Here is a 113,984-nt window from a genome sequence, read left to right on the forward strand (position 1 = left end):
ACTACAACACCCGACGGGCCCACAGCGCCCTCGGTGGTCGACCACCGATCAGCCGACTGGCCGCCTAACCGTCAACAACGTCACAAATCACTACACCTAGCGCGCCCCACCCGAGATTGAGGATCTGGCCATGACGGCTCCCACCCCCGCCGAACGTCCGCTGCTCGTGCTCATCGGCACCGGCATGAGGCTCTACCGCGAGTACCTGCTGCGGTCGATCGGCGCCCACTACCGCGTGCACCTGTTCCTGTCGGCCGAACCCGAGTGGGAGAAGGAGCACGTCACGGGGTGGACCGTCCTGCCCAGCACGACCGACGGCCCGGCGATGGCCGCCGCCGTGCTGGAGCTGCACGCCACCGACCCGGTCGCGGGCGTCCTGTGCTGGGACGAGGTCCGCATCCACGCGGCCGCGTTCGTGGCCGGGGCGCTCGGCGTCCGCAACGGCGACCCGGCGGTCATCTGGCGACTGCGGGACAAGGGGCAGACCCGTGCCGCGCTGGACGCCGCGGGCGTGGCGCAGCCGCGGTCGATCCCGGTGAAGACCGTGCAGGACGCCGTCGACGCCGCGGCCGAGGTCGGCTACCCGGCCATCCTCAAGCCCCGCGGTCTCGGGGCGAGCCTCGGCGTGATCAAGGTCGGGGACGAGGAGCAGGTCCGCGCGAACTTCGCCTTCACCGAGGGCGCGCGCGGACCCGAGCCGGTCGTGTTCGACACCGACCGGCCGATCCTGGTCGAGGAGTTCGTGTCGGGGGAGGAGATCAGCGTCGACTCCGTCGTGCGCGAGGGCAAGGTGACGCCGCTGTTCGTCGGCCGCAAGGTCGTCGGCTACCCGCCCTACGCCGAGGAGATCGGCCACTTCGTCGACGCCGCCGACCCGTTGCTCACCGACCCTGTGCTCCGGGCGGCCCTCCAAGAGACCCACGAGGCGCTCGGCTTCACCGACGGCATCACCCACTCCGAGTTCATGCTCACCGCCGACGGCCCGAAGGTCATCGAGGTCAACGGGCGCCTCGGCGGCGACATGATCCCCTACCTCGGCCTGCTCGCCACCGGCATCGACCCCGGCCTCGCCGCCGCGGCCGCCGCCACCGGCGCCGAAGCCGACCTCACCCCCACCGCGAACCGGGTCGCGGGCATCCGCTTCTTCTACGTCGAGGAGGAGGACACCACCCTGGGCTCGCTCGGCTTCGACGAGACCGCACTGCCCGAAGGCCTCGACAAGGTGGTCGTCGTCGCCCAGCCCGGCGCCGTCGTCTCCCCGCCGCCGAAGGGCACCGTGTGGGGCCGCATCGCGTTCGCCATCGCCGTCGGCGAGTCCCGCGACCAGGTCACCCGACGCCTCGACGCCGCCGAGTCCGCCCTCGACGTCGTCCCCGCCCTGGAGTCCGTGCCCGCCTGACCCGGACTGGGTCCGGTCACCCCGCCGCGGTGACCGGACCCTCCGGCCGGTCCACCCCGAGCCGTCGGGTCAGGTCGGTGAGCGCCTGGCCGAGGGGGAGGTCGACGCGGGTGGTGGCGTAGGGGTCGCCGCGGGTCTCGCCGCGGTTGACGATGAGGACCTGCTTGCCGGTCTTGGCGGCGTGCCGGACGAACCGGAGGCCGGACATGACGGTCAGCGAGGAGCCCAGCACCAGCAGGGCCTCGGCGTCGTCGACGAGTCGGTAGCACTGGTCCACGCGGGGGCGGGGGACGTTCTCGCCGAAGAACACGACGTCCGGTTTGAGCACGCCGGAGCAGTCCGCGCACGGGACCGGGGTGAAGGTGCGGACGACGTCGTCGGGCAGCTCCACGTCGCCGTCGGGGTTGATCCGGGTGGCGGTGCCCTCGAACGCGGGGTTGGCCGCGCGCAGCCTGCGGTCGAGGGTCTCGCGGTCGCTGGTCCGGCGGCAGTCCAGGCAGATCACCCGGTCCAGGCTGCCGTGCAGCTCCACCACGTCCGGCGCGCCCGCGGCCTGGTGCAGGCCGTCGACGTTCTGGGTGATGATCCCGGACAGGTGGCCACCGGCGTGCAGGGCGGTGACGGCGCGGTGGCCGTCGTTCGGCGCGGCGCGGGCGATCGTGCGCCAGCCGAGGTGGCTGCGCGCCCAGTACCGCCGTCGGCCGTCCGGGTTCCCGGTGAACTCCTCGTAGGTCATCGGCGTGTGCCTGCGCAGGCTGCCCTGCGCGCCGCGGTAGTCCGGGATGCCCGACTCGGTGGACAGCCCGGCGCCGCTGAGCACGACGACCCGGCCCCGCGCGACGGTCCGCACCACCTCGTCGAGGTCGGTCGTCCTGGGCAGGGGCGCCCCGGTGGACGCCCAGCTGAGGGTTGGTCTTGTCCGCACCCCACGAGCGTACGTACGTCAGGCGGTCTCGGAGATCCGCACGGCCGTCGCGGTGTCCCCGGTGGTGGTCGCGACGACGGTGACGGTGTCGCCCGCGGCGATGTCGGCGGCGCTCCCGGTGGCCATGCCCGCGCCCGGCGCGGTGGCGGCGGCGAACACGGTGGCCGAGTCGATGACGTAGGTCCTGGTGTACCCGTCGGTGCTGGTCGCGGTGAGCGACGTGGCGGTGATCGCGGTGACGGCGCCGGTCTGCATCTCGCCGTGCGACACGCCCGACAGCAGGTCGTTCGCGCCACCGGGTCCACCGCCGGTCCCGCCGGGGCCCATGCCCGCTGGTGCCTGGCCGATCGCCGACGACGTGTCGGAGCCGGAGGTCGCCCAGACCGCGGCACCACCGCCACCGGCGATGACGAGCGCGACGGCCGCGGCGACGACCCCCTGGCGGACCTTCGACCGCGGGGCCTTCGGCTGCCGGGGCGCGGGCGGGGTGAACTGCTCGGTCGTGGTCATCGGGTGCTCCTCGTGGTCGGCTCTGCTGAGGACCACGGTCCCGGCCGCCGCTGTGCCCGCCCTGTGCGTTGCACGGGCGCGGCCTGTGCGACCACGTCCGGTGCGGGTGATGACCGGGTGGAGGTCGGTGCCGTCACGACCTCCACCCGGTCACGCGCGTCACTTGGCGGCGGTGCCCAGGTCGGCGAGCGCGGCCGCGAGCTTGAAGTACTTGTTGGTGCCCAGGTCGCGCACGGTCTTGATGCCGAACGCGGCCTCCAGCTTCTCCGCGTCGCCATCGCTGACGCCCGCGAGGGCGGCGACCGGCGCGTCGAGGACCTCGGCGACCGTCAGGTTCTCGTAGGCCTTGTCGAGCTGCTTGTCCAGGTCGGCGGTGATGGCCATGCTGCACACCCTTCCGTGAAGTTGATCAAGCTGAAGGGTTCACCTTATCGGGTGACGCGTTGTGGTCGGCGCCAGCCTGGTGCGGAGAGGTATGACCAGCGACATGCCGGGGTAACACCGACGGTATGCGCCCTTTGCCCGACGTGCCCGCTCTGCTCGCCGAGTTCGAGGTCGACGACACCGACCGGGACGACCCCGTGCTGCTGCACCGCGGCGGAGCCCCGGTGGACACGTGGCGGCAGAACTACCCGTACGACGAGCGGATGTCGCGCGAGGAGTACGACCGCGAGAAGCGGCTCCTCCAGATCGAGCTCCTGAAGCTCCAGTACTGGATCAAGGAGACCGGGCAGCGGCTCGTCGTGGTGTTCGAAGGGCGCGACGCGGCGGGCAAGGGCGGGACGATCAAGCGCTTCACCGAGCACCTGAACCCGCGCGGCGCGCACGTCGTGGCGCTGGAGAAACCGTCCGAACGCGAACGCACCCAGTGGTACTTCCAGCGGTACGTGGAACACCTGCCCGCCGCCGGGGAGATGGTCCTGTTCGACCGGTCCTGGTACAACCGGGCCGGGGTGGAACGGGTGATGGGGTTCTGCACCGAGGCGGAGTACGAGCGGTTCCTGGTGCAGGCGCCCGCCTTCGAGCACATGCTGGTGGACGACGGCGTGCTGCTGGTGAAGTTCTGGTTCTCGGTGTCGCAGGACGAACAGCGCACCCGGTTCGTGATCCGGCAGGTGGACCCGGTGCGGCAGTGGAAGCTGAGCCCGATGGACCTGGAGTCGCTGGACAAGTGGGACGACTACACGTCGGCGAAAGTGGCGATGTTCCGGGAGACCGACACGGCGAAAGCACCGTGGACGGTGGTGAAGAGCAACGACAAGAAGAGGGCGCGGTTGGAGGCGATGAGGAGCTTGTTGGTGCGGTACGAGTACGAGGATCGGGATGAGGAGGTGGTGGGGAGGCCGGATACGAGGATTGTTGGGGCGGCGGCGACGTTGTTGGAGTCGGGGGAGGATGAGACGGATCTGTCGCCTACGCCTTTGCATCACGGTGGGGAGGTGATGGGGATTGGGTTGCATCCGTAGGGGTTGGGGTGTGGGCACTTTGCGTGTGTCGGTTGGGTGCTACCAGGTATTGGGGGAAGCCCAGCCCCCGGCGCGCGATTGTCTCAATGCTTGATCTTGCTTGTCAAGACGATAGGGCTGTCTTGACAAGCAAGATCAAGCAGGAGGGCGCTGTGTATCGGGGGCAGAGGGGGAGTCTGGCTTCGCCAGCATCAGGCTGCGCCTGACAGGGCATCGGGCTCCGCCCGACAAGGCATCCTTGGCTTCGCCGTTGGACAAGGCATCCGCGCTTCGCGGCGGACAGGGCATCCTTGCTGCGCTGCGGACAAGGCCCCAGGCGCTTTGCGCCGGATGCGCGCTGGCGGGCTGCGCCCAATGTGGAGGGGTTTGCTCGCCTTTGTTGGTTGTTGGTTGTTGGTTAGCAGGCGGGTGCGAGGGCTGGGGAGTCTGCCCAGGCGATTAGTTGGTGATTTAGGGCTTTGTAGACGGTTGGGTCGAAGGCCATTCCGGTGTGGGTGGTGTGGACTTCCAGGTGTTCTGCGTGGGGGTCGAGGCTGCATTGCCAGGGGACGATGGCGTCTGAGCGGGAGTAGATGGAGAGGGCTGGGGTTTGCAGTGGGGTGGTGAGGGCGGTGATGTTGGTGTTGTAGCAGGTGCCGGAGAGGCAGTCGGTGTTCATGAGGCCTGGGATGCCGAGGGTGGAGAGGCGGGTGAGGAGGGCGGCGATGGCCATGACGTCGCGTTGGGCGTTGAGGGGTTCGACTACTGGGCTGCCGAGCATGATGAGGCCGCGGACGAGGTCGGGCCTGCGGGTGGTGAGGAGGCGGGCCAGGGTGCCGCCGCGGCTTTGGCCGATGAGGACGACCTGGCCGCCGGTGGTTTCGGCATGGGCTTCTAGGCGGCGCTCCAGCTTGTCGACCAGGTCGGTGGTGCAGCCGACGGTGAAGCCGATGCCGGCGCCGGTGGGGCGGTAGCCGCGGGCGCGGAGCCAGGTGCTGGTGAGGGAGAGGGTGTGGTCGCCGGGGACGAGCAGGACGCCGAGGCCCTGGCCCTGGGTGGTGTCGACGGTGGTCCAGACGGAGTGGCGGAGCAGGCGGGGGATGCCGAGCATGGCGACGAGCACCTGCTCGCGGGCCGCGACCTTCATGGTGTCGAGCGCCCGTTCGGCGATCATGTGGGGTGCCCTCATCGGCCGCTCCGTTCCTCGGACATCGTGCGGAGTGGCTACCCCGGAAATCCATTTTCGACACCTGCGTGTCTCGTAGCCCGGTATCGCTAGTGTCACGCCGGTGGAGAAGGTTCTGCTGGCGGCGGTCATCGTCCTGGCGACGGCGTACGGCGTGCTGGTGCCGACCCGTGGCGGGGCGCCGGAACGGCCTGGGCGGGGGTGGGCGCGGCATCCGGGGACGTGGCTGCTGGTCCTGGTGCTGCTGGTCTACCTGAACCAGGTGCTGTTCACCGTGTACGTGCGGCGGGAGTGGGGCGGGGACGTCACGCGTCTTTCGCGGCTGCTGCCGGAGGGCTGGTTCGCGTTGGCGGACCTGGGGTGGCTGGCGGACCGGTTCCCGGCGCCGGAGCTGCTGCCGTGGACGGTGATGCGCGCGCAGTCGTCGTTGGAGCTGGCCTTCGCGGTGCTGCTCTACCTGCTGGTGTGCCGCTGGTTCGGGGCCGAGGTGTACCGCAGGGCGGTGCACGCGCGGTGGGCGGTGTCGGCGTCGTTCACGGTGACGTTCTGCCTGATCGAGTGGGCGTTGCCGACCCCGTACACGACCGACGACATCGTGATCCGGGTGCTGTCCGGCGTGGTCGTGCCGCTGGCGGTGAGCAGGCTGTCGGAAGGGCCCGTCGGGCCGCCGCGGCTGGTGCCGTTCGTCGTGTCGGTGGCCGCGATGGGAGCGCTGGTGCTGACCGTGTACGACACGGCGCTGCTCTACAACCTCGGCGACCTGGACGACTGGCTGCCGGTGGCCGCGGCGGCGGCGGTCGTGCTGGCGGCGGCCCGCTGGTGGGCGCGTCGGCCCGCGCCCGCGGCCGGTCCGGCGACGGGCGCGGTCACGTCGTCGCTCGGCTGGTTCCTGGTGCTGTTCCTGGTGCCCTCGCTGCCGCTGCGCTACGGCGTGAACTTCGGGACGACGGCGGTGTCGCTGGCGGCCGGTGTGGTGGTCACGGCGGTCGCGCTGCGGCTCGGCTGGCCCAGGCGGCTGCTCGGGTGGTTGGCCGCGGCCGCCGTGGCGGGTGTCGGCGGAGCGGTGCTGGGCTACCTGCTGGCGAGCGGCTACCACGAGGCGCGGCTGCTCGCGGCGGCCGCGGGGTTCCTGCTGGCGGGCGGTGCGGTGTGCGCGGCGGCCGACCGGTGGTCGACGGCCGCCGCGCACGAGGAGCCCGCTAACGCCTGAGCTTCTCGCCGAGCCAGGCCACCAGGTCGCCGGTGACCTCCTCGCGGTTGGTCTCGTTGAGGATCTCGTGCCGCGCGCCCGCGTAGACCTTGGTCGTGAGGTCCTTCGTGCCCGCCTGGCGCAGCCGGTCGGCCAGCGCGTGCAGCAGCGCCAGGTCGCCGTTGACCGGGTCCTGGTCGCCGACGGCCAGGTACACGGGCAGGTCGGGGCGGACGTCGGCCAGCCGCGCGGGGTCGGCGGTGGAGCGCAGGCCGACGAACATGGCGCGCACGGACTCGCCGTCCAGGCCGAAGCCGCACGCGGGGTCGGCCACGTAGGCGTCGACCTGGGCCTCGTCGCGGCTGAGCCAGTCGTACTCGGTGCGGGCGGGCTGGAAGGCGCCGTTGAACATCGCCAGGTCCAGCGGGGCGTCGAGGTCCAGCGCCGGTTCGAGCAGGTCGATGGCCGCGGTGCCGGTGAGCGCGACGGCGTCGACGCTCCCGCTGCCGGTGAGCAGGTACTGCTGGGCGGCGAACGACCCCATGCTGTGCGCCACCAGCCCGACCGGCGGGTCCGGGTGCTCGGCGTGGATCCGGGCGTTCAGCACACCGACCTCCTCGACCAGCGCGGACCAGCCGTCCGGGCCGAGGACGCCGTGCTGCTCCGGTGACGGGGCGCTGGCGCCGTGGCCGCGCTGGTCGTGGCCGTACACGACGACACCCGCCGCGGTGAGGGCCTCGGCGAGCCCGGCGTAGCGCAGGACGTGCTCGCCCATGCCGTGCAGGACCTGGACCGCGGCGACCGGCGCACCGGCCGGGTCCCAGCGGTATCCGACGAGGTCCTGGCCGTCGCGGCCGGTGAAGTGGAACGTCTCGGTGGGCATCGGCATCCTCGTCACTGGGGTCGGGTGTACTGGGCGCGCAGCTTGGTCTTCTGGAGCTTCCCGGTGGGTGTCCTGGGCAGCTCGGTGACGAAGTCGACGGACCTCGGGGCCTTGAAGTGGGCGATCCGGTCGCGGACGTGGTCGAGCAGCTCGGCGGCCAGCTCGGGACCGGTGACGACGCCCGGCGCGGCCTGGACGACCGCCTTGACCTGTTCGCCCATCTCCTCGTCCGGCACGCCGATCACCGCGATGTCGAACACCTTCGGGTGCAGCGTCAGGACGTTCTCGATCTCCTGCGGGTAGATGTTGACCCCGCCCGAGATGATCGTGAACGCCTTGCGGTCGGTGAGGAACAGCGACCCGTCCTCGTCGACGCGGCCGACGTCGCCGGTGGTCGTCCACAGTGGATGGTCCGGGTGCTGCGCGGCCGCGGTCTTGGCCGGGTCGTTGTGGTAGGTGAACGGCAGCCGGTCGCGCTCGAAGTAGACCGAGCCGATGCCGCCCGCGGGCAGCTCGAGGCCCTCGTCGTCGCAGATGTGCAGCACGCCGAGGCCCGCCGTGCCGACCGTCCCCGGTTTCGCCAGCCACTCCTCGGGGCCGACGAACGTGACGCCGTTGCCCTCGGTGGAGGAGTAGTACTCGTGCAGGATGGGACCCCACCAGGACATCATGGCGTTCTTGACCTCGACCGAGCACGGCGCCGCGGCGTGGATCGCCAGCCGGTGGCTCGTCAGGTCGTGCGCCGTCCGCTGCTCCCGCGGCAGCTTGAGCATCCGCACGAACATCGTCGGCACCCACTGGCTGTGCGTGATCCGGTGCCGCTCGATCGCCGCCAGCGCCGCCTCGGGCTCGAACGCGGGCATGACGACGACCGTGCCGCCCAACGCGTGCACGAACCCGCCGAACCGCAACGGGGCCGCGTGGTACAGCGGCGCCGGGCACAGGTACACCGTGTCGCGGTCGAAGCCGTACATCTTCCCGAACACGGCGACGTACGGGTCACCCCACTCGTCGACCCTGCGGTCCGGCAGCGGCGGGCGCACACCCTTGGGCACGCCCGTGGTGCCCGAGGAGTAGAGCATGTCGTTGCCGACCCTGTTGTCCGGCAACGGGACCGGCTCGGCGGTGGCCAGCGCGGTCTCGTAGTCCTCGTGGCCGTCCACCGGGCCGCCGAACGCGAGCCTGCACACCACGGTCGGTGTCCGGTCGGCGATCGCCAGCGCCTGCTCGGCCTTCCCGGCGGACACCACGAGCGCCTTCGCCGCGCAGTCGCCGACGATGTAGGCGATCTCGGCGGGTTTGAGGTGGTGGTTGATCGCGGTGATGTACAGACCGCCGCGCAACGCCGCCCAGTAGGCCTCGAAGCAGCGCGGGCCGTTCTCCGCGATGACCGCGACCGTGTCACCCCGGCGCAGCCCCCGGTCGTGCAGGAGCCGGGACAGCCGGGTCGACCGCTCCTCCAGCTCCGCGTAGGTGAGCGCCTCGCCCGTGTCGGACATGACGACGGCGGGCTGGTCGGGCTCGGTCCGCGCCCAGTGTCCGGGGTACATGACGCCTCCTCGTCGAGGGTCGGTCCACTACTCGCACCTTCGACGACCACCGGCCGCGGGGCAACCCCCGGAGGGGCGGGGTGTCCGCCGGTGACCGGTCAGCAGCGCACCGCGATGGCGATCCCGCGCCGCTTCGGCCTGCGCAGCACCTTGGTGGCCCACTCGGCCACCCGGACCAGGAAGTACTTGCTCGCCAGCAGGGCCCGCGCCTCGTCGGTGTCGGCCTGGTTCAGCAGCCGGGCCGTGCCGCGCACGGTGGGCGCCCCCTGCGCGACCCGCCCGCGCCGGTCGCACGGGGTCAGGTCGACGGTGCCGTTGTTCCTGATCCGCTTGACCTTCCCGCTGTCCGGGGAGGTCCAGATGAACAGCTCACCGCCGTCGACCGCGTGCCACACCGGCGTCGGCACCCCCACACCGGACTTCCGGTAGGTGGTGAGGCTGACGTAGCGCTCACGGGCGAGCTCGTCGAGTGTCGTCACCCGTCCATCATGGACCGCCGCCGCACCCCCGTGCCGTTCCCCCTGGTACCGGTGCCCGGGGGGTCACTTCCAGAACGCGGCGACCTCCGCGGCGATCCGCAGGCCCTGCTCGCGGCCCGCGCGGGCGGTGGGCTCCCTCGTGGCCGGGTCCAGCGGGTTCGGGCCGATCGCGGCCACGCTCGGCTCGTCGGTGCCGATCACCAGGACGGAGGAGCCCTCCTGCCGCAGGGCGTCGACCTGGCCGCCGAGGGCGTCCATCCCCTCCACCCGCATCGCCTGCAGCACCAGGACGACGTCGTGCCCGGTGGCGAGGTCGGCGTTCTCGCCGCTGCGCACGCCGCCGTCGACGTAGCGGGTGCCGCCGATGGTGACCGGCGGCCAGACCACCGGCACGGCGCAGCTCGCCGTGACGGCGTCGACCAGCTCCACGCCGCTGTCGGCGTCGAACACCCGCTCCTGCCCGGTCTCGGCGTCCACGGCGACGATCAGCACCTTCGTGGCGGGCCAGGTGTGCACCGGCAGCCTGCCCGCGATCACCTCGCGCCGCCGCTCCTCCGCGACGGTCGGGGCGTCCAGCGCGGCCCTGCCGATCCGGCGGCGCACCTCCAGCGGGTCGGCGTCCTGGTCCGCCGTGACGCCGAACAGCTCCACGAGGCGGTCCATGTCGACCTCGGCGGCGATCTCGGGTGCCTGCGCGTCGGGATCGGTCTGCGCCCGCAGCAGCCCCGGCAGCGCCGCGCCGCTGGTGATCTGCGCCGCCACCACCGACCCGGCGGACGTGCCCACGACGAGGTCCGCCCCGGTGACGTCGACCCCGCCTTCGGCGAGCCCGTTGAGCAGACCGATCTCCCAGGCGATCCCGGCGATCCCGCCGCCGCCCAGCACAAGTGCGCGAGTCATGCCCCCATCCATACCACTCACCCGTCCAGCGCGTCGGCGCCACGACGCAGGCGCAGCAACAGGTGCAGGTCCAGCGCGCGCTCGGGCAGCCGCCAGTCCTCGCCCAGCAGCCGGTCCAGCACCGCGAGCCGTTGGTACAGCGTGTTGACGTGCACACCGAGCTCGGCCGCGGCGGCCGCCGGACGCCTGCCGTGGTCGAGGAACGCGTGCAGGGTGGCCAGCAGCGGCACCGAACGCCGCCGCTGTTCCGCCTCGACGGCGCCGAGCTCGCGCTCGAACAGCTCCCGCAGGTCGCGGTGGCCCTGGTGGGTCAGCAGCACGCGGTAGATGCCCAGCCCGGCCGCCGTGGTGAGCCGCCCCGGCCGGTCGAGCGCGAGCAGCGCGTCCAGGGCCTGCTCGGCTTCCCGGCGGCACCGGGCCAGGTCGTCCGGTCCGGTCGCGGGACCGGCAGCCCCGGCCGTGAACCGCTGCCCGCCAACGCGTTCCGGCCAGCCTGCGGCCAGCGAGTCCGGGTCGGCCACCGGCACCACCGCGACCAGCCGACCGCCGTCCGCGGCGACCGCCGACCCCTCGGGCAGCACGGCCGACAGCCGCGCGCGGGCGGCGGCCGGTGGGGTGTCGTGCGTGCGGACGACGAGCACGCTGTACGTCCGCCGGGGGTCGAGCCCGGCGGCCCGCACCTGCCGCGCCGGGCTCGGCGGGTCGTCGTCGGCGCGGGACAGCAGGTCCAGCAGGAGCGCGTCGCGGGTCAGCCGCGCCGACCGCTCGACGGCCTCCTGGCCGACCAGGACCAGCGCGAGCGGGGGAGCGGCCCGTTCCAGCAGCAGCCGGTCGTCCGCGCTCGGTTCACCGGGACCGGTCAGCACGAGCGCGCCCAGCGTCCGTCCGCCCGCGATGACCGGCTGGACCAGCCGGTGGCCGTCGGGCGGCTCCTCGTCGACGCCGACGAAGTCGACCCGGTCGGTGGCCGACGCGGCGACCTCCGCCAGCAGGTCGTCCACCCCGCCGCCGTCGAGGACGACGCGGGTGAGGCGGCGGTCCCAGTGCAGCGTCCGCTCCAGGTCGGCGTTGGCCTGGTCGAGCCGGTCGACGGCCGCGCGCGAGGCCTGCATCGACCGGGCGTTGTCGATCGCCACGGCCGCGTGGGCGGCGAGCGCGGACAGCAGCGTGATCTCGTCCTCGTCGAAGCTGCGCTCCTGCCGCTTGCACGCCAGCAGCGCGCCCAGCACCCGGCCGCGCGACGTCAGCGGCACGCCCAGCAGGCCGCGCATGTTCTCCGCGGCGGCGGCCCGGTCCGCCGCGGCGTCGTGGCGCAGACCGCGTTCGGCCCGGTAGTCGGGTGTCCACACGGGTTCGCCGCGCGCGACCACGGCGGCGGCCAGCCCGGTGTCCGGCGGGATGGCCAGGCCGAGCAGGTGCGGGGTCAGCGCGCCGTCGGCGATGTCGATGCGCAGGTGGTCGTCCTCGACCAGGGCCAGGTAGGTCAGGTCGACGCCGAGCAGCCGACGGGCGTGGGCGACGACCTCGCCGACGAGCGCGTCCGGGTCGTGCAGGGCCGCCAGGCGGCGGGCGATGTCGTTGAGCGCGGCCAGTTCGGTGGCCCGCTGCTGCCGTTGCGCGAGCAGGGCGCGCAGGGCAAGCGCCGACCGGGCGTCGCGGTCGGCGCCCTGGTCGCCCGCCGCGCGCCGGGCCCGCTGGTGCCGGGTCAGCGTCTCGGTCGACGCGCCCTCGAGCAGCAGGTCGAGCCACGTGGTCACCGGGCGTTCCCTCCACTCGGTCCGGTCAACACTGGACAGTACGCACATTGCCGGGTCCCGGTGCCGGGGTTAGCGTCGGGTTCCGGGACACCGGGGTCACCGGGGGAGAGGACGGGCGTCGTGGACGAGCTGGTCGGACTGCTCCCGCCGGGGCGCGTGCTGGTCGATCCGGACGTGCTGGCCTCCTACCGCCACGACGAGGCCGAATGGGCCCCGTACGGCACGCCCGCCGCCGTCGTGCGACCGCGCACCGCCGAGGAGGTCCAGGTCGTCGTCCGGTACTGCGCGCGGCACGGCGTCCCGGTCGTCCCGCGCGGCGCGGGCACCGGCTTGTCGGGTGGCGCCAACGCGGTCGCCGGCTGTGTGGTCGTCGCGCTCGACGGGATGCGCGCGATCAAGGAGATCGACCCGCTGGAGAAGCTCGCGGTCGTCGAACCCGGTGTCGTCAACGACGACCTGCGCGCCGCCTGCGCCGAGCAGGGCCTCTGGTACCCGCCGGACCCGGCGAGCTCGCCGTGGTCGACCATCGGCGGCAACGTCGCCACCAACGCGGGCGGCGTGTGCTGCGTGAAGTACGGCGTCACGGGCGACTACGTGCTCGGCCTCCAGGTCGTGACGGGGACCGGTGAGCTGGTGCGGCTGGGTCGCCGCACGGCCAAGGGCGTCGCCGGGTACGACCTCACGTCGCTGCTGGTCGGCTCCGAGGGCACGCTCGGCGTCATCACCGAGGTGACCGTCCGGCTGCGACCGCGCCGCGAGCCGGAGCGGACCGTCGCCGGGTACTTCCCGTCGGTCGTGGCCGCGGGCCGGGCCGTGGAGGCGGTCGCCGCCGCCGGGCTCACGCCGTCCGCGCTGGAGCTGGTCGACCGGCAGTGCCTGGAAGCCGTCGACGCGTGGAAGAACATGGGGCTCTCGGCGGACGCGGACACCGTGCTGCTGGGCCGCACCGACGCCCCCGGCGCGGCGGGGGAGGCCGAGGCGGACGCGATGCTCGCCTGCTTCACCGCCGCCGGCGCCACCTGGAGCGTCCGGTCGTCCGACCAGGAGGAGGCCGACGCGCTGTTCGCGGCACGACGGCTGGCCTACCCCGCGCTGGAACGCCTCGGACCGGTGCTCACCGAGGACATCTGCGTCCCCGTCGGCAGGGTCGCGGAGATGCTGGGCCGCGTCCAGGACATCGGCGTCCGGCACGACACGAGGATCGCCAACATCGCGCACGCGGGTGACGGCAACCTGCACCCGATGCTGCTGACCGCCGAGGGCGACGAGGCCGCCAGGCTCCGCGCGCAGGCCGCGTTCGACGACATCGTCCGCGAGGCGCTGGAGCTCGGCGGCACGGTCACCGGCGAGCACGGCGTCGGCCTGCTCAAGCGCGACGGCCTGCGCGCCGAGCTCGACCCGGCCGTGCTCGACCTGCACCGCGCCGTGCGCGACGCGCTCGACCCCCACCGCATCCTCAACCCCGGCAAGGTCTTCACGACCGGCAAGGAGTCCACATGACCGTCGTGCGCATCGGCGAGGGCGCGTTGCGCGGCCGCCACAGCGATGGCGTGCACGCGTTCCGCGACATCCCCTACGCCCACGCCGAGCGGTTCGGGCTGCCCGAGGTCGCGGTGCTGACCGGCGAGCGCGACGCGGGGGAGTACGGGCCGACCGCGCCGCAGGGCTCCACTCGCATTCCCGGCGTCGACCTGGAGGCCATCGTCGGACCCGGCTGGGTGCGCGGCGAGGAGTACCTGACCGCGAACGTGTGGACGCCCGACCCCGGCGCGTCCGGCCTGCCCGTGCTGGTGTTCGTGCACGGCGGCTCGTTCACCGGCGGCTCCGGCCGCACCCCCGGCTACGACGGCAGCGCGTTCGCCCGCGACGGCGTCGTGCTGGTGACGGTGAACTACCGGCTCGGCGTCATCGGGTTCGGCTCCCTGCCGGGGGTGCCGGAGAACCGCGGCCTGCACGACCAGCTGGCGGCGCTGCGGTGGGTGCGCGACAACATCGCGGCGTTCGGCGGCGACCCGGACAACGTGACGGTGTGCGGCGAGTCCGCGGGCGCGCTCAGCGTGTGCGACCTGCTGGCGGTCCTGCCGCCGGGCCTGGTCCGCCGCGCGGTCAGCGAGAGCGGCGGCGGCTCGCACCTGCTCACCCCGGCGCAGGCCGCGGTGACCACCCGCGCCGTCGCCGAGGCGCTGGGCGTCCCGGCCACCGCGGAGGCGTTCGCGTCGGTGGCCGAGGCCGATCTCGTCGGTGCGCTGGCGAAGGTCACCGCCGGACAGCCGAACCTGGCCGTCGACGGCTTGGCCGACCCGCTGATGGGCCTGTCCCCGATCGGCCCGGTCCTCGACGGCGACCTGTTCGACCGCCAACCCGTCGACGCCGTCCGCGCCGGCGCCGCGTCCGGGATCGACCTGCTCGTGGGCCACAACACCGACGAGATGAACCTCTACCTCGTCGGCCTGGGCGCCACCATTCCCGAGGTCACACCCGAGCTGCTCGCCCTCGCCGTCTCCCGCCTCCACCCCGAACCGGCCGCCGTGATCGAGGCCTACCGCACCGCAGGCCGCGGCCGAACTCCCGGCGAACTGCTCTCCGCGATCGGCACCGACTACATGTTCGGCGTCCCCACCGCCCGCATCGCCGACGCCCACGCCCCGCACACCGCAGGCACGTGGCGCTACGAGTTCACCTGGCGCTCACCCGCGTTCGACGGACGCCTGGGCGCCTGCCACGGCATCGAACTGCCGTTCGTGTTCGACGCCGTCGACCGCGTCGACTTCGGCCTCCTCGGCATCACCCCAACCCCCGAAACCCGCACCCTCGCCACCACCGTCCACCAGGCCTGGGTCCGCTTCGCCCACGACGGCGACCCCGGTTGGCCGAGGTACACACCGGAGCACGCCGTGGTGCAGAGGATCGACGCGGAATGGACACTCACCACCGAGGCCGACGGCAAGGAAACCGCCGTGTGGGACGGAATTCGCTGACCGCCCACACCAGACCAGAGGTCCCCCGTCGGCAAGACCCCCCGATCCACACGGTACGACAGGGGTACGACATTTTCGTCGTCACCGCGCGAGCAGGGCACAGCAGGTGCAAAGCGTCGCCGGTCAACACCAGGCCAGCCGGCCACCTCACCGACCAGACCGACCACGCCCCTCCAGAGGCCTCGTCAACCACGCCCTTCCAGAGGCGGAGACGGGAATCGAACCCGCGTAACAGGCTTTGCAGGCCTGCGCCTGAACCACTCGGCCACTCCGCCGTACTTGATCACACACGACGACCGTAACCACCCAACACAGGAGTGACCAGGCCGTCCACTGTGCGGGAAAACCCCAAAAGCACTTGCAAAACCAACCCCAACAAGAAGCGAGCACAACCCCCTCCACGTTGGGCGCAGCCCGCCAGCGCGCATCCGGCGCGGAGCGCCTGGGGCCTTGTCGGCGCCAGCCGATGCCTGGTCCGACGCGCAGCGAGGATGCCTGAGTCAGGCGGAGCCTGATGCTGGCGAAGCCAGACTTCCCCTCTGCCCCCGATCCACAGCGCCCTCCTGCCCGATCTTCGTTGTCAAGACAGCTCTATCGTCTTGACAACGAAGATCGGGCATTGAGACAATCGCGCGCCGGGGGCTGGGCTTCCCCAGAGCGTGAGCACAACCCACCCCCTCACCCCCTCCCCACCAACGGCATATTCGTAGCCATCACCGTCATGAACTGCACGTTCGCCTCCAACGGCAGCCCCACCATGTACCGAACCGCCTCCCCCACCCCACCAACATCCATCGTCGGCTCCGCAGCCACGCTGAAGTCGGCTTGCAGCACCCCCGACGCCATCCTCTCCGTCAGCGGCGTGCTCGCGTTCCCGATGTCGATCTGCCCGCAGGCGATCCCGTACCGCCGCCCTTCCAGCGACAACGACTGCGTGATCCCCGTGACGGCGTGCTTCGTGGCGTTGTAGGCGATCGCGTGGGGCCGCGGCGCGTGGGCCGACACCGACCCGTTGTTGATGATCCGCCCACCTCGCGGTCGTTGTTCCTTCATCACCCGGAACGCTTCCCGCGCGCACAGGAACACCCCGGTCAGGTTCGTGTCCACCACCTTCGACCACTGCCCGAGGGTGAACTCCTCGACCGGGGTCGGCCGCACGTTCGTCCCCGCGTTGTTGAACAGCACGTCCACCCGCCCCCACCGCTCCCGGACGGCGTCGAACAGCGCGACCACCGACGTCTCGGACGTGACGTCCGTCGGGACGGCCAGGACGTCGTCGCCGGTGGCGGTCTCGGCCAACGCCTCGGGTCGGCGTCCCGCCAGCGCCACCCGGTACCCCGCTTCCAGGAGGGTCCGCGCGACCGCGCGCCCGACCCCGGACCCCGCCCCCGTCACCACCACGACACCGGTCACCGCAGCCTCCTCAGTCGACCGCCCCGATCATAGGTGCGGCCGCGCCACACCGGCTGACGTGCGGTTCCGGGGGAACCGCGTGGTTACCATCTGCGTCGATGAGGTGGTGGACGCAGAGGTGGGAGTGATGGCCGCGGAGACCTTCGGGCCCTACCGGATAGGTGAGCTGCTGGGTCGTGGCGGCATGGGCGAGGTGCACCGGGCGTACGACACCGCGCACGACCGGGTCGTCGCGCTCAAGCGGCTGTCCGCGCAGTACCACGCCGATGACGACTTCCGCGCCCGCTTCCGCAGCGAGTCCAAGATCGTGGCCCGGCTGCGGGAGCCGCACGTCATCCCGATCCACGCCTACGGCGAGATCGAGGGCAGGCTCTACATCGACATGCGGCTGGTGGAGGGCCAGGACCTCACCAAGCTGCTGGAGCACGGCCCGCTGGAGCCGCGCCGGGCGGTGCGGATCCTGGAGCAGGTGGCCAGCGCGCTCGACGCCGCCCACGAGGACGGTCTCGTGCACCGCGACGTGAAGCCGTCCAACATCCTCGTCGGCGCGAACGACTTCGTGTACCTGGTCGACTTCGGCATCGCCCGCAGCGCCTCGCCCGCGGCGACCCACCACACGGCCTCGGGCGACATCGTCGGCACCCTCGACTACATGGCGCCGGAGCGCTTCGGCGCCGGTCCGGTCGACGGCCGCGTCGACGTGTACGCGCTGGCCTGCGTGCTGTTCAGCAGCGTCGCGGACCGCCGCCCGTTCCTCGCCGACTCCACGGCGGCGCAGATCTGGGCGCACATGCAGGAGCCGCCGCCCAGGGCGTCGTCGTCGAACCCGAACGTCCCTCCCGCGCTGGACGACGTGATCGCGAAGGGCATGGCCAAGGACCCCGCGTGGCGCTACCCGACCGCGGGCGCCCTGGCGTCGGCCGCGGCGGCGGCGCTGGACGCGCCCAGGCCCGTGTTCACCGCCCCGCCCCCGGTGCCCGCGCCGCCGTTGCTGCCCCCGCCGCGTCCGGTCGTCGCGCCGGGGCCGCCGTGGCAGAACCGGGCGGGTGTCCTCGGCGCCGTCGCCGCCGTGGTGGTGATCGCGGCGGTCGTGGTGGCGGTGGCGCTCAGCAAGGGTGCCCGCGACCGGCTCGACTCGGGCGCGCAGTCCTCGACCGCGACCACCAGCACGACGGCGGAGTCGGGCACCACCACGACCACCGCGCCGTCCTCGTCGGTGCCCGTGAGCACCACGACGACACCGCCCGGCCCCGGTCCGGAGGTCGCGGCCCTGCTCGCCGTGCTCCCCTCGGCGTACAAGGACAACCCGGGCTGCGCGGGCGTCGACACCGCGGCCGGAGCCGTCGCCTCGGTCGCCTGCACCGGGGCGAACCGCACGAGCCCGTTCTTCCCGCCGCCGGAGAAGGCCGTGTTCCACCACTTCGCCGACCGCGGGGCCCAGGACGCGTTCTTCCTGAAACTGGTCGGTGACAACAACATCCCGCGCGACGACAGCCAGGGCGGTTGCCGTCCGCTCGTCCGCGGCGCGCACTACTCCACCTACTACCGCAACCAGAGCGGTCCGCTGGAGGGGGAGTTCACCACCTGCTTCGTCAAGGACGGGGTGGGCCAGGTGTGGTGGGTGGACACCAAGACGCTGGTGGTCGGGTCGCTGCTCTCGACCAGGGCCACCGGTGACGACGACCTCGACAAGCTGGGGTACTGGTGGAACGAGGAAGTCCTCAGCCCCGACAACTGACGACCGTCCGCTGGGGAGCGACGCGAAGGGCCCCGCGCACCGTGCGCGGGGCCCTTCGCGTTGTGGGGATCCGTTACAGGATCGGCGATCCGTTGGCCAGCGGCGGCTCGCGGCCGTCGTCGTGCCTGCCGGTCAGCGGGTCGGTCGACGCCGGGTTCCGGGTCAGGTGGTGGTCGGGGCTCTGCGCCACGTGCTTCTCCGGCGTGGCCGGGTTCTGCGGCGCCGCGTCGACGTCACCGCGCCAGGCGCCCGTCTCGGTGCCCTGCTTCTCGATGAAGTCCTTGAACCGGTCGAGGTCGCCCTTGATGCGGACGCCGACGACGCCCAGCGCCGCGCCGACCTTCTCGGTCAGCGACTCGGGCTCGTACTCCATCTGCAGGTTGACCCTGGTGGTGTTGTCGTCGAGCCGGTGGAAGGTCACCACGCCGCCGTGCGACGTGCCCTCCTCGGTGTCACCGGTGGTGTGCCAGGCGATCCGCTCGTCCGGGTGCTGCTCGGTGATCTCCGCGTCGAACTCGCGGCTGACACCGGCGATCCTGGTGACCCAGTGGGTGCGGGTCGGGGTGAGCTGGTTGATCTTCTCGACGCCCTCCATGAAGGCGGGGAACGACTCGAACTGGGTCCACTGGTTGTAGGCGGTCGTGACGGGCACTTCCACGTCAACGTGCTTCTCGATCGTCGTCACGTTTCCTCCGTTGCCGATCTGGTTCTGCGTTCAGGTCGTGTTCGGGGACTTACCCCCTGCGGTCGGGTCCCACACCCGGTCTAGCGCTCGCGGTCCCCGCCGGAGGCGTGGAAGCCACCGACCTTGTGGGTCCCGTCGCACAGGGGTTTGATCGCGGAAAGCCCGCAGCGGCACAGGGCCACCGTGCCGCGACCGCCGTCGATGACCTCGCCCGACTGGGTGCGCAGCTCGAAGTCACCGCGCACGAGCAGTGGTCCGTCCTGATAGGACGTTATGGTGGCGCGGCTTCCCGCTGATGTGTCCACGTGGGGTGGTTACCCGCGCCGGACCGCTTCTACACCAACGGGACTACGCTGTGCGCGACAGCGGTTCCGGGGAACTTTCCCAGCGTCCCAACAGGTAGCGCCCGAACTCGGCCTCGACGGCCAGGCAGGCCGTCGCGCCGAACAGGATGTCGGAGGCCGCCTCGGGGTGCTGGCGCGCGTAACCGCCGCACAGGTCGTGGGCGGCGATCTGCTCGTGCACGGCGTCCGCCTCGACGTGCTCGTCGTAGAACCGGGTCGCGGTCGCGTCACCGCCGAGGCGGCGCAGCCCGTTGCCGTAGCGCCGGTTCGGCAGCGACGACGTCATCTCGAACGCTGCCAGGTGGCCGATCAGCGCGCCGCCCAGGCTCCGGCGCAGGCCGAACAGCGAGATGGTGTTCGTCACAGCCAGCGTCACGGCGGGTGCCTGGTCGACGTAGTGGCCGTAGTCGTCGTCCAGGTCGAGCGCGCGCATGACGTCGCGGAACAGCTCGGAGTGCATGCGCTCCACCCGGCCGCCGCCGTACTCGTCCACCTGGATCTCGATCAGCGCGGCCTTCGCGGACCCCTCCAGCCTGGGTATGCCCCAGGAGTGCGGGTCGGCCTCCTTGAGGTGGTAGACCGAGCGCTGCGCCACGAACTCGCGGAACTGCTCCAGCGTCGCCTTGCGCTGCAGGAACCCCGCCAACGACGGTCCGTCGTCGGCCGCCACGAGCTCGGCCAGCGCGGAGGGCACGGCGTCCGGCTCCACCTCGACCGGGGGAGCCAGCAGCCGGAGCCCGGCCAGCCACCGCTCCTCCAGCGCCCCGCGCACGGCGATCAGCGACGGCGCCCACTCCCAGTCGTCGTCGACGCCGTCGAAGCCGCGGTAGTGCATCTCGTAGCAGGTCCACAGCGCCAGTTGCAGGTCCTCGTCGTGCACGATCCCGTCCACCGGGCCGTCCGCCGGGGGAACCGCCAGCGGGTACGGGCACGGGTGGCCCAGGGCGTCGATGACCGCGGCGCTGACCGGTCCGCGGGGGTGGGGCAGACGCATGGTGTTCTCCTGGTGCTCGGGTCGTCTTCGACCCGCGCCGAATACCCTGATCGGAGCAGTGCCAATCTCGTGCGGTACCCGACCGGGTCCCGGAGGGCGAGGCCGGGGAAGTCGTCGACCGCGGCAGGTTTCGACCCGCCACCGACGGGGCATCCGGGCTGATTGTGCTTGCTCGCCGAGCCGGGGAAGGAACGGGTCCGCCCATTCGACCGTCGAATGGGAGCGATCGCCGCAGGGCATCCTCAGGGCGTTGCACTCGTTGGACAACGGGTAGCCACCCGGCCGTCGAGGCGGTGACCCACTAGGACGACAGGCTCGAGGTCGAAGTGCGATGACTGGTCCAGAGCCTTACCGGACGCGGATAGACGTGGATCTCCGACGCCACGGGACACCACCGCTCGCGGAGCTGCGCGCCCACATCCGCGTGATGCTGGCGGCTGAGGACCCGGAGTGCGTCGAGGACGTCGAGCTGCTCACCACCGAGCTCGTCACCAACGCCTACGACCACGGCGTCCGCCCCCTCTTCGCCCGCCTCTGGCGCCCCGACCACAGCAAGGTGATCCGGCTGGAGGTCGACGACTCCGACTCGTCCCACCTGCCCGTGATCGGCGTCTCGCGGTTCGGCTCGAACCGCGGGCGGGGACTGGTCATGGTCGACCAGCTCGCCCAGCGGTGGGGGAGCAAGGTCAGGACCTGGGGCAAGACCATCTGGGCCGAGGTGGCGTCCACCGCGGTGACGCCCGCCTGAGCCCCCGGCCCTCACCTGGTGGGGATCAACGCCGACGGCGCGCTGTGCTTCACCCGCGACCGCAGCCACGCCAGCTGGCGGTCGGTGTCCTGCTCGCACCCCTCGGCCACGTCCAGCAGCGCGCTGTCGCGCACCCCTCGTGCGGCCTGCGTGACGACCGCCCACGTGAGGTCGACGAACGAGGTGAGGGCGTAGAGGTCGAGCAGGTCGCGGAGCAGGCCGACCTCACCGGACCGCGGGCTGTCGGCCGGCATGCCGTAGGGCACCTCGGTCCGCGTCCGGGCGCCGTAGCGGCGGACGACCGGGGTCAGGCGTTCGACGTGGGACTCGCTGACGCGGGCCAGGCCGCGACAGGTGTCGGCGACCTCGACGACGGCGGCGTGACCCGTCGCGACCCGGCCGAACGCGTCCGCGAGACCCTGCTCCGCGGTGCGGAGCATGCCCAGGTAGGTCGCGAGGTGCACGGTCGACTCCTTGTCGTCGGTTCCACTGGAGGTACCCGCGACGGGGAGGATCAACCCCGGACGCGGACGTCCGGGCGTCGACGCGCCCAGATGTCGAAGATCCTTCGTCCCACCTCCTGGATGTCCACCCCGTGGGACGGGGAATAGCCGCCCGACGCGGTCGTTGCCACCGGTGACGTTGACGGCGAACGGGATGTGGGGCTGGCGATGAGCACCGAGCAGTTCGTGCACGACTGGCGGGACTGGAAGACCGCGCGCGAGGAGGACCTGGCCGCACCGCACGGGTGGCTGGCGCTCGTGTCGCTGGACTGGCTGCAGGAGGTGCCCCGGCGGTACGCGGGCATCCCCGGCCTGTGGTGGCAGGACGCCGAGGCGGCCTACCTCGACCCGGAGGACGCCGAGCTGACCCACGAAGGCGCGCCCGTCACCGGCGTGCGCCGGTTCGAGCTGGTCAACAGCGGCGCGGGCACCAGGGTGTCGGCCGGTGACGTGGAGATCGAGGTCGCCCGCCGCTCCGGCTACCTGATCCGGGTGCACGACCCCAAGGCGCCGGTGCTGCGCGACTTCCACGGCGTGCCCGCCTACGAGCCCGCCCCGGACTGGGTGCTGACCGGCGTGTTCGAGCCGTTCGACGAGCCGCGCCCCACCACCGTCGGCGCGGTGGTGCCGGGCCTGAGCCACGTCTACACCGCGCCCGGCGTCGTGCGGTTCGAGCACGACGGCGTCGAGCACGCGCTGACCGCGTTCAACGGGAAGGCCGACGGGCTGAGCATCCTGTTCACCGACGCGACCAGCGGCGTCACGACCTACCCGGCGAACCGCTCGCTCAGCGTTCCCGCGCCGGACGCCGACGGCCGGGTCGTGCTGGACTTCAACCGCGCGGTCAACCTGCCGTGCGCGTTCACCGACTTCGCCACCTGCCCGCTGCCGCCGGAGGGCAACCGGCTGGCGTTCGCGGTCGAGGCGGGCGAGAAGCTGCCGCACGAACGCGAGTCCTGAGCACGGCGGTGCGCCCGCGCGGGGCGGGCGCACCGTCCACTTCGGATCGGGTGGACAGCGCCGCGGGGAACGGCCGGGTCGGGAGGGGGCGGCTTTCCGGAAAGCCGTCAGGAGTCCTGGTGGGCGAGGTGCTGGGCGCCGACGACGGACAGCAGGCGCAGCTTCTCGTCGCTCTCGCTGCCCGGCGTGGCGGTGAACACCAGCAGGGCCTGCTGCTGACCGTTGTCGAACAGCACCTGGCAGTGCAGTTCCAGGTCGCCCACGCTCGGGTGGTGGAACCGCTTCGCGTCGGTGTGCAGGATGCCGACCTCGTGCGCGGCCCACACGGCGCGGAAGTCGGCGGACTCCTCGGTCAGCGCGCGGACCAGCGAGCCCGCGCGTGAGGCGGGGCCGTCGACGGTGTGCGCGGACCGCAGCTTGGAGACCAGGACGCGGGCGTGGTTCGCGCGCTCGTCCTCGTGGTAGAACGACCGCGCGGCCTCGTCGGTGAACCACCGGTACACCGCGCTGCGCTCCAGTCCGGTGTAGCCGGTCTGGTCGCCCTCCAGCGCGACGTGCGCCCTGGTCTGCACGAGCGACTCGGCCAGCCGGTTGAGCACGACGGCGGGGGTGTCGTCGAGCCGGTCGAGGATGCGCAGCAGGCCGGGGTTCACGTGGTCGGACCGGCCGGCCCTGGCCGGGATGCCGTGACCGGCCAGGAGGAACAGGTGGTCGCGCTCGTCGAGCGTCAGGTGCAGCGCCCGCGCGATGGCGGTCAGCATCGGCTCCGAGGGCTGCGGTCCCTTCCCGCCTTCGAGCCTGCTGTAGTAGTCCGTGGACATGGACGCCAGCGCGGCGACCTCCTCGCGGCGCAGCCCCGGCGTCCGCCTGCGCCTGCCGCGGGACAGCCCCAGGTCCTCCGGTTGCAGCGCCTCCCGCCGCCTGCGCAGGAAGTCCGCCAGCCCGGTGTACTCCACGTCGTCCTCCTCGCCCGCCGCTGCCCCTGGTCGCCGCTCAGACCGCGAGCTCGGTGCCCGTGCGGGTCAGCCTGCCCGACAGCTCCCACAGCTCGCGCGCCAGCCCTTCGTCGCGCGCGGTCCTCGACGGCTTGCCGAGCGCCGGGTGACCCTTGATCCCGCCGATCCCGTCCGGCCCGACGTAGGAGCCGCCCGCGACGTCCTGGGTGGCCGCGTACAGGGTCGGCAGTGCGCCGTGCTCGGCGTCGTTGAGGAGGAACGACATCCGGCCGATCCGCGCGGACGGCCCGCGGCGCACGTGGGAGGTCAGCGAGGTCGTCGCGATGCCGGGGTGGGCCACCACCGAGCGGCGCGGACCGGTCATCCTGCGGTCCAGCTCCAGCGCGAACAGCACGGCGGCGAGCTTGGAGTCGTTGTACGCCTGGAGGTCGTCGTACTCGCGGCGGGTCCAGTCCAGGTCGTCGAACACGGGCTTGCCCAACCGGTGCAGCTGCGAGGCGACGGTGACCACCCGGTCGGTGATGTGCGGCAGCAGCAGGTTGGTGAGCGCGAACGGGCCGAGGTGGTTGGTCGCGGACTGCAGCTCGAACCCCTCCTCCGTGTGCGACTCGGGCACCTGCATGATCCCGGCGTTGTTGACGAGCACGTCGAGGGGCCCGGTCCACGCCCGCGCGAACGCGCGCACCGAGCGCATGCTGCTCACGTCCAGCTCGCGCACCTCGGTGCGCCCTGGCATGTCGGCGGCGGCCCGCTCGCCCTTGGCGGTGTCGCGCACGGCCAGCACGACCCGTGCACCCGCCCTCGCCAGCTCCCGCGCGGTGACCAACCCGATCCCGCTGGTGGCACCGGTGACCACCACCGTGCGGCGGTTCAGGTCGGGCAGGTCGGCGGCGGTCCACTTCGTCGTCATCGCTTCTCCTCGGCTGCGAGCCATTCCGCCGACCTCTCGTCGGCCTCACAACGAGCGTGCTGCGGTCCAGTGAAGCCAACAAGGTCGCGCCCAGCCACTGCTCGCCGAGCAGAGGACAACGCGAAGAGCCGCGGTGCGGCGGCGCACAACCGGCGGAGACGCGACGAAAGCACGGAGAACCACCTCCGACCGGTTTCGCCGTAATCCATCTCGACGGAACCCCGCCGACGCACTGCTCCGTGCCCGAGTCGAATGGAATAAAGAGGATCGGGCAGATCCGCAATACTTCGTTGACAACGCGCTGTGGGTGGACCGGAAACGCGGTCGCGACATCGACGGCGTGTGTCCGACGAGGGGCCAGTGGCCGGGAACCACCAGGTCGGACGTCATTGCTCCGCGCGAGAGCCCGATGGGGAAATGCCACCCCAGGTGCCGGTCGGCCGAATCGCACAGCGCCCGATGGGGTGGGATGCGTCCACGCCCTTGCGCTAACGTCCGCGGTCCGCTTGTGGCTACTATCGTCCGATCCACGATCCGAATGGGGTACCCCGTGGCGAAACAAAAGGACCGGGTCCTCCAGGACATCGGCATCTCCGTCGCGAGCACGCTGGACGACGACCGCGCGGCGCGGTGAGGACGGTCCGCCGCACTAGCGGAGAGTCACCTGTTCGGCCCACCCGACACGATCGTGTGGCAGAGCTTCACGCTGACGGCCGAGCCAGTGAAGACCACGAGTGGGTAAACTCGCGCACCCCGACATCTCAAGCAGGCCAACACTTATGCGCAATGCAGGCCAGGGCTCCGATGCTGTCCCACCGTCGTCCGACCACGTCCGGAAGCGGGCGGCGCTCGCCCGCAAGTGGACCTACCTCCTGAGCGGTCTGGTCGTCGTCCCGCTGACCGGCGACGAGCTGGGGCGCGAGCTCGGTTTCCAGCTCGACGCCCTCTGCGAGGGGCTGCGCGCCGAGCCGTACGGCCCGGCGGCGCTGGAGGTCGCGGGGGAACGCCTGTGCGGCTTGGGCTACATCGGCGAGCAGGGGCTGCGCTGCACCATGGAGGTGCTGGGCAAGGGGCTGCTCGCGCTGCCGGAGTTCCAGCCCGTGGAGTCCTCCGCCGAGCGGATCGTGCTCGGGCTCGGCGCGTTCGCCGTCGGGTTCCTGGCCGCGGACCGCCGTGCGGTGATCGCGCAGCAGGAGAGCATGCAGCTGTCGCTGTTCAAGGCGGTGCGCGACGCGAAGTCGAACCTGCGCGAGAGCGAGGCGCGCTTCGACGAGGTGGCCACGTCCTCCACCAGCGGCATCATGATCATCGGTCTGGACGGCGAGCTGGTGCGGGCCAACGCCGCGATCGGCGACATCCTCGGGTACCTGCCCGCCGAGCTGACCGGCACGACGCTGTTCGACCTGGTGCACCCGGACTCCGCGGACGTCCTGCGCGACGCGATGGACAAGCTGCTCGCCGGGACCGAGACCAGGATCAGGCAGTCGCAGCGCCTTCTCCGCAAGAATGGGGAGATAGCGCGGATCTCGCTCACCACGTCGCTGCTGCGCGGTGCCGACGAGGAGCCGAGCCACCTCGTCATCGTCGTCGAGGACGGCACGGAGCTCATGCTGTTGCAAGGGGAGCTGAAGCGGCAGGTGCTGCACGACGTGCTGACCGGCCTGCCGAACCGGCAGTACTTCAGCACCCACTTGGAAAGCGCGCTGCGGCGCGCCGACCCCGCCCGCGGCGTGACGCTGTTCCACCTCGACCTCGACGCGTTCGGCATGGTGTGCAACAGCCTCGGCAGGCGCGTGGGCGACCGGCTGCTGGTGCACGTCGCCCAGCGGCTCAAGGAGGTCATGGCCGACGAGCGGTCCATGGTCGCCCGGTTCGACGGCGACGAGTTCGGCATCCTGGTGGAGAACACCGCCACCACACCGGACGTCGCGACCATCGTGTCGAACATCAACGCCGACCTGGCCGAACCGACCTTTGTGGACGGTCACGGCCTCGCGGTGTCGGTGAGCGTCGGCGTGGTGCACCGCCCGGCGCGCGACCTCGACCCGACCGAGCTGCTGCGCGCCGCCGACCTCGCGCTGCGGCGGGCGAAGACCCGGCGCGGCCAGTGGGAGATGTTCCACCCCGACCAGGACGCCCACGACCGCGAGGCGCAGGCGCTCGCGGTGTCGATGCCGGGTGCCTGGGAGCAGGGCGAGGTCAGCGTGGTCTACCGGCGCGCGGTGCGGCTGTCCGACGGCCGCACGGCGGGCGTCGAGGCCCTGCTGCGCTGGGACCACCCCGAGCTGGGCGTGCTCGGCCACGACCGGTGCGCGGAGCTGGCCGACCAGACCGGCCTGATCCTGCCCGTGGGCGAGTGGCTGATCCGCGCCGCGGTCGGGCAGGCGGTGTGGTGGAAGGAGTACCCGCTGGTCGTCTGCCTGACGCCCTACCAGGCCGCCGACGCCGACCTGGTCTCCCGCGTGGTCCGCGTGCTCAAGGAGACCGGACTGCGCCCGGATCTGCTGACGATCGGCATGCCCGTCCGGGCCCTCCAGGCGGCCGAGGCGCTCGACAACTTCCGGGTGCTCGCCGACATGGGCGTCACCACGATGATCGACGAGTTCGGCGGCGGCACGGCCGACCTCGCGCTGCTGGAGGACCTGCCCGCGAAGTCGGTCCGGCTGGCCCCGTCGCCGTTCGTGGGCGAGCTGACCGCCCTGGTGCACGACACCGCGGCGGTCGTGGTGGTCGACGGCGTCGACACCGCCGACCGGGAGGCGTCCTGGCGCACCGCGGGCGCCGACCTGGCGATGGGCGACCTGTACGGCGCCCCGTGCCCGCCGGGTGACATCAGCCTGTAACGAACCGGCCACACCGGCCCACGGCGCGTGGTCGGTCTTGTCGTTCCCACCCGGCCGTCCCACCCTGGTCCCACGAGGTGCTCCGGGCGCGGTCAGGGGCTTTTCCGGCCGTCCGGGAGCAGGGCTGGTTCGTCATGTCCGGTATGTCCGAGCAAGACAAATTGATGTGCAGTGCTGTTGTCCTCTGTTGAAACATGTTAGTAATCGAGGAAGTTTGTGAGGTGTCTCACGCCCTGCGCCGCCAGGAAGGGAACGCTCCATGCCTAGACCACCCCTGCGACCACTCGTCGCGGTCCTCCTGATGATCCTCTCCGTGCTCGCGATACCCACGGGGGTGGCCTCCGCCGCACCGGAGGACACGGCGGTAGTGCACGGTCTGAAGGGCGAGTACTACCGGATGTCCGCGCCGGGCGCCCGCGACTTCGCCCAGCTCGGCGGGGTGCTGCTCGACCCGAACTTCGACCTGCCGGGGCTGGTGGGGACGTTCGAGTCCCTCACCGGGCAGACGGAGCACACCACCGCGCGCTGGACGGGCAAGATCACCGCCCCCGCGACCGGCGACTACACGTTCTCGCTCATCGGTGACAACGGGTTCCGCTTCTTCATCGACGACCAGCCGGTGATCGACCACTGGGTCGGCGACTGGGACGTCGAGCAGAACAGCCAGCCGGTGCACCTGGTGGCCGGTGAGGCCCACAACCTGCGCATGGAGATGTTCCAGGACGTCGGCGGCGCGAACCTCTTCCTCCGCTGGGCCGCTCCCGGCCTGGCCAAGCAGATCGTGCCCGAGTCGGCGTTCACCCCGCCGGACGGCTTCCAGGTCTACCCCGTCGACTTCACCCTCGCCGCGGACGGCCTGAAGCTCACCGCGGACTTCGAGAAGAACGTCACCAGCCTGGGCCAGCTGGCCTCGCACCTCGTCGTCGAGGCCGACACCACCCCGATGCCGATCAAGTCGGTCAAGCTCGCGGGTGACAAGTCGCAGGTCGTGGTGACCCTCTCCCAGCCCGTGCAGAAGGGGCAGCGCGTCCGGGTCAACTACGACGGCACCGGCGGCCTCGTCGTCGGCGGCGAGACCGTGCCGCAGATCGTCCGCAGCGCCACGAACAACTCGACGCACCGCCTGACCACCAAGTGGGGCGACGACCTCGACCGCGAGCACCCGCTCCCGGAGTACCCCCGGCCGCAGCAGACCCGCAAGGACTGGGTCAACCTGAACGGGCCGTGGGAGTTCGCGGGCGCCGCCGCCGGTGAGCAGCCGGTGTTCGGCAAGACCCTCGCCGAGAAGGTCACCGTGCCGTTCCCGATCGAGTCCCAGCTCTCCGGGCTCGAGCGCCACGAGGACCACATGTTCTACCGCAAGCTCGTCTCGGTGCCGCGCGACTGGCGCATCGGCTCCGGGCAGCGGCTGAAGCTCAACTTCGGCGCCGTCGACAACCACGCCCGCGTGTACGTCAACGGCAAGCTGGTCGCCGACCACACCGGTGGCTACACGGCGTTCACCGCCGACATCACCGACGCCCTCAAGGGCAGCGGCAAGCAGGAGATCGTCGTCGCGGTGACCGACACGACCGGCCCCGACCAGCCGATCGGCAAGCAGTCCACCAACCCCCAGGGCATCGTCTACACGCCGACCTCCGGCATCTGGCAGACCGTGTGGCTGGAGCCCGTGCCCGACGCGGCCATCGACGACGTCGTCACCACGCCGGACCTGTCGACCAGCTCGCTCACCGTGCAGGTGCGCTCGGCCAAGGCGTCGGCCTCGGCGAAGGTGACCGCGACCGCCCGCGACAAGAAGGGCAAGAAGGTCGGCAGCGTGACCGGTGCCGCGGGTGCCGCGCTCACGCTGAAGATCGACAAGCCGCACCTGTGGAGCCCGGACGACCCGTACCTCTACGACCTCGAGGTGACGCTGGAGCAGGGCCGGTCCAAGGACACCGTCGGCAGCTACTTCGGCATGCGCTCGATCAAGGTCGAGAACGTGGGCGGCTACCCGAAGCTCGTGCTCAACGGCTCGCCGATCTTCTCGCTGGCCACGCTGGACCAGGGCTTCTTCCCCGACGGGCTCTACACGGCGCCGAGCGACGAGGCGCTGCGCTGGGACCTGGAGGAGACCAAGAAGCTCGGTTTCAACGCCGTCCGCAAGCACATCAAGGTCGAGCCCGCCCGCTGGTACCACCACGCGGACGAGCTGGGTCTGCTGGTGTGGCAGGACTTCGTGTCCGGTGACCTGCGGACCAAGGCCGGCCAGGACCAGTTCGTCGAGGAGGGTCGGCGCGAGGTCGAGCAGCTGCACAACTCGCCGTCGATCATCGGCTGGATCGTGTTCAACGAGGGCTGGGGCGAGTGGGACCGCACGGCGACCGGCCAGCTGGCCGAAGCCGTCAAGGCCTCCGACCCGAGCCGGATCGTCAACGCGCACAGCGGCGTGAACTGCTGCTCGTCCAAGGGCGACTCGGGCAAGGGCGAGGTGATCGACCACCACGACTACAACAACAACGACCCCGCGTTCCCGGACGCGACCCGCGTGGCCATGGACGGCGAGCACGGCGGCTTCACGCTGCGCACCCCGGGGCACATGTGGCCCGGCCCGCCGGCCGCGATCTACAGCGGTGTGAAGGACAAGGCGGCGCTGACCGCCAAGTACGTCGACAACACGCAGACCTTCTACCTGGAGGCCGCGCGCGCGGAGCTGTCCGGATCGGTCTACACCCAGATCACCGACCTGGAGACCGAGCTCAACGGGCTGTGGACCTACGACCGGCGGGAGATCAAGGTCGACCCGAAGCCGGTGCGCGAGGTCAACCAGAAGGTCATCAAGGCGGGGTCCCAGGCGGGCAAGCCCGTCACGTACCCCGGCCGCGGCACCTGGGCCCTCGACGAGGGCAAGGGCACCGCGTCGCGCGACCGCAGCGGCGGTCGCAGCGACCTGGCGCTCAAGGGCGACACCAAGTGGGTCCCCGGTCAGAGCGGGTCGGCGCTGTCGTTCGACGGCGACGGCGACTACGCCGAGACGGCGGGGCCGGTCCTCGACACCACGAAGGACTACTCCGTCTCCGCGTGGGTGACGCTGGACAAGCTGCCCGGCAACTACGCCACCGCGGTCAGCCAGGACGGCCGCCAGGCGGAGAACCCGTTCTACCTCCAGTACGGGCAGGGCGCGTTCGCCTTCAGCACCCCCGGTGGCAACCGGGCCAGGCTGGTCGTCGCACCCGAGCTCAACCGCTGGTACCAGCTGGTCGGCGTCCGCGACCACACCAGCGGTGAGGTCCGGCTGTTCCTCGACGGCCAGCGCGTGGGCACCGCGCCCGCGGGCCCGGACGCCACCAGCACCGGTCCGCTGGCCGTGGGGCGCGCGAAGTACGCGGGCAACAAGGTCGACTTCTGGTCCGGCGCGGTCGACACGGTCCACGCGTACAGCCGTGCGCTGACCGACCAGGAGGTGGCTGCGCTCTACACGTCCGAGAAGCGCTGAGGTAGTCGTGCACGGGGCCGGGGCGGTGGGTGGGCGACCACCGCCCCGGCCCTTCGCCGTGCACCCCTCGACGCGCAGCGCCCGCCGGTCGTGACGACCGGCGGGCGCTGGGAAAGGGGGCAGGGGGTTTCGGGTTCCTAGCAGTGGTCGTAGCGGTAGGCGCCGTTGTTCGGGCCGACGAGCTGGCGGTCGCGCAGGGTCGTGGTGGCCGGGCGGTCGGAGCTGCGGCAGACCGTGGAGAACGGGCCCTTGGGCAGGTTGTCGGTGTACTCGACGTCCATCACCAGCGCGCCGTAGACGTCGCTGTAGTCGCCGCACTCCTCGTAGGCGAAGCACTCCTCGGCGAACGCGAAGTCGAAGCCGACCTCGTTGCGGGCGCGCCGGCTGACCTCGGCGGAGTTCTTCTGGCCGATGGCCAGGCCCAGGGCGTGGGCCCGCTGCTGGAGCAGCTTGGCGTAGGCGAGGTTGTGGTCGACCGTCAGCTTGCCCTTCGAGCGGCTGTACGAGTCGAGGTTGTCGATCTCGAGGCCCTTGAAGCCGCGCTGCGAGCAGCGCGTGATGGCCTCGTCCGCGATCGCGGCGAGCCTGGTCCGCTTGGCCGCCGTCGACGTGTCCAGGATGAACTCGTCCGGCCACTCGGGGTCGATGATCGGCTTGCCGTTGGAGCCCGTGACGAGCAGGTCCTTGCGCTGGTTCAGCCAGAGGTCGTGCTCCTCGGGCTGGGTCTGGAAGCCGTTCACGTAGCAGATGTTGTAGATGCCGGGCGCCGGGGTCGCGGTGCTGTCGCGCGTCACGAGGGTGACCCCCGCCGGGGGCGTGTAGGCGGCGCCGAGCTGGTAGTCCAGGACCGCGGGCACGGGCGGCAGCTGGACGGCCGCCGCCGCGATCCCGGAGTCGGCGACCAACGGCTGGGGCGCGGCCTGCGCGGAGGCCCCGGTGGTGCAGAGCGCCACGACGAGGCTGGTCACCGCTGCTTTTCCGAGCACTGAGGTGAGGGGTGCCATAGACGTACGAAGCTCCTTAATCGCTCATGAAGGTTGATTGCTTGTGATCGATTAAACTACAACGGCGTCACGTTTGGGTAGCCCCCGGTTGCCGGTAGGGGTTGGGTCGACTCTCGTTCGTGGGACTACGAAAGGGATACGGAAGTCGGCGAGCCCCGAGGGCGCGAGTGGTTCACGTCCAGATGGGACGGTTTGATCGTTCGGGCACAGGAAGTGAACGATTCTGAGCTTTTACCAGGGTTCCCTTGCTGATATGAGCGGTTCTGTTCTAGCGTGACCGGCCTCAACCAAAACCAAGCACCACCAGGAGGCCCGGATGACACAGGGGAGCGGACTGAGTCGGCGGGCGGCCCTGACCTTGGCGGCCACGCTCGCACTGACCGCGGCCTGTGGTGGCTCTCCCGGAGGCGGGAGCGGTGGCGGCGGCAAGGTGACGGTGTGGCACGGCTACACCGACAAGGAGGGCGAGGCGCTGAACAAGCTGGCCGCCCGCTGGAACTCCGAGCACCCCGACAACCAGGTCGAGATGGTCTTCAACGGCGGCAACGACGGCGTCCTGCAGAAGACGCTGGCCGCGTTCGTCGCGGGCAACCCGCCCGCCGTGTCCTACGAGTTCGGCTCCTCGCTGTCCGGTCTCGCCGAGCGCCCGCAGACCCAGGACCTGACGTCGACCGTCCGCGACGACAAGGACTTCAAGTGGGACGACCTGTTCGCGGCGGGCCGCGAGGCGGCCACCGTGGACGGCAAGGTCTACGGCGTCCCCGCGCTCGTGGACAACCTCTCCCTGGTCTACAACAAGAAGCTCTTCGACGAGGCCGGGATCGCCTACCCGACCGAGACGTGGACGTGGGAGGAGTTCCGCTCCGCCGCGGCGAAGCTGACCGCCGGGAGCGACCGGTTCGGCTGGGCCTACGTCAACGACGGCTCCGAGGACACGGTCTGGCGCTACCTCGCGCTGCTCTGGCAGGCGGGCGGCGACCTGCTCTCGCCGGACGGCAAGAAGGCCGCGTTCGACTCGGAAGCGGGCAAGCAGGCCATGCAGCTGCTGCACGACATGGCGGTCGAGGACAAGTCCGTCTACCTCGACACCGGCGACCAGCAGTACGTGAACCTCTTCAACTCCGGCCGGGTCGGGATGCTCTGGACCGGACCGTGGGACCTCGGCGGCATCAACGAGGACGTGTCCTACGGCGTGCAGTTCCTGCCCGGCAAGGTCACCCACGCCACGATCGCGGGCCCCGACACGTTCGTGGTGTTCGGCGACAAGGGGAAGGCCGACGCGTGGCCGTTCCTGAAGTGGCTGCTGTCGCCGGAGATCCACCTGGAGTTCGCGATGGAGACCGGCCACCTGCCGATCCGCCAGTCCGAGCTGTCGCTGCCCGACTACCCGAAGTTCGAGGAGAAGTTCCCCGGCAACAAGGTGTTCGTCGAGAACCTGGCGAAGAACGTGACGAAGGCCCGGCCGAACATCTCGCAGTACCCCAAGATCTCCCAGTCGCTGGGCACCGCCGTCCAGTCCGTCCTACTGGGACAGGCGCAGCCCGCCGACGCGCTGGCCACCGCCCGCGCCGAGGTCGACGAGATCCTGGCCGGCTCGTGACCGCTGTCCTCGCACCGCCGCCGCGGGGACCGGTGCGCGAAGGCGGACGGCCGGGGCCCCGGCGGACCCGCACCGCCGACCACCTCGCGGGGTGGGGGTTCGCCGCCCCGGCGATGGTGGTGATCAGCCTGTTCGGGCTGGTGCCCGTCGTCTGGTCGTTCGTGCTGTCGTTCCAGGAGACCGACCTCACCTCGCCCGGCACGTTCGCGGGCGGCGCCAACTACGCCAAGCTCGCGCAGGACCCGATGTTCTGGGACGCCGCGCGCCGGACCCTCGTCTACACGGTCCTGTTCGTGCCGATCACGATGGTGCTCGCCCTGCCCATCGCGGTGCTGCTCAACCAGCGGATCCGCGGCATCACGCTGTACCGCATGGCGGTGTTCGTGCCGCTGGTGACGTCCACGGTCGCCACCGGCATCGTGTTCAGCTGGCTGGGCAACCCCCAGTTCGGGCTGGTGAACGCCCTGCTCCAGGGGATCGGCCTGCCCAAGCAGGGCTTCTTCCAGGACCCCGGCCAGGCGCTCTACGTCGTGGTGGGCATGACGGTCTGGGGCTGGCTGGGCTTCGCGGTGATCATCTTCCTGGCGGCGCTGCAGAACGTGCCGCAGGACCTGATGGAGGCCTCCGCGCTCGACGGGTGCGGCAGGCTGCAGTCCTTCTGGCACGTGGAGCTGCCGCAAGCGGCGCCCGCGTCCGGCTTCCTGCTGGTGTGGCTCACGATCAACGGGCTGCAGCTGTTCGACCAGGTCTACGTGACGACCAAGGGCGGTCCGCTGCGGGCGACCACGGTGCTCGTCTACCACCTCTACAACGAGGCCTTCGTCAGCTTCGACGGCGGCTACGCCGCGGCCATCGGGTGCGTGGTGTTCCTGGTGATCCTGGTGTTCACGGTCGTCCAGCTGCGGTTCAACCGCCGCACGTCCCACTTCGAGGTCCGATGACCGCGCTCCAGGTCCGTCGCCGCAGCCGCCGTCCCAGCGCGCTGCACCTGATCCTGCTGCCGATCTCGCTGGTGATGATCGCGCCGCTGGTGTGGATGGTGCTGGTGTCCTTCTCCACGCAGGCGGAGGCGCGGCGCTTCCCGCCGGGCCTGCCCAGTGGGCTGGAGTGGCACAACTACGCCGACGCGTGGAACGACGTGCCGCTGGGCTCGTGGCTCTACAACAGCACCGTGGTGTCGGTCGTCTGCGTGGTGGGCAACCTGGTGCTCTGCTCGCTGGCGGGCTACGCGTTCGCGCGGATCCGGTTCATCGGCGGGCGGGTGGCGTTCCTGGCGATCCTCGCGACGCTCATGGTGCCGTTCCAGATCGTCATGCTGCCGTTGCTGATCATGGTCCGCGAGGTGGGCCTGAGCGACACGCTCGGCGCGCTGATCGCGCCCAACCTGGCCACCGCGTTCGGCGTGTTCCTGATGCGGCAGTTCTTCATGACCGTGCCGAGGGAGCTGGAGGAGGCGGCGCGCATCGACGGGGCGAGCAGGCTGCGGATCCTGCTCCAGGTGCTGCTCCCGCTGATGCGCCCGACCCTGGCCACGCTGGCCGTGCTCACGTTCCTGCAGACGTGGAACGACTTCCTCTGGCCGCTGATCGCGATCCACAGCCCCGGCAGCATGACGGTGCAGATCGGGCTGCAGAGCTTCCAGGGCGCCCACACGACGAACTGGCCGAAGCTCATGGCGGGGACGGTGCTGAGCCAGGTCCCCGTGCTGCTCGTCTTCTTCGTGGCGCAGCGGTTCTTCGTGCGGTCCGTCGCGTCCGTCGGGATCAAGTAACCACCGGGCCGGGGGAGGGGGAGGAGGTCGGGGCGGGGCAGCGGCCCGTCCCGACTTCCGTCCTGTCCCGGTGGGTGTTCGACGGGCAACTTCGTCAAACGCTCAAGCTCATTGCTTGGTTATGAGCGGTTGTGCTAGAAAACTCTCATGCGCGCACAGCCTCAGCCGTCCGGTGATCAGTCCGACGAGGTGTCCGGCCGCCTCCACACCACCGTCGAGATCGCCTCGCAGCCCGACTGCTGGCGACGGGCCGCGGAGGTGGCGGCCGATCCCGCGACCGCGCGGGCGCTACCGCGCCGGGGTGAGCGCGTCGCCGTGGTCGGCTGCGGCACCTCGCTGTTCATGGCGCAGGCCTACGCCCGGCTGCGCGAGGACGCGGGCCAGGGCGAGACCGACGCGTTCGCCGCCTCGGAGATGCCCGCGGGCCGCTCCTACGACCGCGTCGTGGCGCTGACCAGGTCGGGCACGACCACCGAGATCCTGGAGGTCCTCGCCCGGCTGCGGGCCGACTCCCCGTCCACGCCGACGGTGGCGGTCGTGGCCGACCCGGAGACCCCGGTCATGGCGCTGGCCGGCGACGTCGTCGTGCTCGACTTCGCCGACGAGAGGTCCGTGGTGCAGACCCGGTTCGCCACGACGGCGGTCGCGCTGCTGCGCGCCCACCTCGGCGAGGACCTGAGCCGCGCCATCGCCGACGCCGAGCGGTCACTGGCCGAACCGCTGCCCGCCGGGGTCGCCCAGCGCGGGCAGTTCACCTTCCTGGGCGCGGGCTGGACCACCGGTCTCGCGGCGGAGGCGGCGCTCAAGATGCGCGAGGCGTCGTTGAGCTGGGCCGAGTCCTACCCGGCCGCGGAGTACCGGCACGGTCCCATCGCGATCACCGACTCCGGCTCGGCGGTGTGGGTGCTCGGCACCCCGCCCACGGGCCTCGACCAGCAGGTCGGAGCCACCGGCGGCCTGTGGGTCGCCCGCGACCGGGACCCGCTGGCCGAGCTGGTCGCGATCCACCGGCTGGCGGTGGAGGTCGCGCTGGCGCGCGGGCTCAACCCCGACACCCCGCGCAACCTGACCAGGTCCGTCATCCTGCGCAGCACCGCCTGACCGCCGTGCGGGCACTCACCGTCACGCTCAACGCGGCCCTCGACGTGACCTACCCCGTCGACCGGCTCACCGCGGGCGCCACCCACCGGGTCGGCGACCCCGCCGTCCGGGCGGGCGGCAAGGGCGTCAACGTCGCCAGGGTCCTGCGGGCGCTCGACGTGGCGGTCGTCGCGACCGGGCTCGCGGGCGGCTGCGCCGGGACGCTGCTCGCCGCCGACCTCGCCGCGGCGGGCGTGGCCGAGGCGATGTTCCCGATCAAGGGCGAGACCCGCCGGACGCTGGCGGTGGTCGAGGACTCCGGCGAGGCGACGATGTTCACCGAGCCGGGGCCCGGCGTCACCGCCGCGGAGTGGGCCGGGTTCCTCCGGCACTACCGCCGGTTGGCCGCCGAGTCCGACCTGGTCGTGCTGTCCGGGTCGCTGCCGAAGGGCGTGCCCGCCGACGCCTACGCCACCCTCGTCCGCGCCGCCGACGTCCCGGTGCTGCTCGACGCGGACGGCCCGGCGCTGGCGGCGGGGGCGGCGGCCGGACCGGCGGTGATCACGCCCAACCGGCTGGAGCTGGTCGCCGCGAACGGCGGCGGTGACCCGCTGGCGCTCGGCGCGGCCGCCGCGGTCGTGTCGGACGGCCCGGCCGGGATGACCGCCTACACCGCCGACGGCGTGTGGACCGCGGCGCCACCCGAACGGGTCGTCGGCAACCCGACCGGTGCCGGGGACGCGGCCGTCGCCGCCCTGGTCGCCGGGTGGCACCTGAGCTGGCCGGAACGCCTGGCCGAGGCGGTGGCCCTGTCGGCGGCCGCCGTCCGCTCCCCGCTGGCCGGGGACTTCGACCGCGACTTCTACGAACACCGCAGGACCCGTGTACAGCCGCGACGAGTGACCGAGGAGTAGAAGATGCCGCTGGTTCCCCTCCGGGACCTGCTCGACCGGTCCGCGCCCACCGCGGCGTTCAACGTGATCCAGATCGAGCACGCGGAGGCCATCGCCGCCGCCGCCGACGAGACGGGCGCCCCCGTGGTGCTCCAGATCAGCGAGAACGCCGTCCGCTACCACGGATCGCTGGCGCCGATCAGCCGCGCCGCGCTCGCCATCGCCGCGTCCGCGGTGTCGCCGGTCGCGGTGCACCTCGACCACGCCACGTCCGAGGACCTGATCCGCGAGGCCGTCGACCTGGGCTTCGGCTCGGTGATGTTCGACGGGTCCGCGCTCGGCCACGACGAGAACGTGGCCCGCACCGCCGCCGTGGTGCGGCGCTGCCACGGGCGCGACGTGTCCGTGGAGGCCGAGCTCGGCGAGATCGGCGGGAAGAACGGCGTGCACGAGCCGGGCGCGCGCACCGACCCCGACGAGGCCGCCCGGTACGTCGAGGCGACCGGGGTGGACGCGCTCGCCGTGGCCGTCGGGTCGTCGCACGCGATGCTCACCAGGACCGCCACCCTGGACTTCGACCTCATCGCCCGGCTGAAGGCGGCCGTTCCGGTGCCGCTGGTGCTGCACGGCTCGTCCGGCGTGGCCGACGAGCACCTGGCGGCGGCGGTCCGCGCGGGCATGCGGAAGATCAACATCGCCACCCAGCTCAACAAGTTCTTCACCGCGGCGATCAGGGCCGGGCTCGGGGACGACCCCGTCCTCGTCGACCCCCGGCGCTACCTCGGTGCGGGCCGCGAGGCCATGACCACCGAGGTCGCCCGCCTCATCCGGGTACTGGAAGGTCGGTAGATGCTCACCATCGCGTTCATCGGCGCGGGCTCCGTGGAGTTCACGCGCCAGCTCCTCCGCGACCTCCTGTCGTTCCCCGAGCTGGCCGACGTGACGATCGCCCTGCACGACATCGACGGCGAACGGCTCGCGGTCGCCGAGGCGCTGGCCCGGCACACCGCCGAGGCGTGCGGGGCGAAGCCGCACGTCGTGTCCTCGCTGTCGCGCCGCAAGGTGCTGGAGGGCGCCGACGTCGTGATCAACATGGTCGCGGTCGGCGGCCACGCCGCCACCCTGACCGACTTCGACGTGCCCGAGTCCTTCGGCCTGCGGCAGACGATCGGCGACACGCTCGGCATCGGCGGCATCTTCCGGGCCCTGCGGACGTTCCCGCTGCTGGAAGGGCTGGCCGCGGACATGCTCGCGGTGTGCCCGGACGCGTGGCTGCTCAACTACACCAACCCGATGGCGATGAACGTCCAGTACCTGGCCGCCGTCGCGCCGCGGCTGAAGGTCGTCGGGCTGTGCCACTCCGTCTACTGGACGATCCGCGACCTCAGCGGGCTGGTCGGCGTCCCGTACGAGGAGGTCGACTACCTGTCCGCGGGCGTGAACCACCAGGCGTGGGTGCTGCGCTGGGAGTTCGAGGGCCGCGACCTCTACCCGGCGCTCGACGCGGCGATCGCCGCCGACCCCGAGCTGGCCCGGCGGGTGCGGGTGGACATGTACCGGCGCCTGGGCCGCTACCCGACCGAGACCAGCGAGCACTCCTCCGAGTACGTGCCCTGGTACCTGCGGCACGACTCCGAGGTCGAGCGGCTGCGCATCCCCGTCCGCGACTACGCCGGGATCAGCGCGGCGAACCTCGCCGAGTACGAGGGGCTGCGCGACCGGATCGCGTCCGGCGAGGCCCCGCCGCCGGTGCTCGACGAGGACGCCACCGAGTACGCCCCGCAGGTCGTGCACAGCCTGGTGACCGGGAAGCTCCGCACCATCCAGGTGAACACGGTCAACCACGGCCTGATCGACAACCTGCCCGCCGGGGCGGCCGTCGAGGTGCCCGCGACGCTGGACCGCCTCGGCGTGCACCCGCACCGCGTCGGCGCGCTCCCGCCGCAGCTGGCCGCGCTCAACCGCGGCTTCCTCAACGTGGTCGAGCTGACCGTCGCCGCGGCGGTGGAGGGCGACCCCGCCCACGTCCGCCACGCCGCGATGTGCGACCCCGCGACCGCGGCCGCGCTGACCGTCGACCGGATCTGGGAGCTGTGCGCGGCGATGACCGCCGCCCACGGCGACCTGCTGCCCCCGGCGTTGAGGAGCACGTGAGGCGCCTGGCCTGAACGAGCATGGGTGGTGCGTGTTTGATGCGAAATTCTGAACGTACGGGCACCACCCATGCACTAAGGTGAGCGAATGCTCCAGCAACAGCGCCTCGCCGCGATCCTCGAGCGGCTGGCCGACACCGGCTCGGTGAGCGTCGTCGACCTCGCCTCCGAGCTGGGCGCGTCCGTCGCCTCGATCCGGCGCGACCTCCAGTCGTTGGAGGAGCAGCAGCTGCTCAAGCGCACCCACGGCGGCGCCGTGGCCGCCGAGGTCATCTACGAGCTGCCCATGCGCTACCGGGTCGGGCGGCGCGAGCAGGAGAAGCGGCGGATAGCGGAAGCGGCCGCGCACCGCGTCGACGAGTCCGTCCACTCGGTCGGCCTCAACGGCGGCACCACCACGACCGAGCTCGCCAGGCTCCTGGCCACCGGGCGCTCCCTGAAAGTCGTCACCAACGCCCTGAACATCGCCGCCGACCTCTCCGTCCGCCCGATGATCGACCTGGTCGTCACCGGCGGCGGCGTCCGCCAGGAGACCTACGAACTGGTCGGCCCCATCGCCGACCGCGCCCTCTCCGGCATCAGCCTCGACGTGGTCTTCCTCGGCGTCGACGGCATCGACGCCCGCGGCGGCATCACCACCCACGACGAGGTCGAAGCCCAGACCGACCACTGCCTGATGCGCACGGCCGACCAGGTGATCGTGCTGGCGGACGGGTCGAAGATCGGGAAGAGGGCGTTCTCGCGGATCGCGGACATCGGTGAGGTGAACGTGGTGATCACGGATGGGAGTGCGGCGGCGGAGGGGGTGGACCGGTTGAGGGCGGCGGGGGTTGAGGTTGTGGTGGTGTAGGTGGGGTTGTGCGGGTTCTTTGGGGGGCTGGCTTTGGTTGTGTTGGTGTCCACCAAGTCGGGAAGCCCGGCCCCCGGCGCGCGATTGTCTCAATGCTTGATCTTGCTTGTCAAGACGATAGAGCTGTCTTGACAAGCAAGATCAAGCAGGAGGGCGCTGTGGATCGGGGGCAGAGGGGAAGTCTGGCTTCGCCAGCATCAGGCTTCGCCTGACCAAGCATCGAGCTGCGCTCGACAAGGCATCCTCGGCTGCGCCGTCGGACCAAGCATCCTTGCTTCGCGGCGGACAGAGCATCCTTGCTGCGCGGCGGACAAGGCCCCAGGCGCTTCGCGCCGGATGCGCGCTGGCGGGCTGCGCCCGACGTGGTGGGGGTGCGGGGTTGGTTTGGTTGGTTTGGTGGGTGTTTACCTGGTGATGGTTATGTCGGTGTCGTTGAGGTCGAAGTAGATGTTGCCGATGGCTTCCACGCGGATTCGGCCCTTGGTGGTTTGGAGTCTTGGCAGGGTCACGGTTGCTGTGCCGTCGTTTCGCGTTCGTGGGCTGAGGGTGTGGGGGAAGGTGAGGCCGCCGTCTGTGGAGAAGGTGATGCGGACGGCGGTGGTGTTGATGGGGGTGGTGTTGGTGCCTGCGACGGTCCAGGTGACGGTTTGGCGGGAGCCGGCTTTGTAGGTGGGGGTGGAGGTCTGTGAGGTCACCAGGAACGGGCCGGCGGTGGGGGTGATGGTCAGTGCGGTGTCGGCGCTGCCGATGCCGCCGCCGCCCTGCCTGCCGTCGCGGGCGGTGAGCTTGAAGTGCAGGGTGCGGTCCTCGGTGATGCCCACCCAGTCGGGGGTGGGGAGGAACTCGGAGTAGCAGTCGATCAGCTCGGGGCTGAGGTTGGTGCCGCCGCCGGTTTCCGGGGCGGGTGGTGGGGGTGCGGTGGGGCAGGTGCCGGTGGGGGCGTTGGTGTTGTTGGCGGCGATCTGGGCGAGGTCGGGGAAGACGCGGGTGGGGTTGGGGGTGGCGGTGTTCTCGCCGGGGGAGTAGTACGTCAGGGCGTCGGAGTCGGTGACGGTGGCGGCGGTGCCGAACTGGCGGAACAGGGGGCCGTTCGTCTTCCTGTTGTCCACCAACGAGGTGCCGGTCTCGCCGCCGCGGTCGTTCTGCTCCCACATGTACGTCACCGGGTCGCCGTCGGGGTCGTGGGCGCGGCCGGTGAGGGCGAAGGGGGTGCGGGTGGGGATGGTGTGGTGGGCGGCGGTGGTGACGACGGGGCGGTGGTTGCGGGTGGTGGTGACGCGGTGGCCCTGGTTGTCCTCAGGGCCGCCCTGGACGGCTTCGCCGACGAGGGCGGTCGTGCCGGTCGTCTCGATGCCGAGCGGGCGGACGTCGACGCCGGCCAACGTGCCGCCGAAGGTGACCTGGAAACCGGTGTCGTCGACCTCGGACGGGCGGTTGTAGGTGTTGTTCCCGTAGCCCGCGACCTCGACCTCGGCGCCGGCGGGCAGGATCGACGTGAGCGCGGCCTTGAGCGTCTCGGGGGTGTAGCCGGGGCCGTGGGTGATCGGGGCGGACCGGTGGCCGCGGAAGGTCAGCCGGAACGAGTCGGTGCCGTCGAAGTCGCGCAGCGAGACGTTCTGCACCTCGTCGTCGGACCACGGGGCGGCCGAGGTGAACGAGGTGATCTCGGTGAGGCTGCGGTGCGACCAGTACGGGTCGCTGTGCCGCTGCAGGTTGTCCTGCTGGCAGATCCCGGCGTAAGCCATGATCGACGACCCGCTGCCCGGCTCGTAGGAGTCCTCGGCGCTGCGCTGGCCGCTGCCGCAGTTCCACTGGTCGCCGTTGAACGGGTGGTCGGCGCCGAACTGGTGGCCGATCTCGTGCGCCACGTAGTCCACGGCGAAGAAGTCGCCCACCGGGGTGGTCAGCCCGGTGCACCCCACGGCCTTGTCCTGGCCGCCGACACCGGGTGCGGCGGCGCCACCGCCGCGGACGCCCATGGCGATGTGCCCGACGTCGTAGTTGCCCGCGCCGACGAGCTGGCCGAGGGCGGTGATGTTGTCGACGAACGTCCCGGTGCGGCAGGACTCGAGGTCCTCCGGGAGGAAGCAGGCCGTCGCGCCGCACGGCCCGTTCGGCCTGCTCGCCTCGGCGTCGGTGTTGAGGTTGGTCTTGTCCGTGGCGTCGACGAGCAGCAGCCGGATCGCGGTCTCGTCCTCGTACACCTGCGCGACCCGGTTGACCAGTGACGCCTTGGCCGCCGTCACGTTCTCCGCGCCGAAGTAGCGCGCGTACGACGGGTCCGTGACCAGCGCCAACCGGTAGGTGCGCAGCCGCACGGCCGACCCGGTGGCGGCGGCCTCGACCTGCCTCGCCACGTGCTTGACCTCGGTCTCCCGCAGCGGTTCCGCGGCGGTGAGGTCGTGGCCGTAGTAGCTGGCGTACAGGCTCTGGTCGCCGTGGAAGTACGGGTCGACGAACCACTGGCCCCGCGGCGACCGGACGGAGGCGTGGAAGCCGAGCGGGGTGAGGTCCGCGCGGACCGTCGCCGTCGGGTCGTCCAGGCCCCTGCCCGCGTAGGTCCGGATCTCCGGGTGCCGCGCCGCGAGCCCCGGTTCCATCACGGGCGTGTCGACCAGTTCGAACCGCTCGAACCCGCCCGAGGGCGTCGGCAGCACGACCTCCGGGTCCGTCGACCCGCGCAGGGCGCCCGCCATGCCCGACCGGTCGAGGGTGAACCCGGCGAACCGGTCGGTGTGCACCTCCGCGGGCCGGTCGGACCTGGCGGCGGAGGCGGTGTCGACCCCGGTCCACGGGTTGGCCGCCGCGGCGGCCGAGCCCGTCGGCGGGATCAGCGCGCTCACGGTGGCGGCGACCGCCAACGCGGTCAGGCCACGGCGTGTCGAGGAACGTGGTGCCACGTGGGTCTCTCCCGTCCGAACCGGTATGAGGGCGGCTCACATTGTCGCGGTGTCCGGCTCCGGGGAGAACTGCCGAACGTACGGAATCGGGGGTCGTCCCGATTGGCGGTCGGACCAACCCAGAAGCTTGATTTAATCCATGAACTAGTCAAGTATCTCCGTGAGTTGCCCATGTACCGGAGAGGGATCCCTTGAACGGCGACAGGATGACCGGGGTGGTCGTGCGCGCACCCGGCGGCCCGGACGTGCTCCAGGTCGAGGAGATGGCCGCGCCGACACCCGCGGCGGGCGGGGTCGTCGTCGAGGTGGAGGCCGCGGGAGTGGCCTTCGGCGACGTGCAGCTGCGGCAGGGGCGCTTGCCCGGCAAGCTCCCGGTCGTCCCCGGCTACGACGTGGTCGGCCGGGTCTCGGCGGTGGGACCGGGCGTGCGGGGGATCGCGGTCGGGCAGCGGGTGGCGGCGCTGACCGGCACCGGCGGTTACGCCACCCGCGCCGCGGCGCGGGCGGACCGGGTCGTGCCGGTGCCGGAGGGCCTGCCCGCGGCGTCGGTGGTGGCGCTGGTGCTCAACTACCTGACGGCGTGGCAGATGCTCCACCGGGCCGCCGCGGTCCGGCCGGGCGGCTCCGTCCTGGTGCTCGGCGCGGCGGGCGGGGTGGGATCCGCGCTCGTCGAGCTGGCGGCCAGGGACGGGATCCGCGTCTACGGCACCGCGTCGCCACGGCGCCACGCGGCGTTGACCGCCGCCGGGGTCACCGTCGTCGCCGACCAGACCGCCGTGCCCGAACCGGTCGACGCCGTGTTCGACTCCGTCGGCGGACCCTCGCTGGCCGTCAGCCGCCGGGCGGCCAAGCCGACCGGCGTGGTGGTCGGGTACGGCATGAGCTTCGCGATCGCCGCGGACCTGTCGAAGGCGGGCGGCCTCGTCCGAGCCGTGGCCGCGCTGGCGCGGGCCAAGCTCACCCCCGGCCCGAAGGTGGTCGACTACCTCGTCCTGTCGAGCGCCGACCGGGACCCCGCCGCGTTCCGCGCCGACCTCGCGCGGCTGCTCGACCTGCTCGCCGAAGGGGCCGTCAGCCCCGTCGTGACGACGATGCCGCTGGCGCGCGCGGCCGAGGCGCACCGCCTGCTGGAGGCGCGCCAGGTCGTCGGCAAGCTCGTGCTCGTTCCCTGACGTCCGTCCCACGGACGGGTATCGGCTGGTTTGAGGTTGTCGCACAAGGGCATCCAGGACCAACTTCGATCCACAGGAGACGGACATGGGCCTCAACGACGACGACATCACCGGCACGAGCGGCCCGGAAGGCCCCGCTGACGGCGGTGCTGACGGCGTGCCGAACGAGCACGACGGCGGCGCCGACGGCGGCGCGAGCCCGGACGAGCACGGTCCGGCCGACGGCGGTGCCGGTGCGGTGCCCAACGAGCACGACGGCGGCGCCGACGGCGGTGCGGGCGGCGGGCGTTGATGACCGCTCTTCCGACCGGGCGCAGCGCCTGCGGGTCTTCGGACCGGCAGGCGCTGCGCCGCTGCGTGGGGGTCGACCCGGAGGTGTTCGCGGCCGAGCACTGGGGTCGGACCCCGCTGTTCACCCCGGCCGCGGACCTGCCGAGGGCGTTCGACGACCTGCTCGACCTGGCCCAGGTCGACGAGCTGCTGTCCCGGCGCGGCCTGCGCACACCGTTCCTGCGGGTCGCCCGCGACGGCACCGTGCTCGGGTCGTCCCAGTTCACCCGCGGTGGCGGGGTCGGCGCGGAGATCGCCGACCAGGTCGCCGACGACCTGGTGGCGGCGCTGTTCGCGGAGGGCAGCACGCTGGTGCTCCAGGGCCTGCACCGGCTGTGGCCGCCGCTGATCGACCTCGCGGGCGAGCTGAACGCCGACCTCGGGCACCCGGTGCAGGTCAACGCCTACATCACGCCCCCGCAGTCGCAGGGCTTCTCGGCCCACTACGACGTCCACGACGTGTTCGTCCTCCAGGTGGCCGGGCACAAGCGGTGGCGCGTCCACGCGCCCGTGCACCCCGACCCGCTGCGCGACCAGCCGTGGGCCGACCACGCCGAGGCCGTCGCCGAGCAGGCCGGTCGTGAACCGCTGATCGACCGCGTGCTGGCACCGGGCGACGCGCTCTACCTGCCGCGCGGCTACCTGCACTCGGCGGTGGCGCAGGGCGAGATCAGCGCTCACCTCACCGTGGGCGTGCACGTCGTGACCCGCCACGCGCTGGTGGAAGCGCTGTTCGCGCTGGCAGGCCGGGACGTCGACCTGCGCACGTCGCTGCCCCTCGGGATCGACCCGGCCGACCCGGAGCAGCTCGCGCCGCACGTCGCGGACGTGGTCAAGCTCCTCGCCGGTGTGCTGGCCGACGCCGATCCCGCGGATGTCGCCGAACGGGTTCGCCGCCACGTGTGGGCGGGCAACCGGCCCACGCCGGTGGCGCCGCTGGCCCAGGCGACCGCCGCGCGCGAGGCGGACGAGGGCACCGCGGTGCGCTGGCGGCGGGGACTGCGCTTCCGGCTGGGCACGGCGGGTGAGCGGGTCGTGCTCGACCTGCCGCACGACCGCCTGACCCTGCCGGTGTCCACGGCCGCCGCGCTGGAGCGGCTGGCGACCGGCGACGTCGTCGTGCTCGGCGACCTGCCCGGCCTGCCGGTCGACGACCAGCGGGTGCTCGTGCGCAGGCTGCTCAAAGAAGGGGTCGTGGTCCCCGCCGGACCACCGTCGTGAACCGCGAGCGGTGCGCGGACGGGTGCGTCCGCCGTGACGACCCGCCCACCGCGACCGCGCCGCCGGTGGGCCGCTGGGTGCTGGTGGAGCTGCCCGGCCCGTGGGGACCCGACCCGCTGCGGCTGACCTCGGAAGGGGTGGCGGTCACGCCCTTCGCGGGCGCGGTCGGTGCCAGGGTGCTGTTCATCCGGCGGCCCGGCCGCACCGTACCGGGTCGCCGCAGGCGGTGGGCGTTCGCCGACTCGACGCCGGGGAGCGAGCGGATCTCGTGGGGGGAGTTCGACGACCCCGCCGAGCTGGCCGGCATCCGGCCGGGCGACGGCGTGGCCTCGGAGCGGCCGGTGTACCTGGTGTGCACGCACGGCAGGCACGACCTGTGCTGCGCGGTGCGCGGCCGTCCGGTCGCCGCCGCGCTGGCCGCGGCCCGGCCCGAGGACACCTGGGAGTGCTCGCACGTCGGCGGCGACCGGTTCGCCGCGAACCTCGTGGTCCTGCCGCACGGGCTCTACTACGGCAGGCTCGACGAGCGGAGTGCCGTCGAGGTCGCCGAGGCGCACGAGCGGGGTCTGGTGCTCGGCCCGGTGGCCCGCGGCCGGTCCTCGGTGCCCGCGCCCGTGCAGGCCGCCGAGCACTTCGCCCGCGGACACCTCGGCGAGGACCGGCTGGACCGGCTCCGCCTGGTGACCGTCGAGCAGGTCGAGCGGCACCGCTGGCGGGTGCGGTTCACCGGACCGGACGCGGTGGTCGAGGTGAAGGCCGGGTTCCACCGGGCCGACAGCCCGCTCACCTGCGCCGGGTCCACTCCCGGAACCGCGAGGGAGTTCGAGCTGGTCTCGGTGTCCGGCGGCGTCGGACCCGGCGCGGGCGGGTGAGCGGCGGGTCCGCTTGTCATGCGGACCGCCACCACCCGACCTACGGTGGGGCTGAGCCGCGGAGGTCGGGTGATGGACGGTCGTTGGGAGTACGTGCTCCTGCTGCTCGGATGTCTTGCTGTGACAGCACCCCTGGAGCTGCGGGGTGACGGTGTGTACCGGAGACCGGCCGCGCTCGCGCGGGCGATCCTCCCGGTGGTGCTGCTGTTCACCGCGTGGGACGTCGTGGCGATCGCCAGGCGGCACTGGGACTACAACCCGGCGTTCGTGACCGGGATCCGGCTGCCGGGCGCGCTGCCGGTCGAGGAGTTGCTGTTCTTCGTCGTGGTGCCGCTCTGCGCCGTGCTCACCTACGAGGCCGTGCTCGCCTTGCGGCCCAAGGGGATCAGGCTCGACGGGGCGGTGCCGGACCTGGCCGCGCGCCGCGGCTGATGGGCCGGGAGTACCTGGTGGCGGCGTTGGCGGCCGCCGTGCTGACCGTCCTCTTCGAACTCCTGGTCCTGCGCACGGGCCTGTTCCGCCGCACCGCCTACTGGGTCACGATGGCGATCGTCTTCGCGTTCCAGGTGCTGGTCGACGGGTGGCTGACCAAGCTGAGCGCGCCGGTCGTGCGCTACGCGGACTGGGCGATCAGCGGTGTGCGGGTGCCGTGGGACATCCCCGTGGAGGACTTCCTCTTCGGGTTCGCGATGGTCACGCTGACGCTGCTGCTGTGGGAGCGGGCGCGTGGGCGGAAGGCGGAGGTCTGAGTGCGGTCCACGACCACGGCGGAGGTGCCCGGCGCGTTCGACGCCGCCGCGCCGGCCTACGACTTCCTGGTGGGCATGAACCCCGGCTACCACGAGGCCCTGCGCCGTTCGGCGAGCGGACTGCGGCTCTCCGGCGGCGGCAAGGGCCTGCGGCTGCTCGACCTCGGCTGCGGCACGGGCGCGTCCACGGCCGCGCTGCTCGCCGTGGCGCCGGAGGCCGAGATCGTCGGCGTGGACGCGTCCGAGGGCATGCTGGCCCGCGCCCGCCGCAAGCACTGGCCGGACACGGTGTCCTTCGTGCACGCCAGGGCCGAGGACCTGCTCGCGGTAGGGGTGCGCGGGCCGTTCGACGGCGTGTTCGCGGCCTACCTGGTCCGCAACCTGCCCGAGCCGGACCCGGTGCTGGAGGTCGTGCGGGACCTGCTCAGGCCGGGCGCGCCGTTCGTGGTCCACGAGTACTCCGTGCGCGACTCGTTGCCGCGCACGGTGATCTGGACCGCGGTGTGCTGGGCGGTGGTCATCCCCAGCGGCGCCGTCGCCACCCGCACACCGGGCATCTTCACCTACCTGTGGCGCAGCGCGCTGGCCTTCGACGGCGCGGGCGCGCTGCGCGACCGGCTGCGCCGCACCGGGTTCACCGGCGTCCGCAGCGACACGGTGTCGGGCTGGCAGCGCGGCGTCGTGCACACCTTCGTAGCCCACGCACCCAGGGGAGAGCACGGATGACCGCCCGCGACCGCAAGGCCGTCCGCACCCCCGGACCGGTGGGGCGCACCTCGTTCGAGCACGACGAACCCGTGGTCGCGGTGGTGGGCGGCGGGATCGCCGGACTGTCCGCCGCGACGATCCTGGCCGAACGCGGCGCGCGGGTCGTGCTGTGCGAGCGCGAGGACTACCTGGGCGGCCGGGTCGGCGGGTGGGCCACCGAGCTGGCCGACGGCAGCACCGCCACGATGACCCGCGGCTTCCACGCGTTCTTCCGGCAGTACTACAACCTGCGCTCGCTGCTGGCTCGCGTAGACCCGGACGGCACCGCGCTGGTCGGGCTGCCCGACTACCCGCTCTGGCACGCGGGCGGCCACCGCGAGGGCTTCGCCGGGCTGCCGCGCGCCGTGCCGTGGAACGCGGCGGCGTTCCTGCGGCGCAGCCCCACCTTCGCGTGGCGCGACCTGCCGTCGGTGAACACCCGCGCCGCGCTGCCGCTGCTCGACGTGTCGGTGCCCCGCACCTACGACGAGCTCGACGGCCTGGACGCCGCGACCTACCTCGGGCACGTGCGCTTCCCGCGCGCGGCGCACGCGCTGGCGTTCGAGGTGTTCTCCCGCAGCTTCTTCGCCCACCCGAGCCGGATGTCCGCCGCCGAGCTGGCGACCATGTTCCACATCTACTTCCTGGGCTCGGCCGAGGGGCTGCTGTTCGACGTGGCCGCGGACCCGTTCCCGCACGCGCTGTGGAACCCGCTGGCCCGCTACCTGGACTCGCTCGGCGCCTCGGTGCGCACCGGGACCCCGGTGGAGGGCGTCGACACCGGCGGCGGGAGGCGGTTCACCGTCCGGCTGCCGGGGGAGTCGGTCGAGGCCGACGCGGTCGTGCTGGCCGCCGACGTGCACGGCCTGCGCCGGGTCGTCGACGCCTCGCCGGGACTGGGCACGTCCGGGTGGCGGGCGGGGATCTCCCGCCTGGAGACGACGCCGCCGTTCCTGGTGTCCCGCTACTGGCTCGACCGCCCGGTGCGCGCGGACCGGGCGGGGTTCCTCGGCACGACCGGGTACGACCTGCTGGACAACGTGTCCGTGCTTGACCACTACGAGCACGAGGCCCGTGCCTGGGCGGCGCGCACCGGTGGTTCCGTGGTGGAGCTGCACGGCTACGCGCTGCCGGACGACCTGGACGAGGCCTCGGCCCGCGCCCGGCTGCTGGAGCAGCTCCACGTCGTGTACCCGGAGACCAAGGCCGCCGGGATCGTGGACGAGCGGCACGAGCTGCGCGCGGACTGCCCGCTGTTCCCGCCGGGCGGGTTCGCCGACCGCCCGACCGTCGGCACGCCCGACGACTTCCTGGTCCTGGCGGGCGATCTCGTGCGGATCGACCTGCCGGTCGCGCTGATGGAACGCGCCGCGACGACCGGTTTCGCCGCGGCCAACCACCTGCTCTCCCGGTGGGGCGTGGCCGGGACTCCACTGTGGACGGTGCCGACCTCCGGTCGCGGACCGCTGCTGCGCGCGGCGGCGCGCCGCTGGGGCCGCAACCCCGGTCAGCCGGGCAGCCGACCGGTGGCGCGCAACGCGTAGCGGCGCTCGGCGTAGGCCATGTCGTCGCGCCACAACCGCTTCGCGGCCCACCGCATCACCGGCCGCAGGGCGGGCGCGGTCGACCTGGCCACGGCGAACCCTGGCCGCGGCGAGTGCGCGATCGTCGCCTCGACGACCGCCGTGCGCGCGACCCCGTCGGGGCCGGGGGACAGCGGAGTGGCGTGGGTCTCCACGACGCTGCCGGTGCCCTCGCCCTCGACGATGTGCATCACGATCGTGCGCGGCTCGGGGCAGGTGAACGCGGCCACCACCGGCACGCCGACCCGCCCGGCCAGCCGGAAGGTGACCTCCACCAGGAACTTGTCGTCGCGCTCGGTCGGCGTCTCCAGCACGCTCAGGTTCGCGAACGAGTACGGGTGGAACCACGCGCCGTGCCACGGGTCGAGCCGGTTGGCGACCACGTCCTCCGGCTCGCACCGGCCGACGACGGTCGCGACGGCGTCGACCGAGCCCGCGGGCGGGCGGACCGGCAGCACGGGTTCCGGCAGCGGTTCCTCGCCGCCCACCTCGTCCAGCCGCACCCACGCCAGCACGCCGTCGTCGTGCGCCGGGTAGGGGCTCCAGCCGCCGAACCGCTTGCCGTCCAACGCCAGGCCGTGCCACCGGCACACGACCTTGCCCTGGTGCACCGCGCCGTCGCACAGCGGCGCGCCCAGGTGCGGGCACGCGCCCGGCCCGGCCAGCAGCTCACCACCGGCTCCGCGCCACGCGACGACCTCGCGGCCCGCGACGGTCAGCCCGAACGGCTTCCCCGTGACGACGTCGCGGCTGGCGCCGAGCACGAACCAGTTCCCGGACGGCCGGGCCAGCGCGCGCTTGAGCGCCGACGCGATGAGCGCGGGCTTGGCGTCGCGCCAGGTCGGTTCCTGCTCCGGCCACGGTCGACTGCCGAACACGCGCAACGGGATGCGGACGGGCATGCGGTCACTCCTCGGGGTGGTGCTCAGGCCGAGCGGACCAGCACGGACCTGGCCAGCGCGGGGAGGGCGATGGCCAGCCTGCGGCCGCCGGACACGACCACCCGGCCGGACAGCACGTCGTGGTCGGCTTCCTCGATCAGGTCCAGGATCCGGCCGTACAGGCGGAAAGCGGTGCCCACGCACGGCCTGGACCGCGGCGCGAGCATGGCGATGCCGGGCTCGGCGTCGCGGTACACCGCGCGGGCCCTGGCGACCTGGTGGGCGAGCGCGCGGCGGATCCGCTGGTCCGTGCGCCCGGTCCGGCGGGCGTGCTCCAGCATCGGCCGGTCGACGCCGAAGGCCGCCAGCTCGTCGGCGGGCAGGTAGACCCGGCCGCGGTCGAGGTCCTCGCCCACGTCGCGCAGGAAGTTGGTCAGCTGGAAGGCGACGCCCAGCGCCGCCGCGGCGGGTTCGGCCTCCGCGCGCGGCACGCTGGTGCCCAGCACCGGCAGCACCTGGAGGCCGATCACGGCGGCCGACCCGTGCACGTACCGGGCGAGGTCGGCGTAGGTCGGGTACTCCGCCACGGTGAGGTCCATCCGCATGGACGCCAGGAAGTCGACGAAGTGCCGGTGGTCGATGTCGTAGCGGCCCGCGGTGTCCACGACCGCCGCGATGACCGGGTCGTCGCTGCGCCCCGCGGCCAGCCCGGCGAGCAGGCTCCCCTCCACAGTGGACAGCTGCGCCGCGCGCTCGGCCGGGGTCCGGCCGTCGTGCACCTCGTCCACGATGTCGTCGGCCCACCGGGCGAACCCGTACAGCGCGTGGACGGCGGGCCGCTGCTCGCGCCGCAGCAGCCTGGTGGCGAGGAAGTAGGTGCGCCCGTGCTCGGCGTTGAGCGCGCGGCAGCGCGCGTACGCCCGCCGCAGCACGGGATCCGTGATGGCGGCGGCGTCGAGCTCCCGGTCTACGGACATGGCGCTGGGGATCCTTCCGCGGGGGATGTGGCCCCACGCTAAGGCGGCGGGTGCCGGTCCGCACGACGGGCGGCTCGTCATGCGGACCCGGCCGGGCGCTGCTTAGCTCAGCACGACACCCCACGGACCCGCGCGCGCCACCGCTGGTCCGGTCGCCACCGTCCGTCCACCCCAGGAGGCGATGATGTCGCTGGCTCCCAGTGCTCGCGCGGACGGCCCGCTCGCGCTGGCCGACGTGGGCGCCTTCCGCGGGCTGCCCGCGGCGCTCGCGGCCTTCTTCGACACCAGGCCGCACGCCGACCTCGCGCCGGAGCTGGTCGACGAGCTGTCCCGGCTGGTGCTCGGCGGCGGCAAGCGCGTCCGGCCGACGTTCGCCTGGTGGGGCTGGCGCGCCGCGGGCGGCACCCCCGACGGGCCCGAGGCCGAGACCACCGTGCGCGCGCTGGTGGCGTTGGAGCTGCTGCAGGGCTGCGCGGTCGTGCACGACGACGTGATGGACCGCTCCACCACCCGCCGGGGCAGGCCCGCGGCGCACGTCCGCTTCGCGGCCCACCACCAGCGGGCGCGGTGGGCGGGCGACGGGCGGCTCTACGGCGACTCCGCCGCGATCCTGGTGGGTGACCTCGCCCTCGCCTGGGCCGACGACGCACTGGTCACGGCCGGCCTGGACGGCGCCTCGCTGGCACGGGCGTGGGTCCCGTGGCAGGCCATGCGCACCGAGATGATGGCCGGGCAGCACCTCGACCTGCTGGCCTGCGCCCGGCGCGAGGAGTCGCTGGAGCGGACGCTGCGGGTGGCGCGGTTCAAGACCGCCGCCTACACCGTGGAACGCCCGCTGCACCTCGGCGCCGCCCTCGCCGGTGCCCCGGCTGACCTCGTCGACGCGCTGCGCGAGTTCGGCCGCGACATCGGGGTGGCCTTCCAGCTGCGCGACGACCTGCTCGGCGTGTTCGGCGACTCCTCGACCACCGGCAAACCGGTCGGCGACGACCTGCGCGAGGGCAAGCGCACCCCGCTCATGGCCGTCGCGATCGGGCTCGCCCGCGCGGCGGGCCGCACCGACGCCGTGCGGCTGCTGCACTCGTGCCTGGACGGTCCGCAGGTCACCGACCAGGTGGTCGCCGACGTCCGCGAGCTGCTGCACGACCTCGGCGCGGTGGGGGCGGTCGAGGAGCAGATCGCGGTCCTCACCGCCAGCGCCCTGCACGCACTCGACCGCGCGCGGATGACCGGACAGGCCAGGGCCGCGCTGCGGCACCTCGCCACCGTCGTCACCGCGCGCCGAAGCTAGGAGCCCCCCGTGGTCCACGTCGTCGAAGGCCGCACCGACTCGGTCGTGGTGGTGGGTGCCGGGCTCGCCGGGCTGTCGGCCGCCCTGCACCTGCGCGGCGACGGGCACGAGGTGACCGTCGTGGACAAGGGCGAGGAGCCCGGCGGTCTGGCCGGGCGGCTCGACCTGGCCGGGCACCACCTCGACACCGGCCCCACCGTCCTGACCATGCCGGAGCTCCTGGACGAGGCACTGGGCGCGGTCGGCGAGACCCTCGCCGACCGGCTGGAGCTCCTGCCGCTGCACCCGGCCTACCGGGCCGCCTTCGCCGACGGCAGCGCGCTGGACGTGCACACCGACCAGGCCGCGATGGAGCAGGCGGTCGCCGAGTTCGCCGGGGGAGCCGAGGCCGACGGCTATCGGCGGCTGCGCGCCTGGCTCACCAACCTCTACCAGGTGCAGCGCGACCGGTTCATCGGCGCGAACTTCGACAGCCCGCTCGACCTCGCGGGCCGCGACCTGGTCGCCCTCGCCGCCATGGGCGGTTTCGGCCGCCTGGACACCGCGGTCGGCCGGTACCTGCGCGACCCCAGGCTGCGCCGGGTGTTCACGTTCCAGTCGCTCTACGCCGGGGTCGCGCCCGGCGACGCGCTGGCCGCCTACGCCGTCATCGCCTACATGGACACCGTGGCCGGGGTCTGGTTCCCGCGCGGCGGCATGCACGCCGTCCCCACGGCGCTGGCCGCCGCGGCCGAGGACGCGGGCGTCCGGTTCGTCCGCGGCGCCGAGGTGGTCGCCCTCGAACGCTCCGGCGACCGCGTGAGCGCCGTGCGCACCGACACCGACCGGTTCCCCTGCGACGCCGTCGTGCTGGCCACGGGTCCCGCGCAGAGCACCCGGCTGCTGCGCGGCGGCCCGCGCCGACCGGTCGCCCTGCGCTGGTCGCCGTCGGCGGTGGTGGTGCACCTGAGCGCGGACCGCGTCACCGACGAGGTCGCGCACCACACGATCTCGTTCGGCGGGGCGTGGGAGACCACGTTCGACGAGATCATCGGCCAGGGCAGGCTGATGAGCGACCCGTCGCTGCTGCTGACCACGCCGACGCTCACCGACCCCGACCTGGCACCGGCGGGCAAGCACACCCAGTTCCTGCTCGCCCCGTGCCCCAACCTCGACGCCGCCGCGATCGACTGGGACGCCGTCGGACCCCGCTACGCCGACGAGATCGTCGAGGAGGTGGTGCGCCGCAAGCTGGTCGGCTCCACCGCCGACGTGACCAGGCTGGCACTGGTCACCCCGGACGACTGGGCGCGGGCGGGGCAGGCGGCGGGCACCCCGTTCTCCGCCGCCCACACGTTCGCCCAGACCGGCCCGTTCCGACCTCGCAACCTGCCGTTCCGGCACGGCAACGTCGTGCTGGCGGGCAGCGGCACCACACCGGGGGTCGGCATCCCGCCGGTGCTCATCTCCGGTCGCCTGGCCGCCCAGCGGCTGCGCAGGGCCTGACGCCGCTCACCCGTCGAACTCGACCCGCATGACCACCCGCCGCACGGTCGGGCGGGTGACCGCGCTGAACCCGGCCTCCTCGAAGACCTGGACGGCACCCACGTGCAGCTCGCCCCAGGTGATCTCCTTGCCGGGCTGGGTGGTCATCGCGTAGGCCTCCAGCGCCCGTGCGCCGCGGTCGCGGGCGAAGTCGACCGCGGCACGGGCGAGCGGGTAGGTGAGGCCGCGCCCCCGGTAGCCCTTGCGGACCACGAAGCAGGTCACCGCCCAGACGCCGTCGTCGTCCTTGTCCTCGGTCCGGCCCTTCCACGGGACGCGCGAGGTGCGCAGCTTCGGGTAGGCCGTCCTCGGCTCGACCGCGACCCAGCCGACCGGCTCGCCGTCGAGGTAGGCGACCAGTCCGCTGGTGGACTCGGCGTCCGGCTCGCCGCAGCCGGTCTGCTCCCACAGCATCCCGGTCCGCTGCTCCTGGGTGGAGTCGCGCGGCATCCAGCCGATGACCTTGAACCGCTGGCACCGGCAGCGGCCCGAGTAGTCGGCGGTGCCGAACACCGCCGTCAGGTCCTCCTGCGACGACTCGTTGGCGGGCACGATCCTCAGCCGCTCCAAGGGGACCGGTGTGCGCGCGGACGTCATCGCGCCTGCGGCGGGTCGTTGCCCACGAGGCCGTCGAACGCCTCGCGCAGCAGGTCCGCGTGGCCGGTGTGGCGCAGGTACTCCTCGACGAGGTCGACCAGCACGCGGCGCAGGTTGGGGTGCTCCCCGGACGGGGTGGTGAACAGCGACGGCCGGTCCAGCCCGCCGTCGGCGAGCGCGGCGCCCCACGCGGCGCGGGACCGCTCCACCGAACGGCTCCAGAGGGCGTACAGCTCCTCGGGGGAGTCCTCGGCCGCCGACTCCCAGTCCCACTCGGGTCGCGCGGCGAGGTCGACCGCGTCCCACGGCGGTCCGAGGGGCTCACCGGTGATGGCGAGGGCGACGAACTTGTCCTCCAGCAGCGCCATGTGCTTGAGCAGGCCGCCGATGGTCATCGTCGACGGCGGGTGCCGCCGGTCGAGGCCCGCCGCGTCGAGCCCGCCGCACTTCCAGGCGAACTGGCCGCGCACCCGTTCCAGCGCGAACATCATCATCTCGGTCTCGCCCGCCGTCGGTGACGGCTCGTGGATCGTGGTGTCCACCAAGGGGGTCTTGGTCATGACGGGCACGGTAACCTCCATTCCGGACGTTCCACTTCCGGATTGCCGGGGTCGACATGAGAAGCGACACGAGCCCCACCGCACGCGCGCTGCTCGCCCTCGAGATCCTCCAGGGCGCGCCCGGCATCACCGCGGACCGGCTCGCCGACAAGCTCGGCGTCACGGAGCGGGCGGCCCGGCGCTACGTCGGCATCCTCCGCGAGGCGGGCATCCCGGTCGAGGCCGTCCGCGGGCCGCACGGCGGCTACCGCCTCGGTCGCGGCCTGCGGCTGCCGCCGCTGACGTTCAGCGCGGACGAGGCGCTGGGGCTGGTGATGGCCGTGCTCGACGGCCACCACGACGCGGGCGACCCGACCGACCCGGTGGGCAACGCGCTGGGCAAGCTCGTCCGGGCGCTGCCCGAGCCGGTGGCGGCCCAGGCGGAGGCCGTCCGCCGCACGACGGCGCCCGCGCCCGACCGCGCCGCCGCCCGACCGGACCCGCACACCGCGAGCACCCTCGTGCGGGCCTGCTCCGACCGCAGGAGGGTGTCGGTCGGCTACCGCTCCGAGGCCGGGTCGGAGTGGACGGTCGAGGCCGACCCGTGGGCGGTCGTCGTCCGGCACGGCCGGTGGTACCTGCTGTGCCGGTCGGTGGCCAAGGACGCCGTGCGCGCCTACCGGATCGACCGCGTGCGGGCGGTGGACGTCCTCGACGACACCTTCGAGCCACCCGCCGACCTCGACCCGGTCGACATGCTCGAGGAGCACCTGGGCAGCGGGTGGGACTACGACGTCGAAGTCCTGGTCGACGCCCCCGTCGCCGCGCTGGAGCGCTGCCTGCCGCGCACCCTGGGCAGGCTCACGGCCGTCGACGCCGGGACGACCCGGCTGGTCGGCAGCACCAGCAACCCGCGGTGGTACGCCGAGCAGTTGGCAGCGGTCCCGGCGTCCTACCGGATCGTCCGCGGCGCCGAGGTCCGGCGCAGCGCGCGCCTGGTGGCGCAGCGCCTGCTGGCGGCCGCGCAGGACCCACCCGCCTGACCCGGCGCGCCCGCGCGTCATGCTGGGGGAAACGGGTACTCCACCGGTCGTGACGGTGGTACCCACCGGAACGAGGGTCGGACGGCTCCGCCTCGGCACGCCCACTCACCAGAGCCGAGGTCGGGAGGCGCAGTGAACGACGAGGTCGACGCGGTCGTGGTGGGATCGGGGCCCAACGGGCTGGTCGCCGCCAACGTGCTCGCCGACGCGGGCTGGGACGTCCTGGTCCTGGAGGCCGCGGACACGCCGGGTGGGGCCGTGCGGACCGCGGAGATCACCGCGCCGGGCTTCCGCAACGACCTGTTCAGCGCGTTCTACCCGCTCGGCGTCGCCTCGCCCGCGCTGGGCGCGCTCGACCTGGAGGAGCACGGCCTGCGCTGGTCGCACGCCCCGGAAGTGCTCGCCCACGTCTTCCCCGACGACCGGTCCGCGCTGCTGTCGCGCGACCCCGAGCGGACCGCGAAGTCGGTCGGCACGTTCGCGGCGGGCGACGCCGACGCGTGGCTGGCGGAGTTCGAGACGTGGCGGCGGGTCCGCGACGACGTGCTGGGCTCGCTGCTCGGGCCGTTCCCGCCGGTCCGCTCCGGCGCGCGCCTGCTGCGCGAGCTGGGGGCCGCCGACGGGCTGCGGTTCGCGCGGATGGCGGTGCAGCCGGTGCGGCGGTTCGGCGACGAGCGGTTCCGCGGCGACGGGGCGAAGATCCTGCTGGCGGGCAACGCGCTGCACACCGACCTCGGCCCGGACCAGGCGGGCGGCGCCGTGTTCGGCTGGCTGCTCGCGATGCTGGGCCAGGAGGTCGGCTTCCCGGTGCCGCGAGGGGGCGCGGGGGAGCTGGTCGCCGCGCTCGTGCGCAGGCTGGAGTCCCGCGGCGGTCGGGTGGAGTGCGGCCGACCCGTGCGCGAGGTGGTCGTGGCGGGCGGTCGGGCGCTGGGTGTGCGCGACGCGCAGGGCGGCCTGGTCCGGGCCCGCCGCGCGGTGCTGGCCGACGTGCCCGCGCCCGCGCTGTACCTGGACCTGGTCGGCGAGGAGCACCTGCCGTCCCGGCTGGTCGACGACCTGGCCGCCTTCGAGTGGGACGACGCCACGATCAAGGTCGACTGGGCGCTGTCCGGGCCGATCCCGTGGACTTCGGAGGACGCCCGGCGGGCGGGCACCGTGCACCTGGGCGCCGACCTGAACGGGCTGGCGGGCTTCGCCAACGACCTCGCGTGCGACCGGGTCCCGCGCACGCCGTTCCTGCTGCTGGGCCAGATGACCACGGCCGACCCGACCCGTTCGCCCGAGGGCACCGAGTCGGTGTGGGCCTACACGCACGTGCCGCGCGGCGAGGTGTGGTCGCAGGACCGGCTGCGGCGGCGGGCCGACCGGGTCGAGCAGGTGCTGGAGAGGCACGCGCCGGGCTTCCGGGACCTGGTCCTCGCCCGCGTCGTGAGCGGGCCGGCTGAGCTGCAGGAGCGCAACTCCAGCGTGGTCGGCGGCGCCATCAACGCGGGCACGTCGGGCATCCACCAGCAGCTGGTGTTCCGGCCGACGCCGGGGCTGTCCCGCGCGGACACACCGGTGGACCGGCTGTACCTGGCGGGCGCCTCGGCGCATCCGGGCGGCGGTGTGCACGGGGCGTGCGGCGCGAACGCCGCCCGCGCCGCGCTGGCCCGCGAGGGCCACGCCGGTGGTGCCTACCGCGCGGTGGTCGGGGCGGCCCTGCGGGCCGTCTACCGGTGATCGCCGCGCACGACGACGTCGGAGAGGCGGAGCAGGGTCTCCCTGTTGCGCGGTTGCAGCACCAGGGCCTGCACCGCCTCCGGCACCAGCGCGCCGGGGCCCTCGACGGCCTTCTCCGCCATGCTGACCCTGGTGCCGTCCGCGGTCGCGGTCAGCTCGAACCGCACCAGGGCGGTGCCGAACGGCCACGCCTTGGCGTGCAGCTCCAGCGAGTCGCCCGGCACCACGGACCGGACCACGGTCTGGTCCTTGAGCTGCAACGGCCAGGTGCCGACGCTGTGGTGGATGCGGGCACCGACCGCGGGCCAGCCCTTGTCGACGGCGCGGATGTGCGTGGCGCCCACGACCCACCCGGCGTAGGTCCAGCCGTCGGCGAGCACGGCGAACACCTCGGCGGGCGGACGGGGGATGTCGAGCTCGACGGTCGTCATACCCGCAGGTACCCGCGGTCGACCGGGAGGAACCCTCAGGGGCGTGGACGCCCACCGGGGTCGGGCGGGACCGCTTCGGCGACCGAGGCCGCCAGCGTCACGTGGTCGGTGATCCCGGCCAGCGCCATCAGCCGGACCACCTGGCGCGAACCGACCACGCGGACGTCGACGCCGCGGCGCACGACGGTCAGGAACGAGGCCAGGCCCACCGAGTCGCAGAACGACACCGAGGTCAGGTCGAGGACGACCACCCCGGATCCGGTGTCGATCCGTTCGAGGTGCCAGTCAAGCTCCGGCGCCGTGTCGGCGTCGAGGTCTCCCGTGACCGTCACCAGAACGGCCGCAGGGGTGTGCGTCACTTCTACGAAGAATTCGTCCTCCGATTGCACCACCACGGGCGGCTCTCCTTCTCGTCGTCTTCGCGGCCAACGGCACTCCGGGTCGAGGTGGGGAACAGTGCAGGTCAGCACAGCGGGCGTTCCATCCGCCGGGCTCGACATCGGTTGCTGATTAACGCCTTGTGGGCATTAGTCCGTGTTTTCGCGACATCGTTCATCACGCCTGAAATATCGCTGCCGACGCAGTGGTTCGTTACAATGTTTTATAGGTGCAGAAAATGGGTAACCATTTCTGGTGAGATGCACCGCGTTGGTGGGAAAACGTGCTGACTAGGCGTTTTCCGGCTGTTCTCGGGTAATGGCACCGAGTGGGAAAGGGCCCGTTCATTGGTCGAGCGCCGTGACCCGTGGGCCCGGCGCTCATCCTCTCCATCGGCGGTGAGGGCCCGGACCTGAAGGCCCGCGCCCCACGTGTACCTGAACGGAGCAACGGGTCACGGTTCGGGCAGGTCGGCGGCGGTGTCCGCCAGCGGCGCGAACAGGTCGCCCGTCCGCGCGACGCGCTCCAGGACGTCCCCGGCGGTGAAGCGCAGGTCTTCCGCGCGCAGGCAGGCGCGGACCTCGTCCCAACCGACCGGGGTCGACGCGGTGGGCTCGTCGCGGCCGCGCAGCGAGTACGGGGCGACGGTGGTCTTGGCCGGGTTGTTCTGGCTCCAGTCGACCAGCACCTTCCCCGGTCGCAGCGCCTTGGTCATCCTGGCCGTCACGAGGTCCGGCGTCTCGCGCGCCAGGCGTTCGGCCAGCGCCTTGGCGTACGCCGAGGTCCGCTCGGCCCGCGCGACCCGCACGGCGGCGTAGAGCTGCATGCCCTTGGACCCGCTGGTCTTCGCGACCGGGGCGAGGCCGTCGGCGACCAGCAGGTCGCGCAGCCGCTCGGCCACCCTGGCGCACTCCACGACCGTCGTGCCGGGTCCGGGGTCGAGGTCGAACACCAGCCGGTCGGGGAGCCCTCGGGTGCCGTCGGGACCGATGGTCCACTGCGGCACGTGCAGTTCCAGCGACGCCAGGTTGGCCGCCCAGACCAGTGCGGGCAGGTCGTCGATCAGCGGGTGGTCGACCGACTCGCCGCGGCCGCGCGAGCCGGTGCTCGGCAGCCGGGCGCTGCGCAGCCACGCCGGGGCGCCCGCGGGGACGTTCTTCTGGAAGAACCGCTGCCCGCCGACCCCGTTGGGGAAGCGGATGAACGTCACCGGCCTGCCCGCGAGGTGGGGGAGCAGCACCGGGGCGATCCGGCTGTAGTAGTCGATGACCTCGGCCTTGGTGAACCCGTCCTCCGGGTACATCACCTTGTCCAGGTTCGACAGCGCGAGCCGCCGGTCGCCGACCCGCACGGCGACCCGCGTCGGCGCCGGGGCCGGCGGGCGTTCCGGCACGGCGGGTCGACTCGCCCGCGGGGCGAGCACCTCCGACTCGTCGCGGTCCTCGCGCAGCCCGCGCCAGCTGGTGTGCCGCAGCCGTCCGGCGCCCTTGGTGAACTGCCGGAACCGGACCTCGCCGACGAGCGCGGGCTCGACCCACCGCGCGCCCGTGACGTCCTCGCGCGGCGGCGCGGCCGCGAACGGGTGGGTCCGGCGCTCCATCGCGGACAGCCGGTCGCGCAGCTCGTCGCGGTCGCGGTGGGTGAAGCCGGTGCCGACGTCGCCCAGGTACACCAGGTCGCCGGTGTCCGGGTCGTGCCCGCCGAGCAGGAGCCCGCCCAGCGTGCCGCCGAAGCTCTGCTTGCCGGGCCGCCAGCCGCAGACGACGACCTCCCGCGTCTGGACCAGCGGGTGCTTGAGCCAGTAGCCCGGCCGCTCGCCGGGCAGGTACGGCGAGGACCGCAGCTTCGCGATCAGGCCCTCGTGGCCCTCGGCGGTGAGCCGGTCGAGCAGGGTGGCCGGGGTCAGCCGGTCGGCGGCCAGCTCGTCGAACGTGACCGCCGGGACCACGGACACCAGGTGCGGGTCGGGCATCGGGAGCCGGGCGAGCAGCGCGCGCCGCCGGTCGTAGGACTCGCGCAGCAGCGGGGTGTCGCCGAGCCGGAGCAGGTCGAACGCGAGGAAGCGCACCGGCACGTCGTCGAAGACCTCGTCGCGCACGGCCGAGCCGCTGTGCTTGCGGTAGCGCCCGCGCCGTTCCTGCATCAGCCCGAAGTCGACCTGCCCGGCGTCGTTGTAGACGACGATCTCGCCGTCGATCAGCGCGGACTCGCCGTCGAGCACGCCGACGAGGGTGGGGAACTCGGCGGTGAAGTCGATCCCGTTGCGGCTGGTGAGCGTGGTCGTGCCGTCCGGGGCGACCCGCATCAGCGCGCGGTAGCCGTCCAGCTTGTACTCGTAGGCCCACTCCGGGCCGCTGCGCAGCCGCCCGCCGTCCGGCTTGGCGAGCATCGGTGGGACCCAGCCGGGCACGGCGGCGGATCCGCCACCACCGGACATCCGCTCCATGTCCGACCTCCGATGCCCACGACGTACCAGTCTGCCCGTCGAGCCCGTCCGACCGTAACCCGTTCGGCCTAGTCGTGCTCGGCGTATTCCGTGGTCACGGGTGGTTCGCATCGCCGGACGGCGCCAATGGCGCCAAAGTGGCGCCACGATGGCTTGCGCTGGCGCCACCCATGCGTCATAGTTGTGCCATGGACCTGACCACGTACATCGACAACCTCGGCCGCGAGCTCGCGCTGCTCGCCGAGACCGGCGGCGAGGAGGCCCGTGCGCTGGTCGAGCGCCTCAGCGGGTCGCTGGAGTCGGCGATCCGGCTCACGCTGCTGGAGACGCTGTCCGCCGCCGCCGACGAGATCACCCTCGACCTGGCGCCGGGCTCCGTGGAGCTGCGGCTGCGCGGCCGCGACCCGGACTTCGTCGTCACGCTCCCGCCGTCCGACCGGCCCGCCGACGCCGCGGGCGCCCGTGAGGACGCGCCGGTGGCACGGGTGGAGGAGGCCCCGGCGGTGGGTGCCGACGACGGCGCCACCGCCCGGATCAACTTCCGGCTCCCCGAGCAGCTCAAGGCCTCGATCGAGGAGGCCGCCGCCAAGGAGGGCCGCTCGGTCAACGCGTGGCTCGGCCGGGTCGCGTCGGCGGCGCTGCGGCAGCCGGGCAGGCCCCCGGCCGCCGAGCCGAACGGCAAGCGCGGCAACAACCGCTACACCGGTTGGGTGCAGTAGCCCAACCCCTTCACCAGCCGAAACGCACATCCGACACCACCACAGGGGACAGCCATGCCCATTTTCGACACTCCTCAGCCCGTCGACGTCACGGTCGAGATCCCCAGCGGGGACGTGCGGGTCACCGCGGGGGACCGGCTCGACACCCTCGTCGAGGTCCGCCCGAGCGACGCGGGGGACGCGAGCGACGTGCAGGCCGCCGAGCAGACCCGCGTCGAGTTCCAGGACGGCAAGCTGCTGGTCAAGACGCCGCGGCAGCGCGGGATCCCGAACCCCCGCAGGAGCCGCTCGGTCGACGTCCTGATCGAGCTGCCCACCGGGTCGCGGGTGCACGGCCAGACCGGGATGGGCGACCTCCGGCTGACCGGGCGGCTCGGCGAGTGCAGGCTCAAGTCCGGCACCGGGAACATCGAGGTCGACCGGACCGGACCGCTGCACCTGCACACGTCCACCGGCAACGTCTCCGTGGACGCGGTCGACGGAGACGCCGAGATCTCCACCGCGTCCGGGACGCTGCGCGTCGGCGGGGTCGACGGCGGCGCGGTCGTCAAGAACTCCAACGGCCCCACCACGATCGGCAGGGTCGCGGGCGACCTGCGGGTGCGGGCGTCCAACGGCGACATCTCCGTGGCCGAGGCCGCGGGCGGGGTGGACGCCAAGAGCGCCAACGGTTCCCTGCGGGTCGGCGAGGTGGCGCGCGGCTCGGTCGTGCTCAAGACCTCCATGGGCGACATCGAGGTCGGCATCGCCGAGGACACGGCGGCCTGGCTCGACGTGCACACCTCCAGCGGCCGCGTGCGCAACTCGCTCGACCAGTCCGAGGCCCGACCCGACCGGGCCGGGACCGTCGAGGTGCGCGCGCAGACCTCGTTCGGCGACATCACGATCCACCGTTCCTGAAAGGGGAGTCCCGTGCACACCACGCCATCGGCGATCACCACCACCGGACTGCGCAAGTCCTACGGGGACAAGGTCGTCCTCGACGGCATCGACCTCGACGTCCGGCAGGGCACGATCTTCGCCCTGCTCGGCCCGAACGGGGCGGGCAAGACGACCACCGTGCAGATCCTGTCCACCTTGATCAAGGCGGACGGCGGCAAGGTCTCGGTCGGGGGCCACGACCCCGAGCGCGCCCCCGACTCCGTCCGCGCCGCGATCGGCGTCACCGGCCAGTTCTCGGCCGTCGACAACCTGCTGACCGCCGAGGAGAACCTGGTCCTCATGGCGGACCTGCACCACCTGGGCAAGGTCGAGGGCCGCCGCCGGGCCGCCGCGCTGCTGGAGCGGTTCGACCTCGTCGAGTCGGCGAAGAACCTGGCCTCGACGTTCTCCGGCGGCATGCGGCGGCGGCTCGACCTCGCCATGGGCATGGTGGGCGCCCCGCGCATCGTGTTCCTCGACGAGCCGACCACCGGACTCGACCCGCGCAGCCGCCGCGACATGTGGCGGATGATCCGCGAGCTCGTGGCGGGCGGCGTCACGATCTTCCTCACCACCCAGTACCTGGACGAGGCCGACGAGCTGGCCGACCGGATCGCCGTGCTGGACCACGGGAAGCTGGTCGCCGAGGGCACCGCGGAGGAGCTCAAGCGGCTCGTCCCCGGCGGCCACGTCAGCCTCCGCTTCGCCGACCCGGCCGCGCTCGACTCCGCCGTCCGGGCGTTCGGCGACGTGCCGCGCGACGACGACGCGCTGGTGCTGCGGGTGCCCAGCGACGGCGGCGTGGCCTCCCTGCGCGGTCTGCTCGCCCGGCTCGACGCCAACGCCATCGAGGTCTCCGAGCTGACCGTGCACACCCCCGACCTCGACGACGTCTTCCTCGCCCTGACCGGAAAGCCCCAGCACGAAAGGCAACCAGCGCCATGAGCACGCACGCCGTCGCCGACTCCGCCACCATGCTCCGGCGGCAGCTCCGGCACATGAAGCGCTACCCGTCCCTGACGTTCATGCTCGCCGGGATGCCCGTCGTCTTCCTGCTCCTGTTCGCCTTCGTCCTCGGCGGAGCGCTGGGAGCGGGGATCGGCGGCCCGACCGGCGGCCGCGCCGAGTACATCGACTACCTCGTGCCCGGTGTCCTCCTGATGACCGTGGCCTCCGCCGCGCAGGGGACGGCGATCTCGGTCGCGATGGACATGACCGAGGGCATCGTCAACCGGTTCCGCACCATGGCCATCTCCCGCGCGTCGGTGCTGACCGGGCACGTGCTGGGCAGCCTGGTGCAGACGATGATCAGCATGGCGATCGTCCTCGCCGTGGCGCTGCTGATCGGCTTCCGCCCCGACGCCACCCCGGTCGAGTGGCTGGCCGTCATCGGTGTCCTGGCCCTGCTCACGTTCGCGCTCGTCTGGCTGTCGGTCGCGCTCGGCCTGGTGTCCGAGAGCGTCGAGACGGCCAGCAACCTGCCGATGCCGCTGGTCCTGCTGCCCTTCCTGGGCAGCGGTTTCGTGCCCACCGACTCGATGCCCGCCGGCCTGCGGTGGTTCGCCGAGTACCAGCCCTTCACACCCGTCATCGAGACGCTCCGCGGCCTGCTGCTCGGCACGCCCATCGGCGGCAGCGGCTACCTCGCGGTCGGCTGGTGCGTCGTGATCGCGCTGGGCGGCTACCTCTGGGCCAAGAAGCTCTACGCCCGCACCCGTTGACCGGACTCCTTGGGGGAGAAGAAAGATGAACCCGTCCGACCACCCCGTGACCATGCCCACCGCCCGCCCCGCGGGCTGCCCGTTCGACCCGCCCGTCGAGCTGGCAGGCCTGCGCGCCGAACAGCCGCTGCGACCGCTGCGCTACCCCGACGGCCACCTCGGCTGGCTGGCCACCGGCCACGCCGTCATCCGCGCGCTCCTCGCCGACCCGCGCTTCAGCTCGCGCAGTGAGCTCCAGCACTTCCCGCTGGCCCGCGAGGGCTACGACGGCCCCGTCCCGGCCTCGCCGCCGGGCATGTTCATCAACGCCGACGCCCCCGAGCACACCCGCTACCGCGGGCTGCTGACCGGGAAGTTCACCGTCCGCCGGATGCGGATGCTCACCGCCCGCGTGGAGGAGGTCACCACCGAGCACCTGGACGCCATGCGGCGGCAGGGCCCCGTGGTGGACCTGGTGAAGTCGTTCGCCCAGCCGATCCCCGCGCTGGTGATCTGCGAGCTGCTCGGCGCCCCCTACGCCGACCGCGACTTCTTCCTGGAGCACACGGCGTCGTTCAACGACCACGAGGCCACCGCGGAACAGCAGGCGGCGTCGGTGGAGGCGTTCTCCGGCTTCCTGCACGACCTGGTGCTGGCCAAGCGCGCGGCGCCCACCGACGACCTGCTCAGCGACCTGACCGGCACCGACCTGACCGACGAGGAACTGACCAACATCGCGTTCCTGCTGCTCGGCGCCGGTCTGGACACGACCGCCAACATGATCGCGCTGGGCACGTTCGCGCTGCTGACCCACCCCGCCCAGATCCCCGCCCTGCGCGAGGACCCGGACCGCGCCGTCGAGGAGCTGCTGCGCTACCTCAGCATCGCCCACACCGGCGTGCGCACGGCACTGGCCGACGTCGAGCTGGCCGGGCAGCTGATCAAGGCGGGCGACTCGGTGACCATCTCGGTCGAGGCGGGCAACCGCGACCCCGCGCGGTTCCCCGACCCCGACGTGCTCGACCTCGGCAGGCACGCCACCGGCCACCTGGCCTTCGGCCACGGCGTCCACCAGTGCCTCGGCCAGCAGCTGGCCCGCGTGGAGATGCGGGTGGCCATGCCCGCCCTGTTCGCCCGCTTCCCCGCGCTCCGGCTCGCCGTGCCCGCCGAGGAGGTGCCGATGCGCGAGGACGTCGACATCCTCGGCCTGCACCGGCTCCCGGTCACCTGGTGACGCTGCGGCACGTGCCGCCCGCGGCTAGCGTGGACCGCAGTCTGCCCAGGAGGTCCGCACCGTGCTCGACGGGATGCCGCTGGTCGACGCGCACGTGCACGTGCCGAGGCTCGGGACGCTGAAGCGGGCCTGGCTCGACTGGGCTCGGGACTTCGGGGCCGACGGCGTCCTGGCGGACGTCTGGGACGCCGACGGCACACCCCGCCCCGCCCGGCTGGCGGAGCTGTTCGCGGAGCAGGGCGTCGACGTCGCGCTCCTGTTCTGCGAGTACAGCCCGAAGGCGACCGGCACGCAGGCGTTCGAGGACCTGCTGCCGATCGTCGAGCACGACCCCACCAGGTTCCGCCCGGTGGCCAGCGTCAACCCGCACCTGCACTTCCCGATCGCGGCCGAGGTGCGGCGGCAGATCGGCCTCGGCGCCGCCGCGCTCAAGCTCCACCCGGTGCACGGCGGCTTCCGCTGCGACTCCGCCGCCCTCTACCCCGCCTACCAGGTCCTGGAGGAGGCCGGCGTGCCGTTGGTCGTCCACTGCGGAACGAGCTCGTTCCCCGGTTCCTCCAACGAGCACGCCGACCCCGCCTTCCTGATCCCGGTCGTCCGCGACTTCCCCGGCCTGGACGTCGTCCTGGCCCACGGCGGCCGCGGCTGGTGGTACGACGCGGCCGCGTTCCTGGCCCTGTCCAACGACACCGTCTGGATCGAGCTGTCCGGTCTGCCGCCCAAGCGACTGCCCGAGTACTACCGCAACTTCGACCTCGCCAGGCTCGCCGGGCGCTGGATCTTCGGCACCGACTGGCCGGGCGTGCCCGGCACCGCCCGCAACGCCCGCGCCGTCGCCGCGCTGGTCCCGGACGCGGCGGCCGACGTCCTCGGCGGCAACGCCAGGCGCGTCTACCGGGGTCTACCCCCGCTCTGACCCCACGGCGACCACCTGCTTGCCCACCACGCCGCCGCGCTCGAAAGCCCGGTGCGCCGAGCTGATCCCGTCGAGCGGGAACACGCCGTCCACGACCGGGCGCAGGGACCCGGACGCGACGTACCCGGCCAGGTCGTCCAGCACCGCGGTGTCCGGGTTGGCGCTGAACGCCCTGATCCGCCGCGGACCGTGCACGACGGACGCGGCGATCTCCACCAGCCCGCCGGGGGACAGGCCGACGGTGACCATCCGGCCACCGGGCGCCAGCCGCCTGCGGAAGCGGCCCAGGTCGGCGCCGACCGTGTCGACCACCGCGTCGAACGGCCCGATCCCCTCCGCCGCGGCGGTTCCGTAGTCGAGGACCACGTCGGCCCCCAGTCCACGCAGGACGTCGGCGTGCCGGTCGCGGGCCAGCGCGGTGACGTGCGCGCCCAGCGCGTGCGCCAGCTGCACCGCGGCCGAGCCCACCCCGCCCGCCGCGCCGCGCACGAGCACCCGTTCGCCGACCGCCACCCGCACGGCGTCCCGCAGCGCGATCAGCGCCGTGACCCCGCCGACGACCAGGGCCGCGGCCTCCACCGACGTCAGGCTCGACGGCACGTGACCGAGGCGGGTCGCGGGCACCACCACGTACTCGGCCGCCCCACCCACGACGTGCCGCTCGCGCGGGTGCACCGTCCCCCACACCCGGTCGCCCTCGGCGACACCGCGGACGCCGGCACCGGTCGCCACGACGACACCGGCGAAGTCCAGCCCGACCCCGATCGGGAACCGCCGCCCCGACACGATCTTCAGCCCTCCCGCCCGGACGATCGTGTCGTGCCCGTTCACGCTGCTCGCCCCGACCGACACCAGGACCTCGCCCGCGGCGGGGGCCGGGCGGTCGACCTCGTTGACGCGCAGCACGTCCGGGGTGCCGAAGCCGGTGATCTGAGCGGCCTTCATGGTGGTGCTCCTCCGTGGTCGGATGTGGTGCCACCGATCCTGGGACCCGGCGCGGGCGCGACCGTCGGCCGACTTTTCCTGGGACAACCGGACCCACCCTGCGCCGCCGGGGCGTCGGCATACTGGGCCGGTGACCGACGACGCCCGGCGCGAGCTCGCCGAGTTCCTGCGCGCCCGCCGAACCCGGCTGCTCCCTCGTGACGTCGGCCTGGAACCCGGCCCGCGCCGCCGAGTCGCGGGTCTGCGCCGCGAGGAGCTGGCCTTGTTGGCCGGGGTGAGCGCGGACTACTACCAGCGCATGGAGCAGGGCCGTGACGTGCGCCCGTCAGACCAGGTCCTCGACGCGCTGGCCCGCGCGCTGAACTTCTCCGCCGAGGAGGCCCGGCACCTGCACAGCCTCGCCGCCGCCGCGCGCACGTCCGCCAGGGCGCCGCGCGTCCACGAGCCGGAGGAGGTGCCCGCCACGACGTTGCGGCTGCTGCGCACGACGACCTCACCCGCGCTGGTCGTGGGGCGCTTCCTGGACGTGCTGGCCTGGAACCCGGTGGCGGGCGCGCTGCTCAGCGGCTTCACCGACCTGCTGGACAACGGGCTGAACCTGCTGGCGCTGCTGCTGCACCCGGAAGCCGACCACGCCTGCCCGAACCGGGCGGCCACCGTCGCCGAGCTGACCGCGATGCTGCGCGTCCAGGTCGCCGCCGAGCCGGGACACCCGAGGGCCGCGGAGCTGGTCGGCGAGCTGGCGGTGCGCAGCGACGAGTTCGCGACCCTGTGGGCCCGCCACGACGTGGAGGGCACGACCCGCGGCCGGATGCGGGTCGACCACCCGCTGGTCGGCGAGCTGGAGCTGGACTGGGACGCCTACCCGATGCCCGGCGCCCCCGGCCCGTTCCTCATCGTCTACACCGCCCCGCCGGGCAGCCCGGACGAGGAGCGCCTCCAGCTGCTCACCGGCCTGCTGGACCGGCCCTGACTCAGGCGGGCTCGGTGGACTCCGACCACACGGCCAGGTGCGCGGCGACCTCCTCGGCCTCCGGCACGCCCAGCTCCTGGTAGACCGCCAGGCTCAGCTCCCAGTGCAGGCGGGCGGCCTCGGGGTCGGTCGGCGCGACCGCGTGACCGAGGCCGACGTGGGCGCGGGCCTGCTGGTGGCGGTCGCCGATGTCCAGCGCGTTCGCCAGTGCGCGCTGGTGGTCGGTCTGCGACGGCAGGCCCGCCGCCCGGTGCGCCTCGCCGAAGTCGTTGAGGACGCTGGTCTCCTGGGCGCGGTCGCCCGTCTCGCGGGTGATCGCCAGCGCCTGCCGCAGGTGCTCCAGCGCCTCGGCGTGCCGACCGGACTCGCTGAGGACCTGGCCGATGTTCGCGAGCACCTGGCCCTCCCGGTCGCGGTCGGCCAGCTCCCGCATCAGCGCCAGCGCCTCGTGGTGGCAGCGCAGGGCCTTCTCGCGGTCGCGCAGCCGGTGGTGGACGATCCCGAGGTGGATCAGGGTCTCGCCCTCGCTCCAGCGGTCGCCGAACTCGCGCATGACCACCAGCGCCTGCTCGCAGTGGCGCAGCGCCTCGCCGTAGCGGCCGAGCCGTTCGCAGACCAGCCCGAGGTTGCTCAGCGTCGTGCCCTCGCCGCGCCGGTCGCCGATCTCGCGGTACAGGGCGAGCCCTTCCAGGTGGTGGTCGATCGCCTCGACGTAGCGCCCCATCCGGTCGAGCAGCAGCCCGAGGTTCCCGAGCACCGCGGCCTCGCCCTTGCGCTGCCCCAGCTCGCGGTAGAGCGCCAGCGCGTCCTGGTAGTGCTCCATCGCCTCGGACGTCCGCCTGGCCTGCCAGTGCGCGGTGCCCAGGCCCTTGAGCACCTCGGCCTCGGCGAACCGGTCCGCCAGCTCGCGCGCGGCCCGCAGCGCCGAGGTGTGCGTGGTGATCCAGTCGTCCAGGTGGCCGCGGATGAAGTAGAAGCGCCACAACGCCTGCGTCAGCTGCCAGGTGTGCTCGCGCGGTCCGTCCGCGGCCGCCAGCGACACCATCGCCAGCAGGTTCGCGTGCTCGACGTCCAGCAGCGCCAACGCCTCCCCGCCGTTCGCGGGTTCCGGGGCGTCGGCGGGCGGGTGGACGATCCGCGGCGGCAGCGCGGCGGGCCCCAGGTGCGCGCCCGCGGTCGTGGCCAGGTGCAGGTAGTAGTCGGACAGCCGGGCGAGCGCCTCGACGCGGTCCGCCTCGGGCTCGGTCTCCAGGGCGACCGACCGCGCGTGCTCGCGCAGCAGGTCGTGGAAGCGGTAGCGGTCCGCCGACGGCTGGTCGAGCAGGTGCACGTCGACCAGCTCCTCCAGCAGCCGGTCGGCCTCGTCGGCGCGGGTGCCGGTCAGCGCGGCGGCGGCGAACGCGTCGAAGTCGGCTCCCGGCACCAGGCCGAGCAACCGGAACAGCCGCCGCTGGAGGTCGGTCAGGTGGTCGTAGGACAGCGCGAACGCCGCGGCGACGCTGCGGTCGCCCACGGCCAGCTCCGGCAGCCCCTGCCGCAGCCGCTGCGCCAGGTTGGCCACCGTCCACTTGGGACGGCTGCGCAGCCGGGCGGCGGCGATCCGCAGTGCCAGCGGCAGGTGGCCGCACAGCCGGACCACCTCCTCCACGACGGCGGGCTCCCGGTCGACGCGGTCGTCGCGGCCGACCACCGCGCGGAACAGCGCGACCGCGTCCCGGTGCGGCATCGGCTCCAGCGACAGCACCCGCGCCGTCTCCAGGTCGACCAGCCGCCTCCTGCTGGTGATCAGCGTGAGCGCGCGGGACGTGCCGGGCAGCAGCGGGCGGACCTGGGAGCTGTCGGCGGCGTTGTCCAGCACGACGACCGCGCGCCGGGTGGCCAGCTCGGCCCGCCACAGCGCCGACCGCTCGGCGAGGCCCGCCGGGATGCGGTCGCCGGGCACGCCGAGCGCCCGCAGCAGGGTCTCCAGCGCGGTCATCGGGTCCACGGCCGGGCGGTCGGGGTCGTGCCCGTGCAGGTCCACGAACAGCTGCGCGTCGGGGTAGCGGTCGGTCAGCAGGTGCGCGAGGTGCACCGCGAGCGCGGTCTTCCCGATGCCCGCCATGCCGTCGATGGCGTCGATCACGACCGCGGTCGGCGCGCCGGGGTTGGCCGGGATCGCCGCGAGCACCTGCCGCAGCTCGTCCTCCCGACCGGTGAAGTCGGCCAGGTCGCCGGGCAGGTCGTTGCGGACGACCTTCGCCGCGGGCTCGGCCTCGTCGACCCGGCCGCGCAGGATGGCCTCGTGCACGCGCCGCAGCGGGGGACTGGGGTCGCTGCCCAGCTCCTTGGCCAGCAGCCGCCGCGTCCGGTCGAAGTGCTCGAGCGCGTCGGCCTGGCGGCCCGCGTGGTAGAGGGCGACCATGAACTGGGCCGCCAGCCGCTCGTCCAGCGGCTGCTCGGTGGTCCGCGTCCGCAGCGCGGGCAGCACGTCCGCGTACCGGCCCAGCCGCAGCGCGAGGTCGTTGCGGTCCAGCTCGGCGGCCAGCCGTTCCCGGCCCAGCTGCTCGCGGACCATCGCCACCCAGGGCGTGTCCAGGCCCGCGAACGCCTCGCCGCGCCAGAGCCCGAGCGCCTGGTCGTACAGCTCGGGCTCGTCGGTGGCGCGGGCGCGCGTCACCAGGTCGCGGAAGCGGTGCAGGTCCACGTCGGCCTCCTCGACGTCCAGGACGTAACTGCCGGACGCGCGGGTGATGGTGGCGATGCCGTCCAGTGCCCGCCGGACGCGGGTCAGGTAGCTGTGCAGGGTCCCGACCGCCCGTTGGGGTGCCCGCTGGCCCCACACGCGGTCGACCAGCTGGTCGACGGTGACGGGTCTGTTGGCGTCCATGAGCAGCGCCGCCAGCACGCACTGCTGCCGGGCGGGTCCGACGTCGATCCGGTGGCCGTCGACGAACGCTTCGACGGCGCCGAGCATGCGGAGTCGCACCACGGCTTCGCGTGTGGAGGGCATCGTGACTGGAATATCGCGTCCGACGTGCGGATTCAAGTGGATCACAAGGATCGTGCACCTTCGGCCCAGCACCCTGGGTGCGTGGCGGCAACGACGCGCCGCGCGGGATCAGGACTCGCCGGTAGGAGGAGCGATGACCAGGACGACGATCCGCATCGGCTGCGGGGCCGCGGGGGCGACCAGGCGGGCGGGCACGGCGTGCGCCCGTCCGTCGAGCACGCCGACCTGCTGACCGGGTACCACCTCGTGGACCACAGGTCCCCGCACGTGTCGCATGCGTTCCTGGCGTCGGCGGGCCGTTGCTGTCCCTGGTGACCGGGGGAGGACCGGGACAGCGGACGGCCGGGCGGCGATAGCATTTCCCGATGCGGTGCCGCGCCGCCGCTGACCGTGCGGACCGGAGGTCGTCCCTGACCCCCGGTCCGCACGGTCCTTCGCCATCCGGTGCCCGTCAGCCGTGGACAGCGCTTTCCCGCGGGTCCGGCGTGACGTGCACGACCGTGTAGAGACCGGGCTTGGCGGAGACGGGGCCGCGGTCGCCCTTCGCCGGCGCGGAGAAGTACCGGCCGACGGCCTCCTGCCACTCCTCGACGCTGTCCCAGCGGGCGATGTTGACGACCGGGAACTCGGCGTCGGGGTCGAGCGAGCGGTGCAGCCGGGTGCCGCGGAAGCCCTTGGCGTCCTTGGCCGCGGCGGTGCTGTTCTCCCAGCCGTCGATGAAGCGGTCGACCACCTCCTTGGGCATCGAGAAGAGGTTGATCAGGACGAGCGGTTCGGCGTTGTCCGCCATGGTGGGCTCCCGGAGTCAGTAGTTTCAGTGACTAGAAATTTACAGTAGCAGAAACTATCCGGCTGTCGGACTACGCTGGTGCCCATGAGCGCGCGGACCGTGGACTGGACGGCCCCGGACAGCCCGCCCGGCGGGGCGGCCAAGGGAGAGGGGCTGCGGGAGCGCAAGAAGCGCCGGACGAGGCAGCAGCTGACGGACGTCGCCACCGAGCTGTTCCTGGAACGCGGCTTCGACGCGGTCCGGGTCGCCGAGATCGCCGAGGCGTGCGGGGTGTCGGAGAAGACCGTCTTCAACTACTTCCCGACCAAGGAGTCGCTGGTCCTCGACCACCCCGAGGCCGCGATGGCCGCGGTCCGGTCCGGGTTCGCCGACCCGGCGGTGACGCCGACGGAGGCCGCCTTGCGGATCCTCGCCACCGAGCTGGACGGCATGACGTCGTGGCTGGCCGACCAGCAGGACCCCGTCGCGGCGGGGGAGAAGATCCGGCGCTTCGACGAGCTGGTCCAGGGGACGCCGTCGCTGCGCGCGCACCAGCGGGACATGACCGACCGGATCGTCGTGGTCGCGGCGACCGTGCTGGCCGGGCGGGCGGGGATGGCGGCTGACGCACCGGAGCCGCAGATCGCCGCGACGGCGCTGCTGGGGTTGTGGAAGGTGCAGTTCGGGGGCCTGCGGAAGTACCTCGACGGGACCCGGACGCCGGAAGAGGTCCGGCGGGCCGTCACGGCGGACGTCCGGGCCGCGGCCCGGTTGGTCGACGGAGGCCTGGCCGGGTTCGGGGTGTAGCGCCGTCGGGGGTCAGGGCCTGGTGCCCGCCGGCAGTTCGATGATCTCGTCGGTGGTGCCGGTCTCGCTGAGCAGCGGGAAGACGGCCTGGACCGAGCCCCGGTTGCGCTTGGTGACGGTGATGTCCTCCTGGTGACCGGCGAGGTTGTTGACGACCCGGTCCCGGCCCTCCGCCGGAGTGTCCGCCGAACGGCCGGACATGTCGGTGCGGCCGGGTGTGGCGTCGGAGCCGTTGGTGGTGAACCGGACGGGGTGAGGCGGTCGTCGCCGGCGTCGCGGCTGTCGTCGACCATGGCGCGGCCCGCGGCAGTCGGGGGGAGGAGCTGGCGGCGGCCGTCGGTGGGGTCCTGGCGGCGTTCGGCGAGAGCGCGGGTGGGGCTTGGTGTTGGTTTTGGGGGTGCCCACCTTCTGGTGAAGCCCGGCCCCCGGTGCGCGATTGTCTCAATGCTCCACCCCCGCTTGTCAAGACGATAAAGCCATCTTGACAAGCGGGGGTGGGGCAGGAGGGCGCTGTTTATCGGGGGCGGGAGGGGATCTGGCTTCGCCAGCATCGAGCTGCGCTCGACAGGGCATCGGGCTGCGCCCGACAAGGCATCCTCGGCTGCGCCGTTGGACGGGGCATCCGCGCTTCGCGGCGGACAGAGCATCGGCTGGCGCCGACGAGGCCCCAGGCGCTTCGCGCCGGATGCGCGCTGGCGGGCTGCGCCCATCGGGGAGGGGTGGCTGCTGCTTCGCTTTGCGTCGGATGCGTGCTGGTGGGCGTGTGGTTGTGGTCCTTGTTATTTGGTGCTGAGGATGGTGCGGGGGTTGTGGATGAGCATTTGGTCGATTTGCTGTTGGGTGGTGCCGCGTTCCAGTAGGGCGGGTAGTACCTCGTCGTGGAGGTGGGTGAAGCGCCAGCGGGGGAGTAGTTCGCGTTTGACCTCGACGTCGAAGTTGTGGGTGAAGCAGGCGGCGTCGTGGGAGAGGACGATGCGGTCGGCGTAGCCCTCGGCGCAGAGGGAGGCGACGGTGGCTACGCGGTCTTCGAAGGGGAGCATGAGGTCGAGGCCGAAGCGGTCCATGCCGATGTAGGAGCCGGCGTCCATGAGTTTGCGGAGGTAGACCAGGTCCGTCGTGTCGCCGGAGTGGCCGATGACGACGCGGGTCAGGTCGACGCCCTCCTCGCGGAAGATGGCCTGTTGTTCGAGGCCGCGTTCGGTGAGGGCGTGGGTGTGGGTGGAGATGGGGACGCCGGTTTCCAGGTGGGTGCGGGCTACGGCGCGCAGGACGCGGTCGACGCCCTCGGTGACGCCGGAGCGGTCGGTGGCGCACTTGAGGATGGCGGCCTTGACGCCGGTGTCGCCGATGCCCTCGGTGATGTCGCGGACGAAGAACTCGGTGAGGAGCTCGGGGCCGTCGACGAGTTTTCCGGGACCGCGGAAGCGGAAGAACATGGGGACGTCGTCGTAGGTGTACAGGCCGGTGGCGGCGAGGATCTGGACGTCGACCTGCTTGGCGACCTCGACGACGCGGGGGACGTTGCGGCCGAGGCCCAGGACGGTGAGGTCGACGATGGTGCGGACGCCGCGGGAGGCGACGTCCTGGAGCTTCTGGCGGGCGTCCGCCATGCGCTCCTCCTCGTCCCAGCGGCCGGGGTAGTTGGACTCGATCTCCTGGTCGAGGACGAACACGTGCTCGTGCATCAAGGTCTGACCGAGGTCGTCGGCGTCGATCGGGCCGAGGACGGATTCGACAGCGGGCATCGCCGGTACTCCACTTCTGCGGGCTAGAACTTCGCGATCACGGATTCCTGGAAGCGGGCCAGCTCGTCGGTGATGTGCTCGTGGTCGAACAGCAGCGTGGACACGGTCACGCGGTCCACGCCCAGGTCGGCGAGCCGGTGCAGGACGTCGAGGTCCGCGAGCGCGTCGCGGTCCTTGGTCCACCGGCTGGTGATCTCGATGGCGTCGGGGTCGCGGCCGTGGGCGACGGCCTCCTCGCGGCAACGGCGGATCAGCACGTCGAGCCGGTCGAGGTCGTAGCCGCCGGGGAAGAAGCCGTCGCCGAGCCTGCCCGCCCTGATGGACGCCGGGACGGTGAAACCGCCGATGTGGATCGGGACCGACGAGCCGTGCGGGCGCGGTGAGCTGACCACGCCGGTGAAGTCGACCGAGTCGCTGGTGAAGTCCGTCGGCCCACCCGACCACAGGGCGCGCATCGCGCCGATGGTGTCGTTCATCCGCCTGCCGCGGTCCTCGAAACCGACCCGCAGGGCGTCGAACTCCTCGCGCAACCAGCCGGCGCCGACCCCCAGGAGCGTTCGCCCGCCGGAGAGCCGGTCGAGGGTCGCGACCTCCTTCGCGGTGATCAGGGCGTTGCGCTGGGGCAGGACGAGCACGGCCGTGCCGAGCTTGATCGTGCTGGTGCGGGCCGCGGCGAACGCCATCCAGACCAGCGGGTCGGCGATCGGGTGGTCGGGGGCGAACGGGATCCGGCCGTCGGCCGTCTCCGGGTAGAGCGGCTCGTACTCGGTGGGCAGCACGACGTGCTCGATGGTCCACAGCGAGTCGAAACCGGAGGCCTCCGCGGCCACGGCGACCTCGGCCGCCGCCTCCGGGTCCGCGAAGCGGCCGATGTTGCCGTGGGTCAGTCCGAATCTCATCCGGCGACTCCTTGATCTTGTGTGCTCCAGGACACTACTTGACACTGAATTCAGGTTCAAGTTACATGCTCGCAACACCCCGCCAGTCCGAACCAGTCCTCCCAGGGAGCCGCCAGGTGTCCGACGCCGCAACGTTCACCCCGCCCGGCGGACTCGCAGCCGGTGCCGGTCGCACGACCGCCGACGGCCTCACCGCCCTGTTCCGACCGAGGGCGATCGCCGTGCTCGGCGCGTCCGGCCGGGTCGGCAACCCCTTCGCCCGCCCGCTGACCTACCTCGTGGAGCACGGGTTCGCCGGGGACGTCTACCCGGTCAACCCCGGTTACCAGACCCTCGGAGGCCTCACCTGCTACCCGTCGCTGGACGACCTGCCCGGTGAGGTCGACCTGGTCCTGATGCTGGTCTCCGCCCCCGAGGTCGTGCGGCTGCTGCCCGCCGTGGCCAAGGCGGGCGCGAAGGCGGCGGTCGTGTTCGCGTCCGGCTTCGCCGAGACCGGGCCGGACGGGCAGGCGCTGCAGGACGAGCTCGTCCGGCTGGCCCGCCACCACGGCGTCCGGCTGCTCGGCCCGAACTGCCAGGGTCTCGTCGCGGTCCACGACCACGTGGTCGCCTCGTTCACCGCGGCGCTGGAGCTGGGCGTGCCCGAGCCGGGCAACATCGCCTACATCGGCCAGAGCGGCGCGGTCGGCGGCTCGATCTTCAGCCTCGCCAGGGAGCGCGGGCTGCGGATCGGCACCTGGGCCAGCACCGGCAACCAGGCCGACCTCGGCGCCACCGAGATCGCGAACCACCTGGTCGAGGACCCGCGGATCGAGGTCCTCACGATGTACCTCGAGAGCCCGGTGCCCGGCGCGGAGTTCGACCGGCTGACCGCGCGGGCCGCCGAGCTGGGCAAGTCGGTGCTGGTGCTGCGGTCCGCGCTGTCGCGGTCCGGGGCGCGCGCCGCCACCTCGCACACCGGCGCGATCATCGGCGACGACGCGGCGTTCACGGCGATGTGCCGGGAGCGCGGGGTCGTGCAGGCCGACGACGTCGAGGACTTCATCGCCACGGCCCACGCGCTGAGCGTGCTGCCCCGGTCGGGCGGCAACCGGCTCGGCATCATCACGACCTCCGGCGGCGCGGGCAGCCTGGCCGCGGACCAGGCCGAGGCGCGCGGCATGACCGTGGACGACCTGACCGAGCCGGTGCAGCGCAGGCTGGCCGAGGTCGTCCCGGACTTCGGCGCGGTGACCAACCCGGTCGACGTGACCGCGCAGATGTTCAAGGCCAACGAGACCGACGGGTTCATCGCGGTCTGCGACGAGCTGCTGGCCGACCCGACGGTCGACTCCGTCCTGGTCGTCCTGACGATGGTGACCGGCGACCTGGCCACGTCGATGGCGCACGGCCTGTGCGGGCTGTGGGCCCGCGCGACCAAGCCGGTCGTGGTCGTGTGGCTGGCCGCCCGCCAGCAGACCGACGTGGCCAGGGAGATCCTGCGCGCCAACGGGATGCCGGTGTACGACTCGCCGCGCACCGGTGTCGGCGTGCTGCACGCCCTGGCCACCGCGGCCCCGCGGGGACCGCGTCCGCTCGTCCAACCGTCCACATCGGACATTTCCGTCGTCGACGTCCTCGGCGGCCTGCACGGCGGCGTGCTGACCGAGCACGAGGGTGCCGAGGTCCTGGCCGCACTGGGGATCTCGCGTCCCGCCGAACGGCTGGTCGACTCCGCGAACCGGGCCGCCGACGCTGCCCGCGCGCTGGGCGGCCCGCTGGTGCTGAAGATCCAGTCGCCCGAGGTGCCGCACAAGACGGAACGGGGCGGTGTCCGCCTCGGGGTCGGCGCGGAGGAGGCGGCGACGGTCTACCACGACCTGGTCCGGCGCTTCGAGGCCGAAGGCGCGATCGACGTGCTGGTGCAGGAGCAGGTGGGGGAGGGGCCCGAGCTGCTCGTCGGGATCACCAACACCGAACCGGGGTTCCCGCCGCTGCTCACCGTCGGCATGGGCGGCGTCACCACCGAGCTGTACAAGGACACCACGACCCGGCTCGCCCCGGTCGACGCGACCGTCGCCAAGGAGATGGTCCTGGAGCTGAAGGCCGCGCCGCTGCTGACCGGCTTCCGCGGTCGGCCCGGCTGCGCGCTGGACGCCGCCGCCGAGGCGATCGCCCGGCTGAGCAGGCTCGCCGTGCTCGTGGGCGACCGGCTGGTCGAGCTGGAGGTCAACCCGCTCCGGCTGGTCGACGCGGGGGAGCGCGCGATCGCGCTGGACTTCCTGCTCCGCCTGGGCGGCGCGCCCCACCCCACCGAGGAGACGACGACATGACGCCCGCAGTCCGGTTCGAACGCAAGCACGGGATCGCCGTCCTCACCGTCAGCAATCCCGCCATCAAGAACGCGCTGACCCTCGACATGGCCCACCAGCTCACCGACCTGTGCGAGCGGATCGACGCCGACCCGACGATCGGGGCGGTGGTCGTCCGCGGCGACGGCGGCACGTTCTGCTCCGGCGCGGACACCCGCTCGTGGAGCGGCACCTACGCCGACCCGATGAGCGACAGCGCCTACGCCGAGACCGACGACATCTACGGGGCGTTCTACCGGGTCGGCCAGATCCAGGTCCCCACCATCTGCGCGGTGCGCGGTGCGGCGGTCGGCGCGGGCCTGAACCTGGCGCTGGCGGCCGACCTCCGGATCGTCGCGCGGGACGCCCGTCTCATCGCGGGGTTCCTCAAGGCGGGCATCCACCCCGGCGGCGGCTTCTTCACCATCTCCTCCCGCGTGGCGGGCCGCGAGGCGGCCGCGGCGATGGGCGTGTTCAGCGAGGAGGTCTCCGGCGAGCGCGCCGTCCACATAGGACTGGCGTGGGAGGCGCTGGACGACGATCTGGTCGAGGACAGGGCGTTCGAGCTCGCGGGGCGGGTCGCCGGTGACCCGGTGCTGGCCCGCCGGGTGGCCAGGTCGTTCCGCGCGGAGGCCGACCCGTCGCCGCTGCCGTGGTCGACGGCCATCGAGGTCGAGCGCGGCGTGCAGATCTGGACCCAGGCCCGGCGGCTCCGCGCGAACGGCAACGGCAGCGGCTCGGCGAACGGCGACGTGACGGCGGGGGCGGGCCGATGATCGAGTTCCGGCCTTCGGGCCTGACCGAGGACGAGGAGAAGCTGCGCACCGAGGTGCGCGAGTTCGTGGCGGAGGAGTTCCCCAGCGGCACCTACCTGCCGGAGCTGGGCATCAACGCCGCCGCCGACCCGGAGTTCAGCCGCAGGCTGGCCGCGCGCGGCTGGGTGGGCATGGTCGTGCCCGAGGAGTACGGCGGGCCGGGCAGGTCGGCGACCGAGCGGTTCCTCGTCGTGGAGGAGCTGCTCGCCGCGGGCGCCCCCGTCGGCGCGCACTGGGTCGCCGACCGGCAGACCGCGCCGGTCATCCTGTCCTTCGGCAGCGAACGGCTCAAGCGCGAGTTCCTGCCCCGCATCGTCGCGGGCGACGCGTTCTTCTGCCTGGGCATGAGCGAGCCCGACAGCGGGTCGGACCTCGCGTCGGTGCGCACCAGGGCGACCCGCACCGAGGGCGGCTGGCTGCTCAACGGCCGCAAGGTGTGGACGTCGGGCGCGCAGTACTGCCACTACGCCATGACGCTGTGCCGCACGTCCCCGCAGGAGGGCCGCAAGCACGTCGGGCTGAGCCAGCTGATCGTCGACCTGACGTCGGACGGCCTGACCGTGTCGCCCATCAGGCTGCTCAACGGGCAGCACCACTTCAACGAGGTCGTGTTCACCGACGTCTTCGTGCCCGACCACATGGTGCTCGGCGAGATCGGCTCCGGGTGGCACCAGGTCACCTCCGAGCTGGCCTACGAGCGCTCCGGCCCGGACCGCTTCCTGACCACCTTCCCGGTGCTGCGGTACTTCCTGGACTTCCGGGAGGTGTCGGGCCCGGAGGCGGAGCTGCGGCTCGGCGCGCTGGCCGCCCGGTACTGGGTGCTGCGCAACATGTCCCTGTCGATCGCCAGGTCGCTCGACCAGGGCGAGGTCCCCGCGGTCGAGGCGACCCTGGTCAAGGACCTCGGCACCTCGTTCGAGCACGACGTGCTCGACCTGGTCCGCGACCTCACCGGCGGCGAGCAGGAACCCGACGGCGACCTGTTCGGCAGGCTGCTGGCCGAGGCGACCGTCACCGCCCCGACCTTCACCCTGCGCGGCGGCACCAACGAGGTGCTGCGGACCGTCGCGGCCAAGCACCTGCTGCGCGAGAAGCGGAGGGCACTGTGAGCGACGAACTCCAGCTCCTGGACGGGACGCTGCGCGCGATCTTCGCCAAGCACTTCGACCGGGACACCCGCGCCGCCACCGGCCGCGAGTTCCCGCGCGACCTGTGGACCGTGCTCGACAAGGCCGGACTGACCGCGCTCGGCGACGTCGAGTCCGGCGCGGGACTGGCCGAGCTGGTCGTGCTGGCACGGGCCGTCGGCCGCGCCGCAGCACCGGTGCCGCTGGTGGAGACGGCGGGACTGGCGGCCTGGCTGGTGACCGGGGCGGGTCTCGACCTGCCGCCGGGCATCACGACCTGCGCGGCCGCCCACCCGGACGACGACCTGACCCTGGCCCGCTCGGGCGACGGCTGGACGGCGACCGGTGTGCTGCACCGCGTCCCGTGGGGCCGCGACAGCGACCAGGTGGCCGCCGTCGCCACGGGGGAGGGCACCGCGTTCGCCGTGGTGCTGCCGATCCCCGACGACGTCCGACGCGGCACCAACCTCGGCGAGGAGCCGCGCGACACCGTGCGGTTCGACGGTGTCGCCCTGGCCGCGGACGCGGTGGCGCCGACGACCGTCGACCACGACGCCCTGCGCGAACGGGGTGCGGTGCTGCGCGCCGCGTCCATGGGCGGTGCCATGGAGTCCGCGCTGGAGCTGTCGCTGGCCTACGCCGGTGAACGCGAGCAGTTCGGCCAGCCGATCTCCTCGTTCCAGGCGGTGCAGCACCACCTCGTCGCCATCGCCGAGGAGACCATGTGCACGGGGATGGCCGTGCAGCTGGCGGTGTCCGCGACCGCCGAGCAGGCGGCGTTCGCGGTCGCGGCGGCCAAGAACACCGCGGGCCGCGCCGCCCGGATCGTGACCAAGCGGGCGCACCAGGTCCACGGCGCCATCGGCGTCACCGACGAGCACGCGCTGCCGTGGTTCACCACGCGGCTGTGGGCGTGGCAGGACGAGTTCGGCACGACCCGCGACTGGGCCGCGAGGCTGGGCCGGGGCGTGCTCGCCGACGGCGGGGCAGGCCTCTGGCCGCGGCTCAGCGCCAGCGTGGGCGGGGGCGACGCCGGATGAACGCGCCCCTGCTGCTGGACATCGCCGACTCGGTGGCGACGGTGACCCTGAACCGCCCCGACCACCTGAACGCGCTCAGCACGGAGCTCCAGCGGGAGCTGGTCGAGGTGTTCGCGGACCTCGACCGCGACGACTCCGTGCGGGTCGTGCTGCTGACCGCCAACGGGGACCGCGCGTTCAGCGCGGGCGCGGACCTCAAGCAGATGAACGGGAACGACCGGGCGGGTGCCGCCGCGTACCTGCCGATGGCGGGGCCGACGCGCAACCTCTACGAAACCGTGCTGGAGTGCGGGAAACCGACGCTCGCGGTGCTGCACGGCTGGGTCGTCGGAGGCGGCCTGGAACTGGCGATGGCGTGCGACCTGCGCATCGCCGCCGACGACGCGCGGCTGATGCTGCCGGAGTCGAAAGTGGGGCTGGGGGCGAACTTCGGCAGCCAGATGCTGCCGAGGCTGGTGCCGATGGGGATCGCGTTCCAGATGCTGTACCTGGGCGAGCCGCTGGACGCGGCCGACGCCCACCGGGTGGGGCTGGTCAACTGGCTTGCCCCGCGAGCGGAGTTGGCGGACCGGGCAAGGGGGATCGCCGCGCAGCTCGTCGAGCGCGCGCCGGTGACCCTGCGCCGCTACAAGGCGATGGTGCGGGTGGGCTCGACGCTGCCCATCTCGACCGCGCTCCGCCTGGATCCGGGTCCGAGCCCGTACACGAGCGCCGATCGGCTTGAGGGGGCCGCGGCGTTCGTCGAGAAGCGAAAACCGCACTGGACCGGTCGATGACAGTCGGTTCTTCGCGAGCAAGTCAGCACCACAACTCCTCGGGCGCGACGCGCCTCCCAATGGCGAGAGGTACCAAGATGGTCACCAACAACCCCGGCGGTCTGCTCGGCATCCAGGCGTCCCGGCGCCGCTTCCTGATCGGCGCGGGTGCCCTGGGCGCCACGGGCCTGCTGGCGGCCTGCGGCGACTCGGGCTCCGCCTCCGGCGGCAGCGGCGGCGGCAACCCGATCACCATCGGCTACGTCGCCTCGCTCACCGGGGCGACCGCGGCCTACGGCACGCAGACGCTCAACGCCCTGCAGCTGGCCGCGAAGGACCTCAACGGGCTGGGCGGGATCCTCGGACGCCAGGTCGTGATCAAGGCCGTCGACAACCAGTCCAAGCCCGACGCCGTGCCCGCGCTGATGAAGCAGCTCGTCCAGGACGGCTGCAAGATCATGCTCGGCGCGTCCGCCAGCCCGCCCACCGTCGTGGCGGCGACGACCGCCGACCAGATCAAGGTGCCGCTGCTGGTCCCGATGGAGGCCGCCGCGTCGATCATCGGCGACGGCCGCAAGTACGCGTTCAAGCTCGAGCCCACGATGCCCGACCAGAAGGGCTGGGCCGCCGCGTCGGTCCGCGCCGTCATGGCGGGCGCCAAGGCCGCCGGGAGCCCGGTGCGGACCGCGGTGATCGTCCACGCGAGCCTCGGCGCCTTCCCGGAGGCCAAGACCGCCTGGGAGCGCACGCTCAAGGACGAGTTCCCCGACGTGAAGCTGCTCGACACGATCTCCTACGACGAGGCGTCGACCAGCGACTACGCGCCGCTGGTGAGCAAGGTGCAGGCGGCCAACCCGGACGTGCTGATCTTCGGCGGCAACCCGCAGGGCACGTTCCAGTTCTACCCCGCGCTCAAGGCGTCCGGGTTCGTCCCGCGCGCGACCGTCGGCGTGCTCGGCGGCAACACCAACACCAAGTTCGTCGAGTCGGCGGGCGACATCGCGGAGAACGACCTGGCGGGCAGCTACTGGACCCAGAAGCTGAAGGCCAAGGAGGGCTCCAAGTTCTCGCCGCAGAAGTTCTACGACGACTACGTGGCGGCCTACGACGGCCAGAAGCCCGACGGCATCGGGGCGTGCTACTACTCCGCGCTCGCCGTCGCCGCCGAGGCGATCACGATCGCGGGCACGGCCGACGACTCGGAGAAGATCGCGCAGGCGCTGCGCAAGGTCGACTTCGACGGGCTCGGCGGTGACAAGAACGGCATGTACATCATCGGCCACGGCGTGAAGTTCGACGAGAAGGGCCTGAACTCCAAGGCCGAGGGCATCGTCACCCAGGTGCAGGGCGGTGAGTTCATCCCGGTGTACCCGGAGAACGTGGCCACCGCGAAGGTCGTCTACCCGCGTCCCGGAAGCAAGTAGCGGCCATGACGACGTTGGAGATCGAGGGCCTCAGCGTCAGGCGGGGCCGGTCCGAGGTGCTGCACCAGGTCGACCTGGTGGTCCGCGAGGGCGAGTGCGTCTGCCTCGTCGGGTCCAACGGGGCGGGCAAGACGTCGCTGATCGAGGGCGTGCTGGGGATGCTGCCCAGCAAGGCGAAGACCTTGTCCTTCCTCGGCGAGTCGCTGCTCGGCGTCCGCCCCTGGGACCGGGTCCGCCGGGGCCTGGTCGTGGTCCCCCAGAACCGCGACCTGTTCTCCGGCATGACCGTGGAGGAGAACCTGCGGCTCGGCGCGGTCGCCGTGGCGGACCGGACGTCGACCGACCAGGTGCTCGCCGAGATCTACGAGCTGTTCCCGCGGCTGGCCGAACGCGCCGACCAGCTCGCGGGGACGCTCAGCGGCGGCGAGCGCAGCATGCTGGCCATCGGCCGCGGGCTGATGTCCCAGCCGAGGATGCTCGTCTTCGACGAGCCGTCGCTCGGGCTGGCGCCGCTGGTCGTCACGTCGATCATGCGGACCATCGCCGAGATCAACGAACGCGGGACGACGGTCCTGCTGGTGGAGCAGAACGTGCACCAGGCGTTCGCGCTCGCCTCCAGGGCCTACGTCCTGGAGAACGGCGTGATCGCGGGGGAGGGCCCGACCGCCGAGCTGGCGGACTCGGAGCTGATGCGGCGCGGGTACCTCGGCAGCGCCGCGACCGGAGGGGTGGTGAAGGCATGAGCACGGTTCTCCAGCTGGCGTCCACCGGACTGCTGCAGGGACTGATCTACTCGCTGATCGGCATCGGCCTGTACCTGGTGTTCACCGTCATGAGGGTGGTGAACTTCGCCCACGGCTACTTCGTGCTGATCGGGATGTACGGGGTGCTCACCCTGAAGCCGCAGGGGTTCCCCGCCTTCATCGGCGCGATCGTCCTGGCGGCGCTGGGCGGCGCGCTCGTGGGGTACCTGGTGCAGCGGTTCCTGCTGGAGTCGGGGCTGGCCAAGGGCGGCCACAGCCAGCTGGTGATCACGCTGAGCCTGGGCATCGCCATCCAGTACCTGTTCCAGGTGCTGCACCCGGAACCGTTCGAGACGATCCCCAACCCGTACCCGTTCGAGGCGTTCACCTCCTCCGGCGTGACGATCAGCGCGCCCAGGATGGCCGCGGGCGTGCTGAGCCTGGTGCTGGTGCTGCTGGTGTCGTTCCTGGTCTACCGGACCAGGATCGGCAGCATCATCCGCGGCTGCTCGGAGAGCCTCAACGGCGCGATCCACGTGGGCATCAACGTCCGGCGCGTCTACCGGCTCACCTTCGCCCTGGGCTGCGGCCTGGCGGCGATCGCGGGCGGGCTGCTGCTGCCGATCCAGCCGGTGTCGCCCGCGCTGGGCCTGGAGCTGACGATCAAGGCGTTCATCGTCGTGGTCATCGGCGGCGCGGGCTCGCTGTGGGGGACCGTCGCCGCGGGCGTCCTGCTCGGGCTCGCCGAGGCGCTCGGCAGCCTCTACGCGCCGGGGACCTTCGCCACGGCGCTGGTGTACGGGCTGTTCTTCCTGGTGATCCTGGTCAGGCCGCAGGGCCTGGTGGTGCGGGCGGCCGCGCGGATCAAGCCGCGGACGTCGCTGACGAAGGTGGGTGTGGGATGACGATCGGAAACCCGCTGCGGTACCTCGACACTCCACTGAGGAGGGTCAACGCCGTCGTCGTCGTGGTCGCCCTGGTGTTCGCGGTCGTCTACCCCTCGCTGGTGCCGCCGCCCATGATCGGCGTCGGGTTCGTCGCGCTGCTCTACGCGCTGCGCAACTTCACCTGGAACATCGCGGGCGGCTACGTCGGCCAGCTGTCCCTGTCGCACATCGTGGCGTTCGGCACGGGCGCGTTCTCGGTGGCCGTGCTGACCTGGCGGCACGAGGTCAACGCGTGGGTCGCCCTGGTGGTCGGGGTCCTCATCTCCGCCGTCATCGGCTTCCTGATCAGCCTGCTGATGAGCAGGTTCGGCGTGAACGCGTTCTTCCTCGCGCTGGGCACGCTCGCGCTCAGCCTGGCGGCCGCGGGCGTGGCGGCGTCGTGGACGTTCCTGGGCGACACCAACGGGATCTCCTACTCCGGTACCGAGGAGGGCTTCGCCCACCTGCAGTGGTACGTCGACCCGAGCGGCTTCTACTACACGACGCTGGGCTTCCTCGTGGTGATCACCGCGGGCACCGCGGCGCTGATGAGGTTCACCCACTTCGGACGGTCGCTGCCGTTCATCCGCGAGGACCCGGTGATCGCGGCCAGCATGGGCATCCGCGTCGTCCGCAACCAGGCGCTGGCGATGGCGCTGAGCATGGGGCTCACCTCGATCGCCGGAACCCTGATCGCGCAGTACGTCCAGATCGTCAGCTACGAGTCCGTGCTGACCGTGGAGATCGGCGTGGCCATGATGGTCGGCTCGATCATCGGCGGCGCCGGGACGCTGGCCGGTCCGATCGTCGCGGGCATCGGCATCGCCGTGCTGGAGGAGTTCCTCCGCTCGTTCTCGGTGTCCTCGGCCAACGTCAGCAGCTACACCCAGATCGCCTACGCCGTGGTGGTGATCCTCCTCCTGCGGTTCGGCACCGGCGGCATCATGCCGCTGTGGGAGGCGGGCGTGCGCGCGGTCTTCGGGAGCGGTCGCAAGGAGAAGGTGCCCGAAGCGCCGGAACAGCCGGTCGGGGAGCTCGTCGACGGGAGGGTGGGCTGATGCTCAGCGTCTCGAACGTCGCGAAGAGCTTCGGTGGGCTGCACGTGCTGCACGACGTGAACTTCACCGCCGACTCCGCCTCCATCACCGCGCTCATCGGACCCAACGGCGCCGGGAAGTCCACCCTGGTCAACATCATCGGCGGGGTGCTGAAGCCCGACGCGGGCCGGGTCCACCTCGACGGCGAGGACGTGACCGGGGTGCCGTCGGCGACCGCGTTCGCCAAGGGCATCACCCGCACCTTCCAGATCTCCGGCAACGTCGGCTCGCTCAACGTGTTCGAGTCGGTCGCGGTGGCGGCCTACCGGCAGGCCCGCGGCTACCGGCAGGCCAACGCCCTGGCCCGCGCCGAGCTGGAGCGGTTCGAGCTGTGGGAGTACCGCGACCAGCAGCTGGGCAGCATCCCGACGGCGTTGACGCGACTGGTCGACTTCGCCCGCGCGATGGTGTCGCGGCCCAAGGTGCTGCTGCTGGACGAGGTGATGGCCGGGCTCACGCCGCACGAGGTGGACCTGGTCATCAGGCAGGTCGGAACGTGCCGGGAGCAGGGCGTCGCGATCGTTATGATCGAACACGTCATGCAGGCCGTCGAGGCACTGGCGGACCACGTGGTCGTGCTGAACCAGGGCCAGGTGATCGCGAGTGGCTCCCTCGGGGATGTGAGCCGCAACGCGGAGGTCGTCGAGGCGTACCTGGGTACACCTCCGTCCGAACGCGACGAGGTCCGCGTCCCCGCCGACACTCCGGCAAAGGGGCAGCAGTGAGCTCAGCTACAGGCGATCCGTCGACGGGGGGACCGGCACCCGCGGTGGCCGAACCGGACTGGAACGAGGGCATCCTGGTCCCGCGCAGCGAGCGCGGGTTCCGCACCCAGGAACGACTTCTGGAGGCGGCGAGCGAGATCTTCGTGCGCGACGGCTTCCTGGACGCGAAGATCACCGACATCACGGCGCTGGCCAAGATGTCGAGCGGGTCGTTCTACACCTACTTCGACTCCAAGGAAGCCATCTTCACCGCGGTCATCAAGAAGGTGAACGAGGGGCTGTACGTCGCGGCGTCGGTCCCCACCGGGTCGTCGCGGGACCCCCTGGAGCGCTTCGAGCTGGTGACGCGGGCCTACGTCCGCGCCTACCAGGAGAACGCCGGTCTGCTCGCCATCCTGGAGCAGGTCGCGACGATCAGCCCGCGGTTCCGCGAGATGCGCCGCAACATCCGGCAGATCTTCCGCAACCGCTCGGAGAAGGGCATCCGCAGGTTGCAGGGTGAGGGCAGGGTCGACCCGACGCTGTCCCCGCGCTGCGTCGCGGAGGCCATCACGTCGATGGTGAGCAACTTCTGCTACGTGTGGCTCGTCCTCGGCGAGGACTACGAGGAGGAAGAGGTCATCCAGACCTTGACCACCCTGTGGGCGTCCGGGATCGGCTTAAAACCCGCGGTGGAGTCCTAGTTCCCCGAAACCCTGCACGGAGACGGATTCCCCCGCGGTTCGACGTCGGCGACGACCGGTGGTCCAGGTCGTGATCGCAACCCCTTACGAACGGCGCGGAAAGGATCCTCGATGACCATCCCCGAAGACACCCAGGGCGCGGAGCGGCGGCGGGTCGCCGAGGCCTGGCTGGCAGGCCTCGGCTCCGCGCTGGAGGCCCGCGACTACGCCGCGGCGGCGTCGCTGTTCACCCCGGACTGCTACTGGCGCGACCTGCTGGCCCTCACCTGGGACATCCGCACGTTCCGGGGGCCGGGGGAGGTCGAGGCGGCGCTCGGCGCCGCCCACGAGCCCAGCGGGTTCACCGATCCCGTGCTGGAGGACGGCGACCCGGTCGAGGGGGTGATCGGCGACCGGACCGGGGTGGTCGAGGCGTTCTTCGGCTTCCGCACGGCGATGGGCCGCGGCCGGGGGTTCGTGCGGCTGGTGCGGGACGAGGCCGGTGCCGTCCGCGCGTTCACGTTCCTCACCACGCTCCAGGAGCTGGAGGGGTACCCGGAGAAGACCGGGGTCCACCGGCGCCGCGACAGCAGGCGCTCCACCGACGAGGGCCGGGAGAACTGGCTGGACCGCAGGCTCGCGACGGCCGAGTTCGCTGACCGGGACCCCGAGGTGCTGGTGATCGGCGCCGGGCAGGCCGGGTTCACCCTGGCCGCGCGGCTCGGGCAGCTGGACGTGCCCACCCTGGTGGTGGACCGGATGGAGCGGATCGGCGACAACTGGCGCGGCCGCTACCACTCGTTGACGCTGCACAACGAGATCTGCGTCAACCACATGCCGTACCTGCCGTTCCCGGACACCTGGCCGATCTACATCCCGAAGGACATGCTCGCGGACTGGTTCGAGTCCTACGCCAAGGCCCTCGAGCTGAACGTGTGGACCGGCACCGAGTTCCTCGACGGCCGCTTCGACGAGGCCGACCGCCGGTGGACCGTGCGGCTGCGCAGGGCGGACGGTTCAATCCGCACGCTGCGGCCCGGCCACCTCGCGATGGCGACCGGCGTCAGCGGCATCCCCAACGTCACCTCGTTCGAGGGGATGGACGACTTCCAGGGGCAGGTCGTGCACTCCAGCGGGCGCACCGAGGACCTGGACGTCCAAGGCCGCACGGCGTTGGTCGTCGGCGCGGGCAACAGCGCGCACGACATCGCGCAGGACCTCTACCTGCGCGGCGCGGACGTGACGATGCTCCAGCGCTCCTCGACCACGGTCGTGAGCCTGGAACCCAGTGCCGCCAGGGTGTTCACGCTGTACAGCCAGGCCGAGGGCGTGCGACCGCTGGAGGACACCGACCTGCGCAGCGCGTCCGTGCCCAACGCGCTGCTGCACGAGCTGCACGGCCCGTTGAGCAAGGTGATGGCCGAGGACGACAAGGAGCTGCTGGACGGTCTGCGCGCGGTGGGGTTCGCGCTGGACAACGGCGAGGACGACACCGGGTTCTACCTCAAGCTGATCCGGTACTTCGGCGGCTACTACATCAACGTCGGCGCGTCGGACCTGATCATCGAGGGCAAGATCAAGCTCAAGCAGGGCAAGGGGGTCGACCACTTCACCGCCGACGGCGTCGTGCTCGCCGACGGCGACGAGGTGAAGGCGGACCTCGTCGTGCTCGCCACCGGGTTCAAGCCCATGCAGGAGGGCGTGCGGGCGATGCTGGGCGACGAGGTCGCCGACCGGGTCGGGCCCATCTGGGGGCCGGGCGCGGACTGGGAGCAGCGCGGCATGTGGTCCAGGACCGGTCAGGACAACCTCTTCGTCCTCGGCGGCAGCTTCGCCATGTGCCGCATCTACTCCAGGTTCGTCGCGTTGCAGATCAAGGCCGCCGTCGAGGGCATCGCCCCGCCGCGGTGGAACCCCGACACCACAGCGGAAGCAAGGAGTGCGCGATGACCAAGGTGTGCGTCGTCAGCGGATCGGCACGCGGCCTCGGCGCCGCCATCGCGGAGCGGATGAGCGAGGCGGGCTACGCGGTCGTCGGTCTCGACCTCGGCTACCCGGAGGACCGCGACCTCTCGACCCTGCCGGACGAGGCGAAGCCGGGCGTGTACCCGGTGCACGGCGACATCAGCGACCGGGACGCGGTGCTCAAGCTGGTCGCGGTGGTCAACGAGCGGCTCGGCGGCCCGCACGTCGTGGTCAACAACGCCGCGTGGATCCACTACGCGCTGCTGCCCGACGTCGAGGAGGAGGTCCTCGACCGGATGATCGCCATCGGCATCAAGGGCATGGTGTGGCTCAGCCAGGGCGCGGCCAAGGCCATGGGCGACGACGGCGGGTCCATCATCAACATCACCTCGATCACCTCCACCACCGGGTTCCCGCGGGCCACCATGTACGGCGCGCTCAAGGGCGCCGGTGCCAGCATGACCCGGCAGCTGGCCGTCGAGCTGGCGCCCAACGGGATCCGGGTCAACGCGGTCGCCCCCGGTTTCGTCCCCACTCCGGGTTCGCTCGACGTGGTCGACGCCGCGGGCGTGGACCGCAGGCAGAGCCGCACCCCGTTGCGCCTCGCGACGCCGCTGGACATCGCCAACGCCGTCGCGTTCCTGGCCTCGGACCAGGCCGGTGCGATCACCGGCCAGACGCTCGTCGTGGACGGGGGCCTGACCGTGTCGCTCTGAGGCGTCACGCGGTCACTGGCGCGCGGCGGGCGAACAGCAGGACCGCCGTCACGGCCGCGGTGCCCAGGAGCAGGGCCGCGAGGGCGGTCGCGCAGGTGTGGACGGCGTCGGCGTGACCGGCTCCGGCGTGCAGCCGGGCCGCGAACACGACGCCGACCACCGCCGCGCCCAGCGCCCCGCCGAGCTGGCGCACGGCGTTGTTGGCCGCGCCCGCCATCCCGGCGAGCTCACCGGGCACCGACTGGACGGCGACGGCGGTGCTCGTGGCGATGACCAGCCCGCAGCCCGCGCCGGTCACCAGCAGCCGCCACGAGAACCCGCCGAGACCGCTGGTGTCGGTCGTCCCCAGCAGCGCGACGAGCCCGGCCGCCGCGACCAGCAGTCCTGCCGTGAGCACGACCTTCGGCCCGAACACCGCCTGCAGCCGGGCGGCGGCGAAGCTGGCCACGGCGTTCCCGCCGAACAGGCACGCCAACCGCACGGCGATGCCCAGCGGAGGCACCTCCTGGTGGGCGAAGAACAGGCTCAGCACGAACACCACGCCCACGATCGTGAACAGCACCACCATCGCCGCGAGCCCGGCCGCGCTGAACCCGCGCGAGGCGAACAGCGCGGGCCGCAGCAGCGGCGTCGCCGACCGCTGTTCCACCACCACGAACACCCCCAGCACCACCACCCCGACCCCGAGCCCGACCAGCGCCTGGACCGACCCCCACCCGGACACCCCACCGCTGATCACGCCGTACACCAGCGCCACCACCCCCACCGCCCCGCTGACCTGCCCCGCCCAGTCCGCCGACCGCCCCTCCGGCGCCGACGACTCCAACGCACGACTCGCCCCGAACACCATCACCACCACGGTGAGCACCGCGATCGGCGGGTACAGCCAGTACCAACCGGCCCGCTCCGCCACCACCCCCGACAGGAACGGCCCACCACCCAACCCCAGCACGTTCGCCGCCGCCCACGCCGCGATCCCCCGATCGCGCGCCACCACCCCCACCGCCGTCGACGCGACCAACGCCAACGTCGCCGACATCACCAACCCCGCCCCCAGCCCTGCAGCGGCCTGCGCCGCCCACAACACCGAAATCCCCACCCCACCGGCCACCCCACCCGCCAAGAACCCCAACACCGTCCCCACCACCGTCAACCCCAACCCACCCAACGCGACCCGCCTGCGCCCATGCAGATCCCCAAGCACCCCACCCGACAGCACAGCCCCCACCAACGCCACCGTGAACGCCGCCGACACCCACTGCAAACCCGCCGTACTGGCCCCGGTGCCGGCTCGAACCGCACCCAACACCCCGTTCACCGCCGAAAAGGGCAGGTACGACACCAACATCGCCGCACACGCGAACACCGGCGTCGTCCACTGAGGACGGTCCAACCGCGCCGCGCGACGATGACGACGCGGCGAAACCTCAAGTGTGGTCATGGCGAAGACGGTATCTAATGATACTGATATAAGCAAGCTTAGATAGAGTCTCGGTCATGACCAACGACTCTGGAACCAACACACAAGCTGCCCAGCAACGCTGGAAGCGACAAGCCAAGTCGCCCTACCCAACGACGCTGGAAGCGAGCATGCTCGTCCGCTCGTGCGGTCGGCTTGACTTGGGGTTTTTGGGCTTAAACTTGCGGCGGCGGGCAGGCTCTACCACCTGCCCTTTTTCGCCCGACGAAGCCCAAAAAAAGGGCCCCAAGTCAAGCCGACCGCACCGCCCACGGCTGTAGCGATACCCCCGGAGACCACCGCAGCGACACCCCCCGACTACACCCCCAGGCCTACACCCCCAAGCCCACGACGCCACCCCACCCCCTCCGTACCCTGACCCCCATGCCGCCCGACCCCCTCCCCCCTCCCACCCGGCGGTTCACCCCACCCCAACTCCTCGCCTTCGACCTCCTCGTAGTCGCAGCCCTCGCCGTAGTCGGCCAAGCCCCCTACCTCGCCCACACCCGCTACGACATGCCATACGCCCACGAGGTCGAGATCACCATCTGGGTCCTCGTCTCGGTCTGCGTCCTCTGCCGCCGCCGCTTCCCACGCCAGGCCCTCGTCCTCGTCGTCGTGCTGGGCATGGTGGCCCTGTGGATGCGTTCGCACGCGCCGATCAGCCAGTACGTCGCTCTGGTCGTGTACTCCGTGGTGACGGTGTCCACGCGCCGGGCGGGCATGATCGCCGCGGGGGTCACCGGTGTGCTCGTGGTGGGCGCGACCTACCTGGGCACCATGGAGCCGGTGCCGATCCTGAGCCTGGGGGAGGGCGCGACCATCGTCATCGGCTGGTTGGCGGGGGAGTACGTCCGGGTGTCGCGCGAGCGCGCGGTCGAGTACGCCGGGATCGTGGCGGAGCGGGCCGCGGCCGCCGACGCCGACCGGCGCGACCAGGTCGTGCGGGCGGTGGCCGAGGAGCGGGTCAAGCTGGCCAGGGAGCTGCACGACGTGGTGGCGCACGCGATGAGCGTGATCGCGGTGCGCGCGGGCGTGGCCAGGGTGGTGATCGACTCCCAGCCCGACCAGGCGCGGGAGGCGCTCGGCATCATCGAGACCACCACCCGCCGCACGTTGCAGGAGATGCGCCTGCTGGTCGGTGTCCTGCGCGGCTCCGACACCGCGCCCGCCGAGCTGGGGCCGGCTCCGGGGCTCGCCGACCTGCCCCGGCTGATCTCGGAGGTCGAGGTGACCGGGGTGGCCGTGGACCTCGACGTGCGGGGGCGGGTGCGGGCGCTGAACCCGGCCGTCGACCTGTCGGCGTACCGGATCGTGCAGGAGGCGCTGACCAACGTCGTGCGGCACGCCGGGCCGACGCGGGCGAACGTCGTCCTGTCCTACGGGGCGAACCAGGTGGGCATCGACGTCCACGACACCGGTCGCCGCACCCGGCCGGACCCCGCGCTGGTCCGCGAGGGCACCGGCCACGGCCTGATCGGCATCCGCGAGCGGGCCGCGCTGTTCGGCGGCCACGCGACCGCGGGTCCGGACGGCGACGGCTACCGCGTCCGCGTCGTGCTGCGCACCAACGACCTCGACCACGCCGTCGAGGACGACGCCCACCAGGAGGAGCCCGCCCGATGACGATCACCGTGGTCATCGCCGACGACCAGGCGCTGGTGCGCGGCGGGTTCCGCGTCCTGGTCGACGCCGCCGCGGACATGACCGTGCTCGGCGAGGCCGCCGACGGCGCGGAGGCGGTCGACCTGGCGGCGCGGCTGCACCCCGACGTGGTGCTGATGGACATCAGGATGCCGGTCATCGACGGCATCGAGGCCACCCGCCGCATCACCGCGGCCGACGACACCGAGGCCACGAAGGTGCTGATGCTGACCACCTTCGACCCCGACGAGTACGTCTACGCCGCTCTGCGCGCGGGCGCCAGCGGCTTCCTGCTCAAGGACACCAGGCCCGAGGACCTGCTGGAGGCCATCCGGGTGCTGGCCGCCGGGGACGCGCTGCTCGCGCCGAACGTCACCCGCAGGCTCATCAAGGAGTTCGCCGACCGCCCCGAGCGGAACGGCCGGCCGGTACCCGACGTCCTGAGTGGACTGTCCAAGCGCGAGCAGGAGGTGCTCGTGGAGATCGCGGGCGGCTGGAACAACACCGAGATCGGCGCCCGCCTGCACATCAGCGCCGCCACCGCCAAGACCCACGTCAGCAGGCTCCTGCTGAAGCTCCGGGCCCGCGACCGGGCCCAGCTCGTCATGATCGCCTACGAGTCCGGTCTGGTCACCCCCGGCTGAGGGCCGGTCGTCAGCTCACGTCGAGCACGGCCTTGCCGTGCAGCTTGCGGCCCACCAGCGCCTGCGCGGCGGTCGCCACGTCCTCCCAGCCGCCGCGCCAGGCGATCTGGGGGTCCAGGTGTCCGGCCGCCACCTGCTGCGCGAGCCAGGTCAGGTCCGGCCCCAGCCCTTGGCCGCCCGCGAGGAAGAACGAGGTGACCGAGCGGTTGTGCCGTCCCCTCGAACCCTCGAAGGCGCTCTGCAGGAACGTCTCGCGTTCGTCGGACGACCGCCCGACCGACGCCAGCGTCCCGTGCTCGGCGAGCTTGTCGTAGGCGCGCACGAGCACCGGCCCGCCGACCACGTCGAGCACGCCGTGGACCGGTTCGGCGAAGTCCAGCCGCTCGTCGACCACCTCGTGCGCACCCAGCGCCCGCAGCTCGTCCCCGCGCAGGTCGGGCGCACCGGTGGAGGCGATCACGTACGCGCCCCCGCGCCGGGCCAGCTGCACCGCGAACCTCCCGACCCCGCCCGTCGCCCCGGTCACCAGGATCCGCCGCGCCAGCAGGGGCCCGAGTCGGTGCAGTGCGCGCAACGCGCTGCCCGCCGCGACCGGAAGGGTGCTCAGCGCACCCGGATCGGTGCCCTCCGGCGCCACCCCGAGGTAACCGGTGTCCACGGCCCGCAACCGCGCCCACGCCCCCGCGAGCCCCAGCGTCACCACCAGCGTCCCCTCAGCAGGCCCGGACCCGTCCGCGGCCGCCCGTTCCACCACCCCCGCGGCGTCCCACCCCAGCACCGCTCCGGGCGGCGCCCCCTGCAACGCCCCCTTCACCTCCCCGCTGTTGAGCGAGGTCGCGGAAACCCTGACCAGCGCCTCGTTCGGCGCGGGAACCGGATCGGGCGCCTCACCGAGCCGCAGCCCGCCCGGCGCGGCGGGATCCACCAGGAGTGCGCGCACAGTGCCTACCTTCCTCGACCAAAAGTGCCACTCAGTGGCATAAGCCTACGGGAGGCAAACGCTCCTGCGCTACCCTGGTCCCGTGCCCACCGCCGCTTCGTCGCAGACCGCTCTTCCCCTGCGGGAGCGCAAGAAGCGGCGCACGCGCGAAGACCTGATCGAGACCGCCCTGCGGCTGTTCGACGAAAACGGCTTCGCCGCCACCACCCTCGACGAGCTGTGCGACGCGGTCGGCGTCTCCAAACGAACCTTCTTCCGCTACTTCACCAGCAAGGAAGACGTCGCCGCCGCCCCGTCCCAGGACCTCTGGACAACGTTCCTCGACCAGCTGCGCACCACCGACCCGACCGACCGCACCGTCATCGCCCTCCTCCACGAAGCCCTCCTCGCGGCCCTGGCCGAAATGCCCGCCGCCAACTGGCCCACCCGCGTCCTCCTGACCAGACGCCTGGCCTCCGAAACGCCGTCCATGAAGGCCCACGACCTCTACTTCTGCCACCGCACCACCAAAACCGCCCTGAACCTCCTCCACACCCGCCTCGTCCTCACCCCACAAGACGACCTCCGCGTCCACCTGGCCCTGGACCTCCTCCTCTCGGCATTCCACCTGGCCCAGGAAGCCTGGGCGGCACAACCGACAACCCCCACGAAGAACGACCTCATCACCCACATCGCCACAGTCTTCGAGGCCGTCCCCCAAAGCCTCACCGTAAAAGCGATAGCCCGACCCTGAAGTCCACATAGGACTGTCTAACCCGGACGGTCTAGTGAATAGGTAGCCACCCAACCCAGCTGGAAGCGAGCATGCTCGTCCGCTAGTGCGGTCGGCTTGACTTGGGGTTTTTGGGCTTAAACTTGCGGCGGCGGGCAGGCTCTACCACCTGCCCTTTTTCGCCCGACGAAGCCCAAAAAAGGGGCCCCAAGTCAAGCCGACCGCACCCGGAGACAGCTGTAGCGACACCCCCGGAGACCGCGGTTAGCGACACACCCGGAGACCACCGCAGCGACACCCCCGTAGCAACCGCCGAACTCCCACACCACAGACCGATCCCGCACACCCCCCACACCCCATCCGGCTCTTGACCGACGAGACCGGACACGGTGTGGTGATGGTGACGCACAGCGTCGCCGACGCCGTTCCAGGCCCCCGCGTCGTCGTGCCCACCGACCGGCCGGGAAAGGGTGGCGTTGGACGCCCCGATCACGTTGCTCCGCAAAGAGGTCCCTGCCGCCGTCCGGGTGACCGTTTCCCGACCAGACACGAGAGGACGACCATGACTGTCGTATCCGCGGTGGTGCCGCTCACGGCCACCATCGGCGCGCGGGTCTCCGGCTTCGACCTGTCCAGGCCCCAGACCCCGGCGGAGGTCGCGGACATCCGCGCCGCACTGCTCCAGCACAAGGTCCTGGTCTTCCACAACCAGAACCTGACCCCCACGGCCCACCGCGACTTCGCCGCCACCCTCGGCGAGCTCACCCCCGCCCACCCCGTGGTGCCCGGCCTGGACGACGACCACCCGGAGATCTACGTCCTGGACAGCGGCGACGGCGGCAAGTCCCCGGTCTGGCACACCGACGTCACCTTCATGCCCCGTCCACCACTGGGCTCCGTGCTCCGCGCGGTCTCCTTGCCCCCGGTCGGCGGCGACACCTGCTGGACCGACCTGGAAGCCGCTTACCTGGCCCTCTCACCGCACGTCCGCTCGCTCGCCGACCGCTTGACCGCACTGCACGACGGCCGCAAGGACTTCGAGGACTACCTCCACACCCGCCTCGGCGGCGAGGGCAGCACCTGGGAGGGCGAACGCGTCACCTCCCTCGAACCCTCAGTTCACCCCGTCGTCCGCGTCCACCCCGAAACCGGCCGCCGCAGCCTCTTCGTCAGCCCCGGCTTCACCACCCGCATCCTCGACGTCACCGAAGCCGAAAGCCGCGCCCTCCTCACCCTCTTCTTCTCCGTCATCGGCCTCCCCGAACACAGCGTCCGCCACCGCTGGAGCCCCGGCGACCTCCTCATCTGGGACAACCGCAGCACCGCCCACTACGCCGTCGACGACTACGGCGACCAACACCGCGTCATGCACCGCGTCACCATCCGCGGCGACGCACCCTTCGGCGTAGACCGGGAAAGCTGACCAGCAAGCCAAGCAAACCAACTAACCAACCAACCAACGGCCCAACGACGCTGGAAGCGAACACAAGCCGCCCAACGACGCTGGAAGCGAGCACGCCCGTCCGCCAGCGGCCGGCTTGACTTGGGGTTTTTGGGCTTAAAATTAGTCGGCGGGCAGGCTCTACCACCTGCCCTTTTTCGCCCGACGAAGCCCAAAAAGAGGGGCCCCAAGTCAAGCCGGCCGCACCTCACACGGCGGATGCGACCCCAGCCGATCGACCACGATCAGCGACGGCCCCCGACAAACCACAACGGCAACCCCGCCGACCAACCACGATCAGCAACAGTCCCCGATCAGTCACAGCGGCACCCCCTCACCCCACCGACCGATAAGCCACCCCAGTCGCATTAGCCGTACTCCCCGTGTACAACCCCGTCCGATGCGTCGAAGTCGACAGCGTGAACCACGAGTACCGCTCCACGAACGACAACCCCTGCAGCATCAACGCCGAGTTCTTCGCGAACGCCGCCTGCTGGTCCGACGACGGGTACCGCGGTGTGCTCGTCGAGAAGTCGATCAGCGCGTACTCGGTCAACCAGATCGGCTTGTGGTACCGGTTGTACACGTTCTGCAGGTACCCCTGGAGCTGTCCGACGGCCGCCGCCGAGAAGTCCCCGCCGTACCAGTGCAGCGGGATGAAGTCCACCCGGTACCCCCGTGACGCCGCCCCGCTCATGAACCGGTCCAGCCACCCGCCCGCCGTGTCGCCGCCGAACGCCACCGCGGGTGCGCTCAGCCTCATCCCCGTGCCCTGCAACTGGGGCCACAGCTGCAACGCCTGGTCGACCGACATGTTCGCCTGCCCGCCCATGTCCGGTTCGTTGAACGCCAGCAGCGTGGTGCCGAGCGACTTGGCCTGGTTGAGCTGGGTCTGGTTGACCGACCCCGACCCCCAGATCATCGGCACGAACTCGGCGCTGGAGGGCGCGTTGATGCCCTGCTTGTCGGACGCCCACGTGTAGTACCACCCCGCGCCCACGTCGCTCAGCGCCGCCGTGACGCCGGAGAAGTTGGCGGCGCTGACCCCTTTCTTCTTGACGGCCGGGAGTGCCGATACCGGTGACGGCACCAGGCTCAGCGCGGTGAGCAGGGCCAGCGCCATGAGCAGCAGCCGGTGTGCGAATCGCATGGGGAATCCCTTCTACGACGTCGCGGCGGCGCGGGCCGAACGACCTCATCGTGGCGCAGGACGGGCGCCTTGTCGCTGTGGGACCACCGTAGGACCGCACTGCTACCGTCGGTCGTCCCGGACGAGGGAGCGCCCATGGGTGACATCGCGATCCAGTTCGTGCGCTCCGCGCTGGCCACGGCCGCCCCGGACGACGTCCGCCGCCTGCTCGACGGGGTGCCGCCCCGCTCGGCGCGCGTCCCGGTCGGCAAGGCGAGCGAGCTGGCGCGGTCGGTGTGGGCGTTGACGGGCGACGAGCTGTTCGGGCTCGGCCCGCGGCCGGTCCCGCTCGGCACGTTCCGGATGATCGCCATGGGCGTGGTGCACGCGCCCGACCTGCGCACGGCGTTGGAGCGCGCGGTGGCGTTCGCGTCCATCACGACGGGTTTCACGCGCACCGGGCTGGTCGTGGCGGGCGGCACGTGCCGGGTCGAGTTTGCCGCCGACGAGGGAGTGGTCGAGGAGCCGTTCGCGCTGGAGCTCGTGCTGGCGTTCGCCCACCGGTTCCTGGCCTGGCTCACCGGGCAGCGGATCGTGCTGTCCCACCTCGACCTCCCGTTCGCCGAACCCGGTCACAGCGCCGAGTACGAGCGGATCTTCGGTGTGGCCGCGTCGTTCCACGCGCCGGTGGCCGCGTTCGGCTTCGACGCGCGGTACCTCGACGCGCCGGTCGTGCGGGACGAGCCCGCGCTGGAGGCGTTCCTGCGGGACTCGCCGATGGACCTGATCGAGCACCGCGACCACGGCGACACGACCGCCGACCGCGTCCGCAAGGTCCTGGAGCGAGGCGAGCCCGGTCCTGCGGCCCGGTCGGCGGACGACGTCGCGGCCCGGTTGGCGATCAGCGCCCAGCACATGCGGCGGCTCCTGCGGCGGGAGGGCACTTCGTTCCACGAGATCCGCGAGGACGTGCTGCGCGCCATCGCCGTGGCGGGCCTGGAGAGCGGCCGGGAGTCGGTCGACGGGCTGTCGAGGCGGCTGGGGTTCTCCGAGCCCAGCGCGTTCCGCCGGGCGTTCGCCCGGTGGGTGGGGATCCCACCGGGCGAGTACCGCCGTCAGGCCCTGGACCGCCGCAGGCGGGCGCCGGTCGTGACCACCGCACCGGCCACGCACAGCCAGGCGAACAGGTCGCCGACGACGCGGTAGACGGTGGTCACGCCGTGCGTCGGCACGTCGGAGTGGACGACGTGCACGTCCGAGCCCGCGTAGTCGTGGGAGGCGAGCACCCGGCCGTGCCGGTCGACCGCGCCGGACACCCCGAACTCGGCCTGGCGGACCAGCGAGTACCCGTTCTCGACCGCCCGCAGGGCCGCCTTCCCGCTGTGCACCGAGCCGACCTCGGGCCAGTCCCGCGCGGGCACGAGCAGGATGTCGGCGTCCACGCGGGTCAGCGCCGGGAAGTCGGCGTCGAAGCACGTCACCGTGGCCAGCCGCCCGTACGGGGTGTCGACCACCGGCACCACCCCCGGACCCTCCGGGTAGCTCTCCAGACCGAGGACCGGGTGCGACTTGTCGTAGGCCCACAACCGGGTCCCGGCCGGGTCGAACAGGTACGTGCGGTTCGCCGTGTAGGGGGAGTCCGGCAGGTACAGGTACACGGCGACCTCGAGGTGGATCCGCTTCTGCCGCGCCGTGGCCGCCGCCTCGGCGAGGAACGCCGGTTCGTCGGCCGCCAGGACGTTCGCCGCCTGCTCGGACCACACCACGATCCGCGCGCCCGCCCGCGCCGCCTCCCGCGTCCTGGCGAACAGGTTCGCGTTGACCTTGGCGAACTCGGGCCGCACGAGCGCGGGATCCTGGTCCAGCACGCTGCGCGGGGTGAAGTCGTCGCCGATCAGCCCGCGCAGCTCGTCGGTCACCCGCGTGTCCGGACTGATGCCCGCGACCCGCACGCTCGGGCCGGACGTCGGGGAGAGCGCGAGCACGGCACCGCCGCCGACCAGCACCAGGACGAGCACCAGGCCGAAGCGGCGGCTCGCCCGCCACCACCCGGCCGGATCAGCCCACACCGCGTTGGCCGTGGTCGCGAACCACCCGATCAGGAACGCGATGCCGTACGGGCCGGTCACCCCGACGACCTGGAGCAGGGCGGTGGCGTCGTGCTGCGTCGGGGCCAGCACGCCGAACGCCGCGCCGAACGGGCTGACCACCGTCATCAGGAACTCGCACGCGACGAGGGCGGCGGGGAACAGCAGCACGCGGGCCCTCGGCGCGACGAGCCGGTCCAGCGCGAACGGCAGGGCTGTCACCGCGGTCAACGCGACGATGCCCACCACGGTGACCACCGTCATCGGCACGGCCGTCTCGACCATCCAGAACAGCCCGCTGACCGCCGACGCCAGCCACACCAGCAGCAGGCCGGAGGCCGCGGGTCCGGTGCGGGTGAAGCGCAGCAGGAACACGGGGAAGAGCCACGCCGCCACCGCGACGTCGAACCGGCCGTGCACCGCCAGCAGCCACAACACCGCCCCGACACCCCACCAGAGCCTGCGCCGCCGGTCGACCGCGGCCGTTCGCGGCGCTGAGTCAGGGCTCCGCACCGCCTGTTCAGTGATCATCGATGCTGCTCCGGTGGGTGCGATCTCGTTGCGGCCAATGGGTTTGCGGTCGCGGATCGACGTTAGCGACGCCCTTGGGGGCATCGCTGTGACCGCACCTCGCAGCTTTCGTGACCGCGGTGGTCACGCGGCGTCGCGGCCGGTCGGCGCCTCCCGTGTGGTGTCGACGGCCGGGTCGGATGCCACGCGAAGAGGGGGCGTGCCCGTCATCCTCCTCCCGCCGGCAGTTGCGCACGGGCGGTGGTGCCCTCATCGGGTCCACTGTGGAGGGTCGGCTCGCCGTCGAGTGCGGACACCCGGTCGTGCAGGCCCGGCAGAGCCGTGCCGCGCCGAGACCCGCGCCGAGACGGGGGCGAGGACTCGGCGGGCCGGGGAGTAGGCGGTGGTGGTTGGGGTGTTGCTTGGGGCACCCCGATTGCCGAGTATTCTATGCCCACCACCGCTTGTCAAGACGATAGGGCTGTCTTGACAAGCGGTGGTGGGCATAGAGATGGCTTCTCGTCGGGGTGCGTGGGGGGAGTGTGGGTGGGGAGGGCATCCGACGCTCCGCGACGGACAGGACATCCTCGCTGCGCGTCGGACAGGGCATCCTTGCTGCGCGGCGGACAAGGCCCCAGGCGCTTCGCGCCGGATGCGCGCTGGCGGGCTTCGCCCGTGGGGGTGGTCTGTGCTCGGCTTTGCTTTGGGTGGGGAAGGCATCCTTGCTGTGTGTTGGGGGTGGTGGTTTGGGAGTGGTTTTTGTTAGTGCTGTTGGGTTTTGGCTTGGGTGGCTTCGAGGGTTAGGAGGGTGTGTTTGGCGGTTTCGCCGCCTGCGTACTGGCCGTAGGAGCCGTCGGAGCGGACTACGCGGTGGCAGGGGACGATTAGGGGGAGGGGGTTTGTGGCGCAGGCGGAGCCGACTGCGCGGACGGCTTTGGGGCTGCCTGCGGCGGTGGCTACCTGGGCGTAGCTTTCGGTTGTGCCGTAGTGGATGGCGGGTAGGTGGGTGAGTACGGCGCGGCGGAAGCCCTTGGAGAGGCGGAAGTCCAGGGGTAGGTCGAAGTGGTGGCGGGTGCCTGCGAAGTACTCGTCCAGTTGGCGGGCGACGGGGTCGAGTTTGGCGGGGGCGTGCAGGACGCGGGGGCTGATGAGGGTGGCCAGGGAGGTGAGGGTGGCGTTGTGGTCCTGGCGTTCGAAGGCGACTCGGATGAGGCCGGTGGTGGTAGTGGCCAGGAGTAGTGGGCCGACGGGGGAGTCGAGGGTGCGGTAGGCGATGTCGAGGAGGCCTTCCTGGGTGGCGGTGGACACCAGGCGGGCGTGGAGGCGGCGGGTGGTGGGCTCGTCGACTTCGGGGAGGGAGTCGAAGGGGTTGTGGGTCATGGCTTTGCTCCTTGCTGGTAGGTGGCGCGCAAGGTCTTCATGCCGTCGGCGGCGGCACGGCGGGCGGCGTCGGTGGAGCCGCCGGTGATGGTGGCGATGTCCTTGTAGGGCAAGCCCGCGACGTAGTGGTAGGCGACGACGGCGCGTTGCTTGTCGGGTAGCTGGGCCAAGGCGGTCCACAGGTCGCCGTCCCAGTCCTCGGGGCGGCCGCGGGTGCTCGGGCGGTCGGGGACCTCGTGCACCGGGACGGCGCGGCGGGCCCTGGCGCGGGTGATGTCGATGGCCTTGCGGTGCGCGATCGTGACGAGCCAGGCGCCGACGTCGGCGTCGTCGGGCAGGTCGGGGTAGGCCCTGAGGGCGGACAGGAACGTCTCGGACCAGGCGTCCTCGGCGTCCACGGGGCCGACGACGGCGCGGCACACCCGCAGGACGGCGGGGCCGTGCTCGTCCACGACCTGTTCGAACGGTTTCACGGTCACATCTTGTAGACGTCCGAACCGGGGAGAACGTGAGGTCGGGGTTCCCTGGTCACGATAGCTTCAGTGTTGAGTGAAACGAACCGTCGAGAACCAGCCGGGGAGGAACGCGGGGAGGGTCAGCCCAGGAGGACGCGGTCGGCGACCAGTGCGGTGGCGTTGTCGCGGCCGCCGTTGGCGTAGGCGGTGTCGACCATGGTCTCGACGGCGTGGCCGGGGGTGGGGCTGTCGGCGAGGACGGTCTTGATGGTGGTGATGTCCAGGGACTTGTGCATGCCGTCGGTGCTCAGCAGCAGGCGGCCGACGGCCGAGCCGGTCTTGGCGTGGCCCATGTCGGCGGGGCGGACGGTGCGCACGGACGTCGTGACGATGTGCTCCATGCGGGGCGTCGGCTCGTTGCCGCGGGCCCGGAAGAACTCGGCGAGGGTGTGGTCGGTGGTGATCAGGTGCAGCATCCGGCCGTTCCACCGGTAGGCGCGGCAGTCGCCGACCCAGGCGATGTCGCACGGCCCGTCCGGGCGGTCGGCGGCGGGCAGCACGGCCACCACGAGCACGGTGTCGGCCTCGGGCTGGGGGAACTGCCGGACCAGTTCGCGCTGGGCGGCCATGATGCCCGCGCGTGCGCCCCGACGTGCGCCGACCCGCGCCGCGACCAGCGCGGCGGTCCGCGACGCCCTGGCGGCGAGCAGGTGGTCGCCGATGCCGTCGGCGACGACGAACGCGGTCTGCCCGGTGGTCGGGTCGGTCGCGGTGGCCAGTGCGTCGGCGTTCACCGAACGCGGGCCGCGCCTGCTGGCCGACTCGCAGGTCGTGCCCGTCATCCGGGCTGCGTCGGGAAGGGGGATTGCGGCGGTGTCTGCGGACATGACCGGACCTCCTCGGCGGGGTGCTGCACCCAGTCAACTGCCGGGATCCCCGGAAAGTGCCCTCAGACCCCCGAACCAGGCCTCAATTGTGAGGCCTGCTCAGGTGCTAGTCCATCACCGGGATCGACCGGTCGTTCACCGCGTTCCCGTCGCCACGCGCTGAACACAGCGGTCATCGCGGTCACCCACGCCGCTCCGAGGGTGTACCCGGCCAGCACGTCGGACACGTAGTGCACGGAGAGCGCCACCCGCGACAGGCCGATGCCCAGCACCATCACGACCGAGAGCACCAGCGCCACCCACCGCCACCCCCGGCTCATCGCGGGCCAGAACAGCAGCGACAGCACCGAGTACGACACCACCGCCGCCTGCGAGTGCCCGCTCGGGAAGCTCAGCCCGGAGGCGTGGGCCAGCGGGTCGGCCACGATCGGTCGGGCCCGGTGCACGACCGCCTTGACCACCTCGTTGAGCGCCGCGCCGCCCAGCTGGGTCACCACGACGAACGCCGCCAGCCGGTGCAGCTCCCTGCGCAGCAGCCAGCCGGCGAGCACCGTGAACACGACGAAGTAGACCGGGGCGGACCCGACGAAGCTGAGCACCTTCATGGCCGTGGCGAACACGTCGTGGGCCAGCGCGAACCGGTGCAGGCCGTCGCGGGCGTCGTCGTCCACGGTCTGCAGCGGCGGCCACTGGTCCTGCACGAAGAACAGCAGGAGCCCGAACGGCACGGCGGCCAGCGCCAGCGCGACCAGGGCGAGGACCGACCGCAGGCCGAACCGGGTGTCGGAGGGGCGCATCGGCGGTGTGCTCACCGACGAGGAATAACCCATCCGTCCGTTCGGCACACCTGCCTGTCACCCGAACGGGTGAAGGTCATGTCAGGAGGCCGTCGACGAACCGCAGCTTCCCCAGGACGACGGGCGACAGCACGAACGGGTACAGGTCGTCCTTGCCCATGCTGCGGTTGAGCTGGTTCACCGCGCGCGAGAGCGGCACCCAGGTGTCGACGAGGTCGTCGAACTCCACCGCCTCCTCCGACGGGACGGCGTCGACCGGGGCGTGCGGGTGCGGGGTGATGTCGCGGCCCGCGACCAGGACCCCGTAGGCCGCCGCGGTCTGCACCGTGTCGCGGATGTGCAGCAGGTGCGCGAACGTCTCCGCCCAGTCCTCCCACGGGTGCGCGGTCGCGTACGTGCTGACGTGCGACTCCTCCCACCCCGGCGCGGGCTCGTTGGCGTAGTGCGCCTCCAGGGCCGCCTGGTAGTCGGCGCGCTCGTCGCCGAACACGGCGCGGAAGGCCTCGTGGAAGCCCGCCCGGTCGATCAGCACGTCCCAGTACCAGTGGCCGACCTCGTGGCGGAAGTGGCCGAGCAGCGTGCGGTACGGCTCGGCGAGCCGGGCGCGCATCGCCTCGCGGTGGCTGTCGTCGCCCTCGGCGAGGTCGATGGTGATCACGCCGTTCGCGTGCCCGGTGACCACGTGCTCCTGGTCGCTGGACAGCAGGTCGAACGCCAGCCCGCCGTCCGGGTCCTCGGTGCGCGGGGTGACCGGCAGGCCGAGGTCGTCCAACTGGTGCAGCAGCCGTCGTTTCGCTGCTTCGGCGCGGGCGAACGGCTCGGCGGAGACGCCGTCGGCGGGGCGGGTGCGGGTCAGGGCGCAGCAGTCGCACAGCACGTCCTCGCCGTCGACGAGCCAGTTGCAGCCCGCGACGACGGAGTTGGCGCAGCGCTGCCGTCCGGACAGGGCGACCAGTGCGCGGTCGTCGCGCGAGTAGCCGACCGCCGTCCCGCACACCACGCAGCTGTAGTTCTCGAAGAACAGCAGGTTTCCGCACGAGGGGCAGGTGAACGAGCGCACGGCGGTGCCTCCAGGGCTTCCGGGGGAGTCGCCTCCGGGTACCCGTTCCGCGGCGCGGCAAGCGTGATGCCGCGCTCAGCGCGCCCGGCGGGTGTAGGCGGCGGGGGTGACGCCCTTCCAGCGCTTGAAGGCGTGGATGAAGCTCGACGCCTCCGCGTAGCCCAGCCGCAGAGCGACGTCCTCGACGGCGAGCGCCCTGATGGCCAGCAGCTCCTCCGCGAGCGCCTCGCGCACCTCGTCGAGCAGCTCCTGGTAGCTCGTGCCGGAGTCGGCGAGCCTGCGCCGCAGCGTGCGGGTGCTCACGGCCAGCTCGCGTGCGACGTGGTCCATGCCGAGGCCGATCGCGCCGGGGCGGGCCAGCAGTTCGCGCACCTCGTGGGCGATCCCGGCCCGCGCGCGCCGCTTCGCCACGAGCTCGCGGCAGCGGGCCTCGCAGAGCGCGACGGTGTGCGGGTCGGCCTGGGGGAGCGGGCGGGCGAGGAACGCCGCGTCGAACGTGGCCACCGTGCGCGGGCGGCCGAACCGGGGCCGCAGGCCGAACACCCGCTCGTGGCGGTCTACGTCGGCGGGTTCGGGGAAGCGGAAGTCGACGGCGAGCAGCGGGGCGTCGTCGGGCAGCAGCTCGCCGATGACGGTGTGGATCGCGGCCAGGTCGCGTTCCACCAGGAACCGCGCCACCGGCCGGGGCAGCGCGCTGTCGTCCAGCTCGATGTGCGCGCGGCCGTCGGACAGCGAGGCGCGCGGGATGCTGAACGTGAAGCTGAGGTCCAGGAAGCGCAGCGCGACGTTGACCGCGGCCAGCATCGTCGGGCTGCTGATGAAGGCGTAGCCGAGGAACCCGAACGTCGTCACGTGGTATCGGCCGCCGAGGGTGGGCCCCGCGTCGGGCATCAGCGCGGCCAGCGTGCGGATGACCCGCAGCTCCTGGCCCGCGGCCACCTCGGCGTCGGGGTCGGTCAGGTCGGCGGGGGAGATCCCGCTGTCCGCGAGCAGCCGGTCGGCGGGGATGCCGTGCTCGGCGCCGAAGCGCACCAGCAGCGCGACCCCGGCCACGCTCCGCGGGAAGTCCCAGTGCCCGACCACCGGCTCCGCGAGTGACGTCATGGCCGACATTGTCGATTCCCCGTCCTCTCCTGTCTTGGGCCGGACGTGTGGAGATCCCTAACGTCGGCCGGGTGCCCCGTCCCCCGCGCCGCCTCCGCGGACCCCGTGTCGTCGTCATCGGCGCGGGGTTCGCGGGGATCGGCGTGGCCGCCGAGCTGCTGCGCGACGGGTTCGCGGTGACCGTGCTGGAACGCGCGGACGACGTCGGCGGGGTGTGGCGCGACAACACCTACCCGGGTGCCGCCTGCGACGTGCCGTCCTCGTTGTACTCCTACTCGTTCGCGCCGAACCCGTCGTGGCCGCGCCGGTACGCCCGGCAGCCCGACATCCTGGACTACCTGCGCCGGGTCGCGGAGGACACCGGGGTGCTCGACCGGGTGCGGCTGGGCGCGGACGTGGTGGCCGCCGAGTTCGACGAGACCGCGCACCGGTGGCGGGTGGAGCTGGCAGGCGGCGGGGTCGTCGAGGCGGACGTGCTGGTGTCCGCGGTCGGGCAGCTGTCCCGGCCGGTCGTGCCGGACCTGCCCGGCGCGGAGTCGTTCCGCGGCCCGGCGTTCCACAGCGCCCGCTGGGAGCACGACCACGACCTCACCGGGCGGCGGGTGGCGGTGATCGGCACCGGTGCCAGCGCCGTCCAGTTCGTGCCGCACCTGCAGCGCGCCGCCGCGCGGCTCACGGTGTTCCAGCGGTCCGCGACGCACGTCGTGCCCAAGCCCGACCGCGCCTACCGGCCGTGGCACCACCGGGTGTTCCGGACCTGGCCCTCGGTGTTGCGGGCCGCCCGGCTGGGCGTGTGGCTGCTGGGCGAGGGGCTGACCGCGGCGCTCACGTCCGCGCAGGCGCTCGGCGGGCCGGTGGCCGGGGCGTCCCGGCTGCACCTGCGCCGCCAGGTCCGCGACCCGCGGCTGCGCGCCCGGCTGGTGCCGGGGCACCGCGTCGGCTGCCACCGGCTGTTGTTCTCCAACGACTGGTACCCGGCGCTCGCGCGGCCCAACGTGGACCTGGTCACCGAGCCGATCACCGGGCTGACGCCGACCGGTGTGCGCACCGCCGACGGCGTGGAGCACCCGGCGGACGTGATCGTGTACGGCACCGGGTTCGCCGCGACGGACTTCCTCGCGCCGATGGAGGTCCGCGGCCGAGGCGGGCGCAAGCTGGCCGACGAGTGGGCCGCCGGGGCGCGGGCGCACCTGGGCATGACGGTGCCGGGTTTCCCCAACCTCTTCCTGCTCTACGGCCCCAACACGAACCTCGGCGGCAACTCGGTCGTGTACATGATCGAGCGGCAGTGCCGTTACGTGGTGCGGGTGCTGCGGTACATGGCGGCGATGCGGGTGTCCACAGTGGAGGTCCGCCGCGAGGCCGCCGAGCGGTTCGACGCCGAGACGCAGGCCAGGCTGGCGCGCAGCGCGTGGAGCCGCTGTTCGAGCTGGTACCGCGACGCCACCGGGCGGATCACGACGAACTGGCCCGGCCTGGTGTGGGAGTACCGCCGCCGCACCAGGTGGGTGGACCACCGGGACTTCGACCACGGGGGCAGGCCATGACCGACTACGACGTCCTGGTGATCGGCTCGGGGTTCGGCGGTTCGGTCACCGCGCTGCGGCTGACCGAGAAGGGCTACCGGGTCGGCGTGCTGGAGGCCGGGCGGCGCTTCGCCGACGACGAGTTCGCCGCCAGCTCGTGGCACCTGCGCGACTACCTGTTCGCCCCTCGGTTGGGGTGCCTGGGCATCCAGCGGGTCGACCTGCTGCGCGACGTGCTCGTGCTCAGCGGCGCCGGGGTCGGCGGCGGGTCGCTGGTCTACGCGAACACGCTGTACGAGCCGCCGGAGCCGTTCTTCCGCGACCGGAGGTGGGCCGGGATCACCGACTGGCACGCGGAGCTGGCGCCCTGGTACGACCAGGCGCGGCGGATGCTCGGGGTCATGGAGTACCCCGGCACGACACCGGCCGACCGGGTGCTGCGGTCGGTCGCCGACGACCTCGGGGTCGGCGCGAGCTACCACCGCGCGGAGGTCGGCGTCTTCTTCGGCACGCCCGGCGAACGGGTCGCGGACCCGTACTTCGGCGGGGCGGGGCCCGACCGCGCCGGCTGCGTGCACTGCGGCGAGTGCATGACCGGGTGCCGGCACAACGCCAAGAACACGCTGGTGAAGAACTACCTGCACCTGGCCGAACGCGCCGGTGCCGTCGTGCACCCGCTGACCACCGCCGTGGACGTGCGGCCGGTCCGCGGCGGCTACCGGGTCGACACCCGGCGCACCGGGGTGCTGTCCGGTGGGCGGCGGACGTTCACCGCGGGGCAGGTCGTGTTCTCCGCGGCGGCGCTGGGCACGCAGAAGCTGCTGCACCGGCTGCGCGACCGGGGCAGCCTGCCCGCGATCTCGCCGCGGCTGGGGTTGTTGTCCCGCACCAACTCCGAGGCCGTCCTGGGCGTCCGGGCGCGCACGGCCGCGGCGGACTACTCGCGCGGCGTCGCGGTCACCTCGTCGATCCACCCCGACGACCACACCCACGTCGAACCGGTGCGCTACGGGCGCGGCAGCAACCTGATGGGGCTGCTGATGACCGTGCTGGTCGACGCGGAACCGGGCACGCCCCGGTGGCGGCTGGGGGTGCGGGAGCTCGTGCGGCGGCGCAAGGACCTGCGCAAGCTGCTCGACCCGCGGCGCTGGTCGGAGGAGACCGTGGCGCTGCTGGTCATGCAGGACCTCGACAACTCGTTGACCACCCGCACCCGCCAGGGCCTGTTCGGCAGGCGGCTGACCACGTCGGCGGGGGAGGGCGAGGCCAGTCCGGTGTGGATCCCCGGCGGGCACGACGCCGCGCGCCGGGTCGCCGCGAAGATCGGCGGCATCCCCGGCGGCGCGTGGACCGACCTCGCGGACATCCCGATGACCGGCCACTTCATCGGCGGGTGCGTCATCGGTGACACGGCGGCCTCCGGTGTCGTCGACCCGTACCACCGGCTGCACGGCCACGAGGGCCTGCACGTGGTGGACGGGTCGACCATCCCGGCCAACCCCGGCGTGAACCCCTCGCTCACCATCACCGCGCTGGCCGAGCGCGCGATGTCGTTGTGGCCCAACAAGGGCGACCCCGACCCGCGGCCCACGGCGGGCTCGCCGTACGCGCGGGTCGCACCCGTCGCGCCGGACCACCCCGTCGTGCCGCGCACCGCGCCCGGCGCGCTGCACCTGCCCATCACCCCGAAATGAGGTCGTCCCCGTGGACACCGAGTACCCGCCCGAACCGTGGGACCTGCACGGTCACGGCTGCGTGTCGCTGTGGAGGGTGCAGCAGGACATGCTGCCGCCGCTGCCCTCCGGCGTCCGGCCGGTGACCGCGTTCGGGCGCGCGGTGGTGGCGACCGCGTTCGTCGACTACCTGCCGGGCAGCCTGCTGCCCTACCGCGAGCTGCTGGCCGCGGTGGTCGTGCGCGACGGCCTGCGGCTCGGGCTGTCGATCACGCACATCTGGGTGGACAGCCCGGCCTCCAAGGCGGGTGGGCGCGAGCTGTGGGGCATCCCCAAGGAGCTGGCCGGGTTCAAGGTGGTCCCGGCGCCCGCGTTCGCCGCCGTGGCCACCGACATCGCCGAGGCCGAGCACTCCTCCTACGGCCGTGGGGTCCCGGCTCCGGTGGCCGGGTCGGTGTTCCAGACGCTGCACGGCTCGACCGTCCGGACCCCGGTGCGGATGAGCGGGCGGGTGCGGGTGGCGAAGGTCGGGTGGCGGTTCGCGCCGGAGGGCCCGCTCGCGTGGCTGGACGGACTGACGCCCGCGCTCGGGCTGTCGGTGGTGTCGTTCCGGATGCGCTTCGGGCCGCGGTGACGCCGTCCGCGGGGCCCGCTCAGGCGGGGAAGAGGGTGCCGACGAGCCGCAGGACGTTGGCGCGCAGCTCGGCGCCCGCCTGCTCCTGACCGGCCAGCTGGCGCAGCAGCGCCTGCTGGAACAGGCCGTCGACCATCGCGTACAGCGGCGCGGGCGGCACCGCGACCTCCCGGCCGACCAGCTCGGCGTAGCGGCTGACGATGCGCCAGATCATCCGCTCCAGCATCGCGTCGATCTCCAGCACGTCCTCGCGGAACGACGGCTCGAACAGCGCCTGCGAGCGCAGGTCGTACCAGAGGCGGTGCATCGTGGCGTCGTCGACGAGCGTGGCGATGAGGGCGTCGGTGAAGCCGTCGGCCAGCGTCTGCGGGGTCTCCGCGGTGGCGACGATCGTGTCGTAGCGCTGCGCGCACGCGGTCTTGTACTGCCGGACGCAGTACGTGATCAGCTCGACCTTGTCGCGGAAGTAGTAGTGCAGGACGCCGTGCGAGAACGCCGAGTTCTGCGCGATCTCCCGCAGGCTCGTGCGGGCGTAGCCGAGTTCGGACAGCGTTTGGAGCGCCGCACCCGCGAGCTCGCGGCGGCGCTCCTCGAACTTGTCGACCTGTCGCCGTGAGACGCGGTCGAGCTTCTCGGCAGTGGACATCGCCGCTCAGAGTAGCTGATCGGGTGCATCTTGACGGTTGTCCAAGAAAAGCTTGACAGTCGTCCAAACCGTTCCTAGCGTGTGGTCCACATCACTGGCGATGGCGAAAGGCGGCATGGGATGAGCCGAATGGATCTGTCCGGGAGGTGCGTCCTCGTCACCGGAGGCGCCCGCGGCCTCGGAGCGGGCATGGCGCAGGCGCTCACCGCCGCCGGAGCTCGGGTGATGATCGCCGACGTGCTCAAGGACGCGGGGGAGCAGACCGCGGCCGGGCTGGAGGGCGGCGGGTTCGTCGAGCTGGACGTCACCGACGACGCCGCGTGGGAGAACGCGGTCGCGCACACCGTCGCCGAGTTCGGCGGGCTGGACGTCGTGGTCAACAACGCGGGCATCGAGGTCACGGCGCTGATCGTGGACGTCGACCCGGACGAGACGCGCAAGATGCTCGAGGTCAACATCCTCGGCACGATGCTGGGCCTCAAGCACGGCATGCGCGCCATGCGGCCCGGCGGAGCGGCGGGCAAGGGCGGCACGATCATCAACATCGCCTCGGTCGCGGCCACCATCGCGTTCCCCGCGATCGGCGGCTACTCGGCCACGAAGTCCGCGGTCGACCGGCTCACCCGCGTCGCGGCCGCCGAGTCCGGCAAGCTCGGCTACGGCGTGCGCGTCAACTGCGTGTACCCCGGCCTGGTCGCCACGGACATGGGCATGAAGCTCGCCGTCGAGACCGCGGGCATCGGCCTGTTCGAGAGCCCCGAGGCCGCCGTGGGCGCGGTCGTCGAGCTGACGCCCTCCGGACGGCTGGGCGAGGTGTCCGACATGGCCGACGCGGTGGTGTTCCTCGCCTCCGACGCGTCGAGGTTCGTCAACGGCGCAGGCCTGCCGGTCGACGGCGGGATGGGGATGTGACATGAGCTCCTCCACCAAGCCTGTCGTCGTCTACGGCGTGTCGGGTTACACCGGTCGGCTGATCTGCGAGTACCTCCGCGAGTACCACGTGCCGTTCATCGCCGCGGGCCGTGACGGCAAGAAGGTGCAGGAGGTCGTCGACCGCATCCCCGGCATCGAGACGGCGGACTACGAGGTCGTCGAGGTGAGCCACGACGTCGATGCGCTCACCTCGTTGTTCTCCGGCGCGTCCGTCGTCTGCAACACCGTCGGCCCGTTCATCAAGCTCGGCCCGGAGGCCGTGGAGGCCAGCCTCGCGGCGGGCTGCCACTACCTCGACACGACCGGCGAGCAGGACTGGGCGCTGGCGGCGAAGGAGAAGTGGGGCCAGGCGTTCGCCGACGCGGGGCTCCTGCTCTCGCCGGGTGTCGCGCAGATGTACACCACCGGCGAGATCGCCGCCAACATCGCGCTGGAGACCGTGCCCGGCCTGGACACGCTGGACATGCTGGTGCTGTGGAAGGGCTTCCCGACCTACGCCTCCACCCAGACGATCTTCACCATCCTCAAGGCCGACTGGTTCCACCTGCAGAACAACCAGTACGTGGCCTGGGACCACCGGGCGACCCGCGAGTGCGTCGTCCCCGGCCAGCACGGCACCGCGCTGACCGTCCCGTGGGGCGGCACGCTGCACCCGGTGTGGTTCAAGGACGACCCGCGCGTGGCGACGTGCCTGGTCACCGGCGGTGTCATGGACCGCGCGGTGATGGACGGCGTCGTCGCCACCACCGGCATGTTCGAGGAGCAGATCCGGCCGCTGGACCCGGAGGCGCAGGAGGCCGCGCTGTCCGACATCGCCGCCGGGCTCCAGGCCGACATGCCGCCCAGGGAGAACCCGCGCGTCAACACCTCCATCGACTCGGTGCACGCCACCGGGCCGCTGGGGCGGGTGCACGTGGCCATCCACGGCAACTCCAACTACAAGCAGACCGGTCTGCTCCAGGCGTTCGCCGCGTACTCGCTGCTCCAGCAGGCGCCGCGGCGCACCGGGTTCGCGTCGGCGTGCCAGGCGTTCGGCCACCGCGAGCTGCTCGGCGTGCTGCGCAACTTCGGCCTGGTCCTCAACCCCGTCGTGGAAGCGCACACCTGACATGTCCCTGACGGCCTACCTGGACAAGGGGGCGTCGCTCGGTCGTGACGCCCCCTGCCTGACGATGGACGGCGTGTCGCTCTCCTACGGCGACGTGCAGGACCTGTCGCACTCGGTCGCCCGCGCGCTGGCCCGCGCGGGCGTCCGGGCGGGCGACAAGGTGGGGATCCTGTCGGGCAACGACCCGAAAGCGTTCGCGTGCGTCTTCGGCGTCGCGCGCCGCGGGGCCGTGTGGTGCCCGATCAACCCGCGCAACGCGGCGGGGGAGAACCGGGAGCTGCTGGAGCTGTTCGACTGCGTCGCCCTCCTGCACGCCCCCGCCTACGCCGACCTCGTCGCCGAGATCGCCCCCACCCTGCCCCTGCTCACCACGGTGGTCCCGCTCGACGACCTGGACGCCTGGCTCACCGGCGACCCCGTCGACTACGACCCCTCACCGCCCGACGACACCGTCATGATCGTCGGTACCGGCGGCACCACCGGCAGGCCGAAGGGCGTGCAGCTGACCGACCGCAACCTCGAGACCATGACCGCCCTCACCCTCATGGCCTACCCGTTCGACCCGCGCCCGGTCTACCTCGCCATGGCCCCGCTCACCCACGCCGCGGGCGTGCTCTGCTTCCCGGTCATGGCCATGGGCGGCGAGGTCGTCGTCATGCCCGCCCCCGACCTCGGCTCGTTCCTCGACCTCGTCGAGCGGCACCGCGTCACCCACACGTTCCTGCCGCCGACCCTCGTCTACATGC

General features: G+C 72.3%; 105 protein-coding genes, 1 tRNA gene and 1 pseudogene (1 of these 107 running past the window's edge). 63 read left to right on the top strand and 44 right to left on the bottom strand.

Going from position 1 to position 113,984, the window contains the following annotated elements:
* Positions 1-130 precede the first annotated feature (130 nt).
* Entirely contained in the window at positions 131-1,399 is a 1,269-nt protein-coding gene (locus tag CLV43_RS25595; RefSeq protein WP_106189855.1) for an ATP-grasp domain-containing protein, read from the top strand.
* Between the two features lie 16 nt (positions 1,400-1,415).
* Here CLV43_RS25595 and CLV43_RS25600 read toward each other — a convergent pair whose 3' ends face one another.
* The 3 genes from CLV43_RS25600 to CLV43_RS25610 all read right to left on the bottom strand — a co-directional run bounded on the left by CLV43_RS25600 (position 1,416) and on the right by CLV43_RS25610 (position 3,218).
* Complete coding sequence (locus tag CLV43_RS25600) at positions 1,416-2,324, bottom strand: NAD-dependent protein deacetylase (RefSeq protein ID WP_106189856.1); 909 nt, start codon at positions 2,322-2,324, stop codon at positions 1,416-1,418.
* 18 nt (positions 2,325-2,342) lie between these two features.
* Positions 2,343-2,834 (bottom strand): hypothetical protein, encoded by a 492-nt coding sequence (locus tag CLV43_RS25605; protein WP_106189857.1) that lies wholly within the window; start codon positions 2,832-2,834, stop codon positions 2,343-2,345.
* Positions 2,835-2,993: 159 nt separating this feature from the next.
* Positions 2,994-3,218 (bottom strand): hypothetical protein, encoded by a 225-nt coding sequence (locus tag CLV43_RS25610; protein WP_106189858.1) that lies wholly within the window; start codon positions 3,216-3,218, stop codon positions 2,994-2,996.
* Between the two features lie 125 nt (positions 3,219-3,343).
* Between CLV43_RS25610 and ppk2 the strand changes: the two genes are divergently transcribed.
* On the top strand, positions 3,344-4,300 hold the full coding sequence (gene ppk2 / locus CLV43_RS25615) for a polyphosphate kinase 2 (RefSeq protein WP_106189859.1): 957 nt from the start codon (positions 3,344-3,346) through the stop codon (positions 4,298-4,300).
* A 397-nt stretch (positions 4,301-4,697) separates the two neighbouring features.
* Here ppk2 and CLV43_RS25620 read toward each other — a convergent pair whose 3' ends face one another.
* Positions 4,698-5,468 (bottom strand): alpha/beta fold hydrolase, encoded by a 771-nt coding sequence (locus tag CLV43_RS25620; RefSeq protein ID WP_245886969.1) that lies wholly within the window; start codon positions 5,466-5,468, stop codon positions 4,698-4,700.
* 100 nt (positions 5,469-5,568) lie between these two features.
* On the opposite strand from CLV43_RS25620, the gene CLV43_RS25625 reads away from it, so the two are divergent.
* Positions 5,569-6,675 carry a hypothetical protein gene (locus CLV43_RS25625; protein WP_106189860.1) on the top strand — a complete coding sequence of 369 codons (1,107 nt, stop codon included), beginning with the start codon at positions 5,569-5,571 and terminating at the stop codon, positions 6,673-6,675.
* On the opposite strand, the gene CLV43_RS25630 is transcribed toward CLV43_RS25625, so the two are convergent.
* The 5 genes from CLV43_RS25630 to CLV43_RS25650 form a co-directional block, all read right to left on the bottom strand.
* Positions 6,665-7,537 carry an alpha/beta fold hydrolase gene (locus tag CLV43_RS25630; RefSeq protein ID WP_106189861.1) on the bottom strand — a complete coding sequence of 291 codons (873 nt, stop codon included), beginning with the start codon at positions 7,535-7,537 and terminating at the stop codon, positions 6,665-6,667. The genes CLV43_RS25625 and CLV43_RS25630 overlap by 11 nt on opposite strands.
* 11 nt (positions 7,538-7,548) lie before the next feature.
* A complete protein-coding gene (locus CLV43_RS25635; protein ID WP_106189862.1) occupies positions 7,549-9,087 on the bottom strand; it encodes an acyl-CoA synthetase in 1,539 nt (512 codons plus the stop codon).
* A 98-nt stretch (positions 9,088-9,185) separates the two neighbouring features.
* The gene (locus CLV43_RS25640) at positions 9,186-9,566 is read right to left on the bottom strand and encodes a PPOX class F420-dependent oxidoreductase (RefSeq protein ID WP_106189863.1); all 381 of its coding nucleotides are present in this window, start codon (positions 9,564-9,566) and stop codon (positions 9,186-9,188) included.
* Positions 9,567-9,629: 63 nt separating this feature from the next.
* Complete coding sequence (locus tag CLV43_RS25645; RefSeq protein ID WP_106189864.1) at positions 9,630-10,466, bottom strand: patatin-like phospholipase family protein; 837 nt, start codon at positions 10,464-10,466, stop codon at positions 9,630-9,632.
* A gap of 17 nt (positions 10,467-10,483) precedes the next feature.
* On the bottom strand, positions 10,484-12,223 hold the full coding sequence (locus CLV43_RS25650) for a helix-turn-helix domain-containing protein (protein ID WP_211304555.1): 1,740 nt from the start codon (positions 12,221-12,223) through the stop codon (positions 10,484-10,486).
* 120 nt (positions 12,224-12,343) lie between these two features.
* Between CLV43_RS25650 and CLV43_RS25655 the strand changes: the two genes are divergently transcribed.
* Together CLV43_RS25655 and CLV43_RS25660 are read left to right on the top strand one after the other, a co-directional pair.
* Entirely contained in the window at positions 12,344-13,723 is a 1,380-nt protein-coding gene (locus CLV43_RS25655; protein ID WP_211304556.1) for an FAD-binding oxidoreductase, read from the top strand.
* The gene (locus CLV43_RS25660; RefSeq protein WP_106189869.1) at positions 13,720-15,201 is read left to right on the top strand and encodes a carboxylesterase/lipase family protein; all 1,482 of its coding nucleotides are present in this window, start codon (positions 13,720-13,722) and stop codon (positions 15,199-15,201) included. The genes CLV43_RS25655 and CLV43_RS25660 overlap by 4 nt, the downstream gene beginning before the upstream one ends.
* A gap of 203 nt (positions 15,202-15,404) precedes the next feature.
* On the opposite strand, the gene CLV43_RS25665 is transcribed toward CLV43_RS25660, so the two are convergent.
* Both CLV43_RS25665 and CLV43_RS25670 read right to left on the bottom strand, forming a co-directional pair.
* Positions 15,405-15,476, bottom strand: a tRNA-Cys gene (locus tag CLV43_RS25665).
* A gap of 403 nt (positions 15,477-15,879) precedes the next feature.
* The gene (locus CLV43_RS25670) at positions 15,880-16,614 is read right to left on the bottom strand and encodes an SDR family oxidoreductase (protein ID WP_106189870.1); all 735 of its coding nucleotides are present in this window, start codon (positions 16,612-16,614) and stop codon (positions 15,880-15,882) included.
* Between the two features lie 127 nt (positions 16,615-16,741).
* On the opposite strand from CLV43_RS25670, the gene CLV43_RS25675 reads away from it, so the two are divergent.
* Positions 16,742-18,352 (top strand): serine/threonine-protein kinase, encoded by a 1,611-nt coding sequence (locus CLV43_RS25675; RefSeq protein WP_106189872.1) that lies wholly within the window; start codon positions 16,742-16,744, stop codon positions 18,350-18,352.
* Positions 18,353-18,578: 226 nt separating this feature from the next.
* Here CLV43_RS25675 and CLV43_RS25680 read toward each other — a convergent pair.
* The 3 genes and pseudogenes from CLV43_RS25680 to CLV43_RS25690 form a co-directional block, all read right to left on the bottom strand.
* Positions 18,579-19,037, bottom strand: a pseudogene (locus tag CLV43_RS25680) (SRPBCC family protein); the annotation flags it as partial.
* An 80-nt stretch (positions 19,038-19,117) separates the two neighbouring features.
* On the bottom strand, positions 19,118-19,342 hold the full coding sequence (locus CLV43_RS25685; protein WP_106189875.1) for a CDGSH iron-sulfur domain-containing protein: 225 nt from the start codon (positions 19,340-19,342) through the stop codon (positions 19,118-19,120).
* Between the two features lie 43 nt (positions 19,343-19,385).
* Complete coding sequence (locus CLV43_RS25690; protein ID WP_106189877.1) at positions 19,386-20,375, bottom strand: iron-containing redox enzyme family protein; 990 nt, start codon at positions 20,373-20,375, stop codon at positions 19,386-19,388.
* A 367-nt stretch (positions 20,376-20,742) separates the two neighbouring features.
* Here CLV43_RS25690 and CLV43_RS25695 point away from each other — a divergent pair, with 367 nt between their 5' ends.
* Positions 20,743-21,123 (top strand): ATP-binding protein, encoded by a 381-nt coding sequence (locus CLV43_RS25695; RefSeq protein WP_106189878.1) that lies wholly within the window; start codon positions 20,743-20,745, stop codon positions 21,121-21,123.
* An 11-nt stretch (positions 21,124-21,134) separates the two neighbouring features.
* On the opposite strand, the gene CLV43_RS25700 is transcribed toward CLV43_RS25695, so the two are convergent.
* On the bottom strand, positions 21,135-21,587 hold the full coding sequence (locus tag CLV43_RS25700; protein ID WP_106190559.1) for a hypothetical protein: 453 nt from the start codon (positions 21,585-21,587) through the stop codon (positions 21,135-21,137).
* A 207-nt stretch (positions 21,588-21,794) separates the two neighbouring features.
* Between CLV43_RS25700 and CLV43_RS25705 the strand changes: the two genes are divergently transcribed.
* Positions 21,795-22,586, top strand: coding sequence for a DUF1684 domain-containing protein (locus CLV43_RS25705; protein ID WP_106190560.1), 792 nt, complete (start codon positions 21,795-21,797; stop codon positions 22,584-22,586).
* A gap of 107 nt (positions 22,587-22,693) precedes the next feature.
* Here CLV43_RS25705 and CLV43_RS25710 read toward each other — a convergent pair whose 3' ends face one another.
* Positions 22,694-23,542 (bottom strand): helix-turn-helix transcriptional regulator, encoded by an 849-nt coding sequence (locus CLV43_RS25710; RefSeq protein WP_106189880.1) that lies wholly within the window; start codon positions 23,540-23,542, stop codon positions 22,694-22,696.
* A gap of 37 nt (positions 23,543-23,579) precedes the next feature.
* On the bottom strand, positions 23,580-24,452 hold the full coding sequence (locus tag CLV43_RS25715; protein ID WP_106189881.1) for an oxidoreductase: 873 nt from the start codon (positions 24,450-24,452) through the stop codon (positions 23,580-23,582).
* 779 nt (positions 24,453-25,231) lie between these two features.
* Here CLV43_RS25715 and CLV43_RS25720 point away from each other — a divergent pair.
* Both CLV43_RS25720 and CLV43_RS25725 read left to right on the top strand, forming a co-directional pair.
* A complete protein-coding gene (locus CLV43_RS25720) occupies positions 25,232-27,295 on the top strand; it encodes a putative bifunctional diguanylate cyclase/phosphodiesterase (protein WP_106189883.1) in 2,064 nt (687 codons plus the stop codon).
* 259 nt (positions 27,296-27,554) lie between these two features.
* Positions 27,555-30,770 carry a LamG-like jellyroll fold domain-containing protein gene (locus tag CLV43_RS25725; RefSeq protein WP_106189884.1) on the top strand — a complete coding sequence of 1,072 codons (3,216 nt, stop codon included), beginning with the start codon at positions 27,555-27,557 and terminating at the stop codon, positions 30,768-30,770.
* Between the two features lie 137 nt (positions 30,771-30,907).
* Here the strand turns inward: CLV43_RS25725 and CLV43_RS25730 are convergent, their stop codons facing one another.
* Positions 30,908-31,738: an endo alpha-1,4 polygalactosaminidase gene (locus CLV43_RS25730; protein ID WP_245886976.1), complete on the bottom strand. Its 831-nt coding sequence runs from the start codon at positions 31,736-31,738 to the stop codon at positions 30,908-30,910.
* A 352-nt stretch (positions 31,739-32,090) separates the two neighbouring features.
* Here CLV43_RS25730 and CLV43_RS25735 point away from each other — a divergent pair, with 352 nt between their 5' ends.
* From CLV43_RS25735 to CLV43_RS25770, 8 genes are all read left to right on the top strand, one after another.
* The gene (locus CLV43_RS25735) at positions 32,091-33,374 is read left to right on the top strand and encodes an ABC transporter substrate-binding protein (protein ID WP_106189887.1); all 1,284 of its coding nucleotides are present in this window, start codon (positions 32,091-32,093) and stop codon (positions 33,372-33,374) included.
* A complete protein-coding gene (locus tag CLV43_RS25740) occupies positions 33,371-34,315 on the top strand; it encodes a carbohydrate ABC transporter permease (RefSeq protein ID WP_245886981.1) in 945 nt (314 codons plus the stop codon). The genes CLV43_RS25735 and CLV43_RS25740 overlap by 4 nt, the downstream gene beginning before the upstream one ends.
* Complete coding sequence (locus tag CLV43_RS25745) at positions 34,312-35,145, top strand: carbohydrate ABC transporter permease (RefSeq protein ID WP_106189889.1); 834 nt, start codon at positions 34,312-34,314, stop codon at positions 35,143-35,145. The genes CLV43_RS25740 and CLV43_RS25745 overlap by 4 nt, the downstream gene beginning before the upstream one ends.
* 147 nt (positions 35,146-35,292) lie before the next feature.
* Positions 35,293-36,246: an SIS domain-containing protein gene (locus CLV43_RS25750; protein WP_245886991.1), complete on the top strand. Its 954-nt coding sequence runs from the start codon at positions 35,293-35,295 to the stop codon at positions 36,244-36,246.
* A 5-nt stretch (positions 36,247-36,251) separates the two neighbouring features.
* On the top strand, positions 36,252-37,139 hold the full coding sequence (locus CLV43_RS25755) for a 1-phosphofructokinase family hexose kinase (protein ID WP_106189893.1): 888 nt from the start codon (positions 36,252-36,254) through the stop codon (positions 37,137-37,139).
* Between the two features lie 3 nt (positions 37,140-37,142).
* On the top strand, positions 37,143-37,967 hold the full coding sequence (locus CLV43_RS25760; RefSeq protein ID WP_106189894.1) for a class II fructose-bisphosphate aldolase: 825 nt from the start codon (positions 37,143-37,145) through the stop codon (positions 37,965-37,967).
* Positions 37,968-39,272 (top strand): alpha-glucosidase/alpha-galactosidase, encoded by a 1,305-nt coding sequence (gene melA / locus CLV43_RS25765; protein WP_106189896.1) that lies wholly within the window; start codon positions 37,968-37,970, stop codon positions 39,270-39,272. It abuts the gene before it with no gap.
* A gap of 87 nt (positions 39,273-39,359) precedes the next feature.
* On the top strand, positions 39,360-40,121 hold the full coding sequence (locus CLV43_RS25770) for a DeoR/GlpR family DNA-binding transcription regulator (RefSeq protein WP_106189897.1): 762 nt from the start codon (positions 39,360-39,362) through the stop codon (positions 40,119-40,121).
* Between the two features lie 404 nt (positions 40,122-40,525).
* Here CLV43_RS25770 and CLV43_RS50115 read toward each other — a convergent pair whose 3' ends face one another.
* Complete coding sequence (locus CLV43_RS50115; protein WP_211304557.1) at positions 40,526-43,021, bottom strand: reprolysin-like metallopeptidase; 2,496 nt, start codon at positions 43,019-43,021, stop codon at positions 40,526-40,528.
* A gap of 191 nt (positions 43,022-43,212) precedes the next feature.
* Here CLV43_RS50115 and CLV43_RS50120 point away from each other — a divergent pair, with 191 nt between their 5' ends.
* The 8 genes from CLV43_RS50120 to CLV43_RS25815 all read left to right on the top strand — a co-directional run bounded on the left by CLV43_RS50120 (position 43,213) and on the right by CLV43_RS25815 (position 49,656).
* The gene (locus CLV43_RS50120; RefSeq protein ID WP_106189899.1) at positions 43,213-44,193 is read left to right on the top strand and encodes a zinc-binding dehydrogenase; all 981 of its coding nucleotides are present in this window, start codon (positions 43,213-43,215) and stop codon (positions 44,191-44,193) included.
* Between the two features lie 85 nt (positions 44,194-44,278).
* Positions 44,279-44,485, top strand: a complete 207-nt coding sequence (locus CLV43_RS25785) for a hypothetical protein (RefSeq protein ID WP_106189901.1) — start codon at positions 44,279-44,281, stop codon at positions 44,483-44,485.
* Positions 44,485-45,744 carry a cupin domain-containing protein gene (locus CLV43_RS25790; protein ID WP_106189902.1) on the top strand — a complete coding sequence of 420 codons (1,260 nt, stop codon included), beginning with the start codon at positions 44,485-44,487 and terminating at the stop codon, positions 45,742-45,744. The genes CLV43_RS25785 and CLV43_RS25790 overlap by 1 nt, the downstream gene beginning before the upstream one ends.
* Positions 45,741-46,616, top strand: a complete 876-nt coding sequence (locus CLV43_RS25795; protein WP_106189904.1) for a ferredoxin family protein — start codon at positions 45,741-45,743, stop codon at positions 46,614-46,616. The genes CLV43_RS25790 and CLV43_RS25795 overlap by 4 nt, the downstream gene beginning before the upstream one ends.
* 72 nt (positions 46,617-46,688) lie before the next feature.
* Positions 46,689-47,048, top strand: coding sequence for a lycopene cyclase domain-containing protein (locus CLV43_RS25800; protein ID WP_106189905.1), 360 nt, complete (start codon positions 46,689-46,691; stop codon positions 47,046-47,048).
* Positions 47,048-47,365, top strand: coding sequence for a lycopene cyclase domain-containing protein (locus CLV43_RS25805; protein ID WP_106189907.1), 318 nt, complete (start codon positions 47,048-47,050; stop codon positions 47,363-47,365). The genes CLV43_RS25800 and CLV43_RS25805 overlap by 1 nt, the downstream gene beginning before the upstream one ends.
* Positions 47,366-48,091 (top strand): methyltransferase domain-containing protein, encoded by a 726-nt coding sequence (locus tag CLV43_RS25810; protein WP_106189909.1) that lies wholly within the window; start codon positions 47,366-47,368, stop codon positions 48,089-48,091.
* Entirely contained in the window at positions 48,088-49,656 is a 1,569-nt protein-coding gene (locus CLV43_RS25815; RefSeq protein WP_106189910.1) for an FAD-dependent oxidoreductase, read from the top strand. The genes CLV43_RS25810 and CLV43_RS25815 overlap by 4 nt, the downstream gene beginning before the upstream one ends.
* On the opposite strand, the gene CLV43_RS25820 is transcribed toward CLV43_RS25815, so the two are convergent.
* Positions 49,620-50,597 carry a DUF5914 domain-containing protein gene (locus CLV43_RS25820; protein ID WP_106189912.1) on the bottom strand — a complete coding sequence of 326 codons (978 nt, stop codon included), beginning with the start codon at positions 50,595-50,597 and terminating at the stop codon, positions 49,620-49,622. The genes CLV43_RS25815 and CLV43_RS25820 overlap by 37 nt on opposite strands.
* Positions 50,598-50,620: 23 nt before the next feature.
* Positions 50,621-51,553 (bottom strand): phytoene/squalene synthase family protein, encoded by a 933-nt coding sequence (locus tag CLV43_RS25825; protein ID WP_106189914.1) that lies wholly within the window; start codon positions 51,551-51,553, stop codon positions 50,621-50,623.
* Positions 51,554-51,737: 184 nt separating this feature from the next.
* Here CLV43_RS25825 and CLV43_RS25830 point away from each other — a divergent pair, with 184 nt between their 5' ends.
* Both CLV43_RS25830 and crtI read left to right on the top strand, forming a co-directional pair.
* Positions 51,738-52,844: a polyprenyl synthetase family protein gene (locus CLV43_RS25830; RefSeq protein WP_106190565.1), complete on the top strand. Its 1,107-nt coding sequence runs from the start codon at positions 51,738-51,740 to the stop codon at positions 52,842-52,844.
* 9 nt (positions 52,845-52,853) lie between these two features.
* Complete coding sequence (gene crtI, locus CLV43_RS25835; RefSeq protein ID WP_106189915.1) at positions 52,854-54,329, top strand: phytoene desaturase family protein; 1,476 nt, start codon at positions 52,854-52,856, stop codon at positions 54,327-54,329.
* Between the two features lie 6 nt (positions 54,330-54,335).
* On the opposite strand, the gene CLV43_RS25840 is transcribed toward crtI, so the two are convergent.
* Together CLV43_RS25840 and CLV43_RS25845 are read right to left on the bottom strand one after the other, a co-directional pair.
* A complete protein-coding gene (locus tag CLV43_RS25840) occupies positions 54,336-54,965 on the bottom strand; it encodes a GNAT family N-acetyltransferase (protein ID WP_106189917.1) in 630 nt (209 codons plus the stop codon).
* Positions 54,962-55,525, bottom strand: a complete 564-nt coding sequence (locus tag CLV43_RS25845; protein ID WP_106190567.1) for a mycothiol transferase — start codon at positions 55,523-55,525, stop codon at positions 54,962-54,964. Before CLV43_RS25845 ends, CLV43_RS25840 begins: the two co-directional genes overlap by 4 nt.
* Before the next feature lie 56 nt (positions 55,526-55,581).
* On the opposite strand from CLV43_RS25845, the gene CLV43_RS25850 reads away from it, so the two are divergent.
* Positions 55,582-56,547 (top strand): helix-turn-helix transcriptional regulator, encoded by a 966-nt coding sequence (locus CLV43_RS25850; RefSeq protein ID WP_106189919.1) that lies wholly within the window; start codon positions 55,582-55,584, stop codon positions 56,545-56,547.
* A gap of 132 nt (positions 56,548-56,679) precedes the next feature.
* Positions 56,680-58,269 (top strand): phytoene desaturase family protein, encoded by a 1,590-nt coding sequence (locus CLV43_RS25855; RefSeq protein ID WP_106189920.1) that lies wholly within the window; start codon positions 56,680-56,682, stop codon positions 58,267-58,269.
* On the opposite strand, the gene CLV43_RS25860 is transcribed toward CLV43_RS25855, so the two are convergent.
* The 3 genes from CLV43_RS25860 to ligD all read right to left on the bottom strand — a co-directional run bounded on the left by CLV43_RS25860 (position 58,260) and on the right by ligD (position 61,524).
* The gene (locus CLV43_RS25860; protein ID WP_106189922.1) at positions 58,260-58,700 is read right to left on the bottom strand and encodes an SRPBCC family protein; all 441 of its coding nucleotides are present in this window, start codon (positions 58,698-58,700) and stop codon (positions 58,260-58,262) included. The genes CLV43_RS25855 and CLV43_RS25860 overlap by 10 nt on opposite strands.
* A 35-nt stretch (positions 58,701-58,735) precedes the next feature.
* Entirely contained in the window at positions 58,736-59,095 is a 360-nt protein-coding gene (locus CLV43_RS25865; RefSeq protein ID WP_170156012.1) for an STAS domain-containing protein, read from the bottom strand.
* Positions 59,096-59,532: 437 nt separating this feature from the next.
* Positions 59,533-61,524, bottom strand: coding sequence for a DNA ligase D (gene ligD / locus CLV43_RS25870; protein WP_106189925.1), 1,992 nt, complete (start codon positions 61,522-61,524; stop codon positions 59,533-59,535).
* Between the two features lie 188 nt (positions 61,525-61,712).
* Here ligD and CLV43_RS25875 point away from each other — a divergent pair, with 188 nt between their 5' ends.
* From CLV43_RS25875 to CLV43_RS25900, 6 genes are all read left to right on the top strand, one after another.
* Complete coding sequence (locus CLV43_RS25875; RefSeq protein WP_106189926.1) at positions 61,713-62,243, top strand: Arc family DNA-binding protein; 531 nt, start codon at positions 61,713-61,715, stop codon at positions 62,241-62,243.
* A 54-nt stretch (positions 62,244-62,297) separates the two neighbouring features.
* Positions 62,298-63,143 carry a DUF4097 family beta strand repeat-containing protein gene (locus CLV43_RS25880; RefSeq protein WP_106189928.1) on the top strand — a complete coding sequence of 282 codons (846 nt, stop codon included), beginning with the start codon at positions 62,298-62,300 and terminating at the stop codon, positions 63,141-63,143.
* A 12-nt stretch (positions 63,144-63,155) separates the two neighbouring features.
* Positions 63,156-64,109 carry an ATP-binding cassette domain-containing protein gene (locus CLV43_RS25885; RefSeq protein WP_106189930.1) on the top strand — a complete coding sequence of 318 codons (954 nt, stop codon included), beginning with the start codon at positions 63,156-63,158 and terminating at the stop codon, positions 64,107-64,109.
* Positions 64,106-64,885 carry an ABC transporter permease gene (locus tag CLV43_RS25890; protein ID WP_106189931.1) on the top strand — a complete coding sequence of 260 codons (780 nt, stop codon included), beginning with the start codon at positions 64,106-64,108 and terminating at the stop codon, positions 64,883-64,885. The genes CLV43_RS25885 and CLV43_RS25890 overlap by 4 nt, the downstream gene beginning before the upstream one ends.
* A gap of 25 nt (positions 64,886-64,910) precedes the next feature.
* The gene (locus tag CLV43_RS25895) at positions 64,911-66,098 is read left to right on the top strand and encodes a cytochrome P450 (protein WP_106189933.1); all 1,188 of its coding nucleotides are present in this window, start codon (positions 64,911-64,913) and stop codon (positions 66,096-66,098) included.
* A 61-nt stretch (positions 66,099-66,159) separates the two neighbouring features.
* Positions 66,160-67,014 (top strand): amidohydrolase family protein, encoded by an 855-nt coding sequence (locus CLV43_RS25900; protein WP_106189934.1) that lies wholly within the window; start codon positions 66,160-66,162, stop codon positions 67,012-67,014.
* Here the strand turns inward: CLV43_RS25900 and CLV43_RS25905 are convergent.
* Positions 67,000-67,959 carry an NAD(P)-dependent alcohol dehydrogenase gene (locus CLV43_RS25905; protein WP_106189936.1) on the bottom strand — a complete coding sequence of 320 codons (960 nt, stop codon included), beginning with the start codon at positions 67,957-67,959 and terminating at the stop codon, positions 67,000-67,002. The genes CLV43_RS25900 and CLV43_RS25905 overlap by 15 nt on opposite strands.
* 130 nt (positions 67,960-68,089) lie before the next feature.
* Here CLV43_RS25905 and CLV43_RS25910 point away from each other — a divergent pair, with 130 nt between their 5' ends.
* On the top strand, positions 68,090-68,932 hold the full coding sequence (locus tag CLV43_RS25910; protein WP_106189937.1) for a helix-turn-helix transcriptional regulator: 843 nt from the start codon (positions 68,090-68,092) through the stop codon (positions 68,930-68,932).
* Between the two features lies 1 nt (position 68,933).
* Here the strand turns inward: CLV43_RS25910 and CLV43_RS25915 are convergent, their stop codons facing one another.
* From CLV43_RS25915 to CLV43_RS25920, 3 genes are all read right to left on the bottom strand, one after another.
* Positions 68,934-71,924: an AfsR/SARP family transcriptional regulator gene (locus CLV43_RS25915; protein WP_106189939.1), complete on the bottom strand. Its 2,991-nt coding sequence runs from the start codon at positions 71,922-71,924 to the stop codon at positions 68,934-68,936.
* A 108-nt stretch (positions 71,925-72,032) separates the two neighbouring features.
* Positions 72,033-72,191, bottom strand: coding sequence for a hypothetical protein (locus CLV43_RS47930; protein WP_170156013.1), 159 nt, complete (start codon positions 72,189-72,191; stop codon positions 72,033-72,035).
* Positions 72,192-72,375: 184 nt separating this feature from the next.
* On the bottom strand, positions 72,376-72,714 hold the full coding sequence (locus tag CLV43_RS25920; RefSeq protein WP_106189941.1) for an antibiotic biosynthesis monooxygenase family protein: 339 nt from the start codon (positions 72,712-72,714) through the stop codon (positions 72,376-72,378).
* 84 nt (positions 72,715-72,798) lie between these two features.
* Here CLV43_RS25920 and CLV43_RS25925 point away from each other — a divergent pair, with 84 nt between their 5' ends.
* On the top strand, positions 72,799-73,500 hold the full coding sequence (locus CLV43_RS25925; protein ID WP_106189942.1) for a TetR family transcriptional regulator: 702 nt from the start codon (positions 72,799-72,801) through the stop codon (positions 73,498-73,500).
* A 12-nt stretch (positions 73,501-73,512) separates the two neighbouring features.
* On the opposite strand, the gene CLV43_RS25930 is transcribed toward CLV43_RS25925, so the two are convergent.
* From CLV43_RS25930 to CLV43_RS25940, 3 genes are all read right to left on the bottom strand, one after another.
* Entirely contained in the window at positions 73,513-73,701 is a 189-nt protein-coding gene (locus CLV43_RS25930; RefSeq protein ID WP_106189944.1) for a hypothetical protein, read from the bottom strand.
* A gap of 578 nt (positions 73,702-74,279) precedes the next feature.
* Positions 74,280-75,245, bottom strand: coding sequence for a phosphotriesterase family protein (locus tag CLV43_RS25935; protein WP_106189945.1), 966 nt, complete (start codon positions 75,243-75,245; stop codon positions 74,280-74,282).
* Positions 75,246-75,268: 23 nt separating this feature from the next.
* Positions 75,269-76,144, bottom strand: coding sequence for an LLM class F420-dependent oxidoreductase (locus CLV43_RS25940; protein WP_106189947.1), 876 nt, complete (start codon positions 76,142-76,144; stop codon positions 75,269-75,271).
* Between the two features lie 116 nt (positions 76,145-76,260).
* On the opposite strand from CLV43_RS25940, the gene CLV43_RS25945 reads away from it, so the two are divergent.
* From CLV43_RS25945 to CLV43_RS26005, 13 genes are all read left to right on the top strand, one after another.
* A complete protein-coding gene (locus CLV43_RS25945; RefSeq protein ID WP_170156014.1) occupies positions 76,261-78,456 on the top strand; it encodes an acetate--CoA ligase family protein in 2,196 nt (731 codons plus the stop codon).
* Positions 78,453-79,250: an enoyl-CoA hydratase/isomerase family protein gene (locus tag CLV43_RS25950; RefSeq protein ID WP_106189950.1), complete on the top strand. Its 798-nt coding sequence runs from the start codon at positions 78,453-78,455 to the stop codon at positions 79,248-79,250. Before CLV43_RS25945 ends, CLV43_RS25950 begins: the two co-directional genes overlap by 4 nt.
* A complete protein-coding gene (locus CLV43_RS25955) occupies positions 79,247-80,398 on the top strand; it encodes an acyl-CoA dehydrogenase family protein (RefSeq protein WP_245886994.1) in 1,152 nt (383 codons plus the stop codon). Before CLV43_RS25950 ends, CLV43_RS25955 begins: the two co-directional genes overlap by 4 nt.
* The gene (locus CLV43_RS25960) at positions 80,395-81,456 is read left to right on the top strand and encodes an acyl-CoA dehydrogenase family protein (protein WP_106189952.1); all 1,062 of its coding nucleotides are present in this window, start codon (positions 80,395-80,397) and stop codon (positions 81,454-81,456) included. The genes CLV43_RS25955 and CLV43_RS25960 overlap by 4 nt, the downstream gene beginning before the upstream one ends.
* Positions 81,453-82,232 carry an enoyl-CoA hydratase/isomerase family protein gene (locus CLV43_RS25965; RefSeq protein WP_106189953.1) on the top strand — a complete coding sequence of 260 codons (780 nt, stop codon included), beginning with the start codon at positions 81,453-81,455 and terminating at the stop codon, positions 82,230-82,232. Before CLV43_RS25960 ends, CLV43_RS25965 begins: the two co-directional genes overlap by 4 nt.
* 77 nt (positions 82,233-82,309) lie before the next feature.
* A complete protein-coding gene (locus tag CLV43_RS25970; protein ID WP_170156015.1) occupies positions 82,310-83,635 on the top strand; it encodes an ABC transporter substrate-binding protein in 1,326 nt (441 codons plus the stop codon).
* A gap of 5 nt (positions 83,636-83,640) precedes the next feature.
* Positions 83,641-84,378, top strand: coding sequence for an ABC transporter ATP-binding protein (locus CLV43_RS25975; protein ID WP_106189957.1), 738 nt, complete (start codon positions 83,641-83,643; stop codon positions 84,376-84,378).
* Complete coding sequence (locus CLV43_RS25980; protein ID WP_106189958.1) at positions 84,375-85,283, top strand: branched-chain amino acid ABC transporter permease; 909 nt, start codon at positions 84,375-84,377, stop codon at positions 85,281-85,283. The genes CLV43_RS25975 and CLV43_RS25980 overlap by 4 nt, the downstream gene beginning before the upstream one ends.
* On the top strand, positions 85,280-86,362 hold the full coding sequence (locus CLV43_RS25985) for a branched-chain amino acid ABC transporter permease (RefSeq protein WP_106189960.1): 1,083 nt from the start codon (positions 85,280-85,282) through the stop codon (positions 86,360-86,362). The genes CLV43_RS25980 and CLV43_RS25985 overlap by 4 nt, the downstream gene beginning before the upstream one ends.
* Positions 86,362-87,126, top strand: a complete 765-nt coding sequence (locus tag CLV43_RS25990) for an ABC transporter ATP-binding protein (protein WP_106189961.1) — start codon at positions 86,362-86,364, stop codon at positions 87,124-87,126. Before CLV43_RS25985 ends, CLV43_RS25990 begins: the two co-directional genes overlap by 1 nt.
* Entirely contained in the window at positions 87,123-87,809 is a 687-nt protein-coding gene (locus CLV43_RS25995) for a TetR/AcrR family transcriptional regulator (RefSeq protein WP_106189963.1), read from the top strand. The genes CLV43_RS25990 and CLV43_RS25995 overlap by 4 nt, the downstream gene beginning before the upstream one ends.
* Before the next feature lie 111 nt (positions 87,810-87,920).
* The gene (locus CLV43_RS26000; protein ID WP_106189965.1) at positions 87,921-89,738 is read left to right on the top strand and encodes a flavin-containing monooxygenase; all 1,818 of its coding nucleotides are present in this window, start codon (positions 87,921-87,923) and stop codon (positions 89,736-89,738) included.
* Positions 89,735-90,469 (top strand): SDR family NAD(P)-dependent oxidoreductase, encoded by a 735-nt coding sequence (locus CLV43_RS26005; RefSeq protein WP_106189966.1) that lies wholly within the window; start codon positions 89,735-89,737, stop codon positions 90,467-90,469. Before CLV43_RS26000 ends, CLV43_RS26005 begins: the two co-directional genes overlap by 4 nt.
* Positions 90,470-90,473: 4 nt before the next feature.
* Here CLV43_RS26005 and CLV43_RS26010 read toward each other — a convergent pair whose 3' ends face one another.
* Positions 90,474-91,775: an MFS transporter gene (locus tag CLV43_RS26010; protein ID WP_245887051.1), complete on the bottom strand. Its 1,302-nt coding sequence runs from the start codon at positions 91,773-91,775 to the stop codon at positions 90,474-90,476.
* On the opposite strand from CLV43_RS26010, the gene CLV43_RS49445 reads away from it, so the two are divergent.
* From CLV43_RS49445 to CLV43_RS26025, 3 genes are all read left to right on the top strand, one after another.
* The gene (locus CLV43_RS49445; protein WP_245887057.1) at positions 91,708-91,851 is read left to right on the top strand and encodes a hypothetical protein; all 144 of its coding nucleotides are present in this window, start codon (positions 91,708-91,710) and stop codon (positions 91,849-91,851) included. The genes CLV43_RS26010 and CLV43_RS49445 overlap by 68 nt on opposite strands.
* Before the next feature lie 461 nt (positions 91,852-92,312).
* The gene (locus CLV43_RS26020) at positions 92,313-93,554 is read left to right on the top strand and encodes a sensor histidine kinase (protein ID WP_146174898.1); all 1,242 of its coding nucleotides are present in this window, start codon (positions 92,313-92,315) and stop codon (positions 93,552-93,554) included.
* Positions 93,551-94,216, top strand: coding sequence for a response regulator transcription factor (locus CLV43_RS26025; protein WP_106189973.1), 666 nt, complete (start codon positions 93,551-93,553; stop codon positions 94,214-94,216). The genes CLV43_RS26020 and CLV43_RS26025 overlap by 4 nt, the downstream gene beginning before the upstream one ends.
* 10 nt (positions 94,217-94,226) lie before the next feature.
* Here CLV43_RS26025 and CLV43_RS26030 read toward each other — a convergent pair whose 3' ends face one another.
* A complete protein-coding gene (locus CLV43_RS26030) occupies positions 94,227-95,156 on the bottom strand; it encodes a zinc-binding dehydrogenase (protein WP_106189975.1) in 930 nt (309 codons plus the stop codon).
* 82 nt (positions 95,157-95,238) lie between these two features.
* Between CLV43_RS26030 and CLV43_RS26035 the strand changes: the two genes are divergently transcribed.
* Together CLV43_RS26035 and CLV43_RS26040 are read left to right on the top strand one after the other, a co-directional pair.
* Positions 95,239-95,889, top strand: a complete 651-nt coding sequence (locus tag CLV43_RS26035; protein WP_106189976.1) for a helix-turn-helix domain-containing protein — start codon at positions 95,239-95,241, stop codon at positions 95,887-95,889.
* 541 nt (positions 95,890-96,430) lie between these two features.
* Entirely contained in the window at positions 96,431-97,291 is an 861-nt protein-coding gene (locus CLV43_RS26040; protein ID WP_106189978.1) for a TauD/TfdA dioxygenase family protein, read from the top strand.
* A gap of 352 nt (positions 97,292-97,643) precedes the next feature.
* Here the strand turns inward: CLV43_RS26040 and CLV43_RS26045 are convergent, their stop codons facing one another.
* Entirely contained in the window at positions 97,644-98,459 is an 816-nt protein-coding gene (locus CLV43_RS26045; RefSeq protein ID WP_106189979.1) for a glycoside hydrolase family protein, read from the bottom strand.
* A gap of 135 nt (positions 98,460-98,594) precedes the next feature.
* Here CLV43_RS26045 and CLV43_RS26050 point away from each other — a divergent pair, with 135 nt between their 5' ends.
* Positions 98,595-99,644, top strand: coding sequence for an AraC family transcriptional regulator (locus tag CLV43_RS26050; RefSeq protein WP_106189981.1), 1,050 nt, complete (start codon positions 98,595-98,597; stop codon positions 99,642-99,644).
* Here CLV43_RS26050 and CLV43_RS26055 read toward each other — a convergent pair.
* The 7 genes from CLV43_RS26055 to CLV43_RS26085 all read right to left on the bottom strand — a co-directional run bounded on the left by CLV43_RS26055 (position 99,554) and on the right by CLV43_RS26085 (position 106,718).
* On the bottom strand, positions 99,554-101,056 hold the full coding sequence (locus CLV43_RS26055; RefSeq protein ID WP_170156017.1) for a nitrilase-related carbon-nitrogen hydrolase: 1,503 nt from the start codon (positions 101,054-101,056) through the stop codon (positions 99,554-99,556). The genes CLV43_RS26050 and CLV43_RS26055 overlap by 91 nt on opposite strands.
* Before the next feature lie 741 nt (positions 101,057-101,797).
* Complete coding sequence (locus CLV43_RS26060) at positions 101,798-102,415, bottom strand: methylated-DNA--[protein]-cysteine S-methyltransferase (RefSeq protein WP_106189984.1); 618 nt, start codon at positions 102,413-102,415, stop codon at positions 101,798-101,800.
* Positions 102,412-102,894 carry an RNA polymerase sigma factor gene (locus tag CLV43_RS26065; protein ID WP_106189986.1) on the bottom strand — a complete coding sequence of 161 codons (483 nt, stop codon included), beginning with the start codon at positions 102,892-102,894 and terminating at the stop codon, positions 102,412-102,414. Before CLV43_RS26065 ends, CLV43_RS26060 begins: the two co-directional genes overlap by 4 nt.
* Before the next feature lie 116 nt (positions 102,895-103,010).
* Positions 103,011-103,757: a PP2C family protein-serine/threonine phosphatase gene (locus CLV43_RS26070; protein ID WP_146174900.1), complete on the bottom strand. Its 747-nt coding sequence runs from the start codon at positions 103,755-103,757 to the stop codon at positions 103,011-103,013.
* 62 nt (positions 103,758-103,819) lie between these two features.
* The gene (locus tag CLV43_RS26075; RefSeq protein WP_170156018.1) at positions 103,820-104,569 is read right to left on the bottom strand and encodes a phosphatase PAP2 family protein; all 750 of its coding nucleotides are present in this window, start codon (positions 104,567-104,569) and stop codon (positions 103,820-103,822) included.
* A 61-nt stretch (positions 104,570-104,630) separates the two neighbouring features.
* Positions 104,631-105,614: a zinc-binding metallopeptidase family protein gene (locus CLV43_RS26080; RefSeq protein WP_106189991.1), complete on the bottom strand. Its 984-nt coding sequence runs from the start codon at positions 105,612-105,614 to the stop codon at positions 104,631-104,633.
* Between the two features lie 75 nt (positions 105,615-105,689).
* A complete protein-coding gene (locus CLV43_RS26085; RefSeq protein ID WP_106190570.1) occupies positions 105,690-106,718 on the bottom strand; it encodes an AraC family transcriptional regulator in 1,029 nt (342 codons plus the stop codon).
* Positions 106,719-106,789: 71 nt separating this feature from the next.
* Here CLV43_RS26085 and CLV43_RS26090 point away from each other — a divergent pair, with 71 nt between their 5' ends.
* Genes CLV43_RS26090 through CLV43_RS26100 form a run of 3 tightly spaced genes read left to right on the top strand, consistent with a single transcriptional unit; the run spans position 106,790 to position 110,551 of the window.
* Positions 106,790-108,265 (top strand): flavin-containing monooxygenase, encoded by a 1,476-nt coding sequence (locus CLV43_RS26090; RefSeq protein WP_106189993.1) that lies wholly within the window; start codon positions 106,790-106,792, stop codon positions 108,263-108,265.
* Positions 108,262-109,938: a GMC oxidoreductase gene (locus tag CLV43_RS26095; protein ID WP_106189995.1), complete on the top strand. Its 1,677-nt coding sequence runs from the start codon at positions 108,262-108,264 to the stop codon at positions 109,936-109,938. The genes CLV43_RS26090 and CLV43_RS26095 overlap by 4 nt, the downstream gene beginning before the upstream one ends.
* Before the next feature lie 10 nt (positions 109,939-109,948).
* Positions 109,949-110,551 (top strand): acetoacetate decarboxylase family protein, encoded by a 603-nt coding sequence (locus CLV43_RS26100; RefSeq protein WP_211304558.1) that lies wholly within the window; start codon positions 109,949-109,951, stop codon positions 110,549-110,551.
* 19 nt (positions 110,552-110,570) lie between these two features.
* On the opposite strand, the gene CLV43_RS26105 is transcribed toward CLV43_RS26100, so the two are convergent.
* Entirely contained in the window at positions 110,571-111,197 is a 627-nt protein-coding gene (locus CLV43_RS26105; protein WP_106189996.1) for a TetR/AcrR family transcriptional regulator, read from the bottom strand.
* Positions 111,198-111,317: 120 nt separating this feature from the next.
* Between CLV43_RS26105 and CLV43_RS26110 the strand changes: the two genes are divergently transcribed.
* The 3 genes in view from CLV43_RS26110 to CLV43_RS26120 are tightly spaced (at most 1 nt apart) and all read left to right on the top strand, a layout consistent with a single transcriptional unit that may run on beyond the window.
* Positions 111,318-112,109 (top strand): SDR family NAD(P)-dependent oxidoreductase, encoded by a 792-nt coding sequence (locus tag CLV43_RS26110; RefSeq protein ID WP_106189998.1) that lies wholly within the window; start codon positions 111,318-111,320, stop codon positions 112,107-112,109.
* Between the two features lies 1 nt (position 112,110).
* Entirely contained in the window at positions 112,111-113,238 is a 1,128-nt protein-coding gene (locus tag CLV43_RS26115) for a DUF5938 domain-containing protein (protein ID WP_106190000.1), read from the top strand.
* A gap of 1 nt (position 113,239) precedes the next feature.
* A protein-coding gene (locus CLV43_RS26120) for an acyl-CoA synthetase (protein WP_106190001.1) crosses the window boundary here: on the top strand, positions 113,240-113,984 show its beginning. 764 nt of this gene lie beyond the right edge of the window; 745 of the gene's 1,509 nt are visible here — the first part of the coding sequence; the start codon lies at positions 113,240-113,242; its stop codon lies beyond the right edge, outside the window.

The organism is Umezawaea tangerina (genome assembly GCF_003002815.1).
GTDB classification, from domain to species: domain Bacteria; phylum Actinomycetota; class Actinomycetes; order Mycobacteriales; family Pseudonocardiaceae; genus Umezawaea; species Umezawaea tangerina.

Coding starts and splice junctions, on each gene's coding strand:
- CLV43_RS25595 (WP_106189855.1), top strand. CDS start 131: ATGACGGCTCCCACCCCCGCCGAACGTCCGCTGCTCGTGCTCATCGGC.
- CLV43_RS25605 (WP_106189857.1), bottom strand. CDS start 2,834: ATGACCACGACCGAGCAGTTCACCCCGCCCGCGCCCCGGCAGCCGAAG.
- CLV43_RS25610 (WP_106189858.1), bottom strand. CDS start 3,218: ATGGCCATCACCGCCGACCTGGACAAGCAGCTCGACAAGGCCTACGAG.
- ppk2 (WP_106189859.1), top strand. CDS start 3,344: ATGCGCCCTTTGCCCGACGTGCCCGCTCTGCTCGCCGAGTTCGAGGTC.
- CLV43_RS25620 (WP_245886969.1), bottom strand. CDS start 5,468: ATGAGGGCACCCCACATGATCGCCGAACGGGCGCTCGACACCATGAAG.
- CLV43_RS25630 (WP_106189861.1), bottom strand. CDS start 7,537: ATGCCCACCGAGACGTTCCACTTCACCGGCCGCGACGGCCAGGACCTC.
- CLV43_RS25635 (WP_106189862.1), bottom strand. CDS start 9,087: ATGTACCCCGGACACTGGGCGCGGACCGAGCCCGACCAGCCCGCCGTC.
- CLV43_RS25645 (WP_106189864.1), bottom strand. CDS start 10,466: ATGACTCGCGCACTTGTGCTGGGCGGCGGCGGGATCGCCGGGATCGCC.
- CLV43_RS25660 (WP_106189869.1), top strand. CDS start 13,720: ATGACCGTCGTGCGCATCGGCGAGGGCGCGTTGCGCGGCCGCCACAGC.
- CLV43_RS25675 (WP_106189872.1), top strand. CDS start 16,742: ATGGCCGCGGAGACCTTCGGGCCCTACCGGATAGGTGAGCTGCTGGGT.
- CLV43_RS25690 (WP_106189877.1), bottom strand. CDS start 20,375: ATGCGTCTGCCCCACCCCCGCGGACCGGTCAGCGCCGCGGTCATCGAC.
- CLV43_RS25705 (WP_106190560.1), top strand. CDS start 21,795: ATGAGCACCGAGCAGTTCGTGCACGACTGGCGGGACTGGAAGACCGCG.
- CLV43_RS25715 (WP_106189881.1), bottom strand. CDS start 24,452: ATGACGACGAAGTGGACCGCCGCCGACCTGCCCGACCTGAACCGCCGC.
- CLV43_RS25720 (WP_106189883.1), top strand. CDS start 25,232: ATGCGCAATGCAGGCCAGGGCTCCGATGCTGTCCCACCGTCGTCCGAC.
- CLV43_RS25725 (WP_106189884.1), top strand. CDS start 27,555: ATGCCTAGACCACCCCTGCGACCACTCGTCGCGGTCCTCCTGATGATC.
- CLV43_RS25735 (WP_106189887.1), top strand. CDS start 32,091: ATGACACAGGGGAGCGGACTGAGTCGGCGGGCGGCCCTGACCTTGGCG.
- CLV43_RS25745 (WP_106189889.1), top strand. CDS start 34,312: ATGACCGCGCTCCAGGTCCGTCGCCGCAGCCGCCGTCCCAGCGCGCTG.
- CLV43_RS25750 (WP_245886991.1), top strand. CDS start 35,293: ATGCGCGCACAGCCTCAGCCGTCCGGTGATCAGTCCGACGAGGTGTCC.
- CLV43_RS25760 (WP_106189894.1), top strand. CDS start 37,143: ATGCCGCTGGTTCCCCTCCGGGACCTGCTCGACCGGTCCGCGCCCACC.
- melA (WP_106189896.1), top strand. CDS start 37,968: ATGCTCACCATCGCGTTCATCGGCGCGGGCTCCGTGGAGTTCACGCGC.
- CLV43_RS25770 (WP_106189897.1), top strand. CDS start 39,360: ATGCTCCAGCAACAGCGCCTCGCCGCGATCCTCGAGCGGCTGGCCGAC.
- CLV43_RS25785 (WP_106189901.1), top strand. CDS start 44,279: ATGGGCCTCAACGACGACGACATCACCGGCACGAGCGGCCCGGAAGGC.
- CLV43_RS25790 (WP_106189902.1), top strand. CDS start 44,485: ATGACCGCTCTTCCGACCGGGCGCAGCGCCTGCGGGTCTTCGGACCGG.
- CLV43_RS25800 (WP_106189905.1), top strand. CDS start 46,689: ATGGACGGTCGTTGGGAGTACGTGCTCCTGCTGCTCGGATGTCTTGCT.
- CLV43_RS25805 (WP_106189907.1), top strand. CDS start 47,048: ATGGGCCGGGAGTACCTGGTGGCGGCGTTGGCGGCCGCCGTGCTGACC.
- CLV43_RS25815 (WP_106189910.1), top strand. CDS start 48,088: ATGACCGCCCGCGACCGCAAGGCCGTCCGCACCCCCGGACCGGTGGGG.
- CLV43_RS25820 (WP_106189912.1), bottom strand. CDS start 50,597: ATGCCCGTCCGCATCCCGTTGCGCGTGTTCGGCAGTCGACCGTGGCCG.
- CLV43_RS25825 (WP_106189914.1), bottom strand. CDS start 51,553: ATGTCCGTAGACCGGGAGCTCGACGCCGCCGCCATCACGGATCCCGTG.
- CLV43_RS25830 (WP_106190565.1), top strand. CDS start 51,738: ATGTCGCTGGCTCCCAGTGCTCGCGCGGACGGCCCGCTCGCGCTGGCC.
- CLV43_RS25840 (WP_106189917.1), bottom strand. CDS start 54,965: ATGACGTCCGCGCGCACACCGGTCCCCTTGGAGCGGCTGAGGATCGTG.
- CLV43_RS25845 (WP_106190567.1), bottom strand. CDS start 55,525: ATGACCAAGACCCCCTTGGTGGACACCACGATCCACGAGCCGTCACCG.
- CLV43_RS25850 (WP_106189919.1), top strand. CDS start 55,582: ATGAGAAGCGACACGAGCCCCACCGCACGCGCGCTGCTCGCCCTCGAG.
- CLV43_RS25860 (WP_106189922.1), bottom strand. CDS start 58,700: ATGACGACCGTCGAGCTCGACATCCCCCGTCCGCCCGCCGAGGTGTTC.
- ligD (WP_106189925.1), bottom strand. CDS start 61,524: ATGGAGCGGATGTCCGGTGGTGGCGGATCCGCCGCCGTGCCCGGCTGG.
- CLV43_RS25875 (WP_106189926.1), top strand. CDS start 61,713: ATGGACCTGACCACGTACATCGACAACCTCGGCCGCGAGCTCGCGCTG.
- CLV43_RS25880 (WP_106189928.1), top strand. CDS start 62,298: ATGCCCATTTTCGACACTCCTCAGCCCGTCGACGTCACGGTCGAGATC.
- CLV43_RS25890 (WP_106189931.1), top strand. CDS start 64,106: ATGAGCACGCACGCCGTCGCCGACTCCGCCACCATGCTCCGGCGGCAG.
- CLV43_RS25895 (WP_106189933.1), top strand. CDS start 64,911: ATGAACCCGTCCGACCACCCCGTGACCATGCCCACCGCCCGCCCCGCG.
- CLV43_RS25905 (WP_106189936.1), bottom strand. CDS start 67,959: ATGAAGGCCGCTCAGATCACCGGCTTCGGCACCCCGGACGTGCTGCGC.
- CLV43_RS25915 (WP_106189939.1), bottom strand. CDS start 71,924: ATGCCCTCCACACGCGAAGCCGTGGTGCGACTCCGCATGCTCGGCGCC.
- CLV43_RS25920 (WP_106189941.1), bottom strand. CDS start 72,714: ATGGCGGACAACGCCGAACCGCTCGTCCTGATCAACCTCTTCTCGATG.
- CLV43_RS25925 (WP_106189942.1), top strand. CDS start 72,799: ATGAGCGCGCGGACCGTGGACTGGACGGCCCCGGACAGCCCGCCCGGC.
- CLV43_RS25930 (WP_106189944.1), bottom strand. CDS start 73,701: ATGTCCGGCCGTTCGGCGGACACTCCGGCGGAGGGCCGGGACCGGGTC.
- CLV43_RS25935 (WP_106189945.1), bottom strand. CDS start 75,245: ATGCCCGCTGTCGAATCCGTCCTCGGCCCGATCGACGCCGACGACCTC.
- CLV43_RS25940 (WP_106189947.1), bottom strand. CDS start 76,144: ATGAGATTCGGACTGACCCACGGCAACATCGGCCGCTTCGCGGACCCG.
- CLV43_RS25950 (WP_106189950.1), top strand. CDS start 78,453: ATGACGCCCGCAGTCCGGTTCGAACGCAAGCACGGGATCGCCGTCCTC.
- CLV43_RS25955 (WP_245886994.1), top strand. CDS start 79,247: ATGATCGAGTTCCGGCCTTCGGGCCTGACCGAGGACGAGGAGAAGCTG.
- CLV43_RS25965 (WP_106189953.1), top strand. CDS start 81,453: ATGAACGCGCCCCTGCTGCTGGACATCGCCGACTCGGTGGCGACGGTG.
- CLV43_RS25970 (WP_170156015.1), top strand. CDS start 82,310: ATGGTCACCAACAACCCCGGCGGTCTGCTCGGCATCCAGGCGTCCCGG.
- CLV43_RS25975 (WP_106189957.1), top strand. CDS start 83,641: ATGACGACGTTGGAGATCGAGGGCCTCAGCGTCAGGCGGGGCCGGTCC.
- CLV43_RS25980 (WP_106189958.1), top strand. CDS start 84,375: ATGAGCACGGTTCTCCAGCTGGCGTCCACCGGACTGCTGCAGGGACTG.
- CLV43_RS25985 (WP_106189960.1), top strand. CDS start 85,280: ATGACGATCGGAAACCCGCTGCGGTACCTCGACACTCCACTGAGGAGG.
- CLV43_RS25990 (WP_106189961.1), top strand. CDS start 86,362: ATGCTCAGCGTCTCGAACGTCGCGAAGAGCTTCGGTGGGCTGCACGTG.
- CLV43_RS26000 (WP_106189965.1), top strand. CDS start 87,921: ATGACCATCCCCGAAGACACCCAGGGCGCGGAGCGGCGGCGGGTCGCC.
- CLV43_RS26005 (WP_106189966.1), top strand. CDS start 89,735: ATGACCAAGGTGTGCGTCGTCAGCGGATCGGCACGCGGCCTCGGCGCC.
- CLV43_RS26020 (WP_146174898.1), top strand. CDS start 92,313: ATGCCGCCCGACCCCCTCCCCCCTCCCACCCGGCGGTTCACCCCACCC.
- CLV43_RS26025 (WP_106189973.1), top strand. CDS start 93,551: ATGACGATCACCGTGGTCATCGCCGACGACCAGGCGCTGGTGCGCGGC.
- CLV43_RS26040 (WP_106189978.1), top strand. CDS start 96,431: ATGACTGTCGTATCCGCGGTGGTGCCGCTCACGGCCACCATCGGCGCG.
- CLV43_RS26045 (WP_106189979.1), bottom strand. CDS start 98,459: ATGCGATTCGCACACCGGCTGCTGCTCATGGCGCTGGCCCTGCTCACC.
- CLV43_RS26050 (WP_106189981.1), top strand. CDS start 98,595: ATGGGTGACATCGCGATCCAGTTCGTGCGCTCCGCGCTGGCCACGGCC.
- CLV43_RS26055 (WP_170156017.1), bottom strand. CDS start 101,056: ATGATCACTGAACAGGCGGTGCGGAGCCCTGACTCAGCGCCGCGAACG.
- CLV43_RS26060 (WP_106189984.1), bottom strand. CDS start 102,415: ATGACCCACAACCCCTTCGACTCCCTCCCCGAAGTCGACGAGCCCACC.
- CLV43_RS26070 (WP_146174900.1), bottom strand. CDS start 103,757: ATGTCCGCAGACACCGCCGCAATCCCCCTTCCCGACGCAGCCCGGATG.
- CLV43_RS26085 (WP_106190570.1), bottom strand. CDS start 106,718: ATGACGTCACTCGCGGAGCCGGTGGTCGGGCACTGGGACTTCCCGCGG.
- CLV43_RS26095 (WP_106189995.1), top strand. CDS start 108,262: ATGACCGACTACGACGTCCTGGTGATCGGCTCGGGGTTCGGCGGTTCG.
- CLV43_RS26105 (WP_106189996.1), bottom strand. CDS start 111,197: ATGTCCACTGCCGAGAAGCTCGACCGCGTCTCACGGCGACAGGTCGAC.
- CLV43_RS26110 (WP_106189998.1), top strand. CDS start 111,318: ATGAGCCGAATGGATCTGTCCGGGAGGTGCGTCCTCGTCACCGGAGGC.
- CLV43_RS26115 (WP_106190000.1), top strand. CDS start 112,111: ATGAGCTCCTCCACCAAGCCTGTCGTCGTCTACGGCGTGTCGGGTTAC.